The 115,343-nt window shown below is 65.3% G+C and carries 101 protein-coding genes, 1 tRNA gene, 1 other RNA gene and 1 pseudogene (2 of these 104 only partly in view); 83 read left to right on the top strand and 21 right to left on the bottom strand.

Annotated features, from left to right (window positions below):
• Nucleotides 1–361, bottom strand: partial view of an error-prone DNA polymerase gene (locus tag G332_RS0106040; protein WP_019626104.1) — the beginning only. Its footprint begins 2,783 nt before the window's first position; the window shows 361 of its 3,144 coding nt (coding positions 1–361); it begins with the start codon at nt 359–361; its stop codon lies beyond the left edge, outside the window.
• 725 nt (nt 362–1,086) lie between these two features.
• Between G332_RS0106040 and G332_RS0106045 the strand changes: the two genes are divergently transcribed.
• Together G332_RS0106045 and G332_RS0106050 are read left to right on the top strand one after the other, a co-directional pair.
• Entirely contained in the window at nt 1,087–2,559 is a 1,473-nt protein-coding gene (locus G332_RS0106045; RefSeq protein ID WP_038059559.1) for an OmpP1/FadL family transporter, read from the top strand.
• A gap of 123 nt (nt 2,560–2,682) precedes the next feature.
• On the top strand, nt 2,683–3,576 hold the full coding sequence (locus G332_RS0106050) for a hypothetical protein (RefSeq protein ID WP_019626107.1): 894 nt from the start codon (nt 2,683–2,685) through the stop codon (nt 3,574–3,576).
• Between the two features lie 338 nt (nt 3,577–3,914).
• Here the strand turns inward: G332_RS0106050 and G332_RS0106055 are convergent, their stop codons facing one another.
• From G332_RS0106055 to G332_RS0106065, 3 genes are read right to left on the bottom strand one after another with little or no spacing between them, the layout of a single operon-like run.
• Entirely contained in the window at nt 3,915–5,135 is a 1,221-nt protein-coding gene (locus G332_RS0106055) for an FAD-binding domain-containing protein (protein WP_019626108.1), read from the bottom strand.
• A gap of 19 nt (nt 5,136–5,154) precedes the next feature.
• Complete coding sequence (locus G332_RS0106060; protein WP_019626109.1) at nt 5,155–6,108, bottom strand: NAD(P)/FAD-dependent oxidoreductase; 954 nt, start codon at nt 6,106–6,108, stop codon at nt 5,155–5,157.
• Nucleotides 6,105–6,875, bottom strand: coding sequence for an SDR family NAD(P)-dependent oxidoreductase (locus G332_RS0106065; RefSeq protein WP_019626110.1), 771 nt, complete (start codon nt 6,873–6,875; stop codon nt 6,105–6,107). The genes G332_RS0106060 and G332_RS0106065 overlap by 4 nt, the downstream gene beginning before the upstream one ends.
• Before the next feature lie 368 nt (nt 6,876–7,243).
• Here G332_RS0106065 and G332_RS0106070 point away from each other — a divergent pair, with 368 nt between their 5' ends.
• A complete protein-coding gene (locus G332_RS0106070) occupies nt 7,244–8,806 on the top strand; it encodes a deoxyribodipyrimidine photo-lyase (RefSeq protein WP_019626111.1) in 1,563 nt (520 codons plus the stop codon).
• 162 nt (nt 8,807–8,968) lie between these two features.
• On the opposite strand, the gene ubiG is transcribed toward G332_RS0106070, so the two are convergent.
• Together ubiG and G332_RS0106080 are read right to left on the bottom strand one after the other, a co-directional pair.
• The gene (ubiG, locus tag G332_RS0106075) at nt 8,969–9,763 is read right to left on the bottom strand and encodes a bifunctional 2-polyprenyl-6-hydroxyphenol methylase/3-demethylubiquinol 3-O-methyltransferase UbiG (protein ID WP_019626112.1); all 795 of its coding nucleotides are present in this window, start codon (nt 9,761–9,763) and stop codon (nt 8,969–8,971) included.
• A 71-nt stretch (nt 9,764–9,834) separates the two neighbouring features.
• Nucleotides 9,835–10,503 (bottom strand): bifunctional 2-polyprenyl-6-hydroxyphenol methylase/3-demethylubiquinol 3-O-methyltransferase UbiG, encoded by a 669-nt coding sequence (locus G332_RS0106080; RefSeq protein ID WP_019626113.1) that lies wholly within the window; start codon nt 10,501–10,503, stop codon nt 9,835–9,837.
• Nucleotides 10,504–10,637: 134 nt separating this feature from the next.
• Here G332_RS0106080 and G332_RS0106085 point away from each other — a divergent pair, with 134 nt between their 5' ends.
• The gene (locus tag G332_RS0106085; RefSeq protein ID WP_026340653.1) at nt 10,638–11,774 is read left to right on the top strand and encodes a DUF5610 domain-containing protein; all 1,137 of its coding nucleotides are present in this window, start codon (nt 10,638–10,640) and stop codon (nt 11,772–11,774) included.
• A 68-nt stretch (nt 11,775–11,842) separates the two neighbouring features.
• Here G332_RS0106085 and G332_RS0106090 read toward each other — a convergent pair.
• Nucleotides 11,843–11,919: transfer RNA gene (locus tag G332_RS0106090), tRNA-Val, on the bottom strand.
• 502 nt (nt 11,920–12,421) lie between these two features.
• On the opposite strand from G332_RS0106090, the gene siaA reads away from it, so the two are divergent.
• The 11 genes from siaA to rlmM all read left to right on the top strand — a co-directional run bounded on the left by siaA (nt 12,422) and on the right by rlmM (nt 24,654).
• Nucleotides 12,422–14,416 carry a biofilm regulation protein phosphatase SiaA gene (gene siaA, locus G332_RS0106095; RefSeq protein WP_019626115.1) on the top strand — a complete coding sequence of 665 codons (1,995 nt, stop codon included), beginning with the start codon at nt 12,422–12,424 and terminating at the stop codon, nt 14,414–14,416.
• Nucleotides 14,417–14,429: 13 nt separating this feature from the next.
• On the top strand, nt 14,430–14,972 hold the full coding sequence (gene siaB / locus G332_RS0106100; protein ID WP_019626116.1) for a biofilm regulation protein kinase SiaB: 543 nt from the start codon (nt 14,430–14,432) through the stop codon (nt 14,970–14,972).
• Between the two features lie 37 nt (nt 14,973–15,009).
• Nucleotides 15,010–15,393 carry a biofilm regulation phosphoprotein SiaC gene (gene siaC / locus G332_RS0106105; RefSeq protein WP_019626117.1) on the top strand — a complete coding sequence of 128 codons (384 nt, stop codon included), beginning with the start codon at nt 15,010–15,012 and terminating at the stop codon, nt 15,391–15,393.
• Nucleotides 15,393–16,220, top strand: a complete 828-nt coding sequence (siaD, locus tag G332_RS0106110; protein ID WP_019626118.1) for a biofilm regulation diguanylate cyclase SiaD — start codon at nt 15,393–15,395, stop codon at nt 16,218–16,220. Before siaC ends, siaD begins: the two co-directional genes overlap by 1 nt.
• Nucleotides 16,221–16,584: 364 nt before the next feature.
• Nucleotides 16,585–18,144 carry a phospholipase D family protein gene (locus tag G332_RS0106115; protein ID WP_019626119.1) on the top strand — a complete coding sequence of 520 codons (1,560 nt, stop codon included), beginning with the start codon at nt 16,585–16,587 and terminating at the stop codon, nt 18,142–18,144.
• 48 nt (nt 18,145–18,192) lie between these two features.
• A complete protein-coding gene (locus G332_RS0106120) occupies nt 18,193–18,741 on the top strand; it encodes an RDD family protein (protein ID WP_019626120.1) in 549 nt (182 codons plus the stop codon).
• 46 nt (nt 18,742–18,787) lie between these two features.
• Entirely contained in the window at nt 18,788–19,984 is a 1,197-nt protein-coding gene (locus G332_RS0106125; RefSeq protein ID WP_026340655.1) for an NAD(P)/FAD-dependent oxidoreductase, read from the top strand.
• A gap of 151 nt (nt 19,985–20,135) precedes the next feature.
• Nucleotides 20,136–21,140: a class I fructose-bisphosphate aldolase gene (locus tag G332_RS0106130; protein ID WP_019626122.1), complete on the top strand. Its 1,005-nt coding sequence runs from the start codon at nt 20,136–20,138 to the stop codon at nt 21,138–21,140.
• 167 nt (nt 21,141–21,307) lie between these two features.
• A complete protein-coding gene (locus G332_RS13485; RefSeq protein WP_156000775.1) occupies nt 21,308–21,535 on the top strand; it encodes a hypothetical protein in 228 nt (75 codons plus the stop codon).
• Nucleotides 21,536–21,564: 29 nt separating this feature from the next.
• Nucleotides 21,565–23,301, top strand: coding sequence for a thiosulfohydrolase SoxB (soxB, locus tag G332_RS0106135; RefSeq protein WP_026340656.1), 1,737 nt, complete (start codon nt 21,565–21,567; stop codon nt 23,299–23,301).
• Between the two features lie 276 nt (nt 23,302–23,577).
• Nucleotides 23,578–24,654, top strand: a complete 1,077-nt coding sequence (gene rlmM / locus G332_RS0106140; RefSeq protein ID WP_019626124.1) for a 23S rRNA (cytidine(2498)-2'-O)-methyltransferase RlmM — start codon at nt 23,578–23,580, stop codon at nt 24,652–24,654.
• A gap of 29 nt (nt 24,655–24,683) precedes the next feature.
• On the opposite strand, the gene G332_RS0106145 is transcribed toward rlmM, so the two are convergent.
• Together G332_RS0106145 and ssrA are read right to left on the bottom strand one after the other, a co-directional pair.
• The gene (locus G332_RS0106145) at nt 24,684–25,103 is read right to left on the bottom strand and encodes a secondary thiamine-phosphate synthase enzyme YjbQ (protein ID WP_019626125.1); all 420 of its coding nucleotides are present in this window, start codon (nt 25,101–25,103) and stop codon (nt 24,684–24,686) included.
• Between the two features lie 59 nt (nt 25,104–25,162).
• Nucleotides 25,163–25,523, bottom strand: a transfer-messenger RNA (tmRNA) gene (ssrA, locus tag G332_RS13245).
• Nucleotides 25,524–25,685: 162 nt separating this feature from the next.
• Between ssrA and G332_RS13065 the strand changes: the two genes are divergently transcribed.
• The 41 genes and pseudogenes from G332_RS13065 (at nt 25,686) to G332_RS0106355 (ending at nt 70,262) form a co-directional block, all read left to right on the top strand.
• Nucleotides 25,686–26,189, top strand: coding sequence for a spore coat U domain-containing protein (locus tag G332_RS13065; protein WP_196800049.1), 504 nt, complete (start codon nt 25,686–25,688; stop codon nt 26,187–26,189).
• 116 nt (nt 26,190–26,305) lie between these two features.
• Complete coding sequence (locus tag G332_RS0106155) at nt 26,306–27,040, top strand: molecular chaperone (protein ID WP_019626127.1); 735 nt, start codon at nt 26,306–26,308, stop codon at nt 27,038–27,040.
• A 317-nt stretch (nt 27,041–27,357) separates the two neighbouring features.
• Nucleotides 27,358–27,687 (top strand): hypothetical protein, encoded by a 330-nt coding sequence (locus tag G332_RS0106160; protein ID WP_019626128.1) that lies wholly within the window; start codon nt 27,358–27,360, stop codon nt 27,685–27,687.
• An 843-nt stretch (nt 27,688–28,530) separates the two neighbouring features.
• A complete protein-coding gene (locus G332_RS0106165; RefSeq protein WP_369699372.1) occupies nt 28,531–30,648 on the top strand; it encodes a FecR domain-containing protein in 2,118 nt (705 codons plus the stop codon).
• Between the two features lie 201 nt (nt 30,649–30,849).
• The gene (locus tag G332_RS0106170; protein WP_019626130.1) at nt 30,850–31,803 is read left to right on the top strand and encodes an OmpA family protein; all 954 of its coding nucleotides are present in this window, start codon (nt 30,850–30,852) and stop codon (nt 31,801–31,803) included.
• A gap of 362 nt (nt 31,804–32,165) precedes the next feature.
• The gene (locus G332_RS0106180) at nt 32,166–34,568 is read left to right on the top strand and encodes a fimbria/pilus outer membrane usher protein (RefSeq protein ID WP_081619770.1); all 2,403 of its coding nucleotides are present in this window, start codon (nt 32,166–32,168) and stop codon (nt 34,566–34,568) included.
• Complete coding sequence (locus tag G332_RS0106185) at nt 34,568–35,572, top strand: spore coat protein U domain-containing protein (RefSeq protein ID WP_026340659.1); 1,005 nt, start codon at nt 34,568–34,570, stop codon at nt 35,570–35,572. The genes G332_RS0106180 and G332_RS0106185 overlap by 1 nt, the downstream gene beginning before the upstream one ends.
• Before the next feature lie 149 nt (nt 35,573–35,721).
• Complete coding sequence (gene purL / locus G332_RS0106190; RefSeq protein WP_019626134.1) at nt 35,722–39,597, top strand: phosphoribosylformylglycinamidine synthase; 3,876 nt, start codon at nt 35,722–35,724, stop codon at nt 39,595–39,597.
• A 52-nt stretch (nt 39,598–39,649) separates the two neighbouring features.
• Nucleotides 39,650–40,198, top strand: coding sequence for a PilZ domain-containing protein (locus G332_RS0106195; protein ID WP_019626135.1), 549 nt, complete (start codon nt 39,650–39,652; stop codon nt 40,196–40,198).
• Nucleotides 40,199–40,273: 75 nt separating this feature from the next.
• Nucleotides 40,274–41,650, top strand: coding sequence for a sigma-54-dependent Fis family transcriptional regulator (locus G332_RS0106200; RefSeq protein WP_019626136.1), 1,377 nt, complete (start codon nt 40,274–40,276; stop codon nt 41,648–41,650).
• A gap of 182 nt (nt 41,651–41,832) precedes the next feature.
• Nucleotides 41,833–43,206 (top strand): sigma-54-dependent Fis family transcriptional regulator, encoded by a 1,374-nt coding sequence (locus tag G332_RS0106205; protein ID WP_019626137.1) that lies wholly within the window; start codon nt 41,833–41,835, stop codon nt 43,204–43,206.
• A gap of 137 nt (nt 43,207–43,343) precedes the next feature.
• The gene (fliE, locus tag G332_RS0106210; protein WP_026340660.1) at nt 43,344–43,682 is read left to right on the top strand and encodes a flagellar hook-basal body complex protein FliE; all 339 of its coding nucleotides are present in this window, start codon (nt 43,344–43,346) and stop codon (nt 43,680–43,682) included.
• 31 nt (nt 43,683–43,713) lie between these two features.
• Nucleotides 43,714–45,387: a flagellar basal-body MS-ring/collar protein FliF gene (gene fliF / locus G332_RS0106215; protein WP_019626139.1), complete on the top strand. Its 1,674-nt coding sequence runs from the start codon at nt 43,714–43,716 to the stop codon at nt 45,385–45,387.
• On the top strand, nt 45,377–46,387 hold the full coding sequence (gene fliG, locus G332_RS0106220; protein ID WP_019626140.1) for a flagellar motor switch protein FliG: 1,011 nt from the start codon (nt 45,377–45,379) through the stop codon (nt 46,385–46,387). Before fliF ends, fliG begins: the two co-directional genes overlap by 11 nt.
• Nucleotides 46,384–47,109, top strand: coding sequence for a FliH/SctL family protein (locus tag G332_RS0106225; RefSeq protein WP_019626141.1), 726 nt, complete (start codon nt 46,384–46,386; stop codon nt 47,107–47,109). Before fliG ends, G332_RS0106225 begins: the two co-directional genes overlap by 4 nt.
• Entirely contained in the window at nt 47,106–48,488 is a 1,383-nt protein-coding gene (locus G332_RS0106230) for a FliI/YscN family ATPase (RefSeq protein ID WP_019626142.1), read from the top strand. The genes G332_RS0106225 and G332_RS0106230 overlap by 4 nt, the downstream gene beginning before the upstream one ends.
• Entirely contained in the window at nt 48,485–48,931 is a 447-nt protein-coding gene (gene fliJ / locus G332_RS0106235) for a flagellar export protein FliJ (protein ID WP_019626143.1), read from the top strand. Before G332_RS0106230 ends, fliJ begins: the two co-directional genes overlap by 4 nt.
• A gap of 56 nt (nt 48,932–48,987) precedes the next feature.
• Entirely contained in the window at nt 48,988–50,052 is a 1,065-nt protein-coding gene (locus G332_RS0106240; RefSeq protein ID WP_019626144.1) for a flagellar hook-length control protein FliK, read from the top strand.
• A gap of 306 nt (nt 50,053–50,358) precedes the next feature.
• Nucleotides 50,359–50,853: a flagellar basal body-associated protein FliL gene (gene fliL / locus G332_RS0106245; RefSeq protein WP_019626145.1), complete on the top strand. Its 495-nt coding sequence runs from the start codon at nt 50,359–50,361 to the stop codon at nt 50,851–50,853.
• Nucleotides 50,854–50,862: 9 nt separating this feature from the next.
• Entirely contained in the window at nt 50,863–51,837 is a 975-nt protein-coding gene (gene fliM / locus G332_RS0106250) for a flagellar motor switch protein FliM (RefSeq protein WP_019626146.1), read from the top strand.
• Between the two features lie 11 nt (nt 51,838–51,848).
• Complete coding sequence (gene fliN, locus G332_RS0106255) at nt 51,849–52,430, top strand: flagellar motor switch protein FliN (protein ID WP_019626147.1); 582 nt, start codon at nt 51,849–51,851, stop codon at nt 52,428–52,430.
• Nucleotides 52,431–52,447: 17 nt separating this feature from the next.
• Nucleotides 52,448–52,888 (top strand): flagellar biosynthetic protein FliO, encoded by a 441-nt coding sequence (gene fliO, locus G332_RS0106260; protein WP_026340661.1) that lies wholly within the window; start codon nt 52,448–52,450, stop codon nt 52,886–52,888.
• Nucleotides 52,885–53,640 carry a flagellar type III secretion system pore protein FliP gene (gene fliP, locus G332_RS0106265; protein WP_026340662.1) on the top strand — a complete coding sequence of 252 codons (756 nt, stop codon included), beginning with the start codon at nt 52,885–52,887 and terminating at the stop codon, nt 53,638–53,640. Before fliO ends, fliP begins: the two co-directional genes overlap by 4 nt.
• A gap of 9 nt (nt 53,641–53,649) precedes the next feature.
• Nucleotides 53,650–53,919, top strand: a complete 270-nt coding sequence (gene fliQ / locus G332_RS0106270; protein ID WP_018872511.1) for a flagellar biosynthesis protein FliQ — start codon at nt 53,650–53,652, stop codon at nt 53,917–53,919.
• A gap of 4 nt (nt 53,920–53,923) precedes the next feature.
• Nucleotides 53,924–54,697 (top strand): flagellar biosynthetic protein FliR, encoded by a 774-nt coding sequence (fliR, locus tag G332_RS0106275; protein ID WP_019626150.1) that lies wholly within the window; start codon nt 53,924–53,926, stop codon nt 54,695–54,697.
• A gap of 1 nt (nt 54,698) precedes the next feature.
• The gene (flhB, locus tag G332_RS0106280) at nt 54,699–55,850 is read left to right on the top strand and encodes a flagellar biosynthesis protein FlhB (RefSeq protein WP_019626151.1); all 1,152 of its coding nucleotides are present in this window, start codon (nt 54,699–54,701) and stop codon (nt 55,848–55,850) included.
• Nucleotides 55,850–57,952 carry a flagellar biosynthesis protein FlhA gene (gene flhA, locus G332_RS0106285; protein WP_019626152.1) on the top strand — a complete coding sequence of 701 codons (2,103 nt, stop codon included), beginning with the start codon at nt 55,850–55,852 and terminating at the stop codon, nt 57,950–57,952. The genes flhB and flhA overlap by 1 nt, the downstream gene beginning before the upstream one ends.
• A gap of 78 nt (nt 57,953–58,030) precedes the next feature.
• A pseudogene (gene flhF, locus G332_RS0106290) lies at nt 58,031–59,099 on the top strand (flagellar biosynthesis protein FlhF); the annotation flags it as partial.
• Between the two features lie 138 nt (nt 59,100–59,237).
• Nucleotides 59,238–60,062, top strand: a complete 825-nt coding sequence (locus G332_RS0106295) for a MinD/ParA family protein (protein ID WP_038059565.1) — start codon at nt 59,238–59,240, stop codon at nt 60,060–60,062.
• Nucleotides 60,059–60,826, top strand: a complete 768-nt coding sequence (locus tag G332_RS0106300; protein WP_019626155.1) for an RNA polymerase sigma factor FliA — start codon at nt 60,059–60,061, stop codon at nt 60,824–60,826. Before G332_RS0106295 ends, G332_RS0106300 begins: the two co-directional genes overlap by 4 nt.
• 41 nt (nt 60,827–60,867) lie before the next feature.
• Nucleotides 60,868–61,248: a chemotaxis response regulator CheY gene (cheY, locus tag G332_RS0106305; protein WP_019626156.1), complete on the top strand. Its 381-nt coding sequence runs from the start codon at nt 60,868–60,870 to the stop codon at nt 61,246–61,248.
• A gap of 107 nt (nt 61,249–61,355) precedes the next feature.
• Nucleotides 61,356–62,132 carry a protein phosphatase CheZ gene (locus G332_RS0106310; protein ID WP_019626157.1) on the top strand — a complete coding sequence of 259 codons (777 nt, stop codon included), beginning with the start codon at nt 61,356–61,358 and terminating at the stop codon, nt 62,130–62,132.
• Between the two features lie 386 nt (nt 62,133–62,518).
• The gene (locus tag G332_RS0106315) at nt 62,519–64,603 is read left to right on the top strand and encodes a chemotaxis protein CheA (RefSeq protein WP_019626158.1); all 2,085 of its coding nucleotides are present in this window, start codon (nt 62,519–62,521) and stop codon (nt 64,601–64,603) included.
• A 2-nt stretch (nt 64,604–64,605) separates the two neighbouring features.
• Complete coding sequence (locus tag G332_RS0106320; RefSeq protein ID WP_019626159.1) at nt 64,606–65,721, top strand: chemotaxis response regulator protein-glutamate methylesterase; 1,116 nt, start codon at nt 64,606–64,608, stop codon at nt 65,719–65,721.
• A gap of 1 nt (nt 65,722) precedes the next feature.
• Nucleotides 65,723–66,466: a flagellar motor protein gene (locus G332_RS0106325; protein ID WP_019626160.1), complete on the top strand. Its 744-nt coding sequence runs from the start codon at nt 65,723–65,725 to the stop codon at nt 66,464–66,466.
• A gap of 6 nt (nt 66,467–66,472) precedes the next feature.
• Complete coding sequence (motD, locus tag G332_RS0106330) at nt 66,473–67,378, top strand: flagellar motor protein MotD (protein WP_019626161.1); 906 nt, start codon at nt 66,473–66,475, stop codon at nt 67,376–67,378.
• Nucleotides 67,375–68,175 (top strand): ParA family protein, encoded by an 801-nt coding sequence (locus G332_RS0106335; RefSeq protein ID WP_019626162.1) that lies wholly within the window; start codon nt 67,375–67,377, stop codon nt 68,173–68,175. The genes motD and G332_RS0106335 overlap by 4 nt, the downstream gene beginning before the upstream one ends.
• Nucleotides 68,172–68,846, top strand: coding sequence for a chemotaxis protein CheW (locus tag G332_RS0106340; RefSeq protein ID WP_019626163.1), 675 nt, complete (start codon nt 68,172–68,174; stop codon nt 68,844–68,846). Before G332_RS0106335 ends, G332_RS0106340 begins: the two co-directional genes overlap by 4 nt.
• Before the next feature lie 106 nt (nt 68,847–68,952).
• The gene (locus G332_RS0106345; RefSeq protein WP_019626164.1) at nt 68,953–69,438 is read left to right on the top strand and encodes a chemotaxis protein CheW; all 486 of its coding nucleotides are present in this window, start codon (nt 68,953–68,955) and stop codon (nt 69,436–69,438) included.
• A 57-nt stretch (nt 69,439–69,495) separates the two neighbouring features.
• On the top strand, nt 69,496–69,681 hold the full coding sequence (locus tag G332_RS0106350) for a hypothetical protein (RefSeq protein ID WP_019626165.1): 186 nt from the start codon (nt 69,496–69,498) through the stop codon (nt 69,679–69,681).
• A 146-nt stretch (nt 69,682–69,827) separates the two neighbouring features.
• Nucleotides 69,828–70,262 carry a DUF2802 domain-containing protein gene (locus G332_RS0106355; RefSeq protein WP_026340663.1) on the top strand — a complete coding sequence of 145 codons (435 nt, stop codon included), beginning with the start codon at nt 69,828–69,830 and terminating at the stop codon, nt 70,260–70,262.
• Here G332_RS0106355 and G332_RS0106360 read toward each other — a convergent pair.
• A complete protein-coding gene (locus G332_RS0106360; protein WP_026340664.1) occupies nt 70,257–70,598 on the bottom strand; it encodes an EscU/YscU/HrcU family type III secretion system export apparatus switch protein in 342 nt (113 codons plus the stop codon). The two genes, G332_RS0106355 and G332_RS0106360, sit on opposite strands and share 6 nt — an antisense overlap.
• Before the next feature lie 3 nt (nt 70,599–70,601).
• Nucleotides 70,602–71,885, bottom strand: a complete 1,284-nt coding sequence (locus G332_RS0106365) for a flagellar hook-length control protein FliK (protein ID WP_026340665.1) — start codon at nt 71,883–71,885, stop codon at nt 70,602–70,604.
• 254 nt (nt 71,886–72,139) lie between these two features.
• Between G332_RS0106365 and G332_RS12700 the strand changes: the two genes are divergently transcribed.
• Nucleotides 72,140–72,649: a low molecular weight protein-tyrosine-phosphatase gene (locus G332_RS12700; protein WP_019626169.1), complete on the top strand. Its 510-nt coding sequence runs from the start codon at nt 72,140–72,142 to the stop codon at nt 72,647–72,649.
• Nucleotides 72,650–73,018: 369 nt separating this feature from the next.
• On the opposite strand, the gene G332_RS0106375 is transcribed toward G332_RS12700, so the two are convergent.
• Nucleotides 73,019–76,111: an Rne/Rng family ribonuclease gene (locus G332_RS0106375; protein ID WP_019626170.1), complete on the bottom strand. Its 3,093-nt coding sequence runs from the start codon at nt 76,109–76,111 to the stop codon at nt 73,019–73,021.
• Nucleotides 76,112–76,543: 432 nt separating this feature from the next.
• Here G332_RS0106375 and G332_RS0106380 point away from each other — a divergent pair, with 432 nt between their 5' ends.
• Genes G332_RS0106380 through G332_RS0106390 form a run of 3 tightly spaced genes read left to right on the top strand, consistent with a single transcriptional unit; the run spans nt 76,544 to nt 79,185 of the window.
• Entirely contained in the window at nt 76,544–77,509 is a 966-nt protein-coding gene (locus tag G332_RS0106380) for an RluA family pseudouridine synthase (RefSeq protein WP_026340666.1), read from the top strand.
• Nucleotides 77,506–78,204 carry an HAD-IA family hydrolase gene (locus G332_RS0106385; protein ID WP_019626172.1) on the top strand — a complete coding sequence of 233 codons (699 nt, stop codon included), beginning with the start codon at nt 77,506–77,508 and terminating at the stop codon, nt 78,202–78,204. Before G332_RS0106380 ends, G332_RS0106385 begins: the two co-directional genes overlap by 4 nt.
• A gap of 12 nt (nt 78,205–78,216) precedes the next feature.
• The gene (locus G332_RS0106390) at nt 78,217–79,185 is read left to right on the top strand and encodes a S49 family peptidase (RefSeq protein WP_019626173.1); all 969 of its coding nucleotides are present in this window, start codon (nt 78,217–78,219) and stop codon (nt 79,183–79,185) included.
• Nucleotides 79,186–79,243: 58 nt separating this feature from the next.
• Here the strand turns inward: G332_RS0106390 and G332_RS0106395 are convergent, their stop codons facing one another.
• The 5 genes from G332_RS0106395 to G332_RS0106415 all read right to left on the bottom strand — a co-directional run bounded on the left by G332_RS0106395 (nt 79,244) and on the right by G332_RS0106415 (nt 85,962).
• Nucleotides 79,244–79,936, bottom strand: coding sequence for a CsiV family protein (locus G332_RS0106395; RefSeq protein WP_019626174.1), 693 nt, complete (start codon nt 79,934–79,936; stop codon nt 79,244–79,246).
• Nucleotides 79,937–83,407, bottom strand: a complete 3,471-nt coding sequence (gene mfd / locus G332_RS0106400) for a transcription-repair coupling factor (protein ID WP_019626175.1) — start codon at nt 83,405–83,407, stop codon at nt 79,937–79,939. It lies immediately after the preceding gene.
• A gap of 284 nt (nt 83,408–83,691) precedes the next feature.
• Entirely contained in the window at nt 83,692–84,594 is a 903-nt protein-coding gene (locus G332_RS0106405; RefSeq protein ID WP_019626176.1) for a carbon-nitrogen hydrolase, read from the bottom strand.
• Nucleotides 84,595–84,616: 22 nt separating this feature from the next.
• On the bottom strand, nt 84,617–85,684 hold the full coding sequence (locus G332_RS0106410) for an agmatine/peptidylarginine deiminase (RefSeq protein WP_026340667.1): 1,068 nt from the start codon (nt 85,682–85,684) through the stop codon (nt 84,617–84,619).
• 11 nt (nt 85,685–85,695) lie between these two features.
• Entirely contained in the window at nt 85,696–85,962 is a 267-nt protein-coding gene (locus G332_RS0106415; protein WP_156000787.1) for a hypothetical protein, read from the bottom strand.
• A gap of 253 nt (nt 85,963–86,215) precedes the next feature.
• Between G332_RS0106415 and G332_RS0106420 the strand changes: the two genes are divergently transcribed.
• Together G332_RS0106420 and G332_RS0106425 are read left to right on the top strand one after the other, a co-directional pair.
• On the top strand, nt 86,216–87,469 hold the full coding sequence (locus tag G332_RS0106420; protein ID WP_019626179.1) for a lipoprotein-releasing ABC transporter permease subunit: 1,254 nt from the start codon (nt 86,216–86,218) through the stop codon (nt 87,467–87,469).
• The gene (locus tag G332_RS0106425; protein WP_026340668.1) at nt 87,462–88,184 is read left to right on the top strand and encodes an ABC transporter ATP-binding protein; all 723 of its coding nucleotides are present in this window, start codon (nt 87,462–87,464) and stop codon (nt 88,182–88,184) included. Before G332_RS0106420 ends, G332_RS0106425 begins: the two co-directional genes overlap by 8 nt.
• 70 nt (nt 88,185–88,254) lie before the next feature.
• Here the strand turns inward: G332_RS0106425 and G332_RS0106430 are convergent, their stop codons facing one another.
• Nucleotides 88,255–88,857 (bottom strand): DUF2062 domain-containing protein, encoded by a 603-nt coding sequence (locus tag G332_RS0106430; RefSeq protein ID WP_019626181.1) that lies wholly within the window; start codon nt 88,855–88,857, stop codon nt 88,255–88,257.
• 134 nt (nt 88,858–88,991) lie between these two features.
• Here G332_RS0106430 and G332_RS0106435 point away from each other — a divergent pair, with 134 nt between their 5' ends.
• From G332_RS0106435 to galU, 17 genes are all read left to right on the top strand, one after another.
• Complete coding sequence (locus G332_RS0106435) at nt 88,992–91,349, top strand: DNA internalization-related competence protein ComEC/Rec2 (RefSeq protein ID WP_019626182.1); 2,358 nt, start codon at nt 88,992–88,994, stop codon at nt 91,347–91,349.
• Between the two features lie 84 nt (nt 91,350–91,433).
• Complete coding sequence (mtnA, locus tag G332_RS0106440) at nt 91,434–92,480, top strand: S-methyl-5-thioribose-1-phosphate isomerase (RefSeq protein ID WP_019626183.1); 1,047 nt, start codon at nt 91,434–91,436, stop codon at nt 92,478–92,480.
• A 152-nt stretch (nt 92,481–92,632) separates the two neighbouring features.
• Nucleotides 92,633–95,242, top strand: coding sequence for a DNA gyrase subunit A (gene gyrA / locus G332_RS0106445; protein WP_019626184.1), 2,610 nt, complete (start codon nt 92,633–92,635; stop codon nt 95,240–95,242).
• Complete coding sequence (gene serC / locus G332_RS0106450; protein ID WP_026340670.1) at nt 95,239–96,318, top strand: 3-phosphoserine/phosphohydroxythreonine transaminase; 1,080 nt, start codon at nt 95,239–95,241, stop codon at nt 96,316–96,318. The genes gyrA and serC overlap by 4 nt, the downstream gene beginning before the upstream one ends.
• Nucleotides 96,319–96,355: 37 nt before the next feature.
• Nucleotides 96,356–97,519 (top strand): phosphoglycerate dehydrogenase, encoded by a 1,164-nt coding sequence (locus tag G332_RS0106455; protein WP_019626186.1) that lies wholly within the window; start codon nt 96,356–96,358, stop codon nt 97,517–97,519.
• A 3-nt stretch (nt 97,520–97,522) separates the two neighbouring features.
• Nucleotides 97,523–98,638, top strand: coding sequence for a prephenate dehydratase (gene pheA / locus G332_RS0106460; protein WP_019626187.1), 1,116 nt, complete (start codon nt 97,523–97,525; stop codon nt 98,636–98,638).
• A gap of 33 nt (nt 98,639–98,671) precedes the next feature.
• Entirely contained in the window at nt 98,672–99,829 is a 1,158-nt protein-coding gene (gene hisC / locus G332_RS0106465) for a histidinol-phosphate transaminase (protein WP_026340671.1), read from the top strand.
• Nucleotides 99,826–100,707 carry a prephenate dehydrogenase/arogenate dehydrogenase family protein gene (locus G332_RS0106470; RefSeq protein WP_019626189.1) on the top strand — a complete coding sequence of 294 codons (882 nt, stop codon included), beginning with the start codon at nt 99,826–99,828 and terminating at the stop codon, nt 100,705–100,707. Before hisC ends, G332_RS0106470 begins: the two co-directional genes overlap by 4 nt.
• A 6-nt stretch (nt 100,708–100,713) precedes the next feature.
• On the top strand, nt 100,714–102,018 hold the full coding sequence (aroA, locus tag G332_RS0106475) for a 3-phosphoshikimate 1-carboxyvinyltransferase (RefSeq protein ID WP_019626190.1): 1,305 nt from the start codon (nt 100,714–100,716) through the stop codon (nt 102,016–102,018).
• Complete coding sequence (cmk, locus tag G332_RS0106480) at nt 102,015–102,722, top strand: (d)CMP kinase (RefSeq protein WP_019626191.1); 708 nt, start codon at nt 102,015–102,017, stop codon at nt 102,720–102,722. The genes aroA and cmk overlap by 4 nt, the downstream gene beginning before the upstream one ends.
• 85 nt (nt 102,723–102,807) lie before the next feature.
• Nucleotides 102,808–104,478, top strand: coding sequence for a 30S ribosomal protein S1 (gene rpsA, locus G332_RS0106485; RefSeq protein ID WP_019626192.1), 1,671 nt, complete (start codon nt 102,808–102,810; stop codon nt 104,476–104,478).
• A gap of 92 nt (nt 104,479–104,570) precedes the next feature.
• Nucleotides 104,571–104,867, top strand: coding sequence for an integration host factor subunit beta (locus G332_RS0106490; protein ID WP_019626193.1), 297 nt, complete (start codon nt 104,571–104,573; stop codon nt 104,865–104,867).
• A 9-nt stretch (nt 104,868–104,876) separates the two neighbouring features.
• Nucleotides 104,877–105,194: a lipopolysaccharide assembly protein LapA domain-containing protein gene (locus G332_RS0106495; RefSeq protein ID WP_019626194.1), complete on the top strand. Its 318-nt coding sequence runs from the start codon at nt 104,877–104,879 to the stop codon at nt 105,192–105,194.
• 66 nt (nt 105,195–105,260) lie between these two features.
• Nucleotides 105,261–106,493 carry a tetratricopeptide repeat protein gene (locus G332_RS0106500; RefSeq protein WP_019626195.1) on the top strand — a complete coding sequence of 411 codons (1,233 nt, stop codon included), beginning with the start codon at nt 105,261–105,263 and terminating at the stop codon, nt 106,491–106,493.
• Nucleotides 106,490–107,212 carry an orotidine-5'-phosphate decarboxylase gene (pyrF, locus tag G332_RS0106505; protein ID WP_026340672.1) on the top strand — a complete coding sequence of 241 codons (723 nt, stop codon included), beginning with the start codon at nt 106,490–106,492 and terminating at the stop codon, nt 107,210–107,212. The genes G332_RS0106500 and pyrF overlap by 4 nt, the downstream gene beginning before the upstream one ends.
• A gap of 91 nt (nt 107,213–107,303) precedes the next feature.
• Nucleotides 107,304–107,585 (top strand): ComEA family DNA-binding protein, encoded by a 282-nt coding sequence (locus G332_RS0106510; RefSeq protein WP_019626197.1) that lies wholly within the window; start codon nt 107,304–107,306, stop codon nt 107,583–107,585.
• 448 nt (nt 107,586–108,033) lie between these two features.
• Complete coding sequence (gene galU / locus G332_RS0106515) at nt 108,034–108,921, top strand: UTP--glucose-1-phosphate uridylyltransferase GalU (protein WP_019626198.1); 888 nt, start codon at nt 108,034–108,036, stop codon at nt 108,919–108,921.
• 63 nt (nt 108,922–108,984) lie between these two features.
• Here the strand turns inward: galU and G332_RS0106520 are convergent, their stop codons facing one another.
• A complete protein-coding gene (locus tag G332_RS0106520; protein WP_019626199.1) occupies nt 108,985–109,671 on the bottom strand; it encodes a rhomboid family intramembrane serine protease in 687 nt (228 codons plus the stop codon).
• Nucleotides 109,672–109,722: 51 nt separating this feature from the next.
• Nucleotides 109,723–110,043: a heat shock protein HspQ gene (gene hspQ, locus G332_RS0106525; protein ID WP_019626200.1), complete on the bottom strand. Its 321-nt coding sequence runs from the start codon at nt 110,041–110,043 to the stop codon at nt 109,723–109,725.
• 138 nt (nt 110,044–110,181) lie between these two features.
• Here hspQ and G332_RS0106530 point away from each other — a divergent pair, with 138 nt between their 5' ends.
• Entirely contained in the window at nt 110,182–110,748 is a 567-nt protein-coding gene (locus tag G332_RS0106530) for an NUDIX domain-containing protein (protein ID WP_019626201.1), read from the top strand.
• Between the two features lie 10 nt (nt 110,749–110,758).
• Here the strand turns inward: G332_RS0106530 and G332_RS0106535 are convergent, their stop codons facing one another.
• The gene (locus G332_RS0106535; protein WP_019626202.1) at nt 110,759–111,424 is read right to left on the bottom strand and encodes an L-fuculose-phosphate aldolase; all 666 of its coding nucleotides are present in this window, start codon (nt 111,422–111,424) and stop codon (nt 110,759–110,761) included.
• Nucleotides 111,425–111,624: 200 nt separating this feature from the next.
• Between G332_RS0106535 and G332_RS0106540 the strand changes: the two genes are divergently transcribed.
• The 3 genes from G332_RS0106540 to G332_RS0106550 form a co-directional block, all read left to right on the top strand.
• Nucleotides 111,625–112,092, top strand: coding sequence for a cytochrome c (locus G332_RS0106540; protein WP_019626203.1), 468 nt, complete (start codon nt 111,625–111,627; stop codon nt 112,090–112,092).
• Nucleotides 112,073–113,029 (top strand): cytochrome c, encoded by a 957-nt coding sequence (locus tag G332_RS0106545; RefSeq protein ID WP_051080536.1) that lies wholly within the window; start codon nt 112,073–112,075, stop codon nt 113,027–113,029. The genes G332_RS0106540 and G332_RS0106545 overlap by 20 nt, the downstream gene beginning before the upstream one ends.
• Before the next feature lie 662 nt (nt 113,030–113,691).
• On the top strand, nt 113,692–115,343 hold the 5' portion of the coding sequence (locus G332_RS0106550; RefSeq protein ID WP_019626205.1) for an adenylate/guanylate cyclase domain-containing protein. 427 nt of this gene lie beyond the right edge of the window; 1,652 of the gene's 2,079 nt are visible here — the first part of the coding sequence; the start codon lies at nt 113,692–113,694; the stop codon falls past the right edge of the window.

Here is a 115,343-nt window from a genome sequence, read left to right on the forward strand (position 1 = left end):
CCGCCTGCGCCAGGTGGTAGTGCCCCTTGTCCGCCGCCCCGCGCGCCCGGGTGATCAGCCGGCACAGCGCGGCATAGCCCGCCGCATTACGTACCAGCAGGGTCAGGACGGGGCCGTGCGCCAGCCGGAAGGTCGCCCCCAGGATCAGGTGCAGGCCGCAGTCCTTCGCCGCCGCATGGGCGCGGACCACGCCGGCCAGCGAGGCGATATCGGTCAGCGCCAGCGCGCGGTAGCCCAGCGCCCGGGCCCGCTCCACCAGCTCCTCCGGGTGCGAGGCCCCGCGCAGGAACGAGAAGTTGCTGACGCTGGTCAGCTCGGCATATGCCGGCTTTGCGGCCTGAGAGGGCAGGGCGGTGTGCATATACTGTATATAAAAACAGCTACTGGGCAGGCGCAAGAACCCGGGTGAGTGTGTGCGTTCCTCAGCGTGTTCCGAGCGCCGCGTCACGGTCCTCGCTGGACGGGGGCGTGCTGTCCCGGCCGATATTCCTGCCGTATGGCCAGGTGTCGTTGCCCCGGTGTTTCGGCTGCCAGCGGCCCGGCGCGTGTCGGGGTGTCGTCGTCCATCTGACTGTGTTATCCGTCGTTCGGACTCCGTTCCCGGTACGGGCGGGATGAGATGGCCCATGGTTCCTGACTGTATTGGTCTGTTCGTTTTTCTCCTTTTTTATTCAGTAGGTTGCGATTACGCTTTTGCGCCCGGAATGATTCATGACGCGCCCTGATATGGGCCTGTCCTGCGGTATTCCTGTCTCCTGCGCACCTCTACAACAATTCATAACATCACTAGATTAGTCAATTCGGATATAACAATACCCCTATATTGGTTTATTTCTGGATAGCGCATCGCGTTGGCACCCCCTATTTATAAAGTATTAGCCTTAAGGGTATCGTGCTTTTTGCATCCCCCCGCCAATAGCATGATGTATGCGCTCAGGTGGCCAGGGCTCGACCTCCAGCGCAATAAAGGATGCACGGTAGGTTCTCGACCGGGTCCTCGGGTCTCCCACGAGTGGTTGTCAGTGCCTGATGCAACTGAAACGCTCATATAACACGAAGAATTCAGATCCATCCTAGGAGGATGTCATGGGGCATAAGGTGATTAAACGCTCGGTCTTGGCTGCATCGGTTGCGTTACTAGTAGGGGCGAGCGGTGTTTCTCACGCGACCAACGGTTACTTTGCGCATGGGTTCGGAACCCAGTCGAAAGGTATGGGCGGCGTCGGGATGGCGCTTTCACATGATTCCTTCGCGCCTGCAACCAACCCGGCTGGGATCGCGGGCATGGAAAGTCGGGTCGACGGTGCGCTCGCATACTTCAGGCCCGAACGCTCCTATGAGGTCTTCGGCGATGGCCTTGATATAACAGATCCCGGCCCGGTTCTTGAGAACCTCGAGCTTACGGGTGAAAACCTGGCGGACGGATTGATCGGTGCCCTTGATGGTCTGGCGGATCTTGATGTTATACAAGCCACCGACAATCTTTTCCTGTCCCTTGTTCCGGCAACCCTCGTCCCGCTTAACAGTAATGGCGAATCGGTCGAAAGCCGTGAACGCATGTTTCTTATTCCGTCGTTCGGGTTTGTTCGGCAGATTAATGACCGGTCATCCTGGGGTTTGACGGTCGTGGGCAATGGGGGCCTGAACACCAATTATCCGGCGTTTGATAATACGGAAGGCTGTGAAGGCCCGTTTGGCTCCGAGGTCGGTAACCAGACCGGGCCATTCTGTGACGGCGCTGCCGGGGTGGATCTCCTGCAATTGATGGTGATGCCGACGTTTGCCACGAGCTTCGGCGAGGAAGGGCAATGGCGAGTGGGGGTCAGCCCGCTGGTCAGCTACCAACAATTCTCGGCCCGCGGGCTTTCGAATTTCGGGGACCTGAGTGAGAGCCCCGAACATGTTTCTGACAACGAGACCGACGACAGCTTTGGCTACGGGGTTCGGGTTGGTGTTCAGACTGACATCGGGCAGTGGGGCTCTTTGGGCGCCAGCTATCAGTCCAAGCAGCGGCACGAGGGCTTTGATGACTATCGGGGACTGTTTGCGGAGCAGGGTAATTTCGATATCCCGTCGACCTGGGGTGTCGGTGGCGCGATCTACCTGACGCCGCAGCTCACCCTTGCTGCCGATTATTCCCGCATCAATTATTCCGATGTGAGTTCGATTACGAATTCGGTTACGAATCTGACCGAAGATGGCGCACGCCTGGGTTCATCGGAGGGTCCCGGTTTTGGCTGGGATGATGTGGATGTCTTCAAGGTCGGGGTGCAATATGAGACCCGCGGTAACTGGACATTCCGCGCCGGCTATAACTACGGGGACAACCCGGTCGAGCCGGACGAAGTTACCCTGAACATCCTTGCCCCCGGGGTAACCCGGGAACATTACACCGTGGGCGCGACGCGCGCGGCGGGTGATAACTGGGAGCTGAGTTTTGCCGCCATGTATGCGCCGCGAGAATCGGTTCGAGGGCAACACGCGTTCTTCGAAGAACAGGATGTGGAAATCGAGATGACGCAATATGAATTCGAAGTGGGGATTGGCTATCGGTTCTAGCCGCAAGTCGGTCCGGTCATCAAAACGCCTGTCAAAGGCGTAGCGACCATACACCATAAGGAGGATCCGAAAATGGTTGAGCACCGAGCAGTTATTAATGGAACGTTCTGGAGTGTCATGGGGATGGCACTGATGGCATCCGGGGCGGTAGCCGCCGAGCCACTGAAGCCTTTTGTACTGGGCGAAAGGGCGGCAGATGGAAACGTGGAGCAGGTCACGGAACGTGTTTCTGGGTCGCTGGAAGAGGGTGGATTCCAAATCCTTGGTGAATACCCGGTAAGTTCGACTTCCCATGTGGTCGTGGCGACGCATGATGACCTGCTGGCGCTGGCCGAAGCCAATCCGCGCTCGGCCTATCTGGCGCCGGTACGCGTCGCGATCACCGAAGTCGATGGTAACGTCCAGGTGAGTTACAACAACCTGGAGTATTTCCGGCACGCGTATCGCGTGGACCAGGACGTGTCGGCGGTGCAGGGCGCGCTGGAAGGCGTGATCGGGCACGAGAAAACCTTCGGGTCCGATGACGGCATGTCGCAGCGGGAACTGAACCGTTATCGCTATACGTTCGGCATGGAACGTTTCGATGATCCCTACGAGCTGGGAAGCCATGGAAACAGCGATGCGGCCACGACGCTGCTGGAGAGCGGGCTGGCATCGGGAGAGAGCGGGGTCGAAAAGATTTACAAGCTGGAGATCCCCAATGCGGACGTGACGGTATACGGTGTGTCCGTGCGTGAAGACCGCGGTGCACCGGAGGCTGCATCGGATCTCTTCAAGCTGGAGACCATTGATGTCAACGAGCTCCGGCATACGGCGTATCTGCCCTACGAGATCCTCGTGCACGATGGAAACATCGAGGCCCTGCACATGCGCTTCCGCACCGCGATTCACTGGCCGGACCTCGGCATGATGGGGCCGAACAGCTTTATGACGTTGCGGCGTTCGCCGGGGATCCTGGAAGAGGTTCTGCAACAGGTGGCAGGCTTCGAGGAAGAGTCGGGTGGTTTTGAGTGGTAAACCGGCAGCGTAGATCACGCCGGAGATCGATCGGCGCCGATTCGGGCGCTTGATCAAAGCCGTTCGGGCACGCCTTGTTCAAGGTGGTGGTCGGGCGGCTTTTTCTTTCTTGGTTGGAGGCGACGTTCAGCCCGTCTCGGGCAGGGCTTGCGCCCAGCCACCGCCGTGACAGGGTGTGGTTGAGTGTAGCGCGACGCACCGTGCCCCGTTAGCGCAGTTCCCTTGATGAGATTCGCCGGGCTCATCCGGTTCTGGGACTGGGACCCGGCGAGTCGCGGACGCTCGTTGCGCATCAGGTTTTCCTTTCTCGCGTTGTGCGCGTTGTTCAGGACAAACGGTTACAAAAGACCGTTGGCGGTCAGCAGTTCCGGAATCTGGTGCTTGAAACGGAAAAAGCCGTGGGTGGCGTGCGGCCAGGCAAGCGCATCCCAGCGGCGGCGCAGCGGAATCAGTTCGATGCCTGTGGGTGCCAGTTCGCGGGCCAGCTGTTCCAGTCCGTCGGCCAACGGTCCAACCGGGGCCTCGGGGGTGGCGATTACGTGCACGTCCGTCTCTGCGCAGGCCTGTTGCAGGGCGGCGGCATCGAGTGCGGCGAGTCCTTCGGTGGGACACTGCCGTGCATTCTCGACGTGCGCCTTGGCATCGGCGGCGAGGCGGGCCACCCATTCCGCGGCAGGGTTCCCGAAGGGCCAGGGGTGCTGCGTGTGCCCCCCGGCTGCGATTCGGACTGCGGCCACGCGGGTTGGGGCGGGAAGCAACGCATCACCGCAGAGGTCGTCGCCATGCAATAGCAGCAGCACGGGTTCGCCAGGTGGCAGGTGGCGCGCCGTGCCCGGCGGGGTCGGGTCCGGGGGTGGGGCGGCGGGCAGCGGGTGAGCCTCGCGCGCGAGCCTGGAGGGTCGGAAGCGGTGGTCGCTGAAACGCGCGATATTGTCGGGATCGGCGCGGTAAGTCTTGCCCGGGGTCTGGATGCCGGCGACCCAGCGCCAGCCCAGGGTGTTCGAGGCCGGGTCGGCGTCAAGAAGGTGGCGAAGAAAGAAATCGGCCCCCAGCGTCCACGGCAGTTGCAGGGTGAAGGTCCAGATCGAGGCGAACCACATACGGGCGTGGTTGTGCAGGTAGCCAGTCTGCACCAGTTCATGTGCCCAGTCGTCAAAGCCTTCCACGCCAGTGCGGCCCTGTTCGGCCGCCATGACCGCCGCGCGCAGTCCGGGCTCGTGTGCCAGGCGTGCCTTCTGGTTGGCGCATTCATCCAGAAAGGATCGCCAGACCCGTGGCCGCATTTGTAGCCAGCCCTTCCAGTACGTGCGCCAGAACACCTCCTGGATGAATTTCTCCGCGGCTTCCGGCGTGTGGTGCTGTAACACCTTGGCCAGGACTTCGTGTTCCGTAAGCGCGCGGTGGCGGATGTACGGAGACAGCAGGGACACATTGTCGCGGCACTCCGGCCCGGAGTCGCGGTTGCGTTCGGCCGCGTAGTGGCGCCCGGCCCGGGGCGCAAAGGCATCGAGACGTGCCCGTGCGGCGTTCAGGGCGGGTGTGAACCGCGAGGAGGTCATGGTGTGCTCCCGGGGCGTGTCACCGGCATGGAGGCAGGCTGTCGGCGACGGCAGCGGCCAGGGCCTCGCCGCTGTCGAAGGCGGCCTCGACACGAGCGCCCAGGGCCCAGTCGCCACAGGCTCCCAGACGCCGCTCGGCATGCCACAGGCAGGGCTGGCCGGCAGCCTGTTCGACCCGGGCGTACAGCCAGCGATGAACCTGGCGATGAATGGGCTCCGCACCGCCCACATAGGGTCGGAGGGCCTCTACAAGGGGTTCGGCCAGCGTCTCCGGGTCGGCCTCGATATGCGCACGTGACCATTCGGCGCCGGCGTGGGCCACCAGGGTCTCGGGCTGAGCCGGGCGCTCGGGTTTTGAGTGGTTGCGCGCAATCCAGGCGAGCGGACTGCATGCAGGCTGGAGGGTGTCGGCGATCCCGGTCAGGGGATGGTCGAAGGCCGCCATCAGCGTCACCGTGGGCGCGTAGCGTACGTGCTCCAGTTCGGGCAGCCCAACCTCCGCGGTGTTGGCCAGGGCCGCAGCCTGCGGGGCCGGGATGGCCAGCAGTACTGCCGCGAATACGCCCTCGAGCTCGGCGGGACGGGCGCAGGTGGCCGGGTCGGCCTGCAGGCGCCAGCCTTCGGCGGTCGACAGCAGTTGGGTGATGCGGCATTCGTAATGGATGGTGAGGCCGCGGGCCAGGGCGTGCGCTGGCGCCGTCATGTCCGGGCAGCCCACCAGGCGGCCGGGTGCCCACGCGGCGACAGTCCCGAGCGCTTGCCAGGTGCGCACCCGCGTCTGCAGAGAGGGGCCACGCGCGGTGAAGTACTGGGCGCCGTGATCGAAACGCAGTGGGCCGGCGTGTCGGGTTGCCATGCGCCCGCCCAGCCCGCGGCTTTTCTCGAATACGGTACAGGTGTAGCCGCGCGTGCTCAGGTCACGTGCGGCCGCCAGCCCGGCGATGCCGGCCCCAATGATGGCGATGCGATTCATGTGCGTTGTACCAGGGGGCGTACGCGGGAGAAGCCACCATCCACGGACAGCACTTGCCCGGTCACCCAGGCAGCCGCATCGGACAGCAGCCAGTTCGCGGCGCGGGCGATGTCGTCGGCCTCGCCGTAGCGCTGCAGCGGGTATTGTGCAGCGATTTGGGCCTCGGCATTACGCGCCGCGAACAGATGTTCGGTGGCCCCAGTCCGGGTCAGCCCCGGGGCAATGCCGTTGATGCGCAGCCCCTGGGCGGAATAGGTGGCTGCGGCGGCCGGGATCAGGCTGGCAATGGCGCCCTTGGCCATGGCGATGGCCTCGTGATTGGAGATCCCGATCTGCGCGACCACCGAGCTGAACAGGACCGCGCTGCCCGCGGGTGCGTCAGCCTGCAGCCGCGCCCGGACCCAGGCGCGGAGAGTGAAGAAGGCGCTGTCCTGGTTGGCGGCCACGCAGTCTCGATACTGGCGATCGGTAGTGCGGTGCAGGGGCGCCAGCAGAGCGCTTCCGACACCGTGGGCGAGACAGTCCGGGGCGGTTCCGAAATGTTCCGAGGTGGCCTGCACCGCTTCGTCGGCACCCTCCGGGGTGCTGGTGTCCGCGTCGATGGCGATGGCTTCAAGTCCGGCCGGAAGCGTTGCGGCGAGTTCGGCCAGGGTGGTTGCGTCGCGTGCGACCAGTGCGGCGCGGTCACGCCCGGGCTGGAGTTGTCCCAGCAGGGCGCGGGCGATACCGCCGGTGGCGCCGGTGATCAGCAGGGTCCGGTAGCTCATGGCGGCGGGTCCTGTTGGTAGGTGAAGGGGCAGGCGCAGGGTCACACCCGTAAACAAGAGCTATGGCCGGTCGAAACCCCGCAAGTTCCCCTGGGCCCAAGCGTCGGAACCGGGCGCAATGGGCAGGGTCTGTCGATGAGGGCGTTGGCCCCAGTGCGCGCTTGTGTCGAGGCCGGCACGTATGGCGATCACCATTCGGGGTGTCTGCGGCAGCCAGAATCGCAGCGCCACAGGCGCGTCCGGTCACGCTCGGCATCGGGTGGGCCGTGTACCGACACAACCCGACGAACGCCGCAGGTGCAAGGACCCCCCGTTTTGGCCCGCGGGGCCCGAGTGGGTCGGGGAACCCGTTAGCGAGGAGATTTCACATGGCATCGCCGGTTCAGGTGGTCTGGTTCAAGCGCGATCTGCGGATTGATGATCATGTGCCGCTGGTGCAGGCGGCACGGACTGGTCGCGTGTTACCGCTGTATATCGTCGAACCGGAGTACTGGGAGCAGGCCGATACCAGCCGTCGCCACTGGGATTTCATCCGTGGCAGCCTGGTGGCGCTGGATCGGGCGCTGCGCGGCCTGGGGCAGGCGCTGATCGTGCGTCATGGCGATGCCGCGGGCGTGATCGAACAGCTGTGTGCAACTGTGCCGGTGGCGGCGCTGCACAGCCACCAGGAAACGGGCAACCAGTGGACCTTCGCTCGCGACCGCGCGGTGGCCCGCAGCCTGTCGGCGCGTGGCATACCGTGGCATGAATATCGACAGCACGGGGTGGTGCGCCGCCTGCGGAAACGCGATGGCTGGGCCGCGCAATGGGAGGCGCTGATGGCCGCGCCCGCGGCGGCTGCGCCCGCGGCGATTACTGGCTGTGAAGGCGTTGCCGGCGGGATCGAGCGACTCCCCGACTGCCCCGGGCCGGTGGCGGCGGAGCCCCTGATTGACCTCCAGCCACCGGGTCTGGAGGCCGGGCGCGACGTGTTGCGCGATTTCCTGCGCGAGCGCGGTCGCCACTATGCCGGAGGTATCAGCAGCCCGGAGCGCGCGTGGACGGCCAGCTCGCGCCTGAGTCCGCATCTGGCCTATGGCACGCTCTCCCTGCGGCGGGTGTTGCAGGCGACCCGCGAGCGTCGGCATGCGCTTCGCGGCACGCCGGATCCGGCGTGCCGGGCCTGGCAGCGTTCACTGCGCCAGTTCGAGGAACGGTTGCACTGGCATTGCCACTTCATGCAGAAACTAGAGGATCAGCCTTCGATCGAGTTTCGCAACCTGCATCGCGCCTGCGACGGACTGCGCGAGGAGGGTTTTAACCGCGACCGTTTCGAGGCCTGGCAGGCGGGCCACACGGGGTTCCCGCTAGTGGATGCCTGCATGCGGGCCCTGCGCGACCATGGATGGATCAATTTCCGCATGCGGGCGATGGTGGTGGCCTTTGCCGCCTACCACCTGTGGCTGCACTGGCGCGAGCCTGCGTGGCATCTGGCGCGAATGTTCACCGACTACGAGCCCGGCATCCACTACAGCCAGATGCAGATGCAGTCGGGCACGACCGGCATCAATGCCCTGCGCATCTACAACCCGGTGAAGCAGTCACAGGATCAGGACGCGGAGGGACGCTTCATCCGGCGCTGGGTGCCCGAACTGGCGGCGGTACCCGGTGACTGGATTCACCAGCCATGGAGGATGCCGGAATCCTTGCAGCACAGGGCTGGTTGCCGCATCGGCGCCGATTATCCGGCCCCGCTGGTGGATCATGTGCACGCGGCGCAGCGCGCCCGCGAGCGGTTCCGGGACATCCGACGAGAGGCGCTGGCCCGGCGTGAGAGCGTGACCATCCGGGATCGACACGGCAGCCGGCGCCCCGCCCGCGGGCGGGGCGGTTCGCAAAAGAGTCGGGCGGACCGCCATCAGCTGGACCTGTTCCCGGAGCCGGACCGGTGAACTGCCCATAGCGGGCTCGTAATCAGAAACGACGTTCAGCCCGTCTCGGGCTGGGTTTGCGCCCGGGCTGGCACCCAGCCACCCCAGGGGCAGGGTGTGGTTGAGCGTAGCGCAACGCACCGTGCCCCATTGGCGCCGCTCCCTTGATGAGATTCGCCGGGCTCATCCCGTCCGGCGAGTCGCGGACGCTCGTTGCACATCAAGTGCGGGCTTGTGTGCCATCAGCATGTAGTTGACGCTCAGCGAGCGGGACAGCCACATCCGCCGCGTCAGCGGGTTCACCTTGACACCGATGCGTGCCATCGGCTCGAGCCCGTCGCGGGCGAAGAAGGCCAGCATCTCTGCGGGGGTGACGAAGCGCCGCCACTGGTGGGTGCCTCGCGGCAGGATGCGGAAGAGGTATTCGGCGCCAAGGATGGCCACCAGGTAGGATACCGGGTTGCGGTTGATGGTGGCGACAAAGCTGTGGCCGCCCGGCCGCACCATCCGATGCACGGCCTGCAGGAAGCCCGGCAGGTCGGCCACGTGCTCGACGACCTCCATGTTGAGGACCACATCGAAGTGCTCGCCGCGTCCGGCGAGGGCCTCGGCAGTGGCCAGTTCGTAGTGCACGCGGAGCCCCGTGTCCCGCGCGTGCTGGCGCGCAACGGCGATGTTGCTTGCGACCACGTCCACGCCCAGTACGTCGGCGCCCAGTCGGGCCATCGCCTCGCTCAGCAGGCCGCCACCACAACCGGTGTCGAGTACGCGCAGCCCGGCAAGCGGGGTCGGTTGAGCCGGGTCGCGGCCGAGCGCGGCGCAGAGCCGATCACGGATGTATTGCGTACGCAGAGCATTGAGCACATGCAGCGGCCACAGGCGGCCCTCGGGCTCCCACCATATCTCGGCCAGGGCGCGGTAGCGTGCCACTTCTGCGGGATCGACCGTGCGGTCATGGGGGGCGGGGGAAGAGGTCATAAGCGGGGCCCGGGCCGTGATTGTGTTCCTGCTACGACCATGCCCCGGCGCAAACGATCAACCGTTGCGGACTATTCCGGGCCTTGCGAGGGTCGGCGGCGATGAACCGGGATGGGATCGCCGTCGGTCCCGGCGGGCGTTGGTTTCGCGATCACCAGGCAGGCGGCGCGCCCGTGGTGTTCATCCAGCGTGATCCATTCCTCGATCGTCAGTCCGGCATTGGTCAGATGCGCGCGGAAATCCGCTGCGTAGGTCACCTGCCCGAAGTCGATGGTGGTCAGTCGCCGTAGCCAGGGTTTGATGCGCTCGACCAGCCACGAGCGCCGTGTCTGGAAAGTCTGGGTAAAGTAGACGCGCCCCGCGTTGGTCAGCAGGCCCGCGCAGTGGTGCAGTGCCCGTTCGGGCTCCGGCAGCAGCATGAAACTCCCGGAGAAATACACCGCCTCGTAGGGACCGCCCGCGTGGTCGTACACCGACTCCAGGGTGACTTCGACCCGACCCTCCAGCGCCGCCGCACGCACCCGCGCACGGGCACGGCGGATATAGTCCGCATCGATATCGATGCCGGTCACGTGCAGCCCGCGTTCGCGTATCCAGCGCTCATGCGCGAGCAGGGCGCCTGCGGTACCCACGCCGATGTCCAGTACAGTCGCCCCCGGCGCCAGACGCTGGAACACGGCGGCATACCACTGCGTGGTCAGGCGCAGGATCAGGGTGTCGTAGATCAGGCTTCTAAACATGGCGTCGGACTTCGCGGCAGCCGGCGTTACAGGGCCGGCAGTGTGCGCAGGCTCGGCCGGTGGTGCAACGCCGGCTCAAGATATCGCGCCCGCGGCCGTTACCCTCCGTACCCGCCCCCGTGTGTGTGACTGCCATGACCATCGATAGCCCCCTTTCCGTTTCCAACCGCACCGTACCCGCCCACCTGCGGACCGGCTCCGAAGGCCCTGGTGCCGCTCCGGTGGGTCCTGCGGCTGCAACGCGCGGCTTGAGCACGCTGCAGAATCAGCTATTGCAGCATCTGCCCGGGCAGAGTCCCGGCAGCCTGAAACGGCTGGATGCGAACGACTTTTCCCCGGAGAAGGTGGCCGAGCGGGTTGTCGGCTTCGTCGAACTGGGCCTGGCCAATGCACGCGCCCGAGGGGCCTCGGAGGCGGAGCTGGCCAACCTGAAGGAACAGGCAGCGGCCGGCGTGGAACAGGGCTTGCGCGAGGCGCGCGAGATCCTGTCCGGCCTGAACGTCCTGAATGGGCAGGTCGCCGCGGACGTGGATAAAACGGAACGCCTGATCTTCGCGGGTCTGGAAAAACTGGGCATCGAGCCGGTGACCACGACGGCCCCCGAAGAAGCCCGCTTCGTGCGTGCGGAGCGATTTCAACGGGCGGAGAGCCTGGAGCTGAATATCCAGACCCGATCCGGAGCCGAGATCCGCATCGAATTTCAGAGCATCCAGGATGCGCGCGCGCAGCTCGCGCTGGAGTCCGGGCCGGATGCAGCCGTTGCATGGCTGGACGTGAGCCGCTACCAGGAGAGCGGGTTCCGCTTTTCCGTACAGGGCAGCCTGGAACCGGATGAGTTGCGAGCGGTGCAAGGCATGGTCCGGGATCTGGGCCAGGTGGCCGACGAGTTCTTCAACGGCGATGTACAGCAGGCGTTCGCGATGTTGCCCGACCTGCGCTTCGACACTGGGCAGTTGCAGTCCATGGAACTGCGCATGACACGCACCGAGGTCTCCCGCATGGCGCAGGCCTACGAACAGACCCGGCAAATCGATGCGCCGGAGCAATCCGCGCAGGGGCAGCGCCTGGGCCAGCTCATCGAGGCCCTGCGGGAAAGCCTGAAGGCCCCGGGGCTGCCGTTTGCCGACGAAGCGAACCAGGCGATTACGGCCGCAGGCCCCATCCTGCAGACGCTGATGGAGCAGGACACCCGCTTCAAGACTGCGGCCACGGACCAGCAGGAGAACTTCCGCAAGAACCTGGACCGCCTGCTGGACGCCGTGCGCGAATAGACCGGTCGTCAGCCGCTCCACCAACAAAAAGGCCGCCCCGGTTTCCCTCGGGCGGCCTTTTCTGTATCTGGTAGGCGCGATTGGACTCGAACCAACGACCCCCACCATGTCAAGGTGGTGCTCTAACCAGCTGAGCTACGCGCCTGTCGTGTTCAAGCGGCGTATTCTACAGCGTCTCCCCGTCGTGTCAAAGGTCTCTGCAACCGGTTGTTGCAGAGCCAGAATTCAGGAAAGCGAAAAAGGCTCCGTGAAGTTCTTCGGCTTCGGCTCGGTGAAGGCAACCCATGGCCAGAAAGTGAGAAATGCCTCGCGGGCAGTTGCGGCTCATCGGTAGCCCGTACCGTGGTCTACTTGCTCGGACAGCCGTTGACGATGCCCTGTCGAATTGAATGCCACCCTGGCGGGTCCGGAGCGGTTTAATGGAAGACATCCGAATTTTAGGACCCATCCGAATCGCTGTGCGGTAGTGTTCGACGAGAGCTTTCTCCTGGCAGTCGAAAGGTGACGTAGCGGCGGGCCGTTGCCCATGGGATGGGCAGCTTGTGGGCTTCGGCCGTGTGATTGACCGGTATGGGCGGCTTCCGGATACTGGCTTGCAGATACGGATTGCATGAGCGGCCCGGTGCGGCCGGGGTGCCGAGATACCAATGGCGGATTGGGGCTACGGACTACGCGCAAAGTCGGTTGTGGCCCTGGTCATTGCCTGTATGGTGGCGCTGATGCCGCTCAGCCTTGTGGGCTGGCAAGTGGTCGAGAATGTCCGCGGCCACTTCGGCGAGGCCTATGCCCGCAACATTACCCTTCTGAATGCCCAGAACATCCTGGCGCCGGTTTCCCAGGAGCTTGCGCTTGCCAATCGGCTGGCGGATTCGGTGCTGACGACAGACTGGCTGCAACATGAGGAGGACGCCGAGCGGCGTACGCGTTTCTTCCGCGAGGCAGAACGCTACCGGGCGGATTTTCGTGATGGCAATTACTTCATCGCAAGCGCCGAAAGCCGCCATTATTACACCAACGACGGCGCGACGGCGTTCAGTGAAAAGCCGCGTTATACACTCGATGACGAAAGCGTGGATGATCGCTGGTTCTTCGCGACGATGGCGCAGGAAGCGGGCTTCAATATCAACGTCAATCCGGATGTGGAGCTGGGGGTGACCCGGGTCTGGATCAATGTGCTGGTCAAGGGTCCGGAGGGCGAGCGTCTGGGGCTGGCCGGTACCGGGCTGGATCTCAGTCGTTTTCTGGAGCAGTTCCTGAGTACCTCGGAGCCCGGGGTGACGCCGATGATCCTGGATCGGGCGGGCGCGATTCAGGCCCACCCCGATCCGGAGCAGATCGCCTTTGGGTCCGCGGCGCGGTCCGCCGGCTTTGATGAGACCCTGCAGCACCGGATCGGGGGCGAGCAGGGGGAGGCCCTGGGGGCGGCGATGGCGCGTGCCGAGACACATCCGGGTGCGGTCGAGCTGGCCGGTGTGACGCTGGATGGGGCGGAGCGCGTGCTCGCGCTCACTTTTGTGCAGGACCTGGGCTGGCATGTGGTCAGCGCCGTGGATTTGCAGACTGCCAGGGTGGTCGAGGGGCCGTGGTTCCGGCTTGCCGTGGGGGCCCTGGTGGTGACGTTACTGGTGTTGATGCTGGCCTTTGCCTACGGAGTGGATCGCATGGTGTTGCGACCGCTGCGTCAGCTCAGCACCTCCGCGCGGGCGATGGCCGCCGGGGATTATGCGGTTTCGCTGCCGCCACCGGGGCGCGACGAGGTGGGTGATCTGAGCCGAGCGTTCGACTCCATGGCCACACAGATCCGCAGTCATACGGAGGAGCTGGAAAACAAGGTCCGTCAGCGTACCCGGGAGCTGGTGGCGGCCAACCGGGAGATGGCGGCGGCGCAGAAACAGATCCGCGACTCCATCGATTACGCCGGGCTGATCCAGCGCGCGCTGTTGCCGGATAACCAGTTGCGCAACACTCTGGGGCACGATCACTTTGTGCTCTGGCATCCGCGTGATGGGGTCGGGGGCGATTTCTATCTGTTTCGTCGCGAGGGCGAACGTTTTCTGGTCGGGGTGGTGGATTGCGCCGGGCATGGGGTGCCGGGTGCGCTGATGACCATGCTGGCGCGGGCCGCCTTTGATGATGCGATGAACCGCCATGGCCTCCATTCTCCGGCCAGGCTGTTGAAACATGCCGATGCGGTCCTGCGGGAGATGGTCCGGCAATCGGAGATGCCGTCCTCGGTGGCCACCAATCTGGATGCCGGCCTGGTGCTGGTCGAACCGACGGCGCGGCGTCTGCGGTTCGCGGGCGCGCGCATCGGGCTCTACTGGAGCGATGGTGAGCAGGTGGTGGAGTTGCCCGGTGGTCGGCGTGCGCTCTGCGATCGGCGCCAGGGCGAGTACAGTGATCGCGAGGTGATGGTCGCGAGCGGGCGAACCTACTACATGGTGACCGACGGCTATCTGGACCAGGCCGGAGGCGAGCTCGGGTTTGGCTTTGGCAATGCCCGTTTCGCCGAACTGTTGCAGGACCATGCGGCGCAGCCGATGGCCGCGCAGGCCGAGGCGATCCGGGCCGCCCTGGCCACGTATCAAGGTGATTATGAGCAACGCGATGACGTCACTGTCCTCGCCTTTCGTGTGGAATGACAGGGGAGCCCGGATGAATCAGTTCGACCTCTATGGTTTGCGCAAGCACTTCCAGAATCAGCGTATCCTGCTCTGCTTCAACGGGCCGATTTCGCGCAGCTTGATCGAGGAACTTGGCAACGCCCTCAAAAAATACATGGAGGCGGAGTGCCTCCAGGCGGACGCGATTACCGATGTGTTCGGGATCTACATCGAGATGACGCAGAATATTCGTCATTACGCCGCCCGCCATGATTACGGCGAGCATGAGGCCGAGGCTACGGTTGTGATCGGCACCGACGAGCGCGGGCGCTACCTTGTCGAGGCCGGTAACCGCGTGGAACGGGCGGATGGCGAACGGTTGCTCGCTCGGGTGCGGGATCTGGCTGGTATGGACGCCGCGGAATTGAAGGCGGTTTACAAGCAGCAGCTACGCGCGCCGCGCGACGAAGCGGGTGCCAGTGGCTCGGGCCTCGGTCTGATCGACATGGCGCGCCGGTCCAGCGCCCCGCTGGAGGCGGATCTGCGGGATGCCGGTGCCGGCGGTACGTTTTTCAGCCTGCGTGCGATGGTCTGATGCCGGACACCATTACGTCGAAGTACGGAAAGTGCACATGAACGACCTTGCTGTTGAAAAAACCCAGTCCACGCCAGCGATCACGGCCGATTCCGCCAGCGGGCTCCTGAAAATGGAGGGCGATTCCTACCCGGAAAACTCGTTCGAGTTTTTTGGCCCGGTGATGGAATGGGTACGGGAACAGTTGAGCGATAAAGCGTGTCCCCTGCACCTGGAACTGCGCCTGATCTATCTGAACACCAGTTCGGTTCGCGCCATGCTCGATATCTTCGACATGCTGGAGGCCGCGCACGGGCGTGGCGTCGATGTGGCGGTGGTCTGGTACTACGACGCGCGTAATCAACGGGTGGCCGATCTGGCTGAGGAGTTCAAGGAAGACTGCACGTTTGCCTTCGAAATTACTGCCGAAGAACCGGATTGATGGTGGAGCCCGTGGAATCGGACTTTGCAGATGCACGGATTGTTGAACGGGTCCGGCAGTTGCTGGACGATCCGGCTCATGTTGGCAATCCGCTGTTCGAACCGCTGGCGGAACTGCTCCAGCTTGCCACCCGGCAGGGCGAGCGCATGGAGCGTCTGATCCGGATTGCCGACGGATTTCAGGGTGCGGCCATGGAGCGACACGAGTCACTGGTGGCGTCCTATGACCGGAATCTGCGGCGGCTGGAAAAAGTTGTGCGGATCTCCGATCTGTATCACGAGGGCATGCGCGAACTGAGCGAGAGCTTGCAGGCCGCGGCCACCACCGATCCGTTGACCGGTGTTGGTAACCGGCGTTTCCTGATGGAACGGCTGAGCGAGGAACAGGATCGCGCTCGGCGTATGGGGCGACCCCTGACCCTGGCATTGCTGGATGTCGACCGTTTCAAGACCGTGAATGATCGCTATGGGCACGAGGTGGGCGATCAGTTGCTTTGTCAGGTGGCCGACACGATTCGTGGCCATCTGCGGGAATATGACATCTGCGGACGCTGGGGTGGCGAAGAGTTCCTGCTGCTGTTTCCGGAGGCCGGGACCGAGGTTATGAAGGCCTGCGAGCGCGTCCTGGATGCGGTTCGGGCGATCGAGCTGCCCGGGCGCCCGGTCGGACATTGCATCACCGCGAGTATTGGCTTGACGCAGGTCGACTACTCGAGCCGGGGGTATTCGGAGGGCGTCAACCGCGCCGACGCGCTGTTGTATCGGGCGAAGGAGCTGGGACGCGACCGGATTGTGCACGACTTTGCATCGCAGAGCCCGGCGGACTGATCGGTTACTCCTGTTTCTCCTTGCGGACCCCGGGATGTGCCGGGCCTCGCGTGGGGGGAGACCGCTTTTTGCTGCGTACTGGCGGCCACGATCGCGGGGCGGGGACCGGGTGCGCGAGACGGTTTTGGATACAGGCGCGGGGACAGCGCAGAATTGAGCAGGGCCGCGCATGAACCTCGTCGCTTTGGGCGGGGCGCTTGTGCGTCCGTTCTGGATAATAAACGGCGCGGGTGCTGGCCTGTCAGGGCCCGCCGGGCGCCGCGTTGTTGCAGGACATTCATCGCAGACTGAGACGTACGCAAAGCCGGTGCGCGCGCAGGCGGGTACATGGATCAGTGTTTCCTGAAGGGGATTGGCTGGGCGGATGGGACACTGGAAGCTGTATGGGACGCTGGCCCTGGCCGCGATGCTGGGGCTGGCGGTGGGCTGTGCGCCACTACCACCGGCGCCGGATCGAGCGCTGGAGGAGCTGGCACCGCCTGCCGCCGAGGGGCCGCTGGCGCAGTGGCTGAACGGGTTCGAGCCGGCTCAGTCCGGGGGGAAGAGCGGGTTTCGGTTGCTGGATGAGGGCGCAGAGGCCTTTCGCTGGCGGGTCATGAGCGTGCGCAAAGCACGTGAGCGGATTCAGGTGCAGTCCTACATCTGGCGGGACGATGCCGCGGGCCGTGTGCTGATGGGTGAGTTGCTGGGGGCGGCCGATCGCGGGGTGCAGGTATCGCTGCTGCTGGATGATGTGGATGCTCGTGGTCGCGATGCGAAACTCGCGGCGATTGATCAGCACCCGAATATGGAGGTACGGATCTTCAACCCGTTCCGCACGCGCCAGGGCTGGCTGAGTGCGAGCACCGAGTTCTTGTTCCGCGGTAGAGAGCTGAACCACCGGATGCACAACAAGGCCTGGGTGGTGGACGGGCATCTGGCGATCACCGGGGGGCGCAATGTCGGGGATGAATACTTCGAGGCGAGCCCGGATTACAACTTCGCCGATCTGGACCTGGTGATGGTGGGTCCGCTCGCCCGGTCGGTCGAGCAGTCCTTTCTGGAGTTCTGGAACAGCCCGGGGGCCATCAGTATGGCGTGCCTGGCGCCGGGGAAGGGGGAGCCGGAGCGGCTTGTGATGCAGCAGGGCGCGTTACGCGCCTGGATTGCACAGAATCACACCCATCCGCTAATGCAGATGGAGCCGCTGAACGGCCTGCCGCTGCCCCAGCCGATGGCGGACGCGGCCAGCTATATATGGACGACGCAGGCGGAATTCGTGGTGGATGACGAGGCCAAGGCGCGCGCCCGCGGTGAGGGTTCGCGGGTCGCGGATGCGCTGGGTCAGCGGCTCCTGGGCGTGGAGAAGGAGTTGCTGATTATCTCGCCGTATTTCGTGCCCGGACGTGACGGTACGGCGCAGTTGTCGCAGATGAGTGCCTCCGGTGTACGGGTTCAGGTGCTGACCAATTCCCTGGCCTCCAATGATGTGGCCTTCACCCATGGCGGCTACGCGCGCCGACGCCATGCCCTGCTGGATGCGGGCGTGGAGCTGTTCGAACTGCGTCCGACCGGGCCGCCGCGCTGGGCGCGGCTGGAGCGTGACCGTGGCATCGATCCGTCGCAGGCCAGTCTGCACACCAAATTGCTGGTCTTCGACGGCGAGGAGGCCTTTGTCGGTTCGTTCAACATGGACCCACGCTCGGCACACACCAACAGCGAATCAGGGGTCTTTCTGCGCGATCCGGTCCTGGTGGGGCAGCTGGCCGAGTTATACCGCGAGGCGCTGCGGCCGGAGGTCGCCTATCGGGTGGAGCGGGATGCGGAGGGCGCGCTGATCTGGCAGGACGGATCCCGGGCGCATCGCTACGAGCCCAAGGCAGGATTCTGGAGGCGGTTCGTGTCCGGCATGACGCGTATTCTGCCGGTGGAACCGTTGCTGTAGAGAGCAGAGAGACCCCTGGATACGGCGATAAAGAGAGAGGGAGAGATCATGAAATGCGTCCAGTGCGGCAAAGAGAATGCCCCGGATGCCCGTTTTTGCGTCCAGTGCGGGGCCGTGTTGGACCCAGCGGTCCTGGAGGAAGCGGGTCCACCCGAAGATCGTGCGGCCTATGGCGGTTTCTGGGTGCGGGTTGGGGCCTATCTGCTGGATGCGGTGATTATCGGTGTCCCGCAGGTGGCCGCGCAGACCTTGATCAGTCCGGAGACCATGGTGGCGCGCGGCCCCGACGATCCCGTACCGCCGGCAGAGGCGACATGGTTCCTGGTGAATGTCGTGGTGGCCTGGCTGTATTGGGCAGGGATGCACAGCTCCCGGTATCAGGCGACGCTGGGCAAGATGGTGTTCGGCTTGCGGGTGGTGGACTTTAACGGGGACCGAATTACGTTCCTGCGGGCGACCGGGCGCCATTTCGCGACCATTCTGTCCGGGCTGATCCTGATGATTGGTTACATCATGGTGGCGTTTACCCGGCGGCGTCAGGCGTTGCATGACCTGATTGCGAACACCTTGGTCGTGCGCAAGGAATGGTTGCGCTGAAGATGTCGGGTGGGTGGCAGGGCTCGCACGTCGCGGGGCACACGCAGTGACGGACGCGCCGCATCCGACGGAGGTCTTCGATGTTGTAGTGATCGGGGGTGGCGCGGCGGGGCTCATGTGCGCCCTGACCGCGGGCGGGCGCGGCCGGCGGGTGCTGGTGCTGGATCATGCCAACCGCGTCGGAAAGAAGATCCTGATGTCCGGTGGTGGCCGCTGCAATTTCACCAATCTGTATTGCGAGCCGGAGAATTTCATCTCCGCTAATCCGCATTTCGTCAAGTCGGCGCTCAGCCGCTACAGCCAGTGGGACTTTATCGCCCTGGTGGAGAAACACGGCATTCCCTACCACGAGAAGAAGCTGGGACAACTGTTCTGCGATCGCTCGTCCAGGGATATCGTGCGCATGCTGCTGGACGAATGCGCGGCGGTCGGGGTCGTGGTGCGCACGGATACGCCAGTGCGCGACGTGCAGCCGGGCGCACCCAACCGGCTGGCAGCAGGCGCAGAGATGATCGCCTGTGAATCGCTGGTGATCGCCACTGGCGGCTATTCGATCCCGCGTATGGGCGCGACCGGGTTCGGGCTCGATCTTGCGCATACGCTGGGCCTGTCGCTGCAGCCGACACGGCCGGCGCTGGTGCCCTTTACGCTGAGCGGGCGTCCCTTGCAGGAACTGGAGGGGCTGTCCGGTGTGGCGCTGGATACGGTGACGACGGCCGGCGGGATGGGGTTTCGCGAGAACCTGCTGTTCACCCATCGCGGCCTGAGCGGGCCGGCCGTGCTCCAGGCCTCGTCCTACTGGGAGGAGGGGCAGGCGGTGACGATCGACCTGTTTCCGGAGCTGGATCTGTCCGCGCACCTCCAGGCACTGCGGGCGCAACGCCCGAAGCTGGAGCTGAAAAGCGTACTTGGAGAACAACTGACGCGGCGGGTGGCGCAGCGCTGGTGCGAACTGTGGGTCGAGAACCGGCCCCTGGAGCAACTGAGCAATGCCCATATCGAGCAGGTGGTCGCGGCCTGTCAGCCCTGGACCGTGTGGCCCTCCGGGACCGAGGGCTATCGGACTGCGGAAGTGACCCTGGGCGGGGTGGATGCCGGCGAGCTCTCCTCCAAAACCATGGAGTGCCGGCGGGTCCCCGGTGTGTACTTCATTGGCGAGGTGGTGGATGTGACCGGCCACCTGGGCGGGCATAACTTCCAGTGGGCCTGGGCCTCCGGGCATGCGGCCGGGGAACACGCCTGAGCCCCGCGGCAGTCCGGCTGCCAGCCCGTGCGCAAAAAACCGGTTCAGCAGCCTCCGTCCCGTTGGAAGAAGACGTGGCGGGTGACTACGCTCCTGTGGAAGGCATTCAGCCGTTACAGCGCATTGCCGCAAAGGCAGGCAAGGAGCAGGCATGAAGATCGACCAGTTGGCCGAGACCGCCGAGGCGATGGTGGCGCCCGGCAAGGGCATCATCGCCATTGATGAATCCACCGGTACGATTGCCAGGCGCCTGGCGGCCGTCGGGGTGGAGAACTCGGAGGAAAACCGGCGAACCTATCGCGAGCTGTTGCTGACTACCCCGGGCCTGAACGAATACATCTCCGGGGCGATCCTCTACGACGAGACCATTCGCCAGTCCACTCGGGCTGGCCGCCCGTTCGTCGACGTGATGCGGGAGGCCGGCATCCTGCCCGGTATCAAGGTGGATACCGGGGCGAAGGATCTGGCCGGTTTTCCGGGGGAAAAGGTGACCGAGGGTCTGGACGGCCTGCGCGAGCGCCTGGCGGCCTATGCCGGGATGGGCGCACGCTTTGCCAAGTGGCGAGCGGTGATCACGATTGGCGAGACCATGCCTACTGACACCTGTATCGAAGCAAACGCGCATGCCCTGGCCCGGTATGCGGCCCTGTGCCAGGAGCAGGGGATCGTACCGATGGTGGAACCGGAAGTCCTGATGGACGGGGACCACGATATCGAGACCTGCTATGGCGTGACCGAGGTCACCCTGAGGGCGGTATTCAAGGCCCTGTACGAACACCACGTACTGCTCGAAGGCGCCATCCTGAAGGCGAGCATGGTGTTGCCCGGGAAGGACTGCCCCGAGCAGGTCGACGTCGAGGATGTCGCGCACGCGACCCTGCGCTGCCTGGAGTCCGCAGTGCCAGCCATCCTGCCGGGCATCGTGTTCCTTTCGGGTGGCCAGAGTGATGCGGATGCAACCCGGCATCTGGACGCGATAAACCGGATCGGCGGGGCGCCGTGGCCGCTGTCATTCTCGTACGGTCGGGGCATGCAGCAGGCGGCGTTGCAGCTTTGGGGGCAGGACATGGCCGGAAACTACGAGAAGGCGCAGCAGACCGTGTATGCACGAGCGCGCGATAACGGGTTGGCCTCTCAGGGCCGGTACGGGGACTGACGCCGGATGCCTCGCCCCGAACGGGTTGAGTTCTTGATATGGATCAAAAAGAGCGGGGGCGCGGATGACTAGCCTGAGGGTGCCGGATTCGATTGCGGGGCCACGCGGGATGCACGTCTCCCCAGCGTGTGCGTGGCCGGCTCGTCTTCGGCGGTGTATGTCGCGTCTTGGCCTGCTATCTGCGGATAGCAGGCTTTTTTGTGTGCGCATGCGGGGAATGGGGTGTCGGCCCAAAAGTCATCAAAATCGTGAACGCGCGTGATTTTTCGTTAAAAAATCAAAAAACGTATCGAATTGCACCGAACGGCTGCATTGCAGGCGGTGCGAACGGCATTCCGAATGGAACATTCTGCGGCCGCGTGCGTCGTGAAGCGGGAAGGGCGGTATTGTCCTGAACCATCTGAAGTCACCGAGGAGAACCTGAATGAGCCTTACGCGCAGAGAGTTTCTTGAAGCGATGGTTGCGGCAAGCGCAGCCGGATTCTCGATGAATGCCTGGGCCGGCGAGAAGGGAAGCTGGCGGCCTGCCGATGCGGCCATGTACGACCTGCCGAAGTTTGGCAATGTTTCGCTGCTGCACTATACCGACTGCCATGCACAGCTGAGGCCGGTGCATTTCCGCGAACCCGACGTAAACATCGGCGTGGGGGACATGCAGGGCAAGCCGCCGGTGCTGGCGGGCGATGCGATGCTCGAGTACTTCGACGTAAAGCCCGGCACTGCCATGGCGCATGCGATCACCCACCTCGACTTCAAGTACGCCGCGCATAAATACGGCCGTCTGGGCGGCTTCTCGCATCTGTCCACGCTGGTCAAGAAGCTGCGTGCCGAGCGCCCGAACTCGTTGCTGCTGGATGGCGGCGACACCTGGCAGGGTACCGCGACCTCGCTGTGGACTGATGGTCAGGACATGGTGGATGCCCAGAAGCTCCTGGGGGTCGACATCATGGTGGGACACTGGGAGTTCACGTTCGGGGCCGAGCGGGTGCTCGATGTAGTCGAAAACGAATTCAAGCCGAACAACATCGACTTCCTGGCGCAGAACATCGAAGACCGCGACTGGGGCGACCCGGTGTTCGAGCCGTACAGCATCCGCGAGATGAACGGGGTACCGGTGGCGGTCATCGGCCAGGCATTCCCGTATACCTCGGTCGCGAATCCGGATTACATGTTCCCGGACTGGAGCTTCGGCATCCGCGACCAGAACATGCAGCGCATGATCGACGAATGCCGCGAGAAGGGTGCCAGGGTGGTGGTGGTCCTGTCGCATAACGGCATGGTGACCGACATGGAGATGGCACGTCGCCTGCGCGACGTGGACATGATCATGGGCGGCCACACGCATGATGCGGTTCCGGGTGCAATGGAGATCGAAAATGCCGGTGGCGGCCGTACGCTGGTGACCAACGCCGGCTCGAATGGCAAGTTCCTCGGCGTGATGGACCTGGATGTGACCGATCGCGGCATCCGCGACTACAGGTTCACCCTGCTGCCGGTATTCTCCAACCTGATCGAGCCGGATGCGGACATGGAAGAACATATCCGCAAGGTGCGCGCGCCGTACGAGGACCAGCTGAACGAGGAGCTGGCCGTGACCGAGGGCGTGCTGTACCGCCGCGGCAACTTCAATGGCACATTTGACGAGGTCATCATGGACGCGATGATCAAGAAGATGGATGCCGAAGTGGCCCTCTCTCCGGGCTTCCGCTGGGGTATCAGCGTGCTGCCGGGCCAGCCGATCACCTTCGAGGAGCTGATGACCCAGACGGCGACCACTTATTCGGAGACCCAGCGCAACGAGATGACCGGTGCGCAGCTGAAGAACGCACTGGAGGATGTGGCCAACTCGATCTTCAACTCTAACCCCTATCACCACCGCGGTGGTGACATGGTGCGTACCGCCGGCGTCGAGTACACCATCGACCCGCACGAGTCGATGGGGAGCCGTATCAGCGATCTGTACATCAACGGCGAGCCGGTGGACGCGGACAAGAACTACGTGGTTGCCGGCTGGGCCAACGTGCATGAGCCGCTGGATACCGATCCGGTCTGGGAGGTCGTCGCCGATTACCTGCGCGAGCAGGAGACGATCCGGCCCGGCAAGCCGTACCTGCCGAAGCTGAAAAACGTGGAGGGCGACCCCGGTCTGGCGCGCTCGTAGCCCGTCGGATTTGGGCGATCGTCGCGAGCGTAGCGGGAGAGTGAGGCCCTTTGTTCGGTCTCTCGAGGCCCTGGTGGGGATGATGTAACAAGAGAGAGCGGGTAAAGGGGCCGCTGTCCCGCACGCGCAGCCGATCGGCCCCCAATCGGACAGGCTCCCGGCGCGCAGCGTGTGCTTGGCCCGCCGCTGCGGGCCGGTTAGTCTCGCCGCCGTGTACGCAAGCCGTGCACGGCGGTTTTTTTTGCGGGTCTGGTGGCGACCCAGGGGCAGGTGGCGATGGGTAAACAGGAAGAGGGCTTTGCCGGACTGCTGCTGTATTGCCGCGCAGGCTTCGAGGGCGATCTGACGGCCGAGCTGACCGATCGTGCGGCCGCGGCGGGCCTGGGCGGCTTTGCGCGAGTGCAGGCCGGCGCGGGGTTTGTCCTGTTCGAGCCCGCGGACGGCCGCGTGGCCGCACTGGAGTCGGTGCTGGCGCTGGAGCATCTGGTGTTCGCGCGTCAGGTCTTTCCGGCGCTGCCAGCGCTCGCGGGGCTGGATCGCAGTGACCGTCTGACGCCAATCATCGGACAGGTCGTGGCGGCCGGCTGGCAGGTCGAGTCGATCTGGCACGAGACCCCGGACACCAACGATGGCAAGGCGTTGCGGCGGTTGATTCGGGCGCTGGAGCGCCCGCTGGCAGCGGTGCTGAAAAGGCAGGGTGTGTTGCGCGCGGCGGCGCACGGGCAGCGCCTGCATGTGTTCTGGTGCGCGGGCGACCGCGTCCAGCTCGGACTCAGCCGGCCGGGACGGCGCAGCGAATGGCCGGGCGGCATCCTGCACCTGCGTTCGCCGCGGGAGGCCCCCAGCCGTTCCACGCTGAAGCTGGAGGAGGCCTGGCACACCTTCATCCCTCGCGAAGCCTGGGATGAACGCCTGGCGCAGGGGATGCAGGCAGTGGACCTGGGGGCGGCGCCGGGCGGGTGGACCTGGCAACTGGTTCGGCGCGGGATGTACGTACATGCCGTGGATAACGGGCCCATGGATGCCCGATTGATGGCGACCACTCAGGTCGAACACCATCGCGAAGATGCCTTTACCTGGGAGCCTCCGAGCCCGGTGCGCTGGCTGGTGTGCGATATCGTCGACAAGCCCGCGCGGGTGGCTGCGCGCATGGCGGACTGGCTGGAGGCCGGCTGGTGCCGGGAGGCGATCTTCAACCTCAAGCTGCCGATGAAGAGCCGCTGGCAGACGGTGCGCCAGTGTCTGGGGCATATCGAAGACCGGCTGCAGGCGGCGGGGATTGGCTACCGACTGAGGGCGCGGCAGCTTTATCACGACCGCGAGGAGATCACCGTGCACGTGGTACGGGACTGATCCCGGCAGACGAGCGTGAAGCGGCAGCGCTATTCGCCCTGGATGGTGATCGTCAGGCGGCGGCTGTGGGGCGCGTAACGGTGCTCCCACAGAAAGATACCCTGCCAGGTACCGAGTACCAGGCGCCCGTGACCGACCGGGATGGTCAGGTCGTTGTGGGTGAACATGGCGCGCGCGTGGGCGGCCATGTCGTCGTCGCCTTCCATGTCGTGACGGTAGGCGGAGTCGGCATCCGGTGCGACACGCTGAATCAGGGTTTCCAGATCCTGCCGCACATCGGGATCGGCGTTCTCGGTGATCAGCAACGAGGCACTGGTGTGATGCTGGAAGACGTGACAGGTCCCGGTGGTGATGCCTGATGCCCGGACCACATGTTCTACTGCAGAGGTGATGTCGAGAGTGCCGCGACCGCGGGTCTGCTGGGTGAACGTGTCCTGGTAAACGGCCATGGGTATTCTCGAATGCAAACAAAAAAGCGCCCGCAGGCGCTTGATTGGTTGGTCAAAATTGGTGGAGGCGGCGGGAATCGAACCCGCGTCCGCAGGACCTCCGCCTTCGGCTCTACATGCTTATTCTGTCTTTGAGTTTAACCAGCCGCTACCCGACAGGCAGGGAATGCAACTGGCGATCCCGGTTGAGTTTTAATGGATCCACGCCGGGAGCGCTTCACCACGAGCTTGTGAGAGTCGACGCCCGATACTGGACGCACAAGCACGGCTCCAGTCGGACGGCATCTACCGGTTTTTAAGCGGCGAGTGCGTAGTTGTCGTCGTTGGCAACTATTTTTTTGCAGTGATTTTTACGAGGCTCACCACATCCTCGGCATGCACCTAAGGTTTCGCGACCCGCGTCGAATCCAGGTCGCCCCCAATTACTCCATTGACAGGATACCGCACCGAGAGTTCCCCGGCTATCTGCGATTCGACTTTTCGTAACGCGGTGTGGTCCGAATGGCCAGCCGATCGATGGCGCTGCATGGCTGGTCGGACAAGGCTTTGCTAAGCTCGTTCAGGGTCTTGCGGAGGCAAACGATGAGAATCAAACGACAGTACGGGTTCGGTGCTCTGTGCGTCCTGCTGGCGACGTCGGGCACGGTATCGGCGCAGCAGGTGAGTGACGACTTCGACGTCACCATCACCCTCGAAGATAGCTGCGAACTGACCACGGCGCCGACAGACCTGTCGTTCGGTACGGTTGGGCTTCTCAATACCGACCACACGGCGACCTCGACGGTAGCGGTGACCTGTACGGACGGCGCCGCATACGACCTCGTGCTGAACGCCGGGTTACACGATGACGGTACGACCCGTCGTATGGAACAGGCTGGCGAACATGTCAGCTATCGTCTGTACAGCGACAGCGGTTTCACCGCCTTATGGGGGAACGACACAACCTTCGGATCGGTTGTCAGCGCCACGGGAACCGGGGAGGAGGCGGAGTTCACCGTCCACGGGCGTGTCGAGTCGGCCGACAATGCCTCCACACCGCCGGGGGGCACCTATTCGGATACCGTGACCATTGAGGTCAGCTTCTGAGGATGTCAGATGCGGGCTCGGCCGGGCGGTGGCTGCGTCGAGGGGCTGGACCCTCGCGGTGCTGGCAGCCTTGGTCGATGGGGCTGCTGTTGTGCGTCCTTCTCGCCGGGAGCGTGATGCCGGCCGCCGCGGCTGCGGGCCTGAGCGTGGCCCCGACCCTGCTGGAGTTTGCTCCCGGGGAGACGGCCAGGGGATTGACGCTGCGTAATACGGGGACGACTCCCGTGCAGGCCCAGGTGCGGGTGTTCGAATGGCGCCAGGAGAACGGGGAGGATCGGCTGGAGCTCTCCACGGAGCTGGCGGTCAGTCCGCCTTTTCTGAGTGTGCCGCCCGGTGGTCGACAGGTGGTGCGGGTCCTGCAGCGGGGCGTCTCTGCCCCGGGCTCGACGAGTGCCGAGCGAAGTTTTCGCCTCCTGGTGGATGAAATTCCGGCGGACATTGGCGCGGAACAGGCGCCGGCCGGGGGGCAGGGCGGTGCGTCCGGTATTCGGTCGGGATTGCGTTTTCTGATGCGCTTCTCCGTTCCGGTGTTTGTGGCCGTGCAGTCCGACACGGCCCCCGATTTGCACTGGCGCCTGCAGCATACGGATACCGATGAGAGGGCGCGCCTCGTGGTGCAGAACACCGGGACCGGTCGCGCCCAGATCGCTGACCTCGAGCTGATGGATGGCGACGGGCGGGCCCTTTATCGGCATGCCGGCCTGGCCGGGTATGTCCTGTCCGGGACGTCGCGCGAGTGGTCGTTCGACCTGCCGGACGGTGCCGCAGGGGCCGAGGCAATCATCAGGATGCGGCTCAATGGTCAGCCGACACGCCATGACCTGGCGGTGTCTGGTGCTGTCGATTACTAGCGCCCTGATCGTCGCATAGTCAGCCGCAGGTGCAAGCGGCCCTGCGGGCGAGCTGGATGGCCGAAAGCCGCGCGCGTCGATTCCGGGGCTACGGATTTGGCTCGAACACGTCGAGCGCGAGGTGGCGTTCGATCCTCCTGTTTGGAAAGACCTCGAAGGTCCGGCTTGGACATGATGTATGCTGATTCCCAGAGACCAAGCCTGCGGTTGCTTCTGAACCTCTCGCAACGACAGAAAAATTTGCGGACGATCTTGATCAGGCCTTCCCTTGCTTGGAATTCAGCGGTAACGCATGGGGACGAAAAGGGAATCGACTTATGGAAGACATGCTTGGGTTGCTGGGGGGAATCGGTCTTGCGGTGGTTATTAGTATCGCGTTGATGGCCTACCAGAAAAAGAAGCGCAATCAGGCCTGGGCCGGAGCGGTCACGGATATCCGGCAATTCGAGGCTACCGAGGAAGACAGGCCCGGCAAGGAGTACGTCCGCGTTCGCTACCGCCGGGATGACGGTAAGAAGGGGAAACTGACGCTGGAGCGGTATCAGTACCAGCAGATGTTCCCCGACCTGAAGGTGGGCGACCGGTTGATCAAGGAAGTCGGACAGGATCATCCCCGCGTCGAGTCCGCGGCTACTCGGAGAGACTGAACCCCCGCGACGGGTGGCGTAACGTCGCGCAGGGACTGTCTCGTCGAAAGCGCCAGTCACGCGAAACCTGGAGCAGTGGATCCGGTTGGGCAGGGTGAGGCCCGCAACTCCGACCGCCCCCTTCGCAAGGATCGAATGATGGTAAGCACACACGCTTTTCCCGAGAAGGGAAGCACCCCGACCCAGTGGCACGGAGCTGCCCGGTTATGCCCCGGGGCGAGCGTTCTGGTCGCTGTCGGCCTGCTGCTGTCGACGACCGGCCTGGCCGCGGGGGATCGGTCTGGCTCCGCGATGGATGCACGCGAATCGTCCGTTCCGATGCAACTGGCGTCAGGTCGGGATTCGGGGGTCATCATCTACGATCCCTGGCGTGGCGAAGAGGCGCTTTCCGGTTTGCGGGATGAAGAGCCCGCGTCCACCGATGGCACCCCGCTTGTGGAGCCGGATCTGGATTTTGAGCATGAGCCGCCCGAGTTCCGGATCGTGCCCGATGGGTTCCTGGATCATCTGTTTGCCGAAGACGAAGACGAAGACGAAGACGAGGCAGCGGAATTCGCGCCCGTTCGCATTCACGATAAGCGGGTACAGCTCACCCTTGGCGAGACACACCAGATTCAGGTCGATCCCGGCGGCTTCGAGATTCTCGACATCGCCTACGAGGTCACCCAGCAACGCGAGGGCGGCTCACGGTTTTTTCGTGATCCGGTCATCGATTTTGATGACGGTCGCATAACCGCTATGGGGGCCGGCACGGCCCGGATTGGCGTCTCGATTGAATATGCCGTTCCCGACTCGGATTCGGAGGAATGGCATTTGGCGGAGAAGACCGTGCATGTCCAGGTAATGGAATGCATCGATTCCACCATCCGCTTCAGTGACTTCTTCGGTGAGGTCTTCGTCTACCCGCATGACGATCCCGAGGATTTCTATTTCGCCACGCTCGACGCCACGCTGTGCGTCGGTGACAACGTGGAAACCCGGCACGACAGCGGCGCCATACTGAGCCTGGTCGACATGACCACGTTTGTTATGCGATCCAACTCCAGGGTAGAAATCGGGGGTGTGGAAGAGTCCGAAAACCGGTTGCGGATTCTCGTCGGTCATGTCTTCGGGAATTTCAAGCGCATGTTCAAGGACGGCTCAATGGACGTCGAGATGTCTCAGGTCGCGATGAGTGTCCGGGGCACCGTGGTGTCCTTCGTTGAAGATGGAAATTCCACCATCGAGGTGCTGCAGGGCGCCATGGATGTCCGGCCCAAGGGGACCACCGAAAGCATACGGGTGAACGCGGGGGAATCGCTTCGCGTCACCCCTGACGGCGTGACACGGTCCACCTTTTCACCCGCTGATGTAGCCGCACGTCTGGATGCGCGCAAGATTGATCGGTTGCTGGCCGATGGTGTTGACCCGGCCCTGCTGGGGCAAACGGAGGCCGCGGCGCAGGCGGCCAAGGCCGCCCTGGCAGATGACCCGCCCCCGGCGAAAGCCGTCACGCCGGGCGCCCGGCGGGAGCAGCGCCCGGATGCTCGGGCACGCGACCCGGTTTCCATGTTGAACGAGCGGGATCAAGTTGCGCTCAAGTCCGCGGAGGGCGAACTGGATCGCGATCATCGTGAGCAGTGGCATGATTTTTCGGTCGACCGTCCCGGTGCCGTAGTGATTCGCGTTGAGGCCGATGCGGGTTTGAATTTGCGGGCGAACCTGTTTGATGCTGATGAACGGCACCTGAGCGGTTCAAGGGACGAGGACGGGATACGGACGTTGACCCGTGAAAACCTGGCAGCGGGTGACTATCGACTGCGTATCCGGAGCAACCAGGGAGAAGGCGCCTACGACCTGTCCGTCTGGCTGTACACACCGATGATTATGCCCCAGCCAGCGGCGGCCGCCGGTCCCGAAGAGGCGTTGCACGCCGACGCGGCGCTGCCACTGCGTACCGCGAGTGCCGGACTGCTCGGGTATGTCGATCGTGGAGCGCGTGACGCCGAGGACTGGTTTGTTTTCGAGACGCCTCGCTCCGGCGCCATCGAGTGGCGAGTTCATGCCGAGGACGACTTGAGCCTCCGGGTGAATCTGTTTGATGCTAATGAACAGCACTTGAGCGGTTCGCATGACGAAGAGGGGGTGCGTGTCCTGACGCGCGAGGATCTCGCACCGGGCACCTACTTCCTGCGCATCCGGCGCAACCAGGGACAAGGGGCGTATGTGTTGCAACCGCAGTTCACGCCGGCAGCGCATCCCGATCCGGTCCGTCCGCATGAGTCTCGTGAACAGGCCCGAAAAATCGAACCGGATGTCGAGGCGACCGGCCTGCTGGGTTACCGGGACCGGGGCCAGCGAAACACCGAGGACTGGTTCCGTTTCGAGATGGCCACCTCCGGGGCCCTTCATGTTGCGGTGCGCCCCGAGGGAACGCTTGCGGTTCGGGTCAATCTGTTTGATGCCAATGAACAGCACTTGAGCGGTTCGCATGACGAAGAGGGGGTGCGTGTCCTGACGCGCGAGGATCTCGCACCGGGCACCTACTTCCTGCGCATCCGGCGCAACCAGGGACAGGGGGGGTACACCCTCCTGCCGATCGTTACACCAGCGCTCTACCCCGATGCCGATGCACCACACGCTTCTCGTGAACAGGCGCGGGAAATCGCACTGGGGGCCGAGACAACCGGCCTGCTGGGTTACCGGGACCTGGACCAGCGAAACACCGAAGACTGGCTGCAATTCACGCTCGCCAATCCCGGCGATCTTCAGGTCACGCTCAACGCCGAAACGGGACTTCGCATCCATGCCAATCTCTTCGATGCCGATGGGCAGCATTTGAGCGGGGCGCGTCGTGAGGATCAAACCTGGACCCTCGAACGCGACGACTTGGAGCCCGGGACCTATTTCCTGCGCATCCGGCGCAACCAGGGACAGGGCGGCTACACCGTCCGTCCCGCAATGACACCGCCGACTCAATAACCGTTGCCCCTGGAGGGGCCTTATCCTTATCCATATTGGCTTTTGGCGATCTCGCAAGCGCTCGGCATTCATGTGGCGTGGGCTCGTGTGGAGTCCGGGGCACTACGTGGACTTGCAGACGTGTTTGTGGTCGGGGTACCGGTGAGTGGGCATCCTGGAAATTTATCAGGGGGTAACGTGATCAAGCGAGCAACTGTGGGGATGGCCGGCTGGGTGGCGGCGGCGCTACTGAGTGTGAGTGGCGCAGGCGCATCCGAACTCGAGGGGGCCGGAGATCATTCGGAGGTGCCGCGGGTTGCGGGGTCGTTCATCGTGTTTCATGAGTCGAGTGATTTCGATCGTCTGTCGATCCCGACAGGGGCCTGGGACGGGGATCAGTTCGAATCCTTCGAGCGGCTGGAGGGACAGGTTCTGCGGCTGAGCTATAACTTCGAGGACCCCGGCGTGACCACGCTGCGCGTGAAGCGCAGCTATCTGCAGGCGCTGGAGGCGCGTGGCTTCGAGATTCTCTTTTCCGGTTCCGAAGAAGAACTTTCCAGCGGCGCCGGGCGCACGTTCTTCCGGGAGTCGGGGCTGTTCGACCGCGGGGCACGGGATTGCTGCCGCGTCGCCAACCGGGATCGCCAGGTTCGGTATATGGCGGCACGCTCGGAGGCCGGCAATGTGCTGGCGGGGATTGCCGTGTTCAACGCCCGACGGGTCGACGGACCGGCGGTATCCAAGGCTATCGTGACCGCAGCGGAAATGGACGCGACCATGGATCATCAGCCGTTAACGGCCGACGAGATGGAAACCGGGCTGGTCGAGGATGGTCGCGTGGCGGTGCCGGACATCCTGTTCGAGGTCAATAGTGCGGCGATCCTGCCGGAGTCCGCCGAGGCCCTGGAGTCGATCGCGGAGTTGATGAACGCGCAGTCGTCGATGGAGTTGCTGGTGGTCGGGCACACGGACAACACCGGGGACTTCGACTACAACGTTTCATTGTCCCTGCAGCGCGCGCAGTCTGTGGTGAACTGGCTGCGTGATGAGTACGGGATCGCCGGCGCTCGGCTTCAGGCCGCCGGGGCCGGGATGATGGCGCCTGTTACTACGAACCGGACAGAGGAAGGACGCGCGCAGAATCGGCGTGTGGAGCTGGTCGAACGCGGACGTTAACGGGGTGCGCGCAACCCGGAGCGGACCCCCATGATTTTTCCTGATCCGCAAGGCGCGTCACCCAGGCTCACGGCGTGAGCCTTCCCGGGTGAACGCGGATGGTCCACATCGAGCGGAGGCTGCTCCCATCGCACAGAATCGAACCCAGCCCCAGCGCGGCCTGGCGTGGCCGGCGTCCATGGCACGCTACAGCACGGAGGTGCAGTCCGGCGCGGCCCCCGAGTGGCACGGGCGCTTGCAGGATACGGATACCGATGAATGAGCGCGTCTCGTGGTGCAGAACATCGAAACCCGCCGTGCACAGATCGCCGACCTGCCGGACGGCGCCGCCGGGGCCGAGGTAATCATCAGGATGCGGGTCAATGGTCAGCCGACACGCCATGACCTTGCGGCGTCTGGCGCTGTCGATTACTAGCGCCCTGATCGTCGCGACCGGGGCCAGTGCGAATGTGGATCATGCGCAGGCCCCGGAAGCGCCGGCCAGGGGCAGCGGGGAGTGGTTGCTCCTTGACGGCCCCGGCCTGCACGGCAGTGATCAGCAGCTCTACCTTGAAGTGGTGCTCAACCAGGTGCCCACGGGCTTTATCCTGCAGGTGGCACAGCAGGATGGCGCCCTTTACGTGCCGTCGGAGCATCTGACCACCCTGGGATTGCGTATGGGAGAACGGTCCCGGGGAGGATATCAGACACTGGAGAGCCTGCCCGATCTGCAGTATCGCTACGATGCAGCCCGGCAAAGACTCTATCTGGAAGTGCCTGTCCGGCGCCTCAATCGCGAGCTGCAGGAGGCCCGTGCCGTACGGCACACCGGCCCTCGGGCCAGGGTCAGCCCCGGCATGCTGCTGAATTACGAGATGCATCTGGCGGCAGACGAACAGGGGGTGCTGGACTTCACGGCGGCGACGGGATTGCGCGGATTTGCCGGCAATCATGTGGTGGAAAATACGGCTCTTTCGCGGTTATCGAGTCGAGGGGGGCAGCGCGATCACACCCGTCTCGATACCCATTGGACCTGGTCCTCTCAGGATCGACTGCTCACGGTTACCGCGGGGGATCTGATTACCGGTGGCCTGGAGTGGACGCGGGCGACACGTCTGGGTGGCCTGCAGCTGCGCCGTAACTTCGCTTTGCAGCCGGGTTTGGTGACTCGGCCGCTGCCGGCCTTCTTCGGCGAGGCGGCATTGCCCTCCGAGGTGGAGCTGTACGTGGAAGGGCAGCGACAATTCAGTGGCGAGGTGCTGCCCGGTAGCTTCCGCGTCGATGGCCACCCGCCGATCACGGGGCTGGGGCAGGGCGAGGTGGTGCTGACCGATGCCCTGGGGCGTACCACGGTTCACGACTTTTCGTTCTACAGCTCGCCCCGCTTGCTGCAGCAAGGGCTGAGTGACTTTTCGCTGGAAATCGGCAGCGTGCGCCAGGGGTATGGCACGGACTCCTTTCGTTATCGCAGTCGCCCGGCCGGGTTTGCCAGCCTGCGCCATGGTCTTACCGATACCGTGACGCTGGAAGGCCATGCCGAGGGCGATGACCGCCTGATGCTCGGTGGGCTGGGCGCCCTCTTTACTCTCCGGCATGCGGGACTCTTCAGCGCGGCATGGGCGCAGAGTACCGGCAGCAAAGCGGATGGCGAGCAGCTGGCGCTGGGTTACAACTGGACCGGACACGGATTCACGGTGGATTACCGTCTGCAGCGTGCCGATAACGACTATCGGGATGTCGCTTCCAGCGTGAGTCGAGCGCCACCCCGGCGCAGCGAGCGTCTGGCGCTGGGGGTGGGGTCGAGTGCCACCGGGCGGCTGTCGCTGCACTACAACCGTTTCGAGGGCCAGGAGAAAGAGCGGGATTTCCGTAACGTGGGTGCGGGCTACAGTCGGCGACTCTTCCAGGGAACCACCCTGTTTCTCAATGCCTCGCGGGAACTTGGTGACGAACGGGATTATCGCCTGCGCGCCGGCTTGTCCGTGTCCCTGGGCGCGGGGGTCAGCGGCGGCGGCTCGGTCAGCCACAGGCGCGACGGCGACGACCGTCAGTCGGCCCATTTGCGCCGTGGTGTGCCCGGTGACGGTGGTACCGGCTGGGCCTTGCAGGCACAGCGTTCGGGTGATCGGCCGCTGTTCCGGGCCGACGTGGTACACCGAGGCGATTCCGCTCAGCTGCGCGGTGGCATTCGTGCGCGGCCCGGCGGCGGCGCGGTATACGGGGGCCTGGATGGCGCACTGGTCTGGATGGCGGCTGCACCGCAGGATCTGTTCCCGGCGCGTCGGGTGAGCGACGGTTTTGCGCTGGTTTCCACCGGAGGTGTCGGCGGCGTACCGGTCGCGCTGGAAAACCGCTACATCGGCGATACCGATGCGCGTGGCTACTACCTGCTCACCGGGCTGGGGGGCTATCGCAAAAACCAGGTCTCCATCGACCCGCTGGACCTGCCAGCCGACCTGCAGGTGGATCGCCACCAGGTCAATGTGGTTCCCGCCGAACGGGCCGGGGTGCGCGTGGATTTCGGCCTGCGTCGCGTGCGTGCCGCGCTGTTGACGGTGGTTGACCCGTCCGGCCAGCCGCTTCCCCTCGGCAGTTATGTACTGCGCGAAGGTCATCGCCTGGCGGTTGTGGGGCATGATGGTCAGGCCTATGTGGAAGACCTGGAAGCGCACAATCGCCTGGTCGTCAAGCAACCGGATGGCAGCGATTGTAGTGTCGAGTTCGAACTGCCCGAAGCGCCGGATGCGGTTCCGCCGATTGGCCCACTGACGTGCGAGGGGGCGTGATGTTTCGGCGAGTCCTTGCGGCGGGTGTGCTCGGCGCGGTGGCGCTGGCCGCCCTCCCGGTTCAGGCGGCGACCACCTGCAGCGCCTCGATGACTGATGTGAGCTTCGGCGCCAGCGACCCCTTTACCGGCTGGAGTGATGTCACGGCGACCATAAGCTATGAGTGCAGCACATCCGGACTCTCCGTGCTGGGAAATACGCGGGCCAGGCTGTGCTTCAGCATCGGTTCCGGCAGCCAGGGCAGCGGCAGTATTCAGCCACGCCGTATGACCAGTGACGGTAACGAAGTGCAATTCAATCTCTTCAGAGACGCGGCACATTCCCAGGTCTGGCCCGATAGCTTGCAGCAGGACACCCAGGTGGACCTGCAGTATTCGCTCTCGTTGTTAGGGGGCGGTTCAGGCAGCGGCAGCGTGACCGTGTATGGCCGGATCGGCCCTGACCAGACCGCGGTGATTCCGGGCAGTTATGACAACAGCTTTTCCGGCCCGGATGCGCGGATGGAGTTCCGGGCCAATGAACCCACCCTGCTGGGTACGCCACCCTGGCCTGACAGCTGCACCAGTGGTGGCGGGCAAGGCGGAACCGATAGTTTTCCCTTTACCACCAGCGCCACGGTTGCGGCGGCCTGTAATCCGAGTTTCTCGCTGGAGGACCTGGATTTTGGTACCCAGGGTCTTCTGAACACTGCGGTGGATACCACCGCCATCATTGCGCCCCAGTGCACCAACACCACCCCTTATCAGATGGGTCTGGATAATGGTCTGCACGCCGACGGCACGACCCGGCGTATGCACAACGGTGCCGGTGACTATGTGATCTATGAGCTATACCGCGACGCCGCGCGTTCGCTGCGCTGGGGTGACACCCTGAATGTGGACACTCTGGCCGACACCGGTACCGGGAGTGCGCAGGCCCAACCCATCTACGGACGCGTCGACCCGCAGATTACGCCGCCCCAGGGGCTGTACAGCGATACGGTGACGGTGACGATCTACTACTGAGGGCAGCCCGGTTCGGCGGTTCATCGGCGTTCACCGCAGTACAGGGCCATGCAGCGACATGCCGCGAGAAGCGCCGGGCAGGTCCCGCGCGGCGGGTGGGTCCGGTACAATGCGTGGCTTTTGCCACGTCGGGTTTTCGAGGAAGCGCAATGCGGGTTGTGGAAGGGGGCGCGGCGGTCTCGCCGTTCAGACTGCAGGCAATGGAGGCGGGCCTGCGGGCGGTGGTGCCGGGGGCCGGTCCGCTGGCCGCGCGGTTTGTGTATTTCGTGGCGACCCGGCGCCGGTTGAGCGCCGACGAGGAGTCCGTGCTCGGGCGCCTGCTGAACGAGGGCGAGGCATGGACGGGCCCGGGGTTCGAGGTGTGTCGCGAGCTGGTGGTGACCCCGCGCTTCGGCACGATCAGCCCGTGGTCGTCCAAGGCCACCGAGATCGCGCACCACGCGGGGCTGGAGGACGCGGTCGAACGGATCGAGCGCGGGGTGCACTGGCAGATCGGAGGGGAGGCGGCCCGGACCGCCGATGCCGGGACGCTGGCTGCGGTCTTTCATGATCGCATGACCGAGGCCGTGCTCGAGGACCCGGCCGCGGCGGTGCGGCTGTTCCACGATGAAACGCCGCGCTCGCTGACGCGCGTGGACCTGGGAGGTGATGCCCGCGGCGCTCTGGAGCGCGCCAATGCCGATCTGGGCCTGGCCCTGTCCGCGGACGAGATCGACTACCTCGCGGAGGGCTTCCTGGCTCTGGGTCGGGCACCGACCGATGCCGAGCTGATGATGTTCGCGCAGGCGAATTCGGAACACTGTCGGCACAAGATTTTCAATGCCGCCTGGGTGCTGGATGGTCAGGAGGACACACGCACCCTGTTCGGGATGATCCGCCAGACCCACGCGCGCCACCCGGAGGGCGTATTATCGGCCTACAGTGACAATGCCTCCGTGATTGCCGGGCACCAGGGGACGCGTCTGATGCCGGATGCCATCACCGGCGAGTATCGGCGCGAAGCGCTGGACCTGCCAATCCTGATGAAGGTGGAGACGCATAATCATCCGACCGCGATCTCGCCCTTCCCGGGGGCGGCGACGGGCTCCGGGGGCGAGATCAGGGACGAAGGCGCCACCGGCCAGGGGTCCAGGCCAAAGGCGGGTCTGACCGGGTTTTCGGTGTCCAACCTGCAGATTCCCGGTTTCAGGCAGCCCTGGGAGCGCGATTTCGGGCGCCCCGGGCGAATCGAAAGTGCGCGTAAGATCATGCTGGACGGGCCGATCGGAGCCGCGGCGTTCAATAACGAATTCGGTCGCCCCGCGCTGGCCGGTTACTTCCGCACCCTGGAGATGGCATTGCCGGACGGGAGCGGAGGCGAGCGGCTGTACGGTTATCACAAGCCGATCATGCTGGCCGGCGGGGTCGGGTCGATCCGCGGCGAGCATGTGCATAAGCAGGACGTCCCGGCGGGTACCCCGATCGTGGTGCTGGGCGGTCCGGCGATGTTGATCGGTCTGGGCGGCGGGGCGGCCTCGTCCATGGCCAGTGGCGCCAGTTCCGAACAACTGGACTTCGCCTCGGTGCAGCGCGGCAACCCGGAGATGGAGCGGCGTTGTCAGGAGGTGATCGACCGCTGTACCGCGCTGGGCGATGGCAACCCCATTCTGTCCATTCATGATGTCGGGGCGGGCGGGCTTTCCAATGCGATCCCCGAGATCCTCGACGACGCGGGGCGCGGCGGGGTCATTCAGTTGCGCGATCTACCCAGCGCGGAGCCGGGGCTGTCGCCGATGGAGCTCTGGTGCAATGAGGCTCAGGAGCGCTATGTACTGGCGATCGCTGCCGATCGCCTGGAGACCTTCCGCACTCTGGCCGCGCGCGAACGTGCGCCCTTCGCGGTGGTTGGCGAGGCCACCGATGCCCGACACCTGCAGGTGCAGGATCGCCTCTTCCACGAGCCGCCGGTGGACATGCCGATGGGCATGCTGCTGGGCAAGACGCCGCGGATGACGCGTGAGGACCGGCGTCTGCCCGCGCCGGTGACGGCCTTCGACCCGGAGCGCGCGCCGCTGGCGGAGGCCCTGGAACGGGTCCTGCATATGCCTGCAGTGGCGGCCAAGCACTTCCTGATCACGATTGGCGACCGCAGCGTGGGCGGCCTGGTGGCGCGCGACCAGATGGTGGGCCCGTGGCAGGTGCCGGTAGCGGACTGCGCGGTCACGCTGACCGATTTCGATGGCTACAGCGGCGAAGCCATGGCGATGGGCGAGCGCACGCCGCTGGCGATCCTGTCGGCCCCGGCCTCCGGCCGTATGGCGATCGGCGAGGTCGTGACTAACCTCGCGGGTGCGGACATCGACGGTACCCATGCAATCCGTCTGTCGGCCAACTGGATGGCGGCCGCCGGCGTACCGGGCGAGGACGCCAATCTGTTCGACACCGTGCGCGCCATCGCCGAGGACCTGTGTCCGGCGCTGGGTATCTCGATCCCGGTGGGCAAGGATTCGCTGTCGATGCGAACCGTGTGGGAGAGCGCCGATGGACAGTCGCGCCACATGCATGCGCCGGTGTCGCTGATCGTGTCCGGGTTCGCGCCCGTGGCGGATGCGCGGCGAAGCCTTACGCCGATGCCGGATGCGGCCGCCGATGAGCGCCTGTGGCTGATCGATCTGGGCGAAGGCCGGATGCGCACCGGGGGTTCGGCGCTGGCCCAGAGCCATGAACACATCGGCGAGACGGTCCCCGATGTCGTGGACGCCGGACGTCTGCGGGCCTTCTTTGATGCGATCACGACGCTGCGGCGCAACGGGCTGTTGCGGGCCTATCACGACCGTTCCGATGGGGGCGTGTTCACTACGTTGCTGGAGATGGCCTTTGCCGGACGCTGCGGGCTCGAGATCGAGGTGCCCGCAGTGCATCCGGCCGTGGCCTGGCTGTTCAACGAGGAGCTCGGTGCGGTGGTGCAGGTTGCGGCCGGGGCCGAGTCCGCCCTGCGCGACGCGATGGCGGCCGCCGGGCTGGAGGCGCATCTGCACCCGGTGGCGCGTCTGCGTGACGACGAAGCGATCGTGGTGCAGCAGGGTGGCCGTGAGTTGCTGCGCGCGAACCGCGCGGACCTGCAGCGCCAGTGGCAGGAGACCTCGGCGCAGATGCAGCGTTTGCGTGATGATCCGGAGTGTGCCGACGAGGAGCTGGAGCGCGTGGATGTGGATGGCGGTCTGCAGCCGCGGCTTGTTTTCGACCCGGCCGAGGATGTGGCCGCGCCCATGATCGCGGGGGGGGTCCGGCCGCGGATCGCGATCCTGCGCGAGCAGGGCGTCAACGGGCAACTGGAGATGGCCGCCGCCTTCGAACGGGCCGGCTTTGCACCGGTGGATGTGCACATGACCGACCTGCTGCAGGGGCGCCAGGAGCTGGGTTCGATGCAGGGCATGGCGGTCTGTGGCGGTTTTTCCTATGGCGATGTCCTGGGGGCCGGGGGCGGCTGGGCGCAAACCATCCTGAATCACGCCAGTCTGCGCGATGCGTTCCAGGCCTTCTTCGAGCGCGAGGAGACCTTCACCCTGGGGGTCTGCAATGGCTGCCAGATGCTGTCGCACCTGGCACCGCTGATCCCGGGGGCCGAGCACTGGCCCCGCTTCGTGCGCAATCGGTCGGAACAGTTCGAGGCGCGGCTGTCGCAGGTGCGCATCGAGCCGGGACCGTCGGCCCTGCTGGACGGGATGGCCGGGTCGGTGCTGCCGGTCGTGGTGTCGCACGGGGAGGGCCGCGTGCACTACCCGGACGAGGCGCCGCTGCATGACCAGGCCGCGTTGCGCTATGTGGAGGCCGATGATGCCCCGGCCACGCGGTATCCGGCCAACCCCAACGGTTCGCCCGGCGGTGCCACCGGGTTCTGCAGTCAGGATGGCCGTGCGCTTATCATGATGCCGCACCCGGAGCGGGTGTTCCGCACGGTCCAGCATAGCTGGTACCCCGAGGACTGGGGCGAGGACGGGCCGTGGTTGCGGTTGTTCCGCAATGCCCGGGTGTTCGTCAACTGAGAACAGCCGGGGGGTTTGGCAAGAAGGCGGTGGCCGCGGCCGGAGGGAGCGCATGGACCAGACCAGTGAGAACGAATTCCTCGGGGAGGAGCTCCGGGTCTCCTGTCCGCTGATGATCGGTCCCTCGCGGCGCCCGCTGACCGACCCGGTTCTGGCGCAGCGTCTGATCGAGAGACTGGATCTGTTCGACGATTCCCAGTCGCGCGGACCCTCGGCGCACGAGGATGAAGTGGCACCCGAGATCCAGCGGCTGGAGCACAAGCTGGATCTGTTGCTGCATCTGGTCGCCGAGTCGCTGCATCCCGAGCGCCCCGATCCTGTCGCTGTCACCCTCAGCACCTGCGGGCTTGTGCTGCCAGCGGGCACGCTGCCCGAGGATTGTGACCGCGTGGAGGTCTATCTCAGTCGGTTGCTGCCCCAGCCCTGTGTGCTGGGTGTCGAGACGCCGACGACTCGCGGAACGCAGCAATTCACGCGCTGGACCGGGATCGAGGGTCCACTGGAGGAGGCGATCGGGCGCTGGATCTTTCGTCTGCATCGGCGTGAGGTGGCGGAGAAACGCCAGAAAGTTGACGCCAATCGCAGTCAGGCCGGATACTGAGAACTCGATCACAGAACCGGATGCGGCGACGATCCCGGGCGCCCGCAGCGGTCACGGCCATCGAGGCACAGCGGTATGTCGGATCTGGATGCAGACGCGCCTGCCCTGCGCATAGCGCTGAGCGGAGACGCCAGCGTGACGCAGACTACACAGGCGATCCTCAACTGTATGGGCTGCGCCGCGGAGACATACACGAATCCCGCTGATCTGACCGTGGCTGCGCCTGCGGCGATCTGGCTCTGTGGTGCGGCCGCAGAGCTGGATGCACGCCTGCAGGAGGCACCCGTGGAGTCGGCCGCGGTGGTGGTGCGGCCGACCGACGGGGGGGCGGTCCGGGCGGAGGGTGTGGATTGCGTGGTTGAGCATCCGTTGACAATCGCCCGCCTTTCGCAGGTGCTGCAGTGGCTGCGTTTCGGTCGCGAGTCGGGGGATGATGACGCGTCGGGCCTGGTCGGGTCGCACTCGACGATGCAGGCCGTCAAGCGCCTGGTGGAGCAGGTTGCGCGAACGGATGCCACCGCGCTGATCCTGGGCGAGACCGGGTCGGGCAAGGAACTCGTCGCCCGTGCGATTCATCATGCCTCGGAGCGTGCGGACAAACCCTTCGTCGCGGTGAACTGCGGTGCAATTCCCGGTGACTTGCTGGAGAGCGAGTTGTTTGGTCATGAGAAGGGGGCCTTCACCGGGGCCTTTACCGCCCGCGCCGGGCGTTTCGAACTGGCCGGGGACGGCACGTTGTTCCTGGACGAGATCGGCGACATGCCGCTGCCCATGCAGGTCAAGCTCCTGCGGGTGCTGCAGGAGCGGGTGTTCGAACGCGTAGGCTCCAGCAAGCCCATTCCGGCGCAGGCGCGGATTATTGCCGCCACCCACCGCGATCTGGATGCGGCCGTGGCGGATGGCAGTTTCCGTCAGGATCTGTATTTCCGCTTGAGTGTCTTTCCCATCGAACTGCCGCCGTTGCGCGAGCGCAGCAGCGACCTGCCACAGCTGATTGCGGCGCTGGAGGAGCGCTTGCGCGAGCAGGGCATGACCCCGGCCCATCTGACCCCGGCCGTGGTGGCCCATCTGGCGCAACTGGAATGGCCCGGCAATATCCGCGAACTGGCCAATCTGCTGGAACAGCTGGCCATTATGTATCCGGATCTGCCGGTGGATCTGCCGCAACTCCCGGCGCGGGTGCGACCGGACGGCATCGAGGCCCTTGGCCTGCCACCCGCGGAGGCGCAGGAGGCCGGGGCCGGTACCGCGGCGGCGGATCTTGCGCTTGTGGGCGGGCTGCCCCCGGAGGGGGTCGACCTGCGCAGTTTTCTCAACGATCTCGAGCGCGACATGATTGTGCGGGCGCTGGAGGAAACCGGGCAGGTGGTGGCACGGGCGGCCCGGCGGCTGGGTATGCGGCGGACGACGCTGGTCGAACGGATGCGCAAGTTCGGGCTGGGGAAACACTGACGGATCGGCGGTTCCCGTAAGGACGGAATCCCGTCACGGCAGCGCCCGGAATGGCCGGATGAGGGCGTCGGAAGTTCGACGGGTTCGCGGTTTTTTCGCCAATAATTCTCGTAAAATCCGCATCTTGAGAATTTGGCGTATATCTTGCTGAATCCCTTCCGAGATTCTTTCGGAAGACATCCATGGCGCGCGCGACAATCCTGCTGGTCAATTCCGACCCGAACCTGCGCGAGGCCGTCGTACGGGTGCTGGCGACCATCCCGCGGGTACGTCTGCAGACCTGTGCGATGGTGGCTCAAGTCGCAGAAGAGCTCGAGGCGGGGTCACCCGCCGCGATCCTGCTGGGCGAGGTGGAGGATCTCGATACCTGGACCGCGCCTGTGTCCGCGCGCGGCGAGCCGGCGGTGGCCGCGGTCAGTCGCGAACCCAGCCACGAGCGTGAACTGGCCGCGATGCGCGCCGGTGCCGAGGCGCATTTCGCCTTGCCGGAGATGGCCGCAGGCCTGGCCCGCTGGCTGCGCCCGCTGTTGTGTTCCGAAGACGGTTTCGAGGCACCGACCATGGTTGCGTGCAGCGCGGCGATGCAGGCGCTGGACCGCTTCGTGACGCGGATTGCGCGCAGTGACGGGACGGTCTTCGTGACCGGGGAGTCGGGTGTGGGCAAGGAGGTTCTGGCGCGCCAGCTGCATGCGCGTTCGCCGCGCAGTCGGGGTCCGTTCGAGGCGATCAACTGTGCGGCGCTACCGGAGGCGATGCTGGAGGCGATGCTGTTCGGCCACGCCAAGGGTGCGTTTACCGGTGCATTGGAGGCCCGGCCGGGCAAGTTTCAGCGCGCCCACCGCGGCACGCTGCTGCTGGACGAGGTGACCGAGATCCCGGTCCATCTGCAGGCCAAGCTGCTGCGCGCGTTACAGGAGCGCGAAGTGGAACCGCTGGGCGGGCGCAAGGCCGAGCGGGTCGACGTGCGGGTGATCGCGACGTCCAACCGTGATCTGCAGGCGGCGGTGGCCGATGGCGTGTTGCGCGAGGACCTGTACTACCGCCTGAATGTGTTCCCCCTTTGCATCCCGCCGCTGCGCGAACGCGTCGAGGACATTGTGCCGCTCGCGCAGGCGCTGCTGCGCGGTTTGAGCCGCGATCGCCTGCAAGCACTCGACGAAGGGGCCCGGCGTCGCCTGGAGGCCCATGACTGGCCCGGTAACGTCCGCGAGCTGGCGAATGTGATGGAACGTGCGATCACGCTGCACGAGGGTGATGCCGGGTCGGTGGTGACTGCGGAGTCGGTATGGCTGGATGCTGACATGCTGGGGCCATGGACAACCGCGGTCGGGGACACGAAACCGTCAGACGCGACAGGGAGGATTGACGAGAACCCGACACCTTTGCTCGAGCAGACCCTGCAGACCCAGGAGAGTCGGGTCATCCTGAACGTGCTGCGCGAGTCCGGTGGGCGCCGCAAGGAGGCTGCGGATCGACTGGGAATCAGCCCCAGAACGTTGCGCTACAAGATCGCACGCTTGCGCGAACATGGCTTCACGGTTCCGGCCTCGGGGTAGAGTTGTTTATGGCATGTACCTTGCATTGCGTTCCTTGGGCAGTCGGATCGGACCGCCTGCGACATTCAGGGTTTCGGTTCCAAGACAGGTCGTAAGCCGGGCAGTGACCGGTGTGGGGTCGGCGAGAGGGTAAGAACATGAGCGAGATGCAGATCCAGAACGTGCTGCAGCAGATGCGCCAGCTGAGCCAGACCAGCGGTGTGCAGAATACGCAGCCAGCCCAGCCCGCGCGCGAGCCGCAGCGGGCAGGCGGGGTCGACTTCCAGAATGTGCTGACCGAGTCGCTGCGGGGTGTGAATCAGGTACAGCAGGAGGCAACGGCCCTGCAGACACGATTCGAGCTGGGCGACGAGAACGTGAGTCTGCCGCAGGTGATGACCGCAATGAACAAGTCCAGTATCGCCTTCGAGGCCACGAACCAGGTACGCAATCGGCTGTTGAATGCGTATCAGGAAATCATGCGGATGCAGGTCTGATCGGCGCTCGAGCTGAAGGAGAGGGCGGATAATGGCCGAAAATGCACAGTCCCTGCCGGCGGTGGTGAGCAGCGGCATCAAGGAATTCAACGGGATGCCGGCCGGGCGCCAGCTTGCCCTGATGGGCATGGCCGCCGGCGCCATCGTGGTGGTCGTGGCCCTGTTGTACTGGTCGATGCGGCCGACCTATGTGCCGCTGTTCCCGCGCATGGAGGCCGAGGACGCGGCCGAGGTGGTCCAGGTCCTGTCGCAGGCCGGGATCCAGTATCAGGTGGATTCCACGACGGGTCAGGTCAAGGTGCCGCAGGGGGATGTGGCCAGTGCGCGCCTGCAACTGGCCAGCGAGGGTCTGCCGCGCTCCGGGGATCTGGGGTTCGAGTTGCTGCAGGAGGATACTGGCCTGGGCACCAGCCGCATGATCGAGGGCGCGCGCCGCCACCGGGCGATGGAAGGCGAACTGGCGCGTACCGTCGCCTCTCTGGATGCGGTGGATCGGGCACGTGTGCACATCGCCGAGGGTGAACAATCCGTATTTGTGCGTGATCGGCGCCCGGCCAGCGCCTCGGTGGTGGTGCACCTGCGCGGCGGGCGCTCGCTGAGCGAGGCGCAGGTGGGGGCGATCGTGCACCTGGTGGCCTCCAGTACCTCGGATCTGGATCCGGAGCAGGTGACCGTGGTGGATCAGCGCGGACGTCTGCTGACGCAGGATGGCGCCGAGGTCGGCATGGGCGGCAGCAGTGATCGCCTGGGCTTTACCCGGGATGTAGAGCAGCGCTACACCGAGCGTGTTCAGGACTTGCTGATCCCGATTGTCGGGCGTGACCGCGTTCGGGTGCAGGTGAATGCCGATATCGACTTTTCGCAGGTGGAACGGACCGAAGAGCTGTACGACCCGGAGACCATTGCGCTGCGGTCCGAGCAGACGCGCGACGAGGAGCGAACCGGTCCCGACGCCGGCGCCGGGGGGGTGCCGGGGGCGCTGACGAACCAGCCGCCGGCGGGTGGTGTGGTCGGTGAGGCCGAAGCCGACAACGAAAATGGAGTGCGACAGTCCGGCAGCCGCAGCAGCAGCGTGACCCGCAATTTTGAAGTGGATCGTCGCATCAACCACATTCGTGAAATGCCGGGCGGGGTACAGCGGGTATCGACCGCGGTGGTGGTGGATTTCCGTCAGGATGTGAACGAAGACGGCGAGTCGGTACAGGTGGCACGTGATGCCGAGGAGCTGGACCGGATCGAGTCGCTGGTGCGCGAGGCGGTGGGTTTTGATGCCGCTCGCGGGGATACGATCAACGTGGTGACCGCCCCGTTCGAGGCTCCGGTTGAGGAGGTTGTGACCGAGGAAATTGCGTTGTGGGAGCAATCCTGGTTCCTGGAGCTGGTCAAAATTGTTGCCGCCCTGCTGCTGGCGCTGGTGATCCTGCTGACCGTGGTGCGCCCGGCCATGAAACAGCTGTTGCAGCGTCCGGAACCACCGCCCGGGCACGACGAAGAACGCGAGGCGTTGACGGACGCATCCGGCGGTGCCGGGGCGGGGGCGGCCGCATCGGCCCCTACGGAGGCTTCGGCCGTGCCCTCCCTGACCGGTCCGAAGGGGCCGGACCAGCAGGAAATGGATCTGGAGGCGGTGCGCGAGATGGTCCGCGAAGATCCGAAGCGCGTGGCCCAGGTCATGAAAACGTGGTTGGGTGAAGATGGCCGCTGAAAAGAACTCCAAACTGGAAGGCGCCGAGCGCGCTGCGGTGTTCATGATGAGCCTGGGCGAGGAGGCCGCGGCAGAGGTCATGCGCCACATGGGGCCGAAGGAGGTGCAGAAGATCGGCACCGCGATGGCCTCGATGGAGCGGATCTCGCGCAGTGACGTGAATGCCGCGCTGCAGGACTTCTCAAGCCAGGTGCAGGAGCAGACGGCCCTGGGCCTGGGTGCCGACGAATACGTGCGCAGCGTGATGCAGAACGCCCTTGGCGACAAGGCCTCCGGCCTGATCGACCGTATCCTGCTGGGGCGCAATTCCAAGGGGATCGAGGCGCTCAAGTGGCTGGACCCGCGAGCCATCGCGGACATGATGCGCAACGAACATCCACAGATCGTGGCCATTGTGCTGTCCCACCTGGATGCCGATCAGTCCGCGGATACGCTGCAGTATCTACCTTCGCGCGTGCAGTCGGACATCCTGATGCGCATCGCGACGATGGACGGGGTCCAGCCTCAGGCCCTGCAGGAGCTGGACGAGATCCTCGACCGGCAGTTGTCCGGCAATGCCTCCAGCACGACCTCGATGCTGGGCGGGGTGCGCTCCGCGGCTGACATCATGAACCTGATGGAGGGCTCGCGCGAGGCCGAGATCATGGAGGTGATCAAGGAATCCGACGCTGATCTGGGAGCACGCATCGAGGATGAGATGTTCGTCTTCGAGAACCTGGCCGAGATTGACGACCGCGGTATCCAGACCCTGTTGCGGGAGATCCAGACGGAGTCGCTGGTGCTGGCCATGAAGGGTGCCGATGACGACCTCAAGGACAAGATCTTCCGGAACATGTCCAAGCGCGCCGGCGAGATGCTGCGCGAGGACCTGGAGGCGAAGGGCCCGGTTCGCGTCAGTGAGGTCGAGTCCGCCCAGAAAGAGATCCTCACCGTGGCGCGCCGGCTGGCGGAGAGCGGCGATATCGTGCTCGGTGGTGGCGGCGGCGAGGCGATGCTGTGACCGACGCGCCCGCGGCCAAGCCGTACACGGACGCCTCGGCGTCGCTCTGGGAACCCCCGGAGATCGGCTCCGCAGGCGTGCAGCCACCGCGGCGCCTGCCCACGGCGGCCGAGATCGAGGCGATCGAGGAAGAGGCCCGCAAGAACGGTTTCGAGGCCGGGTATGCCGAGGGTCATGAGCTTGGTCGGAAGGAGGCCGAGAAGGCAACGCTGGCACGCGAGGAAAAAAAGCTGCGGGAAACCGTGGCCGCGCTGGAGGCCGTCGCCGGCGGGCTGGTGGATCCGCTGGCCGCGGCCGCCGATGCCCTGGAGCCGGAGCTGCTGGCGCTGGTGACGGCGCTGGCGCGCAAGGTTATTCAGGACGAACTGCAGACCCGGCCGGAACGGATCGAGGGCGTCCTGAAGGATGCCCTGGACCAGTTGCCCGGACGCAACCAGGCCGTTCGCGTCTACCTGCATCCGGACGATCAGGCTCTGGTGCAGGAATACGGCGCAACTGCGCAGGCCGAGATTAGCTGGGTGCCGGATTCGGGGCTGGCGCGCGGCGGTTGCCGGGTGGAGGCGGGGGCCGCGAGTGTGGACGCCAGTCTGGAACGGCGCCTGCAGCAGGCGGTAGAGGCCCTTTGGGATGGCGAGTATCCCGATGCCGAGTCCAAGTCCGCCGCGACCCCGGGCGATGCGCCTGATGCAGATGCGAATGGCCCCGACCAGGAGGCGCCATGAGCCGGTCGATCGAAGAAGAGGTGCGGCGCAAGGGCCGGGAACGCCTGAGCCGTGGCCTTCTGGACCGCCTGCAGCAGTCGCGCGGTCGGGTCGAACGGGTCAATCCGCCGCAATCGGAGGGGCATCTGTCGCGGCTTACGGGACTGACCCTGGAGGCCGAGGGCCTGCGCCTGCCGATCGGTGCGCGGGCGTTGATTCATGGCGAGACCGGCCCCCCGGTGGCGGCCGAGGTGGTGGGGTTCCAGAGCGATCGCACCTTTCTGATGCCGGAAGAGCTGGCGGCAGGACTCACCCCCGGAGCCCGTATCGAACCCCTGGACAACCAGCGTCAGATCCCGGTCGGCGAAGGCCTTCTGGGTCGGGTGATCGACGCCAATGGTCAGGCGCTGGATGGCAAGGGCCCGATCCGGACGCATGTATTCGGTCCCCTGGCCGGGCGCCCGATCAACCCGCTGCAGCGGGCGCCGGTGCGTGAGCCCCTGGATGTCGGCATTCGGGCCATCAACGGGCTGCTTTCGGTCGGACGTGGCCAGCGCCTGGGCCTGTTTGCCGGTTCCGGGGTGGGCAAGAGCGTCCTGCTGGGCATGATGACGCGCAACACCACGGCCGATGTGATTGTTGTTGGACTGATCGGCGAACGGGGCCGGGAGGTCAACGAATTCATTCACGAAATCCTGGACGAGGAGTCGCGAACGCGCACCGTCGTGGTGGCGGTGCCGGCGGACCAGTCGCCACTGCTGCGCCAGCACGGGGCCTGGGTCGCGACCGCGGTGGCCGAGCATTTTCGCGATCAGGGTCTGCATGTCCTGCTGCTGATGGACTCCCTGACCCGATTCGCCCAGGGCGCCCGCGAGATTGCCATGGCGATTGGCGAGCCTCCGGCATCCAAGGGCTATGCGGCCTCGGTGTTTGCGCGCCTGCCGCAGCTGGTGGAGCGAGCGGGCAATGCCGATACCGGAGGCGGGTCGATTACCGCCTTCTATACCGTGCTCGCTGAAGGCGATGACCAGAATGACCCGATCGTGGACGCCGCACGTGCCATTCTGGATGGTCACGTCGTGCTCTCGCGCGAGGTTGCGGAAACCGGGCGCTATCCCGCGATCGACGTGGGTGCCTCGGTCTCGCGTGTGATGTCGGCTCTCATCGCGCCGGAACACGAGCGTGCTGCGCGCCGCTTCCGCGACCTGTCGGCGACCTACATGCGCAACCGCGACTTGATCGCGGTCGGAGCCTATCGCAAGGGGGCCGATCCGCATCTCGACGAGGCAGTCGCCATGCACGAGCGGCTGGAGGCCTATCTGGCGCAGGGTCGCACCGAGGCGGTCAGTTTTGACCAGGCGCGCAGCGACCTGCTGGCGCTGGTCGGGGGCAAGGGATGAACCCCGGGCGCCTGGAACGCCTGCTGCGACTGCGGCGGATCGAGGAGAGCGAGGCGACGCGCCAGCTCGGGGAGCGGCTGCAGCAGCTGGACATCATCGCGGATCAGCGCCAGCGGCTGGAGACCTACCAGCAGGACTACCTGCACACGACCCTGCCGGACGACGCCAACGCCCTGAAATGGCTGGCCGGGATGCGGGATCAGTTGCGTTCGGCGCTGGATCAGCAGGACCTGCGCCTGCAGGCGGCGGAGTCACAGGTGGAGTCCGCGCGCCAGGAATGGCTGGAACGCCACCGCAACTGTCTGTCGCTGGAAAAACTGCTGGAACGGCGCCGGGCCGAGGCCCGGCAGCAGGATACCCGGCGGCAACAGGTGGAGCAGGACATGTGGGCGACGCGTCAGGCGTACGCACGCGGGGATGGCCCGGTGTGGCAGGGTTCTTGAATGGACTGCATAGGGCAAGGGCATCGGACAACCCCCGGTAGACAGAGGATCCGGACATGATCGCGACACAGAACACCGGTCAGGGCATGTTACCGCTGCTGCAATTACTCGGCGGCAATGGCACGGCTCAGGATCTGGAGGGCCTGCAAATGCTGGAGCTCGAGGCGGACGGCAGTTTTCGTTCCGTGCTGGAGCCACGGATGGAGGCCTTGCTGGCGGAGCTGGGCGTGTCCGCCGACGAACTGGACGGGCTGGACCTGGTGGCCATGCTGAGCCGCCTGCAGGAGTTGCTGGACGGGCACGCGCTGGCCGCTGGCGAACATGCGCAGGGCAAGCCCTTGCCGCTGGCCGCCCTGATGGCGGCGGGCGGCGAGGGTGCGCCGCGTGCCGCCGGTCGTGACGAACCTGCCGTTGGCACATCCAGCCCGGCCCCGGTGAAACCGCTGCCGGCGGCCCTGATGCGCCTGTTCCTGGACGCCAGCCAGGTCCCGGGTGGCCGCGAGGGTGTAGCCTCCGTGAAGCTGGACGTGGCGGGCATGCCGGGAGGGGCGCGGGAGCACCTTGGGGAGGTCCTCGCTCAGTGGATGCAGCAGGGGGGTGACGAGGGGCGGCGCGGGCGCGCGGACGTGCTGAGCGCGGTAGTCCCGGCCGCGGTAGTCCCGGCCGAGCCCGGGGACTCGGCGCGGGGCCTGCCGCGGCTGGACCTGACGCGCCTCTTGCAGCAGCCGAACGGCGCCCGTGAACTGGCCGACCAGGTCCGCATGCTTGCCCAGGCCCAGGGCGGGCGTACGGAGCTCAAATTACACCCGCCACAGCTGGGCAGCCTGGATGTGCGCGTGCTGGTAGAGGGCGATCGCACCAGTATTCAGTTCATCAGTGCCAGTCCCGTGACCCGCGAGGTGCTGGAGGCGGCGCTGCCGCGGCTGCGCGACAGCCTGGCGGAAAGCGGACTGCAGCTGGCAGATGCGACCGTCTCCGATCACGCCGCCGAAGAACAGCGGGAGGACGCGGATGAGACTGCGTGGGACTCCGGCGCTGGCGCGGATGACGCAGCCGGTGACGAGGGACATGACGGGAGCACCTTGTCGCAGTTGAATCGACGTCTTGATCTGTTTGCCTGATCCGGTCGCTGCCTGGTCGGCACGGCGCATAGTGGCTGGGCCGGCACATTGACGCCAACCCGGCCGCGGGCTGGCGCGTTCGCCCGGGCTTTCCGCTTTCGACTCGGCGCCAAGAATCCGTCTCCTGGCCGGTGCGGCTGGCTAATTCTTGACGTTCCTGCCTTTGCGGGTCGCTCGGTTGTGCATTCGGAATGCGTCAGAATCAACGCAACCCACTAAAACTGCGACTAAAAATCCATTTGGCATCTGCCTTGCTAAGTTCCCGGGAAAGGGCGAATCCCGGGTTCAGCGGAGAGTGGGTGCGACATGGCGGAGAAGGAAGTCAATCTGGGCGGCGATGACGCCGCCGGGAAGAAGGGTGGCAAGGCCAGGCTGATCATTCTGTTGCTGGTGGCGGTCATCCTGGTGGCCGGTGGCGGGGCGGCGGCCTGGTTCCTGCTGATGGGCGACGAGACAGACACCGAGCAGGCAGAACCCGGTCCTCCGCAGCGACTGTACCTGAGTCTGGAGCCGATGACGGTGAACATCGAAGCCCCGGGACGAATTCGGTACCTGCGCACCGAGCTGAGCCTGGTCACGCACGACCCGGCCGTGAGCGCGGCCATCGAACGCTACATGCCGGCGATTCGCAATGACATGCTCGGCGTCCTCGGCGAACAGCGCTACGAGGATCTGAACACGCGGGCCGGCAAGGAGGCGCTGGCAGAAGAATTGCGCGATACGGTGCGCGGGATCCTGGCTTCGCGCAATGCCCCGCAGGCGGTCGAGGCCGTCCTGTTCAATGAACTGGTCATGCAGTAGGGGCCGGTCATGGCGCAGACGGATATCCTCAGCCAGGACGAGATCGATGCCCTGCTGCACGGCGTGGACGAGGGCGAGGTCGAGACCGAAGACCCCTATCCGAGTGATGGCGAGGCACGCGACTTCAACTTTGCCACGCAGGACCGGATCGTACGCGGGCGCATGCCCACGCTGGAGATGATCAACGAGCGTTTTGCACGCCAGCTGCGCGTTCGACTGTTCAACCTGCTGCGCCGTTCTGCCGATATCTCGGTGGCCGGTACCCGCATCGCCAAGTTTTCCGAATACATGCATTCGCTGTTCGTGCCGACCAGCCTGAACCTGGTGCGCGCGCATCCGCTACATGGCACGGGCCTGTTCGTGTTCGATCCCAAGCTGGTGTTCATCTTGGTGGATAACTTCTTCGGTGGGGACGGGCGCTACTACACCCGCATCGAGGGTCGCGATTTCACGCCAATGGAGATGAAGGTGGTCCACGGGGTTCTCGAGGGCGCCTTCGAGGACATGCAAAAGGCCTGGGAGCCGGTGATGGAGCTGCGGTTCGAGTTCCTGAACTCCGAGGTCAATCCGCAGTTCGCGAACATCGTCTCGCCCACCGAGATTGTGGTCATCAGCGAATTTCACATCGAGCTGGACGGTGGTGGCGGCAACCTGCACGTGACCATGCCGTACTCGATGATCGAGCCGATCCGTGAACAACTGGATACCGGCATCCAGTCGGATCGTTCCGACGTGGATCAGCGCTGGATGAATGCGCTGCAACAGGAGATCCAGAGTGCCGAGGTCGAGATCAGCTCCGTCCTCACCGAGGCCGAGCTCACCGTGCGTGAACTTCTGGACATCCAGCCGGGCGACATCATCCCGGTGGACCTCCCCGAGAAGATCGTCCTGCATGTCGAGGACATCCCGATGTTTCGCGGGAAGTTCGGCGTATCCAATGGCATGAATGCGTTCCAGGTGCTGGAACGCACGTTTAAACGATAGAGGGCGGCATCATGGCAGACACCGACGATCCGAAACAGGAAGGCCCGATTCCGGAGGATGTCTCCATCGGGCAGGAACCGGCGGACGCGGCCCCCGAAGGTGGCGCCGACGATCAGGCGCTTGCGGATGAATGGGCCGCCGCGCTGGCCGAACAGAAGGACGAAGATACCGCGGAGACGGCGGACCCCGATCAGCAGGAGGACGCGGAGCCGGATGGCGGCTCCGGCGCCGCCGCGGCGGCGGGCAAGCGTGAACGCAAGCACAAACCCGATCCGGGCGCCGAGACCCTGCAGCCGGAACAGCTCTCGGGTGTTGTCCACGGCGATGGCGAGGAAATGAATCTGGATATGGTCCTGGATGTGCCGGTGACCATCTCCATGGAGATCGGTCGCACGCGCATCCCGATTCGCAACCTGCTCCAGCTCAACCAGGGCTCGGTGGTGGAACTCGACCGTCTGGCCGGCGAGCCGCTGGATGTGCTGGTGAACGGCACGCTGATTGCGCACGGGGAGGTGGTCGTGGTCAACGAGAAGTTCGGGATCCGTCTGACCGACGTGATTAGCCCCAGTGAGCGCATCCGCAAGCTGAAATAGCCCGGGTTGGAATGACTATGGATCCACGTAGCGTACGCAATCTGGCCGTAGTGTGGATGGCGACTGCCGGGCCGCTCTGGCCGCTGGCGGCCCAGGCCGAGGGCAGTGGCGTGGGCGCGGCCGGGTATCTTGCGCAGTTGATCGGAGGGCTGGTGCTCGTGATCGGCGCCATCGTGATCCTGGGCTGGGTGCTGCGCCGCACCCAGGGCGGGCTGAATCGCGGCTCGCAGGTGATCGAGATCGTCGCGGCGCGTTCGGTGGGGACGCGCGAACGCCTGGTACTGGTTCAGGTCGGCGACGAACAGGTGCTGGTGGGGGTGGCGCCTTCGGGCCTGCGCACGCTGCACACCATGAACACCCCGGTCCAGGCGCCCGCCGGTGGCGAGGCGGATTTCTCCGGCGCGCTGAAACGCGCAGTGAGCCGGGGTATGAACGCCGAGCAGCGGGGCACGTCATGAACACCCGGATGCTGCGCCTTTTGCTGGGCCTGGCCCTGCTGGCGCTGCCCGGATTGGCCGGTGCTCAGATGGGCCAGGGCATCGAGGCGCTGACGGTCACCACCAATGGTGACGGTGGCGAGACCTACTCGGTAACGCTGCAGATCATCCTGCTGATGACGCTGCTGACCCTGTTGCCGTCGATCCTGATCATGATGACCGCCTTTACCCGCATCCTGGTGGTACTGGCGATCCTGCGCCAGGGCCTGGGGACGACCCAGACGCCGTCCAACCAGATCCTGATCGGCCTGGCGTTCTTCCTGACCCTGTTCGTGATGGCGCCGGTGTTCGAGGAGATCCACGATACCGCCGTGGTGCCCTACCTGAACGAGGAGATGGGCACCGAGGAGGTGCTGGCGGCCGGCGTGCAGCCCCTGCGCGATTTCATGCTGGCGCATACCCGCGAGAGCGATCTGGCCATGTTTGCGGAGATCAACGGCATCGACGGGTTCGAGGATGCGGACGACGTGCCGCTGAGCCTGCTGGTGCCGGCATTCGTGACCTCCGAGCTGAAGACGGCCTTCCAGATCGGATTCCTGATCCTGATCCCGTTCCTGATTATCGACCTGGTGGTGGCGTCGGTGCTGATGTCGATGGGGATGGTGATGCTGTCGCCGTTGATCATTTCGCTGCCCTTCAAGGTGATGCTGTTCGTCCTGGTGGACGGCTGGGCGCTGCTGGTGAACACCCTGGCCACCAGTTTCTTCGTATAGGAGCCCGACATGACACCCGAACTGGTTGTGGATCTGGGACAGGAGACCCTGATGGTGGTGACGCTGCTGGCGGCCCCGCCGCTGCTGACCGCGCTGGCCGTCGGGCTCGCGATCGGCATGCTGCAGGCCGCTACCCAGGTGCAGGAGATGACCCTGTCCTTCATCCCGAAGCTGCTGGCGATGTTTGCGGCGCTGCTGCTGAGCGGGCACTGGATGCTCGCCCTGTTGATCGACTTTACCGAGCGGCTCTACGAGGGCGCGCCGGGGATGGTGGGCTGAGCCCATGACGCTGGCGGCCGAGCAACTGGTGCTGTGGGTGGGAGCGGTCCTGTGGCCGTTCGCGCGCATCGGCGCCATGCTGGTCGCGATGCCGATCTTCGGCGCCGACACCGTGAATGTGCGCGTTCGGATCGGGCTCGCGTTGCTGCTGGCGATCTTCGTGGCCCTGCAGGGCCCGGTGCTCCCGGACGTCGATCCGCTGAGCCTGGAAGGCGTGCTGGTGACCCTGCACCAGGTCGCCATTGGCGTGTTCATGGGCTTTATCCTGCAGATGGTGTTTTCCGCGCTGACTCAGGCGGGCGAGGTGATCGCCCTGGGTATGGGGCTGGGTTTCGCGTCCATCGTGGACCCGGCCCAGGGCGTGCAGGTGCCAGTGGTCTCCACCATCTTCGTGATCTTCTCCACCCTGCTGTTTCTGGCAATGAATGGCCACTTGATTGCCCTGGAGTTGCTGCTGACCAGCTTCGAGACCATGCCGGTGGCTCCGTCGGGGCTGAGTGCGGAGGCCTTCTACGCCCTGGTCGCGTTCGGCTCCACCATGTTCGTGGGGGCCATCCTGGTGGCGCTTCCCGCGGTGGCCTCGCTGCTGCTGGTGAATATCTCCATGGGGGTGATCACCCGTGCCTCGCCGCAGTTGAACATCTTTGCGGTCGGGTTCCCGATGATGATCCTGATCGGGTTTGTGCTGCTGATGTTCACGCTGCCCGGCCTGCCGGAGCGCTTCGGCGAGCTGATGCTTGCGGGCTTCCACCTGATGCAGACGCGGATGGGCTTCTGACATGGCCGAGAACGAGAGCGGACAGGAGAAAACCGAACAGCCCACTCCGAAACGCCTGCGCGAGGCAAAGGAGAAAGGGCAGGTGCCGCGCTCGCGCGAGTTGAGCACCTTCCTGGTGCTGATGGCGGCCGGTGGTTTCCTGTTGCTGTTCGGGCCCACCATGGGCGCACAACTCGCGGATCAGATGAGCAACCGCTTCACCTTCGAACGCGAACTGGTCTACGACTCGCAGCTCCTGCTGCCGTATCTGGCGGAGGAGATCTTCCAGACCCTGCGCACGCTGTTGCCGTTGTTCGCCGTGCTGATCGTGGCGGCGATGCTGGCCCCGATCGTGATTGGTGGTGCCAATTTCTCCTTCAAGGCCGCAGCGCCCAAGCCCTCCAAGCTGAACCCGCTCAAGGGTCTGAAGCGGATCTTTTCCTGGCAGGGGCTGATGGAGTTTGGCAAGACCTTTGCCAAGTTCGTGCTGATCTCGAGTGTGGCGGTGGCGGTGCTGGCGACCTTCTCCGACCGCCTGCTGATGCTTGGCTACGAGCCGGTGCACCAGGGGATCGCCCATGCCGCCCAGCTGGTGCTGGGCACGTTCATCGCGGTCTCGGCTGCGCTGGTCGTGGTGGCTGCGATCGATGCACCGTTCCAGATGTGGAACCACCAGAAGCAGCTGCGGATGACGCGCCAGGAGGTCAAGGACGAGTACAAGGAGACCGACGGCAAGCCGGAGGTCAAGCAGAAGGTTCGCCAGCTGCAGCAGGAGATGGCGCAGCGACGGATGATGGAAGAGGTGCCCAAAGCCGACGTGGTGATTACCAACCCGACCCATTACGCCGTCGCGATCGTCTACGAGGCTTCGCGCATGGCGGCGCCGAAGGTGGTTGCGAAGGGCGCCGACGAGGTAGCGGCCTCGATTCGTGCGGTGGCTGACGAGCACGCGATCATCCGGGTGGAGGCGCCGCGGGTGGCGCGCGCCATCTACTTCACCACCGATCTCAACCAGGAGATCCCCAACGGCCTGTTCGTGGCGGTCGCGCGCATCCTGGCCTATGTCTATCAGCTCAAGCGCGCGGACGCCGATGCGCAGATGCCGGATGACCTGCCGGTGCCGGACGACTATCTCGATCCCGACAAGCAGCGCGGCCCGCGGAGGCAGCGCTGATGGCCTTCTTCGATCGTATGGGCAATGTCGGCAAGTGGGGTCTGGGGGCACCGATCCTGCTGGTGGCGATGCTGTCGATGATGGTGCTGCCGCTGCCGCCTCTGGCGCTGGATGTCCTGTTTACCTTCAACATTGCGCTGTCGCTCGTGGTCATCATGGTCGCGATCTACACCCCGCGGCCGCTGGAATTCGCCGTCTTTCCGACCGTGCTGCTGGTCGCGACGCTGTTGCGTCTGGCGCTGAACATCGCCTCGACCCGGGTGATCCTGCTGGAGGGACATACCGGGACCGACGCCGCTGGACAGGTAATTCAGGCCTTTGGCGACTTTGTGGTGGGCGGTAACTACACCGTGGGTCTGGTGGTGTTCGCGATCCTGATCATCATCAACTTCGTGGTGGTGACCAAGGGGGCCGGCCGCGTATCCGAGGTCAGTGCCCGTTTTACCCTGGATTCCATGCCGGGCAAGCAGATGGCGATTGATGCCGACCTGAACGCCGGCATCCTGACACAGGAAGAGGCGCGCAAACGCCGCGAGGAGATCGCCAGCGAGGCGGATTTCTACGGCTCCATGGACGGTGCCTCCAAGTTCGTCCGCGGCGACGCGATCGCGGGCATCCTGATCCTGTTCGTGAACATCATCGGCGGCCTGACCATTGGCGCGGTGCAGCACGGCATGTCGTTGGGCGATGCGGCGACGAACTACGTGCTGCTGACCATCGGCGATGGTCTGGTCGCGCAGATCCCGTCGCTGGTCCTGTCGTCGGCGACCGCGATCATCGTCACCCGCGTGACCAGCACCCAGGACATGGGGCAGCAGGTGTTCGGGCAGATGTTCTCCAACCCGCGCGTGCTGTATGTGGCGGGTGGCGTGATTGCGGCGCTGGGGATCGTGCCGGGGATGCCGAATGCCGTGTTCCTGGGCCTCGCCGCGCTGATCTTTGGCGGTGCCTACCTGCTCAGGCGCCAGGCCCGCGAGGCTGCGGTGGAGGTCGAACGGATCCCGCAGGAGGACGAGGGCGGGGCGCGCGCGGAGGATCGTGACCTGACCTGGGAAGACGTGCCGCCGGTGGACCTGGTCGCGCTGGAGGTGGGGTACCGGCTGATCCCGCTGGTGGATCGTACCCAGGACGGCCAGTTGATGGGTCGCATCAAGGGCGTGCGCCGCAAGCTCTCGCAGGAGCTGGGCTTTCTGCTGCAGCCGGTCCACATCCGCGACAACCTGGAGTTGAGCCCGAATGCCTACCGCATCAGCCTGCTGGGTGTGACGGTGGCCGAGGCCGAGGTCTTCCCCGATCGTGAACTGGCGATCAATCCGGGCGAGGTCTTCGGCACCGTACCGGGGACTCCGACCAAGGACCCGACCTTCAATCTGGACGCGCTCTGGATTGATCCCGCCGACCGCGACCAGGCGCAGGGGGCCGGCTATACCGTGGTGGATTGTTCCACGGTGATCGCGACACATCTCTCGCAGGTCTTCCGTGAAAACGCCCATCGTCTTATCGGGCACGAGGAGGCCCAGCACCTGCTCGACCAGCTGGCGCGGCATTCGCCGAAGCTGGTGGAGAACCTGGTGCCCAAGACCCTGTCACTGTCGATTGTGCTGAAGGTGCTGCAGAACCTGCTGGCCGAGCAGGTCTCCATCCGCGATCTGCGCACGATCGCCGAAACCCTGGCAGACGAGGGTGTGAAAAGTCAGGATCCCGGCACCTTGACCGCGGCGGTTCGCGTCGCGCTGTCGCGCTCCATTGTGCAGGACCTGGTGGGACCGGAGGAAGAGCTGCCGCTGGTTGCACTGGACCCATCTTTGGAACAGCTCTTGCATAAATCTCTGCAGGGCAGCTCGAACGGCACGGTGGGGCTGGAGCCTGGTCTGGCGGAACGGTTGCAGCGTTCAGTCGCGGATGCCGCCCGCCGCCAGGAGATGGCGGGTCAGCCGGCCGTCCTGGTGGTGGCGCCGGAGATCCGTTCCTGGATCGCCAGTTGGCTGCGCGGGGCCGTGCGCAGCCTGAGCGTGCTCGCCTTTACCGAGATTCCCGATAACCGACGGATTCGGGTCGTGGCCACTGTTGGTCAGGAAGAGACACCAAAGCAGCCCGCCTGAGCCAAACGATGAAGGGTTCCGCCGCCTCCGCGGCGCAGGAGAGATAGCATGAATGTTAGACGATACTGGGCCCGGGACATGCGCGACGCGATGCGGCAAGTGCGCGAGCAGCAGGGTGAGGACGCGGTCATTCTGTCCAGTCGGCGGGTGGATGGACGACTGGAGGTGGTTGCGGCGCTGGAGGGCGAAGCAGGTCCGGAACCGGTATCTCCTCGGGGGTCGACTGCCCCGCGTCCGGAACGTAAGGGCACGGAGCGTGGTGGTGGTCAGGCGCAGGCCTCCTGGCCATCGGACCCGGAGCTGACCGCCATGCGTCAGGAGCTGCGGGATCTGCGCAGTCTGATGACCCGGCAGTACGCCGATAGCGAGGAGGCGCGCTGGGCGGCGCGGCACCCGCTGGCCGCCGAGTGCAAGGCGCGTCTGATTGATCGTGGCTTCAGCCCCGAACTGGCGGGGAGTCTGGCCGGAAGCATCCTGGATGACAGCGCCCCGGAACAGGCCTGGGAGCGGCTGCGTGCCCGCCTGTCCGGCGCGATTGCGACCCACCGCCCGTCCATCCTCGACGAAGGTGGCCTGCTGGCGATGGTGGGGCCGACCGGGGTCGGCAAGACCACCACGCTTGCGCGGATCGCGTTACGCCAGATCCGCCGGATGGGGCCCGATTCGGTTACGCTGGTTACGCTGGACAGCCAGCGCATCGGCGCTACGCGCCAGCTCCAGGCCTTCGCCCAGATGGCGGGGATCTCGGTGCGCGTGTTGCAGGATGCGCGGGAGCTGCGGGAACTGGCGCGCCGGGTGGATGACGGTCACCTGATCCTGGTGGATACCGCCGGGCAGGCGCCACGGGCGGTAGAGGTCGAACCCCTGTTCGCCCATCTGCCCCCGGATATCCGCGCCGAGAGCTGGCTGGTGGTGTCTGCAACCACCCAGGGCAGTGTGCTGCGGCGGGTGCTGGAAGCCTTCCAGAAGGCCGAGCCGACGGCGCTGGTGCTGACCAAGCTGGATGAAACGGAACAACTCGGGGAGGTGTTGTCGGTGCTGCTGGATCAATACCTCGGTCTTGCCTTTGTCAGTGACGGGCAACGGATCGCGGAAGACTTCCACCGGGTCGATACTGGGTATTTGACCGAGCGGGCGCTGGATGGTCCGGACGCGGGGGCGCCGGCCGCAGGCAATGCGCGCGAGCGCTGGGCCGCCGAACGTCTCGCCGGCGCGCAGCCGGGGGCGGCCCGCAGTACCGAGTCGGCGCCTCTGGAACTGATTCAGCCGGTGGGCAAGGGGCGTTATGCCACGCACTAACAAGCCATTGAAGGTGATTGCCGTCGCCTCGGGCAAGGGCGGGGTCGGCAAGACCAACGTATCGGTCAACCTGTCCGTTGGGCTGGCACGCCTGGGGCGTGAGGTGATGCTGTTCGACGCCGATCTCGGTCTGGCCAACGTCGATCTGCTGCTGGGGTTGCGCCCCGAGCGCACGCTGCATGATCTGGTCACGGGTGCAGTGGACAGCCTGGACGACGTACTGGTGCAGGGGCCGGACGGGGTCAAGGTTGTGCCTTCGGCCTCCGGGATTGCTGCGATGGCCAACCTGACACCCGCCGAACACGCGGGCCTGATCCACGCCTTTAGCGCGTATCGGAAGCCGCTGGATGTGCTGGTGGTCGATACCGCCGCGGGCCTGCAGGAATCGGTCACCGCGTTTTGCCGGGCGGTGCAGGAGACCCTGGTGGTAGTCTGCGACGAGCCGGCGTCGATTACCGACGCCTATGCCCTGATCAAGGTCCTGCACCGCGATCATGGCCTGCGCCGCTTCCGCATGGTGGCCAACATGGTGAATGGTCGCGACGGCGCCGAGCGCCTGATGCGCAAGCTGAGTACCGTCTGTGAGAATTATCTGCCGGAAGTGATTCTGGACCTTGCCGGCTATATTCCCATGGACGAGCACCTGCGCAAGGCGGTGCAGAAGCGGGTTCCGGTGGTTCAGGAATATCCCGGCAGCCCGGCCGGAAAGGCCTTTGTGGACCTGGCCCGGGTCGTTGACCGCTGGCCGGTGGGCAAGGGTGACCACGGGGGTGTCGGGTTTTTCATCGAACGGATGCTGCAGAGCGCATGACGATGACACGTAATCGACTTACCGGCTACAAGGCGGTTTCCGCGACCACAGGCGGTCACGACCAGTTGATTGCGGATCATGTCGAGCTGGTACATCGCATTGCGCATCATCTGATGGCGCGCCTGCCGGACTCGGTTCAGGTGGACGACCTGATCCAGGCGGGCATGGTCGGTTTGCTGGAGGCGGCGCGTCAGTTCGAGGGTGGCCATGGGGCGACCTTCGCGACCTATGCGGGCATTCGTATTCGCGGGGCGATGATCGATGAGCTGCGGCGCAGTGACTGGACGCCGCGGTCGGTGCATCGGAACAGCCGGCGGATTGCCCGGGCCGTGCAGACCGTCGAGGCCCGCGAGGGCCGTGCGGCACGAGGTAACGAGGTGGCGGCCGAGCTGGAGGTGCCGATCGAGCAGTATTACGAAATGCTGCAGGATCATGCCGGGGCGCATCTGTTTGCCCTGGACGACCTCGGCGGCGGTGATGACGGCGCCGACCGTGTGGTTGAGGGCCAGGAGCCATCGCCCGGCGGGACTCTGGAGGCCGGCGAGTTCCGCGAGGAACTGGCACAGGCGCTGAGTGACCTGCCGGAGCGTGAACGTCTGGTGTTGTCGTTGTACTACATGGAAGAACTGAACCTGCGCGAGATCGGTGCCGTGCTGGGGGTTACCGAGTCGCGCGTCAGTCAGATCCGCGGTCAGGCGGTGATTCGGCTGCGGGCGCGGCTGGGCGCCTGGCTCGAAGACGGAACCGCTTTGCAGTTATTCTAGAACTCACCCTACGAACCCCGGAGTAACGCGTGGACAAGGGAATGAAAATTCTCATCGTGGATGACTTTTCCACAATGCGGCGCATTATCAAGAACCTCTTGCGCGATCTCGGCTTCAACAATACCCAGGAGGCCGATGACGGGAGTACTGCGCTGCCAATGCTGCAAAACGGCGATTTCGATTTCCTGATTACGGACTGGAACATGCCCAACATGCCGGGCATCGACCTGCTGAAGGCGGTGCGCGCGGACGCGAACCTGAAGTCAATGCCGGTCCTGATGGTGACGGCGGAGGCCAAGCGCGACCAGATCATCGCGGCGGCCGAGGCCGGTGTGAACGGCTATATCGTGAAGCCTTTTACCGCTGAAACCCTGAAAGAAAAGATCGACAAGATCTTCGAACGCATTGAAGCGCAGGGATAAGCGCGTTCCCGGCGTGTCCGGACAGGATCGGGAATTCCGGGTCCTGTCGCCTGCGTGGATGGATACGATCTCGATCCGGTCCGTGTCGTGTCAGCGAGAGAGCCTCCATGAGTGAACAGGAATATCCCTCCCGCGATGGTCAGCTCGATCTGGCCCGGCAACTGGTGCAAAAGCTGGAGGCGGGAGACCAGGTGGCTGCGCGTGCGCTGGTACAGGATCTGGCGCGCCCCTACGACCGGGAGCTCTTCGAAGAACTTGGCAAGCTGACGCGCGATCTGCATGAGGCCCTGCAAAGCTTTCGGGGGGATGCGCGGCTGGTCGAGCTGACCCAGGCGGAGATCCCGGATGCCAGGGAGCGTCTGCACTACGTGGTCACCATGACCGAGCAGGCAGCTCACACCACGATGAACGCCATCGAGACCAGCCTCCCGATCGTGGAGTCCTTCAGCCAGCATGCGGCCGATCTCACGGCCAACTGGACGCGCTTTCGTCATCGTGAACTGTCGGTTGAGGAGTTCCGCGATTTCGCGCGCGAGCTGGATGCCTTTTTTGCCCGGACCGGAAAGGATGCCGAGGAGCTGCGGCGGCTGCTGTCGGAGGTGCTGATGGCCCAGAGCTATCAGGATATCACCGGACAGGTGATCCGCCGGGTGATCCAGCTGGTGACGGACCTGGAGGAAAACCTGGTCGCTCTGATCCGGCTGTCCAGTGGGCGCATGGATCAGGTCGAAGCCGCCGAGGAATCCCTGGAACGTGGCAAGGAGGCGCAGGAAGCGGATCGCAAGGGCCATGGTCCATCGGTGCCGAAGACTCAAGATTCCGGTGCCGATGTCGTTAAGGGACAGGACGAGGTGGATGATCTGTTGTCGAGCCTTGGATTCTAGGTCCGGGTTTCAGGAGCCTGTCGGGTTGGGGCGATCGTCACGAGCGTCGGGCGGGAAGCGAGACCGTTCCCCCGAGATGCATGGTGAGGACTGCGCATCGAGCAAGAGGGAGAAAGGGCCATTCTTCCTCCAGTGCCGCCACTTCGTCGCGAATCCGACAGGCTCCCGGGAAAGACGGATGAGGAACCGTGTTCGTGTGGGCATTCCGGGTTTTCCGGGGGCGGGCGCGTCGCGCAAAGAGTAACGCGGCTACTCTCCTGGCCCGGGCGGCCGTCACCGCACATTCAACGCAGGCAAACGCGACGAAGCGAGCATGTTCATCCGGCGGCGTGCCCCTGGATCGCACCCCTCATGCGGCTGGCGCCACACGGGACTGGAGAAACGCAATGGCCATCGACCCCAATGACGAAATTCTTCAGGACTTCCTGGTCGAGGCCGGGGAGCTGCTGGAGGGGCTCAACGAGCAACTCATTGACCTGGAACACAATCCGGAAGACCACGATCTGCTGAACGCGGTCTTCCGCAGTTTTCATACCATCAAGGGCGGGGCGGGGTTTCTGAACCTGGAGGCCCTGGTGACCGTGTGCCACCACGCCGAAGACGTGTTCAACCTGTTGCGTAATGGCGAGCGCCGGGCGGACAGCCAGCTGATGGACACGATGTTGCGTGTGCTGGATTCGCTGAACGTGATGTTTGACGATCTGCGCTCCGGGGTGGAGCCCACTCCCGCCGAAGCGGACCTGGTGGAAACCCTGCGGCAGATGGCCAGCAACGAAGAGGCCGCGCCCGCGGTAAACGCCGTGCCGCCACCCGAACCCGAGCCCGAGCCGGAACCCGTATCAGAGCCGGAAGCGGAAACGCCGGCCGCCGATACGACCCGGGTGGGGGCGGATGACGAGATCACCGACGACGAATTCGAGGCACTGCTGGACAGCCTGCATGGCGGTGGCGCGCCGGCGTCGGCCAGCGGTGCCGCCGAATCCGATGCAACGGGGGAGGGACCTGCGGCCGCAGGCGGCGGGGATGATCTCATTACGGATGACGAATTCGAAAACCTGCTGGACGAGCTGCAGGCGCGCGGCGCGGGTTTCGCAGCGCCCGTGCCGGCCAAAGCGGCGGAGCCGAAGTCGACACCAGTCGAACCCGAGGCCCCGCCACCCGTTGCCCGCGAACCGGAGGCGCCGGCCGCTGCGGGTGGTCAGGGCGGTGGAGGCGGCCCTGCCGGAGGCAGGGGCGAGCCGGGCGGTCGCGCGGCGCCTCAGGGTGAGACCTCGGTTCGGGTCGACACCGAACGTCTGGACGAGATCATGAACCTGGTGGGCGAGCTGGTCCTGGTTCGCAATCGGTTGAGCATGTTGCGCGCGCAGCATGTCGATGACGAACTGGGCAAGGCCATCAGCTCGCTGGCGCTGGTGACCTCGGACCTGCAGACATCCGTGATGAAGACGCGGATGCAGCCGGTAAAGAAGGTCTTCAACCGCTTCCCGCGCGTGATCCGTGATCTTTCGCGCAGCCTTGGCAAGGAGATCGATCTGCAGATATTCGGCGAGGATACCGACCTCGACAAGAACCTGGTGGAGGCACTCTCCGATCCGCTGGTGCATCTGGTGCGCAACGCGGTCGACCACGGGATCGAAAGCCCCGAGGTCCGTGAGGCCGCCGACAAGCCGCGCAAGGGAACCGTGGTGCTGGGCGCGGCCCAGGAGGGTGACCACATTGCCCTGCTGATCAAGGACGACGGGGGTGGTATGGATCCACAGGCCCTGCGCCGCAAAGCCGTGGAGAAAGGCTTGATGGATGCGGCGATGGCCGAACGCATGTCGGATCGCGAGGCCTTCAACGTGATCTTCATGGCCGGGTTTTCCACCAAGACGGAGATCTCGGATGTATCCGGCCGTGGGGTCGGGATGGATGTCGTGAAGACCCGGATCTCGCAGCTGAACGGCACCATCGAGATTGATTCCGAACTTGGCGTGGGCACCACGCTGCGGGTGAAACTGCCACTGACCCTGGCGATCCTGCCGGCGTTGATGGTGATTCTGGAGGGTCGTCGCTTTGCGATCCCGCTGAGCTCGGTTTCGGAGATCCTGGATCTCGATCTGACCCGCACGCATTACGTGGATGACCAGGAGGTCATCATCGTGCGCAAGCAGGCGCTGCCGATTCACTATCTGAAGCGCTGGCTCAAGGCCGGATCGGAACCGGAGCCACGCAAGAATGCCCATGTGGTGGTGGTGCATACGGCCGATCGCAAGGCCGGACTGGTGGTGGATGGCCTGGTGGGTCAGGAAGAGGTCGTGATCAAGCCGCTGGGACAGAACCTGCAGGGCGTGAAAGGTCTGGCGGGGGCGACGATCACCGGGGACGGCGGGATCGCGCTGATCCTGGATGTATCCGATTTGATCACCATCCTCATGCAGCAGCAGATGAACCGTCGCCCGCGCCGGGCGTCGGGGTCGAAAGAGGGTTAAGGATGCCGATCAAGGTATTGATCGTAGATGATTCCGGCTTCTTCCGCCGGCGGATTGCGGAGATCCTGGATGCCGACCCCGGGATCGAGGTGGTCGGTGCTGCCGAGAACGGTGAGCAGGCTATCGAGAAGGTTCGCGAGCTGGATCCCGATGTCGTCACCATGGACATCGAGATGCCGGTGATGGACGGGATCACGGCGGTACGCAGGATCATGGCCGAGAGCCCGCGGCCGGTCCTGATGTTCTCCAGTCTCACCACCGAGGGTGCCCAGGCCACCCTGGATGCCCTCGAGGCGGGGGCTGTGGATTTCCTGCCCAAACGCTTCAGCGATATGGCGAACGATGAAGGCAGTGCGCGCCTGTTGTTACGTCGTCGTGTGCGCTCGCTGTCACGCAGTCGTGCGCGATCGGCCAGTGTGCTCGGGGGTTCGGCACCGGCGCGCGAGGCGCGGCCTTCGGCACGCCGCGAGGAAGCGGATCGTCAGGCAGCCGCAGAGACCCATCGGCCGGCCACCCCGGTTGCGAACGCCCGGCCGCCCATCGCCCTGCAGCAGGTGCGCGCGGTGTTGATTGGCACGTCGACCGGCGGGCCGGTCGCACTGCAGGAGGTGCTGAAACCCCTGCCCAAGCATTTCCCTCAGCCCATCCTGCTGGTGCAACACATGCCGGCCAGCTTTACGCCGGCCTTTGCCGAGCGTCTGAACGCGATGTGCAACATCGAGGTCCGGCAGGCCGTCGATGGCGACGTACTGCAGCCGGGGGTTGCACTGCTGGCGCCCGGCGGCATGCAGACGACCCTGGAACGCGGCAGTCAGCCCCGGTTGCGGGTGACCGAAAGCCCGCTGGGTACGATCTACAAGCCCAGTGTGGACGCCGCATTCAGCTCCGCGGTGGAGGCGCTGCGGGGGCAGGTGCTCGCGGTCGTGCTGACCGGCATGGGGTCGGATGGTCGCGAGGGCGCCCGCGCACTCAAGGCGAGCGGGGCCCGGGTGTGGTCGCAGGATGCCGCTACCAGCGTGGTCTACGGGATGCCGGCGGCTGTCGCCGAGGCCGGTTTGTCCGATCATGTCTATCCCCTGCCGGAGATCGGGCCTGCCCTGCTCAAGGGGTTCTGCTGATATGGATATCCTGAGCCTCGTTGGGGTCACCCTGGGGCTGGTTGCCGTACTGGGTGGCAGTATCGCCAAAGGCAGCGGGATTGGTGCGCTGTGGAATGCCGCGGCCTTCGTGATCGTGGTCCTGGGTACGCTCGGGGCGACCCTGGTGCAGGCGCGCATGACGGTGTTCATGCACGGGATGCGGATCCTGCCGTGGGCGTTCAAGCCGCCCCGGATCGACAATCGTGCAATGGTCGAACGCATCGTCGAGTGGTCCAACGTGGCCCGTAAGGAAGGGCTTCTGGGCCTGGAGACCCTGGCGGAAGAGGAATCCGACCCGTTTGCGCGCAAGGGCCTGCAACTGCTGGTGGACGGCAGCGAGCCGCAGACCATCCGCCAGATCCTGGAGGCCGATCTCGATACCCGCGAGCAGTTCGACATGCAGGGCGCCAAGGTCTTCGAGAGCATGGGCATCTACGCCCCGACCCTGGGGATCGTGGGGGCGGTGATGGGCTTGATGGCGGTCATGCAGAATCTGGCCGATCCCAGCAAGCTCGGGGCCGGTATTGCCGCGGCCTTCGTGGCCACGATCTACGGGATTGCCTCGGCCAATCTGCTGTTCCTGCCGGTCGCGAACAAGTTGAAGTCGATTGTTCAGAATCGATCGCAACACCAGCAAATGCTGATGGAGGGGTTGATTGCAATCGCAGAAGGAGAAAACCCGCGCAACATTGAAAGCAAGCTGAGTGGCTTCATTCAGGAGTGAGGTCACATGGCACGTCGCAAACGCGCGGAAGAACACGAGAATCACGAGGCCTGGGCGATCCCCTATGGTGACCTGGTCACGCTGCTGCTGGCCTTTTTCGTGGTGATGTACGCGATCTCCTCCGTGGATGACGGGAAATACCGGGTGTTGTCGGAATCCCTGGTGGATGCCTTTCGGGCGCCGATGCAGCCGGAGCCGATTCAGGTGGGCGAGCCCACGGTGGCGCGGGATCATTCGCTGCAGGATCTTCGCGCGCTGGTGCCGATTGAGGTGCAGCCCGGTCTGGTCGATGATGGACCACCGCAGCCGATCGACATGGCCCTGACTGGCATGCTGGACGAGGTGCGGCCGGAAGACGGGATGCAGGCCTTTCTGGACGAGCTGGCGGATACCGCGCGCGAGATCGAACAGGCAATGGGGCAGAGGATCGAGGATGGGGAGCTGCGCGTGAGTCGCGAGGCCTACTGGCTGGAGATCGAGATTACCAGCCGCCTGCTTTTCCCCTCGGGCTCGGCCACGCTGAATCCGGCGGCCGAAGAGTTGCTGCGGGAGGTGGGCGAGATCCTGGCGCCGCGGGTCTCGAGAATCCATGTCGAGGGGCATACCGACAATGTTCCCATTGACACGGCGGTCTATCCTTCAAACTGGGAACTGTCTTCCGGCCGCGCCGCGGCGGTGGTCAGCATGTTCGAATTGGTCGGGGTTGATCCCGAAAACCTGGTGGCGCTCGGCTATGGCGAGCATCGCCCCATCGCGAGCAACGAGACCGCCGAAGGACGCGCGGAGAATCGGCGGGTGTCGATCGTGGTCCTCCCGGGCCGGGCTCCGCGTGCGGAAGGTCAGCAGGAGCCGGAGCGGCTGCGCGAGGACCTGGGGCCGGCCCCGCTTCCGCTGGATGGAGACACACCATGAAGGTCTGGGCAGTCGCGAACCAGAAGGGGGGGGTGGGCAAGACCACGACCACGGTGACCCTGGGCGGGTTGTTGTCCGGGCCCGAGCAGCGGGTACTGCTGGTGGACGTGGATCCGCACGGCTCGCTGACTGCCTACTTCGGGCATGACCCGGAGACCGCCACGCGAGGCGTGTACGAACTTTTCAGCCAGTGTGCCGAGGGGGTCTCGCCCGATCCGACCGGCTTGATCCGCGAAAGCCGGTTTCCGGGGCTGGACCTGCTGACTGCCAGTACCGCGCTGGCTACGCTCGATCGGCAGCTTGGTACCCGCAGTGGCATGGGGCTGGTGCTGCGCCAGGCCCTGGAAAAGGTGGCCGGTTGCTACGATTACGTGCTGCTGGACTGCCCGCCCATGCTGGGGGTGTTGATGGTGAATGCCCTGGCTGCCTGTGACGAGTTGCTGATCCCGGTACAGACGGAGTTTCTTGCCCTGAAGGGGCTCGAGCGGATGATCAACACGCTCAAGATGGTGCAGAAATCGCGCAAGGGCGAGCTGCGCTACCGGATCATCCCGACCCTGTTCGATCGCCGCACACGAGCGGCCCACGAGGCCCTGGCGGAGCTGCGGCGCCAGTATGGCGATGATGTCTGGCCGGGCGTGATCCCGGTCGATACCAAGTTCCGTGATGCCTCGAGTGCGGGTCAGCCGCTTTGCTTCATGATCCCGGATGCACGTGGTGTGCTGGCGTATTCGGATTTGCTCGAGGCGATCGGCGGACACTTGTCGGACCCTCATGAACGGAGGCGGCGCGGATGAGTCGTGCGAATCCGGACAACCTGGCACTGAAGGCAGAGCCCGAGGCGCTGGACGACTATTTTGGCAGCCTGCTCGACGAGCCGGCGCCGTCACGGCCGTTGCTGCCCCCGGATATCCTGGAGCCGCGCCCGACGGTCGTGGAGCCGGAACCGACCGCGATCGTGGAAGCGCCAGGGGGGGTGGCAGAGGCCGCCGCCGCTGCGGCCGAGCCGGCAGAGCGCGAGTACGCGCGTCCGGAGGCGCCGTTCTCGGTGCTGGTGTTCGAGGCGGGCAATCTGACCTTGCTGGCCCCACTGGACGCCCTGGGCGGCGTGGCGCCACTGGACAGCCTGGAGGTGCGGCCAACCCCGAATCATTCGGTCTGGTACCTTGGACTGGCGGATACCCGGGAGGGGCGGGTGCAGCTGATTGACCTTGCCGCCGTGGTAACCCCGGAAGGCCGCGAATACGAGCCGGACACGGCGCATCAGGTCGTGTTCCTGGCGGGTTCGCGCTTTGCGCTGGCCTGCCATGCGATTCACGGTACCCGGGTGATCCAGCCGGAGGCGCTGCGCTGGCGCAAGAAGCGGCGGCGACTCCCGTGGCTGGCCGGGGTGGAACGCGAGCAGATGGCCACGCTACTGGATCTGGAGGCGCTGGACCGAACCCTGGACGAGGGCGCCTGGGAGTAGGTCATACCCGCGCGCCATTCAAGCATGGCCGTCGCCGGCCGATACACCGGTCAGGAGCGCATACCATCAGGGAAACCCTGCCGCCGGAGCGAACAACGAGGACGACATGAGCAGCGCACAAAATGCAGAAGCCCTGGCCAAGGCCGACACCGCTCCGTATGTGACGTTCAGCCTGGCGGACGAGACCTATGCGATCGACGTACTCCAGGTGCAGGAGGTTCTGAAGGTCGCGGAGATCGCACCGGTCCCCGGGGTGCCGGACTATATCCTGGGGATCATCAACCTGCGCGGTAACGTGGTGACAGTGATCGATGCCCGGCGGCGCATGGGGCTGGAGGATCGCGAACCCACCGATACCTCGCGCATCGTGATCATCGACGTGGATAATCAGAATGTGGGCATTCTGGTGGACTCGGTGTCCGAGGTGGTTCGGATTTCCACGGATGCCATCGAGCCTGCGCCGGAGGTCGGCAACGACACCAGCAGCCGTTTTATCGAGGGCGTCACCAGTACGGATGAAGGCCTGACCATCCTGGTGGACCTGAACAAGTTGCTGTCCGATGAGGAGTGGGCGCAGCTGCGCGAATTGTAGGGCGCCCACCACGGGCACTGAACGAGACCATGAGAGGCGGTAGCCGGGAGGTGTGCCATGGTCGACGAGCTGCAGCCGGATCGGACCGTGCGTCCGGTCCATACGACTGTCCCGGGCCGCCAACTGAGCGATGACCATGATCGCGACCCGGTGTTTCGGCCCGCGATTCGGCCGACCCAGCAGCGCCCGCCACGTAAGGAAGAACGTCGTCCACGCCGTGGTCTGATCGACGACTACGCCTGAATTCGGCCCGTTGCGCCCGGCCGGTGCGGCGTTCGGGCGGTGGTCGTTGACCTTCGAGAACGCGGTTTTGCCGATCCGTCCTGCTGGTCAGCCGGCCCTGATTCACGCGACAATCGGGTTGCTCAGGGCTTGAGGGGACAGGTGCGATGGGTGAGGGATTACTGATATGGCTCGTTGTTTTGGTGGCCTTGCTCGCGACGGTCGTTGCGGCCTTCGCCGTTGGCCTGGTGGTCCTGCTGCGTCGCCAGCTTGCCGCTCTGCGCGAGGATCACCAGCGTCAGGCGACCTCGGTCATGGCCCTGAAAGGCGCGATGAAGGCCCTGTCCGAGGGGATGGCCTCGCACGGTCAGGCACAGGCCTCGGTGCAACGCGCGCTGGAACGCCTGCATGACCAGCACAGCGAACTGCGCGCTCGAGAGGGCGACAGTGGCACCTATGAACAGGCGATTCGTCTGATTCAGGAGGGCCACGGCCGTGAGGAAGTGCGGCGTCGCTGCGGGTTGACGACGAATGAACTGGATCTGTTGTTCAGCCTGCACGGTTCCGGCACTGCGGATGCCCGCACGGGCCGATCTTCATGATGGTGGCTGGCGCCCGCGATAGCCGGTATCGCGGTCGTCCGGCGTAATCCCTGCCAGCACGAACACGAACGCCAGGATCTCGGCCACGGCCACGTACAGCTCCTCCGGAATCTCGCTGCCCAGCGGGATTTGCGCAAGGGCCTCGCTCAGGGCCGGGTCCTGATGCAGAGGGATGCCATGTTCTTCGGCCAGGCGCAGGATGGCCTCGGCCGTCAGCCCCGAGCCACTGGCGGTGATCCGTGGCGCGTGTCGTCGATCCCACTCCAGTGCCACTGCACGGGCCGGGGGTGGTATACCCCGATCCGCTCCGGTTTTTCCGTTATCACGTGTACCCATGCCTCAGGCCTGTTCGTTCAATATCCGGACACTGTCGCGGGGCTGCGGTTCGGGGTCGACCTCGCCCTGACGGACCGACACGGTCGTGACCTGCAGTTCTCGCTGCCCGAGGCGTTCTCGCAGGTCGGGCAGCTCCGTACGCAATCTCGCGACCGTATCCGGCTGACTCGCGGTGAAATGCACCTGAATCTGGCCCGCGCGAGTGGACACTGCGATGCGAGTGGGGCCCATGTCGGCAAGATTCAGGGTCAGTACGATGGACCAGCGCGCTTCTTCTTCCACACCCGCGCGGGCCTCGCGCCGGATCTCCGCCAGGATTCCCTGCACGCCCTGATCACTGCGCAACGGCAGTTCGAAGAACCAGCGCGGATTGCCGGATTCATCGTCGGACATGGTATGCAGTGATTGCAGCTGCAGCGTGGTGACTCGCTTCAGCAGCCCCTCGAGGAGCGCGTTCATGGCGGGCAGGGCCGCGGCATTTGCAGGGGCAGGGGGTGCGCTGGCCGCGGTTTGCGGACGGGCTTCTGTGCGCAGTTGACGCAGCTGGTCCGCGGCCCGCAGCAATTGTGCCTTGAGGTCCGCACCCAGGACCGGGTAGGCGGCCTGCCCGCGCGCGCTCTGTCCCAGCATGGCTTCCAGCCACAGGCCTGACTGCTGGACCTGCTGGCGCAGGGTGTCCGGGCGCGCAAGCTGTCCCGGATGCGGAAGGGATTCCAGTACGTGTTGTAGCGCAGCCGGGGCCGGTGTCGCCTGGCCGGGGCCAGTCATGGCGTCGAGACGCACACCGCGGCCGGCCAGGCTGGCCAGGCTCTGCAGCGCAGCGGCAAGGGGACGGGCACCGGGCAGCTGGTAGCGCAGTTCCTGTCCCAGCCATTGCTGGGCGGGGTTCCGGGCCTCCGAACCCGGCGCGCGGGCCTGGCCGCGTTCGCCGGGAAGCGGCATCAGCCGCACCTCCAGCCGCGGTTCCGTTCGGACGACCTCCATCATCATGACAGGGCTGCGCGCGCCCGTTGCGGGCCGGTTCAGCAGGGCATCGGGCAGGTGACCGGCAATCCGGGCGGTGATGACGCTTGTCGCGGCGGGACCCGTGGAGGCCGGGACGGGTATGCCCCCAGCCGGACGGTCCAGGCGCAGTCGGACCTCCCGCTGGCCGACGCGTTCCACCAGTTGGACCTCCATGCGGGCCCCGGGCGCCAGCGCGGGACGTTCGCTGCTGCCTTGCGTCGCCGTTGTGCCAACACCCGGAGGGCTCCAGCCGGGTGCGCGGGGACCGCTGAGATCGGCCATGGGCTGCTCCCGAGATCCAGTCAAGGTGACAGCATCGCACACTTGGCGTCAGCACGAGGGAAACACATGCTGCGCGGGTACATGTTCGCGGCGGCGTCGCTTGTACTTGCGTTCGATCCGAGGTGACTGCTCCCGGATAACATGGCGTGCTGTCGTGAGGGCATGCATGAGTCCGTGCCTGCGGGGCCGCGACAGGACCGGTATGGCGACGGGTTTGTTATCCTGATGCGGTTTTCGTTACCGGTTTTGAGGCGATGTCGAAGATTCGGGTGTTAATGGTGTGTCTGGGCAATATCTGTCGTTCGCCGATGGCGCACGGGGTGTTCGAGGCGCGCGTGCGTGAACAGGGCCTGACAGGGGCGATCGAAGTGGACTCGGCCGGGACGGCCGGCTACCACATTGGCGCTCAGGCGGACCGGCGCGCCCGCCAGGAGGCCCGGTCACGCGGGTACGATCTCGAACATCTGCGGGCCAGACGACTGGAACCGGAGGATTTTCTGGAATTTGACTACATCCTGACCATGGATGACGCGAACTTCCAGAATGCGGAACGCATCCGCCCGGAGAACGCCCGGGCGGAACTGCTGCGTTTTCTGGATTTTGCGCCCCACAGTGGGAAGACCGAGGTTCCTGATCCCTATTACGGGGGTGACGAGGGCTTTGCGCACGTGATGGATCTGGTCGAAATGGGCGCGGACGGCCTGCTGAACCACATTCGTGCGCGGCATGGGTTCCCCTCGCGGCACACGGCGTCACTTGATTAGGAACGAGCGTCCGCCAGTCATCGGGCCGCAGGATCGCAGGATGGGATGGGCCCGATAAATCCCATCAGGAGCGGTGCGCCACTGGGGCGAGGTGCGTTGCGCTCAACCGCACCCTCTCTCGAGGTGCATAGCGGGACTATGTAAAGCGGGACCATGTAACAAGAGAGAGAACGGACGCTCTCCCGTACGCGCAGCAGAACCGTCTTGAATCCGACAGGCTCCCGGCCGAGGGTGTAAGCGTCGTCCCGTCGTCCCGTCGTCCCGTCGTCCCGTCGTCCCGTCGGGCGTTGACGGTGAGGGGGTAGCCCCCTGAAAAGAAGAGCCCGCCTCAAGGGCGGGCTCGGGTGTTGCCGGGGCCGTGCTGGCCTGTCAGTCACCGTCCTTGCGTTCTGTTTCGGTCCCGGTGGCGGGCTTCTCCGCTTTCGGCTTCTCGGCTGCCGGTTTCTTTACCGCTTCCGGGGCATCGGTAGCGGATCCTGCCTGCGCGGAGTCCGGTTTTGCATCGGCCCCGGTCGCCGGTGATGATGCGGAACGTACCTGTTCCGGCTCGCCGCTCGCAGGGGGCGTCGAGTTGTCTTCGCCCTGGGGCTGCCTGGCCCGGCCACGACTGCGGCGGGGCTTGGGTGCAGGCTTGTCGGCATCGGCCGGGGTCGTCTTCGTCTCCGCTGTGGCGGCAGAGGTCGAAGCGCCGGCGGCATCCGCGGTGTCATCTGGCGCCGAAGCATCCTTTTCGCTGCCGTTTCCGATCGGCTCGGCATCCGCGGCGGGCTTGCGCTTGCGACCACCCCGGGAGCGGGATGCCGGACTGTCCGCCTTCGCAGCGGCCGCCGCGGCGCCGCTGTCCTCTGGGCCCGTCTCGTTGCTGGCAGCAGTTTTACGGGCCTGATCCTTACCGGGTTGGGGCTCGCCTGGCGAAGCGGCGTCGGCAGGACCGGTGTTCGCTTGCGCGCGGTCCCGCTCGCCGGTTTCGGTTTTGGCGGCAGGTTTCTCCTGACTGCGTTCCCCCGCATCGGCCCCGGCAGCAGGCTTCTCGCTGCTGCCTTCTGTGGTGTCTGGCCCGGAGGCCGCCTTCGTGTTGTCACCTTCCTTCGCATCGTGCTGGGGGGCAGGCTTTTCGCCACCTGCGCCGGCATCTTTTCTGGCGCTCGGCTTCTCGTTGCTGCTGTCCCCGGTGCCTTGCGTGCCGGTCGGCTTTTCGCTGCCGCCGTCACCGGATGGAGCAGCAGCGCCGCTGCCGGTTGCGTCATCGGAGCCGGATGGGGCCGCCTTGTCGCTCGATGCGTCACGGGACGAATCGGCTCCCTGTTCACCCGAGGAGCGGCCACGCCCGCCGCGCCGGCGCCCGCCACGCCGGGAGCGCCGGCTGCGGCTGCGGCCCTTGCCGCTGTCATCCTGCTCCTGGGCCTCGGGGCCCCGGGATTCGCCGCTCGCCCCGCCATCTCCGCCGGTTGCGGCCGGGTCCTTGCTGCGGGCTGGCTTGTCAGCGGTCTTGTCGGCCGATTTATCCGTGCGCTTGCCGGATGCCGCTTCCGCCGCCGGGGCCTTGTCGGCCTCGGTCTTTTGCGCTGCGCCATCCTTTTTGCCGCCCCCGCGGCGGGAACGCCCCTTGCCGGCGGACTCGGACTTGTCGCCCGGCTTGCCGTTGCCACCGCGCCCGCGGCCCCGGCCGCCGGACTTGGCACCTCGGCCGCCGTCGGATTTGTGGTCGCCGCTGCGCTTGTTAGGGGTGTCTTCCTGTTCTTCCTGCGCGGCGGGGCGTGCATTGGGGAACAGCGACGACCAGATCCGGGTGAAGAAGCCGGGTTGTTCGACGGGTGCGGATGAGGGGGCCGGGCTTTCCGGCGCGGCATCACTCACCGGTGCCGGGCCGGTCATCTTCACACCCTGAACCATGGGTTTTTCGACCTTGCCGCGCCGTTCGCGATGGGAGTCGCCTTCTTCTTCCTCGATCTCCACCAGTTCATGCGAGCCGCGATCGCTGACCGCCTCTTCGCGCTCGTCGCCGCGTACCCGCCGCACCTCGAACTTCGGGGTGAGGTACTGCGGGTTGGGGATGATGCTGATGTCGACCTTGTGACGATCTTCGATGTCGGTGATCGACTCGCGCTTCTCGTTCAACAGGAAGGTGCCGACATCGACCGGGACCTGGGCCAGGACCAGGCCGGTACGGTCCTTCATGGCCTCTTCCTCGATCAGACGCAGGATCGACAGGGCCAGCGACTCCACGCTGCGTACCTGACCGTGACCCTGACAGCGCGGACAGGTGATCTGGGACGATTCACCCAGCGAGGAACGCAGGCGCTGACGCGACATTTCCAGCAGGCCGAAGCGGCTGATGCGGCCGATCTGGACGCGCGCGCGGTCCATTTCCAAGGCTTCGCGCAGCCGGTTCTCGACCTCACGCTGGTGCTTGTTGGCGTTCATGTCAATGAAGTCGATCACGATCAGACCGCCCAGATCGCGTATGCGCAACTGGCGCGCGACTTCCTCCGCGGCTTCGAGATTGGTATGAAACGCGGTTTCCTCGATGTCGCCGCCCTTGGTGGAGCGGGCCGAATTCACATCGATGGAGATCAGGGCCTCGGTGTGGTCGATCACCAGTGCGCCCCCGGAGGGCAGAGTGACCTCGCGGTCGAAGGCGCTTTCGATCTGGCTTTCGATTTGGTAGCGGTTGAACAGCGGGACCGGGTCGTCGTAGCGCTTCAGCTTGCGCAGGCTGTTTGGCATGACCAGCCGAACGAAATCCTCCGCCTGCTGGTAGACGCCGTCATCGTCAATGATGACCTCGCCCACATCGTTGCGCATGTGGTCGCGCAGGGCCCGGATGATGACGTTGCTTTCCTGGTGGATCAGGGCCGGGGCCTTGGCCTTTGCGGCGGCCTCGGTGACGGCAGACCAGAGGGCGGTCATGTAGTCCAGGTCCCACTGCAGTTCTTCCGTGCTGCGGCCGACGCCGGCAGTGCGCGCGATCACGCCCATTCCCTCGGGCATGTTCAGGCCGGACAGGGCGTCCCGCAGCGAGGCGCGGTCCTCGCCCTCGATCCGGCGCGACACGCCGCCCGCCTTCGGGTTATTGGGCATCAGGACCAGATAGCGGCCCGCGAGGCTGATGTAAGTCGTCAGGGCCGCGCCCTTGTTGCCGCGCTCTTCCTTTTCGACCTGGACGAGAAGTTCGGTCCCTTCCTTCAGGTAGTCGCGGATGGGCTTGTCCGCATCCGCGCTCGCGCCCACTGCGGAGTAGGCAATCTCCTTGAACGGGAGGAATCCGTGGCGATCAGCACCAAAGTTGACGAACGCCGCTTCCAGGCTGGGTTCGACTCGGGTGATCCGGGCCTTGTAGATGTTGGCCTTCTTGCGTTCGCGGGAGGGAAGTTCGATGTCGAGGTCGTACAGCCTCTGGCCGTCGACCATGGCCACCCGCAGCTCTTCGGGCTGGGTGGCATTGATCAGGATGCGTTTCATGCAATGGACTCGGTCGGAAGTCCTGGCAACCAGCGGCGATACCGGGGATCCGGGTGGCGGCGAACGCGCGGCGAGACAGCAACGGGAATGTACGCGCGCTCACAGCGGCGGCGCGTAGCGAAAGCCAGCGCGCAAGCCAGGTGTTCACCAGCAACCACGGGAGCAGCCGCCTGCGGGAGGCGGGGCCGGGAAGACAGGACTGGGTTAGAAAAAATAGCGTCACAGTGTCGCTTTGCGGCGATGGCCCTCCGACCGCGCAGCCGTTGGCTCGGGGTCGAAGTGGCGGGTGATTCGAGGCGCGCTGCCGTTTGGTTGCAGCGGAGCATCTGGGGTCAATGTAGGGCATAACCCCGCGTCCGGGCAAGTTTTTTTCGCCCGGCGCCCGATGTTCGGAGTAGCCGCCCACGCGTGGGTCCGGTAGCATCGCGCGCCATGACTGCCAGGCACGCAACTTCCGGCCCCCGCACCCTGAAGGTGACCGAGCGCGGTGACGGCCAGCGTCTGGATAACTTCCTCCTGCGCGAACTCAAGGGCGTGCCGCGCGGGCTGATCTACCGGTTGGTGCGCCAGGGCGCGGTACGGGTTGATGGCCGTCGTGCCAAGGCCCACAAGCGCCTGGTCCTGGGTAACGAGGTGCGTGTGCCGGACCTCGATCGTCCGCAGGCGACGCGCGCCGATATTCCGCCGCGCGTGCTGGATCGATTGCGCCGAGCGATCATCCACGAAGACGACGATCTGCTGGTGCTGGAAAAACCCTCCGGTCTCGCGGTGCACGGCGGGAGCGGCCTGGCCTTCGGGATCATCGAGGCGATGCGCGAGCTGCGACCCGATACCGAGCTGGAACTGGGGCATCGGCTCGATCGCGAGACCAGTGGATGCCTGTTGCTGGCCAAGCGGCGCGAGGCCTTGCAGGATTTCCATGCTGCCCTGCGTGAAGGCCGCGTCGAGAAGCGCTATCTGGCGTTGCTGGTGGGACGGTTCCGCAGTGATCAGCCGATCGTCTGTGACCTGCCCATTGCCAGTGGTCGGGAGGATGACGGGCGCCGGCGCATGCGGGCCGGCGCGGACGCGTCGGGCGGGCGCGAGGCCCATAGCGAATTCCAGCCGCTGGAGGGACATGGCGCCTTTCAGCTCGCCGAGGTGCGCATCGGCACCGGTCGTACGCATCAGATCCGCGTGCATGGCCAGGCGATTGGTCACCCGGTGGGCGGTGACCACGATTATGGCCTGCCGGATGCCAACCGGGTCTTGCGACGGCATGGGTTGCAGCGGCTGTTTCTGCACGCCCAGGTTCTGGCTTATCAGTCCGGTGATGGCGAGCAGCACCTGTTTTCCGCGCCGTTGCCGGATGAACTGGTGGCGGTGCTGGACAGCCTCGACGCCGGAGAGGATGCATGAGCGCGCCGTTGTTGCCGCCCGTGGACGGCGGGCTGCGCCTCGTGGTGTTCGACTGGGATGGCACCCTGATGGATTCGCCGCTGCGCATCGTGCATTGCCTGCAGCGGGCCGCCGCGGTTGTGGGGCTGGAGGTTCGCGACGCGGCGGCCCTGCGTAACATTATCGGCCTCGGGGTGGACGCCGCCGTGCGCGAACTCTATCCGGAGGCCGATGCGAGACTGGTTCATCGGTTCGCGACGGCCTACCGCCTGTGCTACCTGGAAGGGGATGATGCACCGCCGACCCCGTTGTACCCGGGTGTCGCGCCGCTTCTCGACTGGCTGGAGGCGCGCGGGGTGTTGTTGGCGGTGGCCACCAGCAAGTCCCGTCGCGGGCTGGATCAGGCCCTGGAGACGACCGGACTCGGTGCGCGCTTCGTGGCGACCGCGACCGGGGACGAGCACCCCTCCAAGCCGCATCCGGCCATGCTCGAACACGTAATGGAAAGGGCCGGAGTTGAACGTACGCGCACGCGGATGGTCGGTGATAGCGTTTATGATCTGCAAATGGCGCGTCATGCGGGCGTCCCTGCTGTGGCGGTTACCCACGGGGTGCACTCCAGTGACCGTCTGCGAGCGGAGGCCCCGTTGGGGCTTCCAGCCGATCTCGAGGCATTGCTGGAGATATTCCGGCAGGCCGAATGCGCAACTGAATAAAGGAATGTAACGATGGGCTGGGCGAACGAGAACAAACCGGGCTGGGAACGCGAGACCCTGGAACGCCTGGTTCAGGCACAGGTGATCGAGCAGCGCCGCGCTCGCCGCTGGGGCATCTTCCTCAAGCTGCTGTTTCTGTTGTATCTGATCGCGCTGCTGTTCCTGGTGCGCGGGAGCGATATCGGATTTCCGGGGACCTTCGAAAGCGCGCGCGATGCGGATGAGTATGTGGCGGTGGTCGAGGTTGAAGGCCTGATTGCGTCCAGCGCGTCTGCGAACGCCGAGGATATCTCTTCGGTGTTGAATGAGGCCTTCGAGGCGCAGGGCACGCGCGCCGTGATGCTGCGCATTAACAGCGGTGGCGGGAGTCCGGTGCAGGCGTCCATCGTTCATGACGAGATCCTGCGTCTGAAGGACGCGCATCCGGACATCCCGGTCTATGCGGTGATCGGCGACGTCGGTGCTTCTGCGGCCTATTACATCGCGGTGGCGGCTGACGAGGTCTTCGCGAGCCGGGCCAGTCTGGTGGGCTCCATCGGGGTACGCATGGACAGCTTCGGTGTGGTGGACCTCATGGAGAATATCGGCGTGGAACGCCGTCTGTTCGTCGCCGGGGAAGACAAGGGCTTCCTGGATCCGTTCCTGCCGCTGGATGCCGGCCACGTGGGCCACCTGGAAGGCGTGCTGGAAGACGTGCGACAGCAGTTCGTGGATGCCGTGCGCGACGGGCGCGGCGAGCGCCTGGTCGAGGACGAGGACAGTCTTTTCGGTGGCCTGATCTGGGCCGGCGACCGTTCCGTGGAGTTGGGCCTGATTGATGGCCTGGGGACGGATCGCAGCGTGGCACGCGACGTGATCGGCGTAGAACAGCTTGTGGTCTTCAAACCGCGCCGCTCGCGGCTGCAGTTTCTGTTCGACGAGCTCGGCATGGCGGCGATGAAGCAGTGGCTGAGCTGGGAATCCACCCCGCAGTGGCGGTAGTTGCGGCGGGGCCGCTGTCCCGTACGCGCAGTAGATCAGCCTCGGATCCGACAGGCGCCTAGCTTTGTCGGTCCTCGTCGATCCGGGTGACGCGGGCGATGATGCCGATCACCGGGTGGTCGAGGTAGAACAGGTCATCGCCGGAGTTCATCCGCTGACTGCCGCGTACGCTGATTGCGCGCGGGCTTGTGTCGGCGGCCAGGGGCTCGTTCACGTGATAGATCAGGTCGGTCTCCAGATGGAGAAAACGTCCGACCCAGATCCGTAGGCGTCCTTCCAGCTCGTATCGCACCTCCGGGTCATGGTCCAGGGGGCGGGGGGCCTGTCGCCCCGGGGTCGCGTCGAACAGGTCGCGCAGGCCGATTTGATGCCCCTGTTGCACCCGCAGCCACGGAGCGGTGGCATGGTTCCGCCCGGTTTGATCCCAGGCCAGACGACTGAGGATGCGGCCGGCCCCGGATTCCTCCAGGCGGCGCACGACCCGGTCGAGTTCGAACCCCTTTTCCGACTCGCGGTAGATGTTTCCGCCCAGTTCCGAGTCGCCGAATCGGGGCTCGCGCGGCATGGCCAGTTCCTGCTGCAGACGGCGGCTTTCTTCCGTGCGGTGTTCGAAGACCACCAGTTCGATACGGTATTCGCGCCCGGCCTGTGCCAGTGCAGGGCCGGCCAGACCGACGAACGGCAGGGTGGCGAGGGCGCCAACCAGACGGCGCCGCAGGGGGTTGGGGCGGTTCGGGTTCGGATCGGACATTCAGGCGGCCTGTTGTTCGGGGCTGATGGTATTGAGCAGGCGCAGTACGGCCTGGACGCGCGCTTCCAGAGTCTCCATCGGGGCGAAGAAGCGGAAGGCCTTCTGCCCGTCCAGTTTGTACGCCTGCGGGTCGGATTGCACCAGTTGAATCAGCGCGGCGATGTCGAGATTGGGATGGGTGCCAAAGACCAGGCGTCCGCCGGCGGGTCCCAGTTCCAGTTTGCGGATCCCCAGCGGGGTCAGGCGCAGGCGCAGCCGGGCGGCCTCGAACAGGGCCTTGGCCGGGTCGGGCAGCAGCCCGAAACGATCCACCAGTTCGATTTCCATGTCGCGCAGCGCCTCCGGCGAAGTCGCGGAGCTGACGCGCTTGTAGAGGATCAGGCGGGTGTGCACGTCCGGCACGTAGTCTTCCGGCAGCAGGGCCGGGAGACCCAGTTCGACCTCGGTGCCCGCAGCCTCCGGGGCGTCCAGCTCCGGCATGTTGCCGGAGCGCAGGGCGTTGACCGCGCGATTGAGCAGGTCGTTGTACATCGAGAACCCGACCTCGTGGATCTGGCCGCTTTGTTCGTCGCCCAGGAGTTCGCCGGCACCCCGAATCTCGAGGTCGTGGCTGGCGAGGGTAAACCCGACGCCGAGGTCCTCCAGCGAGGCAATGGCCTCCAGCCGCTTGCGGGCATCCGCGGTCATGGCCTTCTCCGGCGGGGTGAGCAGATAGGCGTAGGCGCGGTGATGGGAGCGCCCGACGCGCCCGCGCAATTGGTGCATTTGTGCCAGTCCGAGCTTGTCGGCCCGGTTCATCACGATGGTATTGGCGGTGGGCACGTCGATCCCGGTCTCGATAATGGTGGTGCACACCAGGATGTTGTAGCGGCGGTGATAGAAGTCGAGCATCACCTGTTCCAGCTCGCGCTCGCGCATCTGGCCGTGGGCGATGCCCACCCGGGCCCCGGGGAGCAGCGCTTGCACCTGCTGGGCAGTGCGCTCGATCGTGTTGACCTCGTTATGCACGAAGTACACCTGGCCGCCGCGGCGGATTTCGCGCAGGCAGGCCTCCTGGATGATGGCATCGTTCCATTCGTTGACGAAGGTCTTGATTGCCAGGCGTTCGCGCGGTGGCGTGGTGATCACCGAGAGGTCGCGCAGGCCGGCCAGGGCCATGTTCAGGGTACGCGGGATCGGCGTGGCCGTCAGGGTCAGCATGTCCACCTCGGCGCGCAGCTTCTTGAGTGCCTCCTTATGGCGCACGCCGAAGCGTTGTTCCTCGTCCACAATGACCAGGCCGAGGTTGGAGAAATCCAGATCCGCCTGCAGCAGCTTGTGGGTGCCGATCACGATGTCCACCTTGCCTTCTTTGAGGCCCTCCAGGACGGCGGTCTGCTGCTTGCCGCTGCGAAAGCGCGACAGCGACTCGATCCGGACCGGCCAGTCGGCGAAGCGGTCGTTGAAGTTTTGATGGTGCTGCTGTGCGAGCAGGGTGGTGGGCACGAGCACGGCCACCTGCTTGTGGTTCTGGACGGCCACGAACGCCGCGCGCATCGCGACTTCGGTCTTGCCAAAGCCCACATCGCCGCAGATCACGCGGTCCATCGGGCGCGTGTCGGCCATGTCGGTCAGTACTGCGTCGATGGCGTGCTGCTGGTCCAGGGTCTCCTCGAACGGGAACCCGGCCGCGAAGGCGTGGTATTCGGGGGTGTCGGTGGAGAACACGGTGCCCTGTCGGGCGGCGCGCCGCGCATGGATGTCCAGCAGTTCCGCGGCCACGTCGCGAGCCTTTTCGGCGGCCTTCTTGCGGGCCTTGCTCCACTGCTCGCTGCCCAGGCGGTGCAGCGGGGCGTGATCGGCATCGGCGCCGGTGTAGCGGCTGATCAGGTGCAGCGACGAGACCGGGACGTAGAGCTTGGCGCCGTCGGCATATTCGAGGGTCAGAAACTCGGAGGGCTGGTCGTTGAAATCGAGGGTCTGCAGACCGAGGTAGCGACCCACGCCCTGTTCCTCGTGCACTACCGGCGCACCGATGGTCAGGTCGCTGAGGTTCTGGATGATGGCGTCGGCATCCCGGGTGGGGCGATTGCGGCCCCGCGTCTGCCGCGCACGCTCGCCGAGCAGGGCGGCCTCCGGCACCAGGGCGACACCATCCGGGAGGACAAAGCCCTCGCCCACTGCGGCGACCGTGACCTGCAGGCCTGCTCCGGCCGCGAGAAATGCGTTCCAGCTGTCGGCCGCCTGGTGGGCCACCTCCTGGTCGCGCAGCAGGGTCAGCAGGGCCTCGCGGCGTCCGGCGGATTCGGCAGTCAGCAGTACCCGCTGCTGGTCGGCCACAAAGGCCTTCAGTGCCTGCGCCGGCGCATCCTTGCCCTGCTGCAGTCCAAGGTCCGGCAGGGGGTCGCAGGCAAAGTCGATCCGGGCCCCGCGCCCCGGCGGAAGCGGGGCGGCCGGGGCGCCCAATGCGATTCCGGTACACTTTGCCAGGCGCCCGCCGAGTTGTTCGAGGTCGAGATAAAGCCGCTCCGGAGGCAGCAGCGGGCGATCGAACTGGTGGCTCAGTTGTTCGAAGCGCTCGCGAATCTCCTGGGCAAAACCCTCGGCGGCACCGGCGATATCGCCCACTTGCACCACCTGCGCGTCGGGGCAGTAATCGAACACGCTGTCCATGTGCTCGAAGAACAGAGGCAGGTAGGCCTCGATCCCGGGTGGCACCACACCCTCGCTGATGTCGCGGTACACCGGGTGACTGCTGGGGTCCCCCGCGAACTGTGCGCGGTAGCGGGTGCGAAACTCGCGGATGGAGTCGTCGTTCAGCGGGAATTCGTGGCTGGGCAGGATCTCCAGACTTTCGACCTTTTCCGTGGAACGCTGGGATTCAGTATCGAAACGCCGCAGGGAGTCGATCTCGTCGTCGAGGAATTCGATCCGGACCGGCTCGTTCGCCCCCATCGGGAACAGGTCCAGGATCTCGCCACGGGCGGCGAACTCGCCGTGGCTGATGACCTGCTGAACCGAGCTGTAGCCGGCAGTGGCCAGGTTCTCGCGCAGGGTCATGCGGTCCAGGCGTTGGCCGGTGTGCAGGGATAACCCCTGGGTGGTCAGCCAGTCGCGCGGGGGCAGGCGCTGCATCAATGTCGAGACCGGCATCAGCACGATGCCGCGTTCCAGTGCCGGCAGATGGTACAGGGTGCGCAGGCGTTCGGAGATGATGTCCTCGTGCGGGGAGAAGACATCGAAGGGCAGGGTTTCCCAGTCCGGCAGGCGCAGCAGCGGGAGCTTGCGTTCGCCGGCGAAGAATTCCCATTCCTCCTGCCAGCGGTCGGCCGCCTCGTTGGACTCGGTGATCACCAGCACCGGGCGGTGGAAATCGGAGCCGTTCTGCGCCAGGGCGAGGGTGGCCGCAGAGGCATTGAGCCCCGACCAGACCTCGAAGCCGGAGCCGGGGAGGCGGCCGGGGTGGAGCGGGTTACGCCGTTGATCGGACATGGGCCAGTGCGTTGTCGGGTCTGCGGGAAAGGGACTGGATTATACGGATTCTACTGCACGGGCGCGCGCGACCCCCTTGCGGGTCGGGGGCGGTGGTGCCGCAGGCCGCTGTGAGCGATCACGCAGCGAAAGGGCGATGCACAGGAAGAAGCAGAGATGTCTGTTTGCTGGAGGCATCCACGGCATTCGTTGTCAAACGCAGACGCGCCTGGCGCGGCAGTTCCCCTGTCCGTCTCCCGGTTTTCCCTTGTTCCCGTGAATCGCCTTTGAAGGGGGCATGGCAATCAGTGTGGGTCGCGATCGATATAGCGGCGCAGGATCGGGTCGTAGGCATCGATCCGGCGATCGCGAAGGAAGGGCCATTGTCGGCGGACGGCCTCGGTGCGCTGGCAATCGAGGGCGACCTGCAGGGTCTCGGGCGCATCGGTGCCGGCCGTGGCAAGAAACTCGCCCTGGGGGCCGGCGATGAAGCTGCTGCCCCAGAAGTGCGCGCCAGAGGTCTGGCCGCTGGGGTCGGGTTCGAGGCCGCAGCGGTTGCAGGCAATGACCGGGAGGTTGTTGGCGACGGCGTGACCGCGTTGCACGGTGGTCCAGGCATCGCGCTGGCGGGCCTGCTCGTCCGGGGTATCTTGCGGGTCCCAGCCGATCGCGGTCGGATAGACCAGGATTTCGGCACCGGACAGGGCCATGATCCGGGCCGCCTCGGGATACCACTGGTCCCAGCAGACCAGTACGCCCAGGCGCCCGACCGAGGTGTCGATGGGGACGAAGCCGGTATCGCCCGGGGTGAAGTAATACTTCTCGTAGTACCCGGGGTCGTCCGGGATGTGCATCTTGCGATAGAAGCCGGCCAGGCGGCCGTCGGTCTCGTAGACCACGGCGGTGTTGTGGTAGAGCCCCGGCGCCCGGCGTTCGAACAGGGAGCCTACCAGCACGACTCCATGAGTGCGCGCGATGTCGGCCAGGCGTTCGCTGCTGGGGCCCGGTATAGGTTCGGCTCGGTTGAAGGTTGCGAGGTCCTCGTTCTGGCAGAAATAGGGGCCGGTGTGCAGTTCGGCCAGGACGACCAGGCGCGCGCCGGCAGTTGCGGCGGCGGCCACCGCGTCGGCGGTGAAGTCGAGGTTGGACTCGACGCTCCCGGTGTCGCGGTGCTGGATCAGGGCTACGGGCAGGTGCTTGGATTCCATCGTGCAGGCTCGGTGGGGGCACTTATTCCTGTGGGATGCCGAGGGCGGCGGCCGGGTATTGCATGGTCAGGCAGTGCAGGCTGCCGCCCTGACGGATAATCGGGCGACAGTCGATGGTCACGATATCGCGCCCGGGAAAGGCCGTCGCCAGGCGTTTGCGGGCAACGGCATCGGCCGGGTCGCCATAGACCGGCAGCAGTACCGCACCGTTGATGATCAGAAAATTGGCATAGGTCGCGGCAAGGCGCCGGTCGTCCTCGATGATCGCGCTTGGCCAGGGCAGCGGGATCAGCCGGTAGGGTTCGCCGTCGCGCTGGCGCAGGGCCTGCAGCTCGGCCTCCATGGCCTGCAGCTCCGCGTAGTGGGGGTCCTGCGGGTCGTCACAGCGCACATATGCGATCGTATCCGGCGCGCAGAAGCGCGCCAGGGTGTCGATATGGGCATCGGTGTCGTCGCCTTCCAGCTGGCCGTGCTCCAGCCAGAGGATGCGGCGCGCGCCCAGATGCTGCGCCAGGCGCCTTTCGATCGCGGCACGGTCCAGTGTCGGATTGCGGGTCGGGGTCAGCAGGCAGCGACGGGTGGTTAGCAGGGTGCCGGCGCCGTCCGACTCGATCGAGCCGCCTTCCAGGACCATGTCGATCGGTTCCGGCACGCAGGCACCGAAGACGCCCTGACTGGCCAGTGTCCGGGTGATCGCGTTGTCCAGTTCGGCGGGATACTTGCCACCCCAGCCGTTGAAGACGAAGTCGAGCAGGCGCGGTTGCCCCTCCTCCAGTACAGTGATCGCGGCATGGTCACGGGCCCAGCTGTCGTTGCTGGGGGCGAGCGCGAACCACAGCCGGTCAGGCTGGATCGCGGTCTCGCTCAGAAAGCCGGAGATCTCCTCGATGTGCTCGGGGTCGCGCGCAACAATGATCACCGGCTGGTAGCGGCTGATGCCCGCGGCGATCGTGGCCAGGACCGGATGCACCTGGTCCAGGGTAGCGGCCCAGTCGGTCTGGTCATGCGGCCAGGTCAGCTGGACCGCACCCTGCGGTTCCCATTCCGCGGGCAGCCGCCTGCGGGCCGGGGCGGGTTCCCCATTGCTCATGGACGCCTGGTTCATGGACGCTCGGGGCGGGATTCGCCGCGAACGGCGCTGTGCAGGACGAATTCACCCTCGAAAACCACCGAAAATCCGGCATAGTCCCAGCGTGTGATGGGCGGATCCCCGACCGTGGCATGGCGTTTCTCGGGCTCGCCATGATCGCGAAGCACCGCGGTTTGCGTCTGGCCGCGCGCGGGGAGGCCTTCTTTCTGCTGCACGGTGAAACCCCCGTCGGGGGTGCGCAGGATATCGGCCGAGGCGGTGGCGGCGACGCCGCCCATCAGGATCACGGCCAGTGCCCAGCCAGTCGGGGCCGAAAGGCCGCGCGCCCGGTGCGGACGGGTCTTCGGGTTGGGGTTCGAAATGGGGTATTTCCCTGGCATCACCGGCTCTCCGTTTGCGGCATCTCTCCACGGCATGCCCACCATGGTAGCGCCAACGGTAACGGCCTGCCTCCCCGGCGCGGGTTCCGGCGCAGAGTGGCGGGGGCTCGCGGGGATAGGCGGGGCCGGGGATCTCTGGCATGATTTCGTAATGTTCCGCCCCCTGACTCTCGCCATCGGCCTGCGCTATACGCGGGCCAAGCGGCGCAATCACTTCATTTCGTTCATCTCGGTGGTCTCCATCATCGGGCTGGCCCTGGGCGTGATGGCGTTGATCACCGTGCTGTCGGTAATGAATGGCTTCGAGCGCGAACTGCGCGAGCGCATCCTCGGCATGGCGTCGCACGCGACCATTCAGGGTGTCAACGGCGGGCTGCAGGACTGGGAGCGTCTGCAGCGCGAGGCGCCCGGGCTCGATGACCGCGTCGTGGCGGCGGCACCCTATGTTCAGGGTGAGGCGATGTTCAGTGCCCGCGGCAATATCTCCGGGGCCATCGTGCGTGGCGTGCAGCCGGAGGCCGAGGAACGGGTCGCGCGGATCGGCGAACACATGCTGCATGGCGGCGAGCTTGGCAGCCTGGAGGCAGGCGGTTACCGGGTGGTGCTGGGCCGCGAGCTGGCGGCCGAGCTGCGGGTGCGAGTGGGGGATTCGATCATCCTGATGGCGCCCCAGGCGTCGGTCTCGCCGGCCGGGGTGATGCCGCGCATGCGGCGTTTCGAGGTCTCCGGGCTGTTCGAGGTCGGCATGTACGAATATGACCGTGGCACTGCGTTCATCCACCTCGAGGATGCCCGGGCGGTGTTCCAGACCGGGGAACAGGTCACGGGCCTGCGTCTGCGGCTGACCGACATGATGCAGGCCGGGGTGGTGGCGCGCGATGTCGCAGCGCAGCTGGACGGGTTGTTCCGGGTGTCCGACTGGACGCGCCAGCACGCGAACCTGTTCCGCGCTATCCAGATGGAAAAGATGGTGATGTTCATCATTCTCTCGCTGATCGTCGCGGTGGCTGCATTCAACATCGTGTCGACCCTGATCATGCTGGTGACAGACAAACAGGGCGATATCGCGATTCTGCGGACCCTGGGATTGTCTCCTGGCGGCATCATGATCATCTTCATGGTGCAGGGCGTGGTCATTGGTACCATCGGCATCTTGATCGGCACGCTGGCCGGCGTCGCGCTGGCCACCCATATCGACGTGGTAGTGCCGTTCATCGAGCGGGTCTCCGGGGTCGAATTTCTGTCAGCGGATGTTTATTACATCAGTGACTTGCCGTCTGAACTTAAACTTTCGGATGTGTTTCGTGTCGGCATCCTCGGTTTCCTTCTGACCGTAGTGGCAACCCTGTTCCCGGCCTGGCGCGCCGCGCGTACCCAGCCGGCGGAGGCCCTGCGCTATGACTGATCCGGATACTCCGGTGCTGGAGGCGCGCGGCCTCGAACGGCGGTTCCGCGACGGTCGGCTGGACGTGGCCGTGCTCAGCGGGGTCGATTTCGTGCTGCAGCCTGGCGATCAGACCGCGATCATCGGGGCCTCGGGCAGCGGCAAGAGCACGCTGCTGCACCTGCTGGGCGGGCTGGATCGACCGACGGCGGGCGAGGTGCGATTGCTCGGTACGAACTGGACCCGGATGAGCGAGGCCCGCCGCGGACAGCTGCGCAATCAGCATCTCGGGTTCGTGTACCAGTTTCATCACTTGTTGCCTGAGCTGACCGCAGCGGAGAACGTGGCACTGCCGCTGCTGATCCGCCGCATGACGGGCCGCAAGGCGCGGGAAGAAGCGCAGCACTGGCTGGATCAGGTGGATCTGGGCCATCGCCTGAATCACAAGCCGGCGGAGCTGTCCGGCGGTGAACGTCAGCGGGTTGCCATTGCCCGGGCTCTGGTCACGCGCCCGTCGGCTATCCTGGCGGACGAGCCGACCGGCAACCTGGACCAGGAACGCGCCGCCCAGGTGTTCGAGCTGCTGCGGGCGATGAATCGCTCCACCGGAACGGCCCTGGCGCTGGTGACCCATGACATCTCGCTGGCCCGCGAGCTGGATCGATCGGTGCAGCTGGTCAAGGGGCATCTCCAGCAGTCCTCACTCGAGGCCGTCAGCCGCGTACCGGAATCGTAGCCAGCACCACCACTCCGGGAAACCCTTCGGGGTGCATGCCCCCCGGATCCCGGGTTTCCGGCCGGGGGTCTCAGCGCGGCCGCTGGTCGCCGTCCCCGGGGCTCTGGTCCGACTTCCTGGCAGTGGCCTCACGCTCGCGTTCCGCTGTTTCCTTGCGCAGGCGCCGCAGATAGCGACGGCTGCGTACCCGCTGCACCACGTTGAGCCGCCACAGGAAGCGCACCAGCAGATAACCGGACAGGCTGGCGGCGGCCCCGAGCAGAACGCTCCCCAGTAGCAGCGGTTGCCAGATGGTCAGCAGCTCGGTGGTGAACCACTCCCAGCTCCAGTCGAGGTGAATATCGCGGCGCGGCTCGTCGAGCAGCTTGCGCCCGAGCGTGTACGCCGTATACAACATGGGTGGCATGGTGATTGGGTTCGAGATCCAGACCAGAATCACCGATATCGGCAGATTCACGCGGACCAGCAGGGCCACAGCGGCCGCGATGAGCATCTGCATGGGCAGTGGCAGGAAGGCCACGAACAGCCCGACGGCAAACGCACCAGCCACGGAGCGGCGGTTCAAATGCCACAGATCCGGCGACCCCAGGCGCGGCCCCAGCGGCGACAGTGCCTTGTGCCTGCGCATGTGCTCCATGCCGGGGAACAATTTCTTGATGATGTGTCTGGCCATGATCCGGGTGGTCGAGCCTGCCTGAGGTTCGGGGTCTCCGCGCCGTTCGATCCTCTTATTGTCGCTGATTGTGCCGGCCTGTTGGGGGCCTCGAGTGCGCGCCGTGTGCGCGCGCCTCATAGGCGGTATCGATCGTGATCGGGTTCACACTGGGGCTGCTGGTCACGGCGTGGTGGCTGCATCGCCTTCCGGAGCCGCTGGGGCTGTCCACGGGTGGGGTGCTGGCCGTTGCCGGTCTCATGCTGGCCGCGGTGGTGGCCCGTAGCGTTCTGAGTGGCCGCGCGCATCCGGTGCTGACGGTGATCATCGGGGCGGCCGTAGCCTGGGTGGTCGTCACCGCAAGTGCCAGCCAGTGGCTGCAGCATGCGCTGGACCCGGCGCTCGCGGGCGAGGAGGTCACCGTGCGGGCGACCGTTACCAGCTTGCCGGATCACGACGAGGAGCGCAGCCGTTTTCGCGTCACCGTGGACGCGGTGGAGGCAGGCCCGGAGGCCTTTCGGGCGCGCGAGCTGCTTGTGGCGGTGTACCCGGGACGCCCGGAGCTGGGCTCCGGCAGCCACGGCCGCATGACCCTGCGCCTGCGGCCGGCGGCGGGGCCGTCGAACCCCGGCGGATTCGATCGCGCCGGATGGTACTTCCGCGAGGGTTTGCACGGCTCCGCGACCCTGCAGGACTTCGAGCTGATCCCCGGAGCACGGCCGCAAGACTGGAGTGCGGTGGCCCGCGCCGGGCTGCATGGAAGCCGCGAAGCGCTGCGCGCCCGCCTCGAGGAGGCAGCCCCCGACTTGCGCCATCCGGGCCTGGTGCAGGCGTTGATTATCGGGGACCGGCAGGCGATGACGGCGTGGGAGTGGCAGGCATTCCTGCGTACCGGTACCAACCACCTGATGGCCATTTCGGGGCTCCATGTGGGACTGGTCGCCGGTTTCTCCGCGCTCCTGGCCCGAGTCCTTTGGGCATGGCTTCCGGCGCTGCGCCAGCGGGCGCGCAAGGCGATCGTGATGGGTGTCGTGGGACTGGCGGGCGCCGCGCTGTATGCGGCCCTGGCCGGTTTCAGTATCCCGACTCAGCGGGCATTGATCATGCTGGCCGCCTTTATGGTGGCGATCTGGTGGCGCCGCGGCCCAGTGGCCTGGCGCGGCCTGATGCTGGCCGCGGTCGCTGTAGTGCTGTGGCAACCCGGCAGTGTGCTGGCCCCCGGTTTCTGGTTTTCGTTTGGTGCGGTCGCGGTGATCCTGCTCCTGTTGCACGGACGTGGCGGGAAGCCGGGCTGGCGGGAGGCGGGTGCGATCCAGGTGCTGCTGGCCCTCGCGATGCTGCCGTTGAGCCTGGCCTGGTTCCAGCTTGGCTCCTGGGTGGCCCCGGTCGCCAATCTGGTGGCGGTGCCGGTGATCAGTCTGCTGGTGTTGCCCTTGCTGTTGCTGGGGGCCGGCATGGCAGTCCTGTGGGCACCGCTGGGGCGACCGTTCCTGCATGCCGGCGACGAATTGCTGGCGATCCTGGTGCGCCTCCTGGTCGAGCTATCCCGGATCCCGGTGCTGGTGGACGAGCGTCAGGTGCCCGTGGCGGCGACCCTGCTGGGCGGGGTTGCCGTGCTGCTGGCCCTGCTGCCGCATCTGCGCAGCGTGCTCCCCTGGGTGCTGCTGGCCGGCCTGGCCCTGGTGCTGCCGTTGCGCCCGGGCATCGATCACGGAGCGATGCGGGTGCACTTGCTGGACGCAGGTAATGGGCAGTCGGTCCTGGTGCAGACCCGGCACCATACGTTGTTGTACGACGCCGGTTTCGGTCGTGCGGGCGGCTACAGCGCCGGCGAGCGGGTGGTGGCGCCAGCCCTGCGTCGACTGGGAGTACGGTCCGTCGACCGCATGCTGTTGAGTCACGAACATGCGGCGCATGCGGGCGGGGCGGCCGGAGTGCAGGCAGTCCTGCCGGTGGCGGAGGTTCTGCGTCGCCGCCCGCAGCACCCGGACGAGCAGCCCTGTCAGGCCGGCCAGACCTGGCGCTGGGATGGTGTGCGTTTTGAGGTGCTGCACCCGCCGGTGGGCTGGGATGACACGGCCTCGGCCTCCTGTGTACTGGCCGTGACATCGGCCGGGGGGGTGCGTCTGCTGCTGACCGGGGGGCTGGGCGGACTTGGCGAGGCGGTGTTCATGCGCGGGCCGCGCGCGCAGCGCCAGGCCGATCTCCTGGTGCTGCCGCGCGCGGCGGGTGCGTCCAGTCTTTCGCGGGGCTGGCTGGAGGAGACCCCGCCGGCCCTGGCGTGGGCGAGTACGGATACCGGCGGGCGCGGGCTGGATGATGCGGTGCGCGAGCGTCTGGCTCGGGCCTGCGTGCCGTTGCAGGAGACCGGGGTGCTCGGAGCGCTGCGTCTGGACGCGAAGGATACGCTGCAGGTCGGCCCCGGGTATCGGGCGCGGCGCCCCCGGGTCTGGCGTCCGGCACCGGCCGCTGACCTGAAAACGCCACCGGACTGTACGCCGGCGGACGGCTAGCCCCATCCGCGAGAATGCGGGGCGAGGCAGCCGGGGTGCTAACGCGAGCGTGTGCATTGATCAGTGTTTCCTTAGAATGGTCGGATGCGCCAGGAACACTCCGATACCATTCGTCCCATCCACTTTGCCGATGGTCGCCTGCAGCTTCTGGATCAGCGGCGGTTGCCACGGGAGACCCTGTGGCAGTCCTACGATGCGGCGCCAGCGGTGGCGGAGGCCATTCGCGCAATGGTCGTTCGCGGGGCGCCGGCGATCGGGATCACGGCGGGCTTCGGGGTGGTCCTGGCCTGCCAGAATGCGCTGGGGCAGGCGGACTGGCGCGAACGCATTGCGGCGGATATCGAAACCCTGCGGGCCGCGCGGCCGACCGCGGTGAATCTGTTCTGGGCCCTGGACCGCATGCAGGGGGTGATGTCGGGGTGCACCGATGCGGAGAGTGCCCTGGCGGCCGCGGAGGGCAGCGCTCGAGCGATGCTGGAGGCGGATATTGCCGGCAACCGCCGGCTCGGGGCCCTGGGCGCCGAGCGGATCGCCGCGGGGAGCGGTGTATTGACGCACTGCAACACCGGTTCGCTGGCAACCGGCGGGTACGGTACGGCGCTCGGCGTGATCCGGGCGGCCTGGGATGCGGGCCGGATTCGCGAGGTGTTCGCGGACGAGACCCGGCCCTGGCTGCAGGGCAGCCGTCTCACCGCCTGGGAGCTGGTACACGACGGCATCCCGGTGCAGCTGTTGTGCGAGGGGGCGGCCGCCAGCCTGTTGCGATCCGGACGTGTGGGCTGGGTCATCGTCGGGGCCGACCGCATTGCCGCCAACGGGGATACCGCCAACAAGATTGGCACCTATGGGCTGGCGCTGCTGGCGCGCGCCCACGGCGTGCGTTTCATGGTCGCGGCGCCGGTGGCGACCATCGACTTTGCGATGACGGACGGCACGGGCATCCCCATCGAGCAGCGCGGTGAGGAGGAGGTGCTGGAACTGGGCGGTACACGGGTGGCCGCCGCAGGGGCGCATGCCTTCAATCCGGCGTTTGATGTGACCCCGGCGAATCTGATTGATGCGATCGTCACCGAACGCGGCGTCGTCGAAGCGCCGACGCGGGAACGACTGGCGACGCTACGTGAAGCGTAATCCGGCGCTGACAGCCGGGCAAATACGGAGGCAACGCCCCCGCGAGTGTGCTGAGAGCTTCGGAGAACCGTTTTAAGGGCGAAATCCCCCCGCCCCACGGAACCCCCTGTGCTATGATCGCGGGCTTGTTCAGACGGACGGCGTAACCCTCGATGGCGGAATTTGCCAAGGAAATCTTCCCGGTTAATCTCGAAGACGAGATGCAGCAGTCCTACCTCGATTACGCAATGAGCGTGATCGTGGGCCGGGCCCTCCCCGATGTCCGTGACGGCCTCAAGCCGGTCCATCGCCGCGTGCTCTACGCGATGCGTGAGCTGGGCAACGACTACAACAAGCCCTACAAGAAGTCGGCGCGCGTGGTTGGTGACGTGATCGGTAAGTACCACCCGCATGGCGATTCCGCCGTCTACGATGCCATCGTGCGCATGGCTCAGCCGTTTTCAATGCGCTACATGCTCGCCGACGGGCAGGGCAACTTCGGCTCCATTGACGGCGATTCCCCGGCGGCCATGCGGTACACCGAGGTGCGCATGGCGCGCATCGCGGCCGAGCTGCTGGCCGACATCGACAAGGAAACCGTCGACTTTATCGACAACTACGACGGCTCCGAGACCGAGCCGGCGGTGCTGCCGAGCAAGTTCCCGAACCTGCTGGTCAACGGCTCCGCCGGGATCGCGGTGGGGATGGCCACCAACATCCCGCCGCACAACCTGAGCGAGGTGATCAACGCCTGTGTGGCGCTGATCGACGATCCCGAGATCTCCATCGATGGCCTGATGGAACACCTGCCGGGTCCGGACTTCCCGACGGCCGGCATCATCAACGGCATCGAGGGCGTGCGCGAGGCGTACCGCACCGGCCGCGGCCGGGTGCTGATTCGGGCGCGTTCGCATGTCGAAGATCTGGAAGGCGGGCAACGCCAGGCGATCGTGGTTACCGAACTGCCGTATCAGGTCAACAAGGCCCGCCTGACCGAGAAGATCGCGGAGCTGGTCAAGGAAAAGCGCATCGAGGGCGTCTCGGAGCTGCGTGACGAGTCGGACAAGGACGGCATGCGCCTGGTCATCGAGCTCAAGCGCGGCGAGATGGCCGAGGTGGTCCTGAACCACCTGTACATGCATACGCAGATGCAGAACGTCTTCGGTATCAACATTGTCGCCCTGGTGGACGGGCAGCCGAAGGTGCTGGATCTGCGCCAGGTGCTGGAGGCCTTCCTGCGCCACCGCCGCGAGGTGGTGACCCGCCGGACCATCTTTGACCTGCGCAAGGCACGCGAGCGCGCCCATGTGCTGGAGGGCCTGGCGATCGCTCTGGCCAACATCGACCCGGTCATCGAGCTGATCCGTGCCGCCCCCAATCCGGCCGAGGCCAAGGCGGGTCTGCTGGCGCGCAGCTGGCCGCTAGGGGTGGTCAGCGGCATGCTGGATCGGGCCGGCGCCAGTGCCTCGCGCCCGGAAGACCTGCCTCCGGAATACGGTGTCAGCGACGCCGGTTATCGCCTGTCCGAGACGCAGGCACAGGCGATCCTGGACCTGCGGCTGCACCGCCTGACCGGGCTTGAGCAGGACAAGATCCTCGACGAATACCGCGAGCTGCTGGAACGGATCGACGACCTCCTGGATATCCTCGGGTCCGGCGAGCGTCTGCAACTGGAGATCCGCAACGAGCTGCTGGCCGTGGCCGAACAGTTCGGCGACGAACGCCGCAGCGAGATCCGTGAGCGGCAGGCGAACCTGACGCTGGAGGACCTGATCGGCGAGGAAGACGTGGTCGTGACGCTCTCCCATGCCGGTTACGTGAAGTACCAGCCGGTGGCCGATTACCGCGCCCAGCGTCGCGGCGGGCGCGGCAAGGCGGCGACCAGCTTCAAGGAAGAGGACTTCATCGACCGTCTGGTGGTTGCGAACACCCACGACACCATCCTGTGCTTCTCCAGCCGCGGGCGTGTCTACTGGCTCAAGGTCTACGAGTTGCCGCAGGGATCGCGGGCTTCGCGCGGCAAGCCGATCGTGAACCTGCTGCCGCTGGAGTCCGACGAACGGATCAATGCGATCCTCCCGGTGCGCGAATACGATCCGGACCACTACGTGTTCATGGTGACCGCGCAGGGTACGGTGAAGAAGACCCCGCTGACGGATTTCTCGCGCCGGCGCGCCTCCGGCATCATCGCGGTGGACCTGCGCGAGGGCGACCACCTTGTGGATGTCTCGCTTACCGATGGCACGCTGGACGTGATGCTGGTGACGACCGCCGGCAAGGCCGTGCGTTTCCACGAGAGCGACGTGCGCGCGATGGGGCGGACGGCCTGCGGGGTGCGCGGCGTGCGGATGGAGGACGGGCAGCGGGTGATCGCGCTGCTGAATGTGGACACGGGTTCGGCGCTGCTGGCGAGTCGCAATGGCTATGGCAAGCGCACGCGCTTCGACGAGTTCCCGGTGCACCGCCGCGGGGGGCAGGGCGTCATTGCGATCCAGACCGAGGGGCGTAACGGTCCGCTGGTGGGCGCCTCGCGCGTACTGGAAGACGACGAGGTGATGTTGATCACCAACGGCGGCACCCTGGTGCGCACGCCAGTGGAGCAGATCCCGCTGATTGGACGCAATACGCAGGGTGTGCGCCTGATCCGCCTGGACGAGGGCGAGAACCTGGTGGAGCTTGCGCGCGTGGCCCAGTTACAGGGCGAAGACGATCCCGAGAATGCAGACATGAGTGAGGACCCGGACGCCGGTCCCGAATCCAGCGACAACGGAGAACAGGCATGAACCGAGTGATGAACTTCAGCGCCGGGCCGGCGGCCCTGCCGCAGCCGGTGCTGGAACGCGCCAGGGACGAGCTTCTGGACTTCCGCGGGTCCGGGATGTCCGTGATGGAGATGAGCCACCGCGGCAAGCCGTTCATGGCGGTGGCCGAGAAGGCCGAGCAGGATCTGCGCACGTTGCTGTCGATCCCGGATAACTATTCGGTCCTGTTTCTGCAGGGCGGTGCGACCGGGCAGTTCGCGGCCATTCCGCTGAATCTTGGCGGCGGTCGCAGCATGGATTATGTCGATACCGGGGCCTGGTCCGGCAAGGCGATCAAGGAGGCGCAGAAATACGGCTCGGTGAATATCGTCGCCAGCTCGCAGGCCAGCGGCTATGCCTCCATCCCGGAGCGCGCCGGCTGGAACCTGAACCCGGACGCCGCCTACGTGCATTACACCCCAAACGAGACGATTGGCGGGGTGGAGTTCCACGACATCCCGGAGGTGGGGGGCGTGCCGCTGGTCGCGGACATGTCCTCCACCATCCTTTCGCGACCGATCGATGTCTCGAAGTTCGGGGTGATCTATGCCGGGGCGCAGAAGAATATCGGGCCGGCCGGCCTGACCCTGGTGATCGTGCGCAATGACCTCCTGGAGCGCGAAAAGGGGCCGGTCCCGGCGGTGCTGGACTGGGCGTTGCAGAGCAAGAACGACTCCATGTACAACACGCCGCCCACCTTCGGCTGGTACCTGGCCGGGCTGGTGTTCGAATGGCTGCTGGAACAGGGCGGCCTGCAGGCGATGGCCGAGATTAACCAGCGCAAGGCCGGCAAGCTGTACGAATTCATCGACAATTCGGCGTTCTACCGTAATCCGGTGGAGCGTTCGGCGCGCTCCTGGATGAATGTGCCGTTTATCCTGGCGGACGACTCCCTGGACGGGACCTTCCTGAATGAGGCCGATGCGGCCGGGCTGTCCTCGCTCAAGGGGCACCGCTCCGTGGGTGGCATGCGCGCCAGTATCTACAATGCGGTTCCCGAGAGCGCGGTGGATGCGCTGATCGAATTCATGGCGGATTTCGAAAACCGCCACGCTTGATCCCGGGGCAACGCACACACCGGGAAAGGAGGCTGTGATGTACCGGATTCAGACCTATAACAATATCGCGCTGCGGGGGCTGGAACGTTTCCCGCGTGATCGCTACGAGGTTGCGTCTGACATCAATCAGCCAGATGCTCTGATGCTGCGATCCTTCGACCTGCATTCGGTGGATATCCCGGACTCGGTGCTGGCCGTGGGCCGTGCCGGCAGCGGCGTGAACAATATCCCGGTAGCGGCTCTGTCGGAGACCGGGGTCGCGGTATTCAACGCCCCTGGCGCGAACGCCAATGCGGTCAAGGAACTGGTCATTGCCGGCTTGTTGCTGGCGGCGCGCAACCTGCTTCCCGCCGCCGGCTACGTACAGGAGCTGGACCCGTCCAAGGATGACTTCATGTCTGCTGTGGAGCAGGGCAAGAAGAAGTTTACCGGCTTCGAACTGCCCGGGCGTCGTCTGGCAGTGCTGGGCCTGGGGGCGATAGGGGTCGGTGTGGCGAATGCTGCGCGGGCGCTGGGCATGGAGGTCGTCGGGTTCGATCCGAAGGTAACGGTGGAGAACGCCTGGCGACTGGATTCCGGCATCGAGCGCGCCCGCTCGGTGGAGGCGGCGATGGAGGGTGCCGATGCGGTGACGGTGCATGTGCCACTGACAGAAAACACGGCCCGGCTGGTCAATGCACGCAATCTCGCCGGCATGAACCCCGGGGCGATGGTGCTGAACCTGGCCCGCGAGGGCGTGGTGGATGACGATGCCGTGCGCGAAGGTCTGGATAGCGAACGCCTGCATGCCTACATCACGGACTTCCCGGTACGCGGCATGGTGGGGCATCCGCGGGTCATCACCCTGCCGCATCTGGGGGCCTCGACCACGGAGTCGGAGGAGAATTGCGCGGTGATGATCGCCGACCAGCTCCGTGATTACCTGGAAAACGGGAACGTGGTCAACTCCGTGAACCTGCCGACGCTGGTACTGGATCGCAAGGGCGATACCCGCATCGCCATCGTCAATCGTAATTTGCCGGATCGGGTGGGGCGGATCTCGCATACCCTGGGTGAATCCAACATCAACATCCTGCATCTGATGAACGACTCGCGCGGCGATCTCGCCTATACCCTGCTGGATGTGGACGGTCACCCGGACCAGGCGACGCTGGATGCGTTGCACGCGATCGATGGTGTGCTGCGGGCGCGGGTGCTGTAGCTCGTGTCCGGGGATCAGCATGCACAACCGCCGGCCTCCGAGCACGAGGATCTGCCGGGCCTGCGCGAGCGGATTGACCGGCTCGATGCCGAATTGCTGGGCCTGCTGAGTGAGCGTGCTCGCTGCGCCGAGGCCGTCGCACGGGTGAAGCGGCGCCAGGAGGCGAACCCGGTGTTTTATCGCCCCGAGCGCGAGGCTGAGGTCCTGCGCCGGGTGCGTGAACGCAACCCGGGGCCGCTTTCGTCGGAGGCAGTCACGCGCCTGTTCCGCGAGATCATGTCGGAATGCCTGGCGCTGGAACATCCGCTGAATGTGGCCTATCTGGGCCCGGTCGGGACCTTTACCCATCTGGCGGCACGCAAGCACTTCGGACACGCAGTGGAAACCCGGCCGCTGGCATCCATCGATGCCGTGTTCGGGGCGGTAGAGACCGGGCGGGCGCAGTTCGGCGTGGTGCCAATCGAGAACAGCTCCGAGGGCGTGGTTACCCACACCGTCGACTGTTTCATGGATTCCGACCTGCTGATCTGTGGCGAGGTGGTAACGCCGATTCATCATCATCTCCTGACGCAGGCGGAAGACCTGAGCCAAGTCCAGCGCGTGCGGGCCCATGCCCAGGCGCTGGCGCAATGTCGTCAGTGGCTGGACAGCGAATTGCCACATGCCGAGCGTGAGGCGGTCTCCAGCAATGCCCGCGCGGCCGAGATTGCGGCCGGGGACCCGAGCGCCGCGGCGCTGGCCAGCCAGGCAGCGGCCGAACACTACAAGGTGCCGGTGCGTGCCCCCCATGTGGAGGACCGGGCGGATAACACCACGCGGTTCCTGATCATTGGTTCCGGCACGACCGAGCCCAGCGGTGCCGACCGGACCTCGATCATGCTCAGCACGGCGAACCGTCCCGGCTCCCTGTTTTCGCTGCTCAAACCGATTGCGGAGGCAGGTATCAGCCTGACCCGCATCGAGTCGCGGCCTTCGCGCTGCACGCCCTGGAACTACGTGTTTTTCCTCGATCTGGTCGGGCATCAGCAGGACCCGCTGATTCGCGACTGCCTCGAGCAGCTGCGCGCAAGTGCCGACACCGTGAAGGTCCTGGGGAGCTACCCCCAGGCCGCGACCTGACCCGATTATCCGAACGCGTCGAGGTTCCTACCGATGGCAATGAATTCCTCCGTATCCAGTACGGCCGATCCGGTATTCGACCCCGTTGCGCTGGCCGTGGGGGGTGTACAGGGGCTGACTCCGTATCAGCCGGGCAAGCCCGTTGCGGCGCTCGAACGCGAACTGGGGATTCGCCAGGCGATCAAGCTGGCGTCGAATGAAAATCCGCTGGGACCGTCGCCACTGGCGGTGGAGGCGGGAAGGGCGGCGCTGGCCACGGCGCACGTCTACCCCGATGGCAACGGCTTCGAGCTAAAGGCGCGGCTGGCCCAGCAGCATGGTGTGGCGCCGGAACAGATCACGCTGGGCAATGGTTCCAACGAGGTGCTGGAGCTGATCGCGCGTACCTGGCTGGCGCCGGGCCGGGCCGCGGTGTTTTCGGCGCATGCCTTTGCGGTGTATCCCCTGGTTACGCAGGCGGTAGACGCCGAGGCACGGGTCGCGCCCGCGCTGCCGGCCGGTCATGCCACGCAGCCCTATGGCCATGATCTTGCGGCCATGCAGGCACGGGTGGATCAGGATGTGCGCGTGGTGTTCGTGGCAAACCCCAATAATCCGACTGGTACCTGGGTGGACGCAGCGGCGCTGGAGGCCTTTGTAGCGGCAATGCCCGCGACGACGCTGGTGGTGGTGGACGAGGCCTATTTCGAATATGTCGAGACGGCCGACTACCCGGACTGCACGCAGTGGTTGGCGCGCTATCCCAACCTGATCGTGACCCGGACCTTCTCCAAGATCCAGGGCCTGGCGGGGCTGCGGCTGGGCTATGCGGTCAGTTCCGTCGCGGTTGCGGATCTGCTGAACCGGGTCCGGCAGCCGTTCAACGTGAATGCAGTGGCTCAGGCCGCGGGGCTCGCCGCACTGGACGACAGTGCGCATGTGGAAAAATCGGTCGCAACCAATCGCGCGGGGTTGCAGCAGGTGGATGCCGCGCTGCGGGAGATGGGGCTGCGGGTCATCCCCTCGGTGGGCAATTTCATCACCTTCGACACGGGCCGCGAGGCGGGCGCGGTGTATGAGGCGCTGTTGCGGGATGGCGTGATCACGCGACCGGTGGAGAATCACGGATTGCCCGGTCATCTGCGGGTGACCGTGTCGACCCGGGAAGACAATGACCGGTTTTTGCAGGCATTGAAAAAGGCCCTGGCGTGATCGAACGACTGGTCATCTTCGGGGTGGGCCTGATCGGCGGCTCGCTGGCGCTGGCCCTGCGCGAGGCGGGTGCCGTGGACGAGATCGTGGGCTGCTCGCGCAATGCCGACAACCTCCGCGAGGCCGAGCGGCTGGGCGTGATTGATCGCTGGACAACGGATGTAGCGGCCGCGGCGGAGGGTGCCGATATCGGTGTGCTGGCCGTGCCGCTGGGGGCGATGGAACCGCTGGCACGCGACCTGGCGCAGTTCTGGCCCGAGGGCAGTCCGCTGACCGACGTGGGCAGCAGCAAGCAGGCCGTCATCGATGCCGTCGGGGCCGGGTTTGGTCATGTCCCGCGCGAGTTCGTGCCGGGACATCCGATTGCCGGCACCGAGAAGAGCGGCGTGGGCGCGGCCTTTGCCAGTCTGTTCCGCAACCGTCTGGTGATCCTGACGCCTGCGGATGCGACCAACCCGCTGGCCACCGATCGCGTGGCCGCGATGTGGAAGGCCGCCGGCGCGCGGGTCGAATACATGACGCCCGCGCATCACGACCGGGTGCTGGCGGCAACCAGCCATCTGCCGCATGTGTTGGCATTTACCCTGGTGGAGTCGCTGGCGGGGATGAGCGAGCGCGACGAAATCTTCCACTACGCGGCCGGCGGATTTCGCGACTTCACCCGTATCGCCTCCAGCGACCCGGTGGTCTGGCGCGATATCTGTCTGGCGAACCGCCCGGCCATCCTCGATGTGATCGCGCAGTATCAACACGACCTGGAGGCACTCCGGGGCGCGATTGAACGCGGTGACGCCATCACCATCGAGCAGCAATTCGAACATGCCAAGGAAACCCGCGATCGCCTCTGCGATCCCGCGGATGCACAACTGGATACCTGAGACACCATGAATACCTTTACCGTACAGCCTGGCGGGGACCTGTCGGGCCACGTCCGAGTGCCGGGTGACAAGTCCATCTCCCACCGGGCGATCATGCTGGGCGCGCTGGCCGCTGGCGAGACGCGCGTGACCGGCTTCCTCGAGGGGGCCGACTGCCTCGCCACGCTGGAGGCATTTCGTGCGATGGGGGTCGAGATCGAGCGTATGGGTCCCGGGGATGTGCGCATCCACGGGGTGGGGCTGCGCGGCCTGCGGGCGCCGGCAGCACCGCTGGACATGGGCAACTCCGGCACGGCGATGCGCCTGATGTGCGGTGTCCTGGCCGGGCAGGCGTTCGATACCGAACTGGTGGGTGACCGTTCGCTGAGCGTACGGCCGATGCGACGCGTGACCGAGCCGCTGGCGCGGATGGGGGCCCGGATCAGCACCAGCGAGACCGGGACCCCGCCGCTGCGGGTGCAGGGCGGCGCGCCCCTGCATGGCACCGACCACGAACTGCAGGTTGCCAGCGCCCAGGTGAAGTCCGCGCTGCTGCTAGCCGGGCTGTGGGCGGACGGGCGCACCTGCGTTACCGAGCCGGCGCCCACCCGCGACCATACCGAGCGCATGCTGGCCGGATTTGGCTACGGCGTCGAGCGCGACGGGCCGCAGGCGTGCCTGGAGGGCGGTGGGGAGCTGATCGCCAGCCCGGTGGATGTGCCGGCGGATATCTCTTCGGCGGCCTTCTTCCTGGTCGGGGCCTCCATTGCCAGTGGCTCGCGGCTGCGGTTGCAGCACGTGGGCATCAACCCCACCCGCACCGGCGTGATCGACATCCTGCGCCTGATGGGCGCACGCATCGAGGTGCTGGATACGCGGGAGGCCGGTGGCGAACCGGTGGCGGATCTTGAAGTCGAGGCCTCCGAGCTGAAGGGCGTCGTCATTCCCGAAGAACTGGTGCCGCTGGCCATCGACGAGTTTCCCGCGATCTTCGTGGCGGCCGCCTGTGCCTCCGGCGAGACGGTGCTGACCGGCGCGGAGGAGCTGCGGGTCAAGGAGAGTGACCGCATCCAGGTCATGGCGGACGGGCTGGCCGCGCTCGGGATCGAGTGCACCGTCTTGCCCGATGGCATCCGCATCCAGGGGCGCGGCCACTTCGATGGGGGCGAGATCGACAGTCATGGCGATCATCGCATTGCGATGGCGTTTGCGATGGCCGGTCTCCGGGCCCGTGATCCGATCCGTATTCATGACTGTGCCAATGTCGCGACGTCCTTCCCCGGCTTCGTCGAGCTGGCCAGGACGGCCGGCCTGCAGGTGGAGGCCGCATGAGCGCGACGGTTCCGGTCTTGACCATCGACGGGCCCGGGGGCGCCGGCAAGGGCACGGTATGCATGCGCATTGCTGCCGCCATGGGCTGGCATCTTCTGGACAGCGGTGCCCTGTACCGGCTTCTGGGCCTGGCGGCACGCCAGCACGGGGTGGAGCTGGCAGACGAGGGCGCGTTGGTGCGCCTGGCGGCGGGCCTGGATGTGGATTTCGAGGTCAACCGGGATGCCACCGCTGTTACCACGCTGCTGGAGGGTGCCCCGGTGGACCAGTTGCTGCGCACGGAGCAGGCCGGCAGTGATGCCTCGCAAGTGGCGGCCATTCCCGCCGTGCGCGAGGCACTGCTGGAACGCCAGCGCGGCTTTGCGAAGGCCCCAGGTCTGGTCGCCGACGGTCGCGATATGGGCACGGTCGTCTTTCCGCAGGCGGATCTCAAGGTGTTCCTGACGGCGTCACCCGAAGAGCGGGCGCGGCGGCGTTACATGCAGTTGAAGGAACAAGGACTTAGTGCTAACCTCCCCGCCCTTCGGGATGAGATGGAGGCACGCGATCGCCGCGACCGCGAGCGCAGCGTGGCCCCCCTGAAGCCGGCCGAGGATGCCTGGGAACTGGATACGACGGATCTCGACATCGTTGGCGTGGTGGACATGATCCTCGAACGCCTCCGGGACGTACTCCCGGAACCAAGCCCCCGCCCCGCGGAATAAGCCGTCGGAAGCGGGACCATAAACCTCTAGAACTGGTTGCAGGAAGTTTCTGCAAGCATTTGTTAAACCACAGGTTCACAAACCCATGAGTGAAAGTTTCGCGCAACTGCTCGAAGAGAGCATGGCCTACACCCAGATGCAGCCGGGTGCCATCCTCAGTGCCACCGTCATTGAGGTCACCCCGGATGTCGTCATGGTGAACGCCGGGCTGAAGTCCGAGGGGGTCATCCCCACCGAGCAGTTCATGAACGACGAGGGTGAGCTCGAGGTCCAGGTCGGCGATGTCGTCGAAGTGGCCCTCGAAACCCCGGAAGACGGTTTTGGCGAGACGCGCATGTCGCGCGAGAAGGCCAAGCGGGCCAAGGCCTGGGACCGTCTCGAAGGTGCGATGGAAGAAGAGCAGTACGTTACCGGCAAAATCTCCGGCAAGGTCAAGGGCGGCTACACCGTCGAGCTGGGCGATATCCGGGCGTTCCTGCCGGGTTCACTCGTGGATGTCCGTCCGGTGCGCGATACCGCGTATCTGGAAGGCAAGGAGCTGGAATTCAAGCTCATCAAGCTGGATCGCCGCCGCAACAACGTGGTGGTCTCGCGTCGCGCCGTGGTCGAGCAGGAATACAGCGCCGAGCGCGAAGAACTGCTGAAGAACCTGCAGGAAGGTGCTCAGGTCAAGGGTATCGTCAAGAACCTGACCGACTACGGTGCGTTCCTGGATCTGGGCGGCATCGATGGCCTTCTGCATATCACCGACATGGCGTGGAAGCGCGTGAAGCATCCTTCCGATGTTGTTGAAATCGGTCAGGAAGTCGAGGTCAAGGTTCTGAAGTTCGACCGCGAGCGCATGCGTGTGTCCCTGGGCCTCAAGCAGCTGGGCGAGGATCCGTGGGAGAACATTACCCGCCGTTATCCGACCGGCACCCGCATCTTCGGCAAGGTCACCAACATCACCGACTACGGTTGCTTCGTGGAAATCGAAGACGGCGTGGAAGGCCTGGTGCACGTGTCCGAGATGGACTGGACGAACAAGAACGTGAACCCGGGCAAGATGGTCGCGATCGGCGACGAGGTCGAGGTAATGATCCTGGACCTGGACGAAGAGCGCCGCCGTATCTCGCTGGGCATGAAGCAGTGCCAGTCCAACCCGTGGGACGACTTCGCCGCCAACCACAATCGTGGCGAGAAGGTCCGTGGCCAGATCAAGTCGATTACCGACTTCGGCGTGTTCGTCGGCCTGGAAGGCGGCATCGATGGCCTGATCCACCTGTCCGATCTGTCCTGGCACGAAGCCGGCGAAGAAGCCATTCGCAACTTCAAGAAGGGTGACGAGGTCGAGGCCGTGGTGCTGTCCGTGGACCCCGAGCGCGAGCGTATCTCGCTGGGCCTGAAGCAGCTGGATCGCGATCCGTTTGCCAACTTCGTGGCCGAGCACAGCAAGGGCAGCATCGTGTCCGGCACCGTGAAGGAAGTGGACGCCAAGGCGGCTGTGATCGAACTGGCCGATGGCATCGACGGCATCCTGCGTGCCGCCGACATCTCCCAGGATCGAGTGGAAGATGCCAGTACCGTCCTTAAGGTCGGCGAGACCGTCGAGGCGAAGTTCATGGGTGTCGACAAGAAGACCCGCGCCATCAGCCTGTCGATCAAGGCCAAGGATCGTGCTGAAGAGGCCGAAATGGTCTCCGACTACGGCAGCAGCGCGGGCGGTGGTACCACCCTGGGCGACCTGCTTAAGGAACAGATGGACAAGAACGACTAAAGTCCGTTCCGATCCGGCCCACGGCACCAGGGGGTGCCGTGGGTCTTTTTGTTCCGGACAACCCCATAGCCTTTCTTGCTGACGAGTCCCAGATGACCAAATCGGAATTGATCGAGAACCTGGCGCGAAAGTCTCCCCATCTGCCCGCTCGGGACGTCGAGATGTCGGTCAAGGCTTTGCTTGAACGGATGAGTCATGCCCTCGCCAATGGGCAACGCGTGGAAATACGCGGTTTTGGCAGTTTTTCCCTGCACTTCCGGCCACCGCGGCTGGGACGCAACCCGAAGACCGGAGAGAGCGTGGCTCTGCCCGGCAAGCATGTGCCTCATTTCAAACCCGGCAAGGAATTGCGCGAACGGGTAAACGACGCTGTCTCCGACACGAAGTAGGGGGCTTCCATGGACGAGAGGCGCCGGCAGAAGATCCGCAATATCGTGGCGTTTGTCGCGTTGATCCTGATTTCCTCGGCCGTCGGTATTCTCGTTGTCCTCAATGAAGAACTGGCCACGCTGGTGCTGCCTGGCATGGAGCTGGAAGCGCCCCTTGTGGTGCTGCTCGGTGTGTCGGCGCTGGTAGGCGTCCTGCTGGCAACGGTAGTCCTGTGGTTGCGGCTGCGACGGCTGCGCCAGAAGATCACGGCCCTGCGCGAGCAGAACCATGCCCTCAAGGCCGAGGTGGAACAGCTGCGTACCGCACCGATGCGGGATTTCTACTAGCCGCATCACCATGCGGTCTTCCATACCCTTTGCTTCGCTGTCCGTACCCGGGGAGCGTACTCGTCGATGATCAATGACTGGTTCTGGTTGCTGCTCCCCATCGCAGCCGCGAGCGGCTGGTGGCTGGCGCGGTACGGTGTGCAGGAGGACTGCAAGGAGCAGGAGCCCTCGCTGGATCGCTATCTCGAGGGGGTACGGTATCTGCTGGATGACCGCACCGACGATGCCCTGCATGCCTTCATCGAAATGGTGGAGGTGGATCACGAAACCTTTGAAACCCACGTGATTCTGGGGCGCCTGTTTCGCCGCAGGGGCGAGGTGGATCGCGCAATTCGGATTCATCAGAATCTGGTGGCGCGCCCCACTTTGTCGCCCGCACACCGGGCGCAGGCGCTGTGCGAACTGGGCGAAGACTTTCTGATCGCCGGGGTGCTGGATCGTGCGGAGGCGGTCTTCCGCGAGCTGGCGGATTCTCCGCACCAGGCGGTTCCTGCGCTGAAAGGGCTGCGCCAGGTGTACGAGACCCAGCGGGAATGGGAGCGGGCGATCGAGGTGGGTGACCGCCTGAAAGCGCATGGCCTCGCACACGAGGACCAGCGTATTGCGCATTATCACTGCGAACTGGCGCAGATCGCGCTGGCAAAAGGTGACTGGCAGGCCGCCGGTGACCGCGCGGAACGCGCGCAGGCGATGGTGCCCCGGTTGTCGCGGGCGTTGCTGATCCAGTCGGAGATTGCGGCGCGGCGCGGCGCGATCCGCGAAGCCATCACGCTGGGGCGCGATGCGGTCGCACTGACGCCACAACTGGCGCCCCTGCTGGTGCCGCGGCTGGAGTGCCTGCATCAGCAGCTACCGGGGGATAACCGGCTCGCTCAGCTCGAAGAGGTGCTGGACGATCTGGCCCGCAACCTGGGCATTACGATGGCCCGCATCGCCCTGATGCGCCTGTACCGGCGCACGCAGCGTCTGGATGCGGCCCTGGCGGAGCTGGGCATGATCCTGGCGCAGCGTCCGGTCCCGACCTCAGGTCTGCTGGAGGCCGTCCGCTGGATGAAGATTCTGCCCGCAGTTCAGCAGTACAGTACGGAGTTCGCGGCCTTTGAAAAGGCGCTGGCCGACCAACTTGGCAGTCAGCATCTGTATCAGTGCGTAAATTGCGGATATCAGGGGCGGGCGCACGTATGGCAGTGCCCGAGCTGTCGGCGCTGGGATACGCTGCGCGGCCTTGATTTCGACATCGACCAGAGCACGGAGGCGGCCGAAGAGGCGCTCATCCAAGAAGGAACCCCGAAGCCATGAATGCCATTCAAGCAGAACCCGGAACTCGTTTGATCGTTGCGCTCGACTTTGCCGATGCTGATACCGCTCTGGACTTTACGCGTCAGCTCGATCCTGCCCAGTGTGCGGTCAAGGTTGGGTTCGAGTTGTTCGTGGTGGCCGGCCCGGATCTGCTCAGCCGTTTGCATGATCTTGGTTTCCGGGTGTTTCTGGACCTCAAGTTTCACGACATCCCGAATACCGTGGCGGCGGCCTGTCGTGCGGCGGCGCGTACCGGGGTCTGGCTGCTGAACCTGCATGCCAGCGGCGGGCTGGAAATGATGCAGGCTGCACATGCGGCGGTACGGGAGACCAACGACACCACGGCCTTGCTTGCGGTTACGGTGCTGACCTCCAGTAATGCGCGAACGTTGCGCGAGATCGGTGTGCAGCGCGAGCCGGCGGATCAGGTGGGCCTACTGGGCGCTCTGGCGGTTCAGAAAGCGGGCCTGGACGGCCTCGTGTGCTCGGCCCAGGAGGCGAGCATGCTTCGCGAGCGCCTCGGCCCGACACCGCTGCTGGTAACCCCGGGCATTCGCCTGGAGCAGGCTGGAGGGGATGACCAGAAGCGGGTAATGACGCCGGAGCGCGCCATCGCGGCAGGGGCGAGCGCCGTTGTGGTTGGGCGTCCGATTACCCGTGCGCCTGAACCGGCCAGGGCTGTGGAGACGTTTGTGAGGAGACTGGGCAGTCCGCGCTGACGCCAGGGGCTTTTCCCATACGAATAATCCGGCTAGGATACCTTTGGTGCATGGATGCACCATTCGCCAAGTGAAACTAAGGAGGGTTTTCATGAAACAGCTTTTTCAGTGTGCAAAATGCTGGGTTCTGGCGGGGTTGTGCGTATTGCCCCTGGCAGTGATGTCCGCATCCGCGGGGCAGACGTTGAACGTGAATGCGGCCACGGCGGAGGAGCTGTCCGCGCTGGCCAACGTGGGGCCGGTCAAGGCGCAGGCGATTGTCGAACATCGCGAGGCGCATGGAGATTTTGCGTCGGTGCAGGCGCTGACCGAGGTCTCCGGTATCGGTGAGCGCACGGTAGAGATGAACCTCGATCGTATCATCGTCGAGTAGCACTTCGGGGTGGTGGCCAGGGCTGCCCCCCGAGCGAAGCCCCTGGTCGATGGGTCCGGACAGGACGCAGAGGCCGGGGGCTTTTCGATGGGGAAGCACTGACCAATGGATACACTTGGCTGGGTCCCCCGGGTGTTCCGATACCCGGCGCCTCGCCCGGCGGGTAGTGATTCCAGGCGCCCGTTCCGGATGGATTCGGGCCGCAACGCAGGATCGGTGAACCCGGGGTACGAATGCCGAAGGGGCTTCGGCCTCCCGTTGTGATCCACGACGGGCGTGCGCACGGCGTTGCGGCCCCCTTGTGCAGAATGACTGCACGGCGATCACCGCGCCTCGTTCGCACGCAAGGGCGACGAGACAGCGAGCGTGTACAGGGATCAGAGTGTCCCCCCAGGGCAATGCCGCTGCGCCGGGACCACGGCGTCTGCAAGAGTGAACAGGAGATGGAATGAGCCAGAATCACGCCCCCATTCGTACCGCGGTGTTCCCGGTTGCCGGCATGGGCACCCGGTTTCTTCCGGCGACCAAGGCGAACCCCAAGGAGATGCTGCCGGTGGTCGACAAACCGTTGATCCAGTACGCGGCGGAGGAGGCGGTCGCGGCGGGCATCGAGACCCTGGTGTTCGTGACCGGGCGGAACAAACGCTCCATCCCGGATCATTTCGACAAGGCCTACGAGCTGGAACAGGAGCTGGAGGAGCGTGGCAAGACGGAGCTCTTGAAGCAGGTGCGCGACATCGTGCCGCCCAACGTGACCTGTGTGTACGTGCGCCAGTCGGATGCCCTCGGGCTCGGGCATGCCGTGGCCTGCGCGCATCCGATTGTCCGCAACGAGCCGTTTGCAGTGATCCTGGCGGACGACCTGATCGAGTCTGCCGATGGTGGTGCCACGCGCCAGATGGTGGATCAGTACGCCGCACACGGCTGCAGTGTCCTGGGGGTAGAGGAGGTGCCGGCTGACCGCACTCACCAGTACGGCATCATCGACCCGGTGCAGACTGGTCCGAGGTCCTGGGATGTGAAGGGGATTGTCGAAAAGCCCAGTCCGGATCAGGCACCGTCCAACGTGGCCGTGGTGGGACGCTATGTGCTGACGCCGAAGATCTTCGAGATGCTGGCCACGCAGACGCCGGGCGCCGGTGGCGAGATCCAGCTCACCGACGCCATCGCCCGTTTGCTGGATCATGAACGAGTAACCGCCTTCAACTTCGAGGGGCGGCGGTTCGATTGTGGCAGCAAGCTGGGCTATCTGGAGGCCACGGTCGAGTTTGCACTGAATCATCCGGAGCTGAAGGACGACTTCGCCGCCTACCTGAAGGCGCGCGCGGCGGGCTGAGCACGCCCGCCGCAGCCGCGTTCACAAGCGACCGCTTCTCGGGCGAATTCCAAACTCGGGCCGCTACCACCAGAAACGGCGCTGGCGCGGCCGGAGGGGCAGGCGCCCGCGCCAGTACTGGATCAGCAGGAACCCAAAGGCCATGCCGCCGAGATGGGCGAAGTGGGCAATGCCGGCCAGGGTTCCGGAAATCCCCAGATAGAGCTCGAGTGCGCCGTAGGCGATCACGAAGTATTTGGCCTTGATCGGGATCGGAAGAAAGATCAGGAACATGCGCTGGTTGGGAAACATCATCCCGAACGCAAGCAGGACGCCAAACACCCCGCCGGAGGCACCAATGGTGGGGTAGATCATGTCGCCGTTGCCATGGGCGGTGACGACCAGTTGCACCAGACCCGCCCCGATCACGCAGACCAGAAAATAGATGGCGAAGGTGCGCGAGCCCCAGGTGTTCTCGAGCTGCACCCCCAGCATCCAGACCACAAACAGGTTCACGAACAGGTGGATGGGGCCGCCGTGCAGAAAACCGTAGCTTACGAGTTGCCATAGCTGGAAGTCGGGCACCCGCATCCAGCTGCCGTCCTGGTGGATGACGGCGGGCGTGCCCACTGGCCAGAGCCCGAAATGACCGATCAGCCAGTCACCCAGCCAGGGCATTACCAGGAACAGCGCGACGTTGGTGACCAGCAGAAACCCGATGACGGGGGGCACCACCTGGAAATCGGGATGCCGGGGGTCGGGGTGAGTCATGGACGCAGCAAGGTTCGGGGCATCATCATTCGTCCAAAGCCCGGCAGGCTCCTAATGGGCACCGGGTTCGCCCTGCCGCGAGTAACGCCCTTGCATGAAACGGTCGAAGAATTGCCCCAGGGCCGGGTGATCGATCTGCTCGCCGCGGGTATCGGGCTCCAGATGCCGCTCTGCCACGTAGGTGCTGTGCGTATGCTCGTCGACCAGGACGTGATACCACGGTTGATCCTTGGGCGGACGGCTGCGGGCGACGGTCTCGTACCATTCGTCCGATCCGGCATAGACCGGGTCGACGTCGACGATCACACCACGGTAATCGAACTTGGTATGGTGAACGAGTTCACCGATGGAAAAGCGCGTGCGTGTGGTCATGCTCCCCTCTGTACACCTTTGTGCCCGACTGTACCGTGGACCGTAGAGGATTGCGCGTGTTTGTGCAGCACGGGCGGCGCAGTGCGCTGCCGGTGAGGCCCGCAAACCTGATTCGTCGAACCCTGTTACGGAACCCTCATGAGTCCCGAGCAACCGGCCCTGGCGCCCCGATTCCAGCACAGCATCCCGCAAGGTGACGACCGCGAACGGCGGGTCTGTGACCATTGTGGTTTCATTGACTACGAAAACCCGCGAATCATCGTCGGAAGCGTGGCCATCCGTGACGGGCGGGTGTTGCTCTGTCGCCGCGCGATTGAACCGCGCAAGGGGCACTGGACTCTCCCGGCCGGTTTCATGGAGCAGGGCGAAAGCCCGGCCGAAGGTGCGCGCCGCGAGGCCTGGGAAGAGGCGCGAGCGAAACTGGAGATCGATCAGCTCCTCGGGGTGTACAGCGTGCCACATATCGGCCATGTGCAGTTGATCTACCGTGCGCGACTGTTGGACGATCCGATTGCACCGGGCCCGGAATCGCAGGAGGTCGGGCTGTTCGCATTTGACCAGTTGCCGCCGACCTTGGCCTTTCCCTCGGTTACCTGGACACTACAACATTATCTGGAGACATGCGACCAGACCGACTTCGCCCCGCGTTCGGCCCCCCAGAACGGCCCTGAAGCCGGCAACAGCACGCGGAAAGTGGGGCTCTGAGCCGCGTGGGTCAGGTGCGTTCGCGGGGCCCGTAGTCCCGGAATTTCGCGAGCACGCGCTCCATCTCGGCATCATCAAGCAGTTGCGGTCCCCCGATCTGCAGACTCAGGACGTACTGCTGCGCCAGCAATTCGACCTCCTCGGCCAGCCACAGTGCGCGCTCCAGATTCGCGCCGGTGGCGATCATGCCATGATTGGCCAGAAGGCAGGCCGTGCGGTCGCGCAGGGCCTCCAGCGCATGCTGTGAAAGGGCTTCGGTCCCGAATGTCGCATACGGCGCACAGCGAATGGAGTGGCCACCGGCCGCCGCCACCATGTAGTGCAGCGCGGGGATATCCCGCCCCTGGATGGCCACGACACTCGCATGGACGGAATGTACATGGATTACGGCCGCGAGCTCGCGTCGCTCCTGCAGGATCGCGCGGTGAAAATGCCATTCGCTGGATGGCCGGAGGGAGCCTTCCCAGTGCCCATTGGCGTCGACGAATACGAGATCTTCGGGACGCAGCGCCTCGTATGGCACCCCGGACGGTGTGATCAGCATGCCGTCGCCCAGACGCACGCTCACATTGCCCGAGGTGCCCTGGTTCAGGCCGCGTCGATTCGTTTCCAGCGCAGTGGTGATCAGGGCCTCGCGGAGTGCGTGTTCATCGGGGTGGATGGGGGCTGCGGACATGGCAGGAGCGACCTCTGGATAATTCATCATTGTAATGAACGGAACACCACGTATTTTACAGGGTCAACGAATCGAGACGGGTGCCCCGGCCGGCGCGACTGTGCTGCAATGGTCCGCGGGGCCGAGTCCAAGGTCCGTCGCCCGAGCCGCAACCGCGCGGCCCCGGGTGTTTCGGCTTTTTGATACAGGGAGTAAATACCATGAAGCGATCCGCACGTCTGTTCACTGCCGCCTCCGTCGCGGCGACCCTCACGCTGGGTTTGGGTGCCACCAGCTCGGTCCAGGCCTTCGACGAGCACGAAGCCACTATCGACTACCGTCAGGGTGTGATGCGTGCCATTGGCGGCAACATGGGTTCGGTGGCGGCCGTTGTGATCGACGGGGCCGATTATGCCGGAAACCTGAAGATGCACACCCAGCAGCTGGTCGACCTGACCCATGACATCCCGTCCCTGTTTCCGGAGGGCAGTGACTTCCCCGACACCGATGCCCGCGAGGCGATCTGGGACAACTGGGATCGTTATGTCGAGCTTTCCAGCGACAGTCGTGATGCGGCCAGGGCGTTGCATGCCGCGGTCGAGGCCGGGGACGAGTCCGAGTACATGATCCGGTTCCGCAACCTGGGGCAGTCCTGCCAGGCCTGCCACGATGACTTCCGCCGCGACTGAACCCGTGGCGGGGTCTCTTGTACCCGAGAGGCGGGCAGCCTGGTTGCCCGCCCTCTGTTTCCTGAGCCTTGGCGCGTTCACGTTCACCCCGGCTCAGGCCGAGATCGCGATTGGCGAGATCGATCCCGCAGCCAGTGAGGACGACCGGATCGCCTACGGTGAATACGTCTTGCGCGCCGCAGGTTGTGTCACCTGCCACACGGCCGAGGACGGCGAATTCCTGGCCGGAGGGCGACCGATCGAAAGCCCCTTCGGCGCGTTCTACGGGCCCAACATCACCCCCGACCCGGAATACGGCATCGGCACATGGTCAGAGGCCGACTTCAAACGTGCGCTGCAGGAAGGGCGCAGCCCGGATGGCCGGCACTACTATCCGGCATTCCCGTTCACTTCGTACACCAGGATGCGCGACGAGGACATCGAGGCGTTGTGGGCGTTTCTGCAATCCAATGTCGATCCCGTAGCCGAGGCGAATCGACCACACGAGCTCGACTGGTTCGCGCGTTTCCGTCCGGCCCTGATTGGGTGGAAATGGCTGCATTTCGAGCCCGGTCGCTTCGAATTTGACCCGAATCAGTCGGAACAATGGAACCGTGGTGCCTATCTGACCCATGCCCTGGGCCATTGCATGGAATGCCACAGCCCGAGAACCCGCACCGGCGGCCTGGAACTGGAGCGGCTTGGTGCCGGTACACGACTGCCGGATGGCGACATCGCTCCCAACATCACCCCGGACCGCGAGACCGGCATCGGCCGCTGGGGCGAGCGTCATATCGCGCGCTATCTGGAGATCGGAATTACTCGGGATGGCGATTTCGCCGGTGGCAGCATGGCCGACGTGATCGATCACGGCACCTCGCACTTGACCCCCGAGGACCGCCAGGCCATCGCCAGCTACCTGCGCGCGCAGGATCCGATCGGATACGAACCGGATTAAGAATGCCCCACCAACGCTGGCCATGCATGCAGGAGCTTCCCAGCAGCCAATTCTCACGGGATTCGTGGGCCGAACAGATCGCGAGCCCGGAAACCGCACAGCGGTTATCCGCGATCTCCACGGATTGGGGTACCTGTACGCTGGGGTGGATCAGAGTGTGGCGATCTCGGCTTTGCGCGGCGCTACGGCCGGGATCGCCGTCGATGACGGCGCACGTCCCGTCCCCGTTCCGCCAAAGGACGTTCCAGGGCGCTAGTGGGTCATGCGGGAAATTCGGTGACGATGGAGCACAGCCAGAAGTGCCGGAGCAAGACAAGCAAGTGCTGGAATAGCCACCCTATTTCAAACTTGCGGAACGCAGCGCCGGCACTTCTGGCGAAGCGATCGGTTACCGAACTTTCCGCGTGGCCCACTAGGCATGCGTCGCGCCGTTTGTAGACGGGAGTATTCCGCCAGGCGCGAGCGGACGCAGAGTGCCCGGGCGCGAACGCTTCAGGCCAGGATCGCACGAACTCGGGTTCGTCCTATCCTGCCTCCGTGTGACGGCCGACCGAGCATGCCTGCGCCTCAATGGCAGCGACAAATCCCGGTGCGTGTGGTCACGGGATCGTTCTGCGGTGTACGCTTGCGATCCCTTATTGCGTTTGTCGGGAGTCGCATACATGCGTCTGGGATTCAGCGCGGTCGTCCAGCTGTTGTTCGTCGCCATGATGATCATCACCGTTACGCTTGTTGCGGCCACCGGCTACAGCCTGGCGCGCTCAGGCGTCGTCGATGCCGGCACCCGGGTGATCGACGGGGCGATGGAGAGGACCCGTGACCGCTTCGTCGAGCGTTACACCGAGACCGGCGATCGTCTCGCGCTCCTGGCCTCGGGGCTGAAGGGCCTGGATGCGCTGGAACAACGTGACTCCGTGTTCCGCAGTCTCTGGGAGCTGGCGCAACAGTCCGAACTGCACCAGTCAAGCTTCATGGCTGGCCCGGATGACCTCTTGCTGGAGGCACGCAGCCTCCCCAATCCTGCGACCCGTTTCGTGCCCCCCAACAACGGGGACGCGCTGGAGGAGTGGATCTATCGGGACGACGACTTCAGCGTCATGACTCGCCTGACCAAACCACGGACGGCATCCCAACAGGATGCCAAGGCGTTTGACAAGGGCGCCGCGCCCGAGGACACCCGCTTCAGCGAGGTGCATCCGCTCAGTCTGACCGGGGCACCCGGCATCACGGTCTCCCGGCCCGTTCAGGATGCGGAGGGGGCGGTGAACGGGGTCGTTGGCATCGAGATTCCACTCGCCCGGCTGGAGGCACTATTGCGTGCCGGCAAGCTTGGCGAGGAATCCATGCTGATGATCATCTCGGATGACAACAAGGTTGTGGCGCACCACCTCGGGCCCAGGCCGGGCCGGGACGCACCACCCCCCGGTGAATTACTCGAGGTTGCGGACCTGCGCCAGCAATGGATCGCAGACGCCTGGATGCAGTTGCGCGCGAAGGCGAAGGCGCAGGGCGATCCCGAAGTCACACTGCTCGATCTGGAACCGGGTAACTACTTTGTGCAGAAGAAGCGACTCACCGAGCACCTCGATCATGACTGGCATCTGTTCTTGATGGTGCCGGATCATGCGGTGCTGGCCGGCGTGAACCGCGGCCTTCATACCTCGGTGACCCTGGCCACGATCATGATGATCGTGGCCGCCTATGCAATCTTTTTGACCGCCAGCAAGCTTACGCGACCACTGCGCCAGATGGTCGATAACGCCCGACTGCTCGAGCAGTTGCGCTTCGGTGAACTCAGACCTGTCCAGGGCGAGTTCAGCGAGTTCAATGCCCTCGACCGCTCCCTGCGCCAGATGGCGTCCAGCCTGATGGCCTTCAATCGGTACGTCCCGACTGCCCTGCTGCGACGTCTGCTTTCGGAGAAACACGAGGCCACGCTCGGGGCCGAATGCCGGTCACTGGTTCTCATGAACACCGGGATCAACGAGTTCAACACGACGGCTGCGGAGATGGAGACCCAGGAGGAGGCAGAGTACCTGACGCGTTATCAGCGCGAGATCTTCGAGGCCGTGCATCGCAACGGCGGTGCCATCGACAAGTTCATCGATGACCGGATCATCGTGTTCTGGGGGGCTCCGGATGCGGCCGAAAACGATACCTATCACGCCTGCACGGCGGCCCTCGAATGCCAGGCCGCGACCCACCAGCTCAGTCAGGCACTGCGCTGGGAAAACCATCCGGCGATTACGCTGCGCGTGGGCCTGCACCGCGATGTCTGCATGGTCGGGAATTTCGGCTCCGAAGACCGCATGTT

The sequence above is a fragment of the Thioalkalivibrio sp. ALJT genome, from assembly GCF_000381825.1.
Classification (GTDB): domain Bacteria; phylum Pseudomonadota; class Gammaproteobacteria; order Ectothiorhodospirales; family Ectothiorhodospiraceae; genus Thioalkalivibrio.

Bases quoted from the DNA above. Each gene is read 5' to 3' on its own strand.
- G332_RS0106195 (WP_019626135.1), top strand. From the start codon at position 39,650: ATGGACCAGACCAGTGAGAACGAATTCCTCGGGGAGGAGCTCCGGGTC.
- G332_RS0106325 (WP_019626160.1), top strand. From the start codon at position 65,723: ATGGATATCCTGAGCCTCGTTGGGGTCACCCTGGGGCTGGTTGCCGTA.
- G332_RS0106145 (WP_019626125.1), bottom strand. From the start codon at position 25,103: ATGGCCGTTTACCAGGACACGTTCACCCAGCAGACCCGCGGTCGCGGC.
- purL (WP_019626134.1), top strand. From the start codon at position 35,722: ATGCGGGTTGTGGAAGGGGGCGCGGCGGTCTCGCCGTTCAGACTGCAG.
- siaA (WP_019626115.1), top strand. From the start codon at position 12,422: ATGGCGGATTGGGGCTACGGACTACGCGCAAAGTCGGTTGTGGCCCTG.
- G332_RS0106540 (WP_019626203.1), top strand. From the start codon at position 111,625: ATGAAGCGATCCGCACGTCTGTTCACTGCCGCCTCCGTCGCGGCGACC.
- G332_RS0106160 (WP_019626128.1), top strand. From the start codon at position 27,358: ATGGAAGACATGCTTGGGTTGCTGGGGGGAATCGGTCTTGCGGTGGTT.
- rpsA (WP_019626192.1), top strand. From the start codon at position 102,808: ATGAGTGAAAGTTTCGCGCAACTGCTCGAAGAGAGCATGGCCTACACC.
- motD (WP_019626161.1), top strand. From the start codon at position 66,473: ATGGCACGTCGCAAACGCGCGGAAGAACACGAGAATCACGAGGCCTGG.
- G332_RS0106295 (WP_038059565.1), top strand. From the start codon at position 59,238: ATGCCACGCACTAACAAGCCATTGAAGGTGATTGCCGTCGCCTCGGGC.
- G332_RS0106375 (WP_019626170.1), bottom strand. From the start codon at position 76,111: ATGAAACGCATCCTGATCAATGCCACCCAGCCCGAAGAGCTGCGGGTG.
- G332_RS0106500 (WP_019626195.1), top strand. From the start codon at position 105,261: ATGATCAATGACTGGTTCTGGTTGCTGCTCCCCATCGCAGCCGCGAGC.
- pyrF (WP_026340672.1), top strand. From the start codon at position 106,490: ATGAATGCCATTCAAGCAGAACCCGGAACTCGTTTGATCGTTGCGCTC.
- gyrA (WP_019626184.1), top strand. From the start codon at position 92,633: ATGGCGGAATTTGCCAAGGAAATCTTCCCGGTTAATCTCGAAGACGAG.
- G332_RS0106350 (WP_019626165.1), top strand. From the start codon at position 69,496: ATGGTCGACGAGCTGCAGCCGGATCGGACCGTGCGTCCGGTCCATACG.
- G332_RS0106130 (WP_019626122.1), top strand. From the start codon at position 20,136: ATGAAGATCGACCAGTTGGCCGAGACCGCCGAGGCGATGGTGGCGCCC.
- fliG (WP_019626140.1), top strand. From the start codon at position 45,377: ATGGCCGCTGAAAAGAACTCCAAACTGGAAGGCGCCGAGCGCGCTGCG.
- G332_RS0106385 (WP_019626172.1), top strand. From the start codon at position 77,506: ATGAGCGCGCCGTTGTTGCCGCCCGTGGACGGCGGGCTGCGCCTCGTG.
- G332_RS0106410 (WP_026340667.1), bottom strand. From the start codon at position 85,684: ATGAGCAATGGGGAACCCGCCCCGGCCCGCAGGCGGCTGCCCGCGGAA.
- aroA (WP_019626190.1), top strand. From the start codon at position 100,714: ATGAATACCTTTACCGTACAGCCTGGCGGGGACCTGTCGGGCCACGTC.
- serC (WP_026340670.1), top strand. From the start codon at position 95,239: ATGAACCGAGTGATGAACTTCAGCGCCGGGCCGGCGGCCCTGCCGCAG.
- G332_RS0106240 (WP_019626144.1), top strand. From the start codon at position 48,988: ATGATCGCGACACAGAACACCGGTCAGGGCATGTTACCGCTGCTGCAA.
- G332_RS0106360 (WP_026340664.1), bottom strand. From the start codon at position 70,598: ATGGGTACACGTGATAACGGAAAAACCGGAGCGGATCGGGGTATACCA.
- siaD (WP_019626118.1), top strand. From the start codon at position 15,393: ATGGTGGAGCCCGTGGAATCGGACTTTGCAGATGCACGGATTGTTGAA.
- G332_RS0106200 (WP_019626136.1), top strand. From the start codon at position 40,274: ATGTCGGATCTGGATGCAGACGCGCCTGCCCTGCGCATAGCGCTGAGC.
- G332_RS0106495 (WP_019626194.1), top strand. From the start codon at position 104,877: ATGGACGAGAGGCGCCGGCAGAAGATCCGCAATATCGTGGCGTTTGTC.
- G332_RS0106050 (WP_019626107.1), top strand. From the start codon at position 2,683: ATGGCACTGATGGCATCCGGGGCGGTAGCCGCCGAGCCACTGAAGCCT.
- G332_RS0106405 (WP_019626176.1), bottom strand. From the start codon at position 84,594: ATGGAATCCAAGCACCTGCCCGTAGCCCTGATCCAGCACCGCGACACC.
- G332_RS0106170 (WP_019626130.1), top strand. From the start codon at position 30,850: ATGGCCGGCTGGGTGGCGGCGGCGCTACTGAGTGTGAGTGGCGCAGGC.
- G332_RS0106340 (WP_019626163.1), top strand. From the start codon at position 68,172: ATGAGTCGTGCGAATCCGGACAACCTGGCACTGAAGGCAGAGCCCGAG.
- G332_RS0106120 (WP_019626120.1), top strand. From the start codon at position 18,193: ATGAAATGCGTCCAGTGCGGCAAAGAGAATGCCCCGGATGCCCGTTTT.
- G332_RS0106425 (WP_026340668.1), top strand. From the start codon at position 87,462: ATGACTGATCCGGATACTCCGGTGCTGGAGGCGCGCGGCCTCGAACGG.
- G332_RS0106180 (WP_081619770.1), top strand. From the start codon at position 32,166: ATGGTCAGCCGACACGCCATGACCTTGCGGCGTCTGGCGCTGTCGATT.
- G332_RS0106395 (WP_019626174.1), bottom strand. From the start codon at position 79,936: ATGTCCGATCCGAACCCGAACCGCCCCAACCCCCTGCGGCGCCGTCTG.
- fliE (WP_026340660.1), top strand. From the start codon at position 43,344: ATGAGCGAGATGCAGATCCAGAACGTGCTGCAGCAGATGCGCCAGCTG.
- G332_RS0106390 (WP_019626173.1), top strand. From the start codon at position 78,217: ATGGGCTGGGCGAACGAGAACAAACCGGGCTGGGAACGCGAGACCCTG.
- galU (WP_019626198.1), top strand. From the start codon at position 108,034: ATGAGCCAGAATCACGCCCCCATTCGTACCGCGGTGTTCCCGGTTGCC.
- G332_RS0106165 (WP_369699372.1), top strand. From the start codon at position 28,531: ATGGAATGCATCGATTCCACCATCCGCTTCAGTGACTTCTTCGGTGAG.
- G332_RS0106320 (WP_019626159.1), top strand. From the start codon at position 64,606: ATGCCGATCAAGGTATTGATCGTAGATGATTCCGGCTTCTTCCGCCGG.
- fliQ (WP_018872511.1), top strand. From the start codon at position 53,650: ATGACACCCGAACTGGTTGTGGATCTGGGACAGGAGACCCTGATGGTG.
- siaC (WP_019626117.1), top strand. From the start codon at position 15,010: ATGAACGACCTTGCTGTTGAAAAAACCCAGTCCACGCCAGCGATCACG.
- G332_RS0106230 (WP_019626142.1), top strand. From the start codon at position 47,106: ATGAGCCGGTCGATCGAAGAAGAGGTGCGGCGCAAGGGCCGGGAACGC.
- G332_RS0106205 (WP_019626137.1), top strand. From the start codon at position 41,833: ATGGCGCGCGCGACAATCCTGCTGGTCAATTCCGACCCGAACCTGCGC.
- G332_RS0106060 (WP_019626109.1), bottom strand. From the start codon at position 6,108: ATGAATCGCATCGCCATCATTGGGGCCGGCATCGCCGGGCTGGCGGCC.
- G332_RS0106490 (WP_019626193.1), top strand. From the start codon at position 104,571: ATGACCAAATCGGAATTGATCGAGAACCTGGCGCGAAAGTCTCCCCAT.
- fliO (WP_026340661.1), top strand. From the start codon at position 52,448: ATGGATCCACGTAGCGTACGCAATCTGGCCGTAGTGTGGATGGCGACT.
- G332_RS0106085 (WP_026340653.1), top strand. From the start codon at position 10,638: ATGACCATCGATAGCCCCCTTTCCGTTTCCAACCGCACCGTACCCGCC.
- flhA (WP_019626152.1), top strand. From the start codon at position 55,850: ATGGCCTTCTTCGATCGTATGGGCAATGTCGGCAAGTGGGGTCTGGGG.
- fliM (WP_019626146.1), top strand. From the start codon at position 50,863: ATGGCGCAGACGGATATCCTCAGCCAGGACGAGATCGATGCCCTGCTG.
- rlmM (WP_019626124.1), top strand. From the start codon at position 23,578: ATGGGTAAACAGGAAGAGGGCTTTGCCGGACTGCTGCTGTATTGCCGC.
- G332_RS0106415 (WP_156000787.1), bottom strand. From the start codon at position 85,962: ATGGGCGGCGTCGCCGCCACCGCCTCGGCCGATATCCTGCGCACCCCC.
- G332_RS0106310 (WP_019626157.1), top strand. From the start codon at position 61,356: ATGAGTGAACAGGAATATCCCTCCCGCGATGGTCAGCTCGATCTGGCC.
- flhB (WP_019626151.1), top strand. From the start codon at position 54,699: ATGGCCGAGAACGAGAGCGGACAGGAGAAAACCGAACAGCCCACTCCG.
- G332_RS12700 (WP_019626169.1), top strand. From the start codon at position 72,140: ATGTCGAAGATTCGGGTGTTAATGGTGTGTCTGGGCAATATCTGTCGT.
- G332_RS0106185 (WP_026340659.1), top strand. From the start codon at position 34,568: ATGTTTCGGCGAGTCCTTGCGGCGGGTGTGCTCGGCGCGGTGGCGCTG.
- G332_RS0106455 (WP_019626186.1), top strand. From the start codon at position 96,356: ATGTACCGGATTCAGACCTATAACAATATCGCGCTGCGGGGGCTGGAA.
- fliP (WP_026340662.1), top strand. From the start codon at position 52,885: ATGAACACCCGGATGCTGCGCCTTTTGCTGGGCCTGGCCCTGCTGGCG.
- G332_RS0106115 (WP_019626119.1), top strand. From the start codon at position 16,585: ATGGGACACTGGAAGCTGTATGGGACGCTGGCCCTGGCCGCGATGCTG.
- fliR (WP_019626150.1), top strand. From the start codon at position 53,924: ATGACGCTGGCGGCCGAGCAACTGGTGCTGTGGGTGGGAGCGGTCCTG.
- fliJ (WP_019626143.1), top strand. From the start codon at position 48,485: ATGAACCCCGGGCGCCTGGAACGCCTGCTGCGACTGCGGCGGATCGAG.
- G332_RS0106345 (WP_019626164.1), top strand. From the start codon at position 68,953: ATGAGCAGCGCACAAAATGCAGAAGCCCTGGCCAAGGCCGACACCGCT.
- G332_RS0106420 (WP_019626179.1), top strand. From the start codon at position 86,216: ATGTTCCGCCCCCTGACTCTCGCCATCGGCCTGCGCTATACGCGGGCC.
- G332_RS0106315 (WP_019626158.1), top strand. From the start codon at position 62,519: ATGGCCATCGACCCCAATGACGAAATTCTTCAGGACTTCCTGGTCGAG.
- mtnA (WP_019626183.1), top strand. From the start codon at position 91,434: ATGCGCCAGGAACACTCCGATACCATTCGTCCCATCCACTTTGCCGAT.
- G332_RS0106380 (WP_026340666.1), top strand. From the start codon at position 76,544: ATGACTGCCAGGCACGCAACTTCCGGCCCCCGCACCCTGAAGGTGACC.
- G332_RS0106430 (WP_019626181.1), bottom strand. From the start codon at position 88,857: ATGGCCAGACACATCATCAAGAAATTGTTCCCCGGCATGGAGCACATG.
- G332_RS0106520 (WP_019626199.1), bottom strand. From the start codon at position 109,671: ATGACTCACCCCGACCCCCGGCATCCCGATTTCCAGGTGGTGCCCCCC.
- cheY (WP_019626156.1), top strand. From the start codon at position 60,868: ATGAAAATTCTCATCGTGGATGACTTTTCCACAATGCGGCGCATTATC.
- G332_RS0106355 (WP_026340663.1), top strand. From the start codon at position 69,828: ATGGGTGAGGGATTACTGATATGGCTCGTTGTTTTGGTGGCCTTGCTC.
- fliN (WP_019626147.1), top strand. From the start codon at position 51,849: ATGGCAGACACCGACGATCCGAAACAGGAAGGCCCGATTCCGGAGGAT.
- G332_RS0106055 (WP_019626108.1), bottom strand. From the start codon at position 5,135: ATGACCTCCTCGCGGTTCACACCCGCCCTGAACGCCGCACGGGCACGT.
- fliF (WP_019626139.1), top strand. From the start codon at position 43,714: ATGGCCGAAAATGCACAGTCCCTGCCGGCGGTGGTGAGCAGCGGCATC.
- G332_RS0106510 (WP_019626197.1), top strand. From the start codon at position 107,304: ATGAAACAGCTTTTTCAGTGTGCAAAATGCTGGGTTCTGGCGGGGTTG.
- G332_RS0106335 (WP_019626162.1), top strand. From the start codon at position 67,375: ATGAAGGTCTGGGCAGTCGCGAACCAGAAGGGGGGGGTGGGCAAGACC.
- G332_RS0106155 (WP_019626127.1), top strand. From the start codon at position 26,306: ATGCCGGCCGCCGCGGCTGCGGGCCTGAGCGTGGCCCCGACCCTGCTG.
- ubiG (WP_019626112.1), bottom strand. From the start codon at position 9,763: ATGACCTCTTCCCCCGCCCCCCATGACCGCACGGTCGATCCCGCAGAA.
- fliL (WP_019626145.1), top strand. From the start codon at position 50,359: ATGGCGGAGAAGGAAGTCAATCTGGGCGGCGATGACGCCGCCGGGAAG.
- G332_RS0106065 (WP_019626110.1), bottom strand. From the start codon at position 6,875: ATGAGCTACCGGACCCTGCTGATCACCGGCGCCACCGGCGGTATCGCC.
- G332_RS0106545 (WP_051080536.1), top strand. From the start codon at position 112,073: ATGACTTCCGCCGCGACTGAACCCGTGGCGGGGTCTCTTGTACCCGAG.
- G332_RS0106080 (WP_019626113.1), bottom strand. From the start codon at position 10,503: ATGTTTAGAAGCCTGATCTACGACACCCTGATCCTGCGCCTGACCACG.
- mfd (WP_019626175.1), bottom strand. From the start codon at position 83,407: ATGTCCGATCAACGGCGTAACCCGCTCCACCCCGGCCGCCTCCCCGGC.
- G332_RS0106530 (WP_019626201.1), top strand. From the start codon at position 110,182: ATGAGTCCCGAGCAACCGGCCCTGGCGCCCCGATTCCAGCACAGCATC.
- soxB (WP_026340656.1), top strand. From the start codon at position 21,565: ATGAGCCTTACGCGCAGAGAGTTTCTTGAAGCGATGGTTGCGGCAAGC.
- G332_RS0106045 (WP_038059559.1), top strand. From the start codon at position 1,087: ATGGGGCATAAGGTGATTAAACGCTCGGTCTTGGCTGCATCGGTTGCG.
- cmk (WP_019626191.1), top strand. From the start codon at position 102,015: ATGAGCGCGACGGTTCCGGTCTTGACCATCGACGGGCCCGGGGGCGCC.
- G332_RS13065 (WP_196800049.1), top strand. From the start codon at position 25,686: ATGAGAATCAAACGACAGTACGGGTTCGGTGCTCTGTGCGTCCTGCTG.
- hspQ (WP_019626200.1), bottom strand. From the start codon at position 110,043: ATGACCACACGCACGCGCTTTTCCATCGGTGAACTCGTTCACCATACC.
- G332_RS0106070 (WP_019626111.1), top strand. From the start codon at position 7,244: ATGGCATCGCCGGTTCAGGTGGTCTGGTTCAAGCGCGATCTGCGGATT.
- hisC (WP_026340671.1), top strand. From the start codon at position 98,672: ATGGCAATGAATTCCTCCGTATCCAGTACGGCCGATCCGGTATTCGAC.
- G332_RS0106365 (WP_026340665.1), bottom strand. From the start codon at position 71,885: ATGGCCGATCTCAGCGGTCCCCGCGCACCCGGCTGGAGCCCTCCGGGT.
- G332_RS0106535 (WP_019626202.1), bottom strand. From the start codon at position 111,424: ATGTCCGCAGCCCCCATCCACCCCGATGAACACGCACTCCGCGAGGCC.
- G332_RS0106300 (WP_019626155.1), top strand. From the start codon at position 60,059: ATGACGATGACACGTAATCGACTTACCGGCTACAAGGCGGTTTCCGCG.
- siaB (WP_019626116.1), top strand. From the start codon at position 14,430: ATGAATCAGTTCGACCTCTATGGTTTGCGCAAGCACTTCCAGAATCAG.